This is a genomic window from Chryseobacterium gambrini (assembly GCF_027920505.1).
GTDB classification, from domain to species: Bacteria; Bacteroidota; Bacteroidia; order Flavobacteriales; family Weeksellaceae; genus Chryseobacterium; species Chryseobacterium gambrini.
On record NZ_CP115857.1, the window covers coordinates 3746586 to 3861928 of the forward strand.

A 115343-nucleotide genomic window follows, 5' to 3' on the forward strand; every position below is an offset into this window, starting at 1 on the left:
ATTATTAAAAAGAATTGAATATTTCCACGAAAACGGATGCAGATTATGCGACCACGGACTGAACAATATTTCTTTTGAAGAAGCTACAGAAGCGGAAGTAAGTGCCATTTTCAATGATAAACTTTCAGGAAAGGTAATCGCTGAAAAGCAGGTGAATCAGTTTAAAACAGCCATTTTACTGTTCTTAGGAGAAGCGTATCACAAATTTGGCTGGGTTCAGCAGTTCCATTTGGGAGCTTTGAGAAACAATAACGAAAGAATGCACAGAATTCTAGGTCCCGATACAGGATGGGATTCTATCGGTGACTTCGTTCAGGCTGAAACTTTGTCTAAATTATTAAACGCTTTAGACGGAAAAGACAAATTAACGAAGACTATTTTATACAATTTAAATCCTGCCGACAACGAAATTTTCGCAACGATGATTGGAAATTTCAACGATGGAAGCATCAAAGGAAAAGTACAGTTCGGGTCAGGATGGTGGTTTTTAGACCAGAAAGACGGAATGATCAAGCAGATGAATGCCCTTTCAAACATGGGATTGATAAGCTGTTTTGTAGGTATGTTAACCGATTCAAGAAGTTTCCTTTCTTTCCCGAGACACGAATATTTCAGAAGAGTGCTTTGTAATCTTTTCGGGGAAGAAATGAAAAACGGCGAACTGCCACAGGATATGGAACACGTTGGAAAAATTATTTCCGATATCTGTTACCATAATGCTAAAAATTATTTTGATTTTTAAATTTAAATAAGAGTAAATCTCTCGCAGATTTTGCAAATTTTGATGATTTAAAATGATCTGCGTCATCTAAATCTGCGGGAGATTCAAAATATTTTAAACCATTAAGGAAGAATTAAGAAGTTAAGTTTTGATTAATATAAAATCAAAGATTTTAATTCAGCAAGAATGCTTAAAGCGAAGCTCACTTAATTTTTCTAAACTCCTTAAATAAATCTTAATGGTTAAAATTAAAAACCTTGCAGATTGAGCAAATTTTGTAGATTTAAAATGATCTGCGTCATCAGCTAAATCTGCGGGAGATTTAAAATATTTTAAACCATTAAGGAGAATTAAGAAGTTAAGTTTTGATTAAGATAAAATCAAAAATTTTAATTCAGCAAGAATACTTAAAGCGAAGCTCACTTAATTTTTCTAAACTCCTTAATAGCATCTTAATGCTTTTAAAAAAAACAATTGAATATCTAAAACTCTTAGTGGTTTTATTTAAGTGAGATAAAAATATACATTGAGTTTAAAAAAGAAAACTTTTGTGCTTTTTGCATTAAAAAATCAAGAGATATTCAAAAAAATTAAGGTTTGTAAAAGTTATGGGTAAAATACTTACTTTCGGCGAAATCATCATGCGGCTTTCCCCTCCCGGAAACAGAACCATGAAGCAGAGCCATGAAATGGAATTTTTCTTCGGCGGAACAGAACTCAATGTCGCTTCTTCATTGGCAACCATGGGATGTGAAGTAAAGCATGTAAGTGCTGTTTCAGACGATTTCGTGGGAGAATCGGCGCTTTCTTTTGTCAAAAGCTTTGGAATTGATACCAATTTTATTTCTAAAAATGAACATCCTTTAGGTTTATATTTCTTAGAAGTAGGATCATCGGTTCGCGCAAGCAGAATTGCGTATAACAGATTAAACGGCTCATTTGCCAACATCGAAGCTGTCAACATCGACTGGAAAAAAGCTTTAGAAGACTGCGATTATTTTCACTGGACAGGAATCAGCCCCGGAATTTCAAAATCTGCGTATGAAAGTCTCAAAGAGGGTTTACATATCGCTCGTGAATTGGGAATTGAGATCACGACAGATCCGGCTTACCGTTCTAACCTTTGGAAATACGGGAAAAACGGAAATGAAGTATTGAAAGAACTGGTTTCTTTATCAACCATTTTCATTGGTGGCGTAAATGAAATCAACGAAATCTTAGGAACTCAGTTTTCATCAGATAAAAACGGATTCTTAGAAGCGTGTGAAGAATTAAAAAAACAATGTCCATCCATTCATAAAGTTTTTGACAAAATAAGAATCGGAGTTACGGCAAGTTCTCAGCAGACGCAGGGAAGAGCCTTACTCAACGGGAATTATTTTGAAACCAAATTTTTAGAAATAGATAATGTAGTCGATAGAATCGGAACAGGAGATGCTTTTGCCGCAGGTTTGATTTATGGATTATTAAATTTTGATGACGAAAAAGCATTGAATTTTGCCAACGCAGCCTGTGCCATCAAACACACGATTTTAGGTGATATCAATTATTGCAGTGCAGAAGATATCCTTGAAGTAATGGCCGGAAATTCCGGAGGGAGAATTAAGAGATAATAGTTTTTAGTTGCTGGTTGGTAGTTTAAGCAACTTATAATCAAAATTAAAACCTTTGTGGTCTTATTTAAGTAAAACGCCTTTGTGAACTTAAAAATATGCATGAAGTTTTAAAAGAAAATCTTTGCGCACTTTGCGTTTAAAACAAAATAGCAAGATAAGATTATTTTCAAATAAAATAATTAAAACAAAATGACAATAATTCAAATCGTTACCAACGCCATCGTTAATCAGGGGATTTTACCGCTGTATTATAATGATGATGAAACGATAACCATAAACATACTGAAATCGCTTTACAAAGCAGGAATTCGGGCAGTAGAATATACAAGCCGCGGAGAATCTGCATTAAGCAATTTTAAAAAAATGATAAAAATCCGCAACGCAGAAATGCCGGAAATGCTTTTAGGAATCGGAACGATTAAAAATCTACAGCAGGCTGAAGAATATTATGAAATCGGAGCAGATTTTTTCATTAGTCCGGGTTTTGTAGCTGAAGTTGCCACATTTTTAATTCCGAAAGACGTATTGTACAGTCCGGGTTGCATGACGCCGACTGAAATCATCACCGCTGAAGCAGCAGGAGTAACATTTATTAAATTATTCCCCGGAAATGCCTTGGGAGCAGGATTTATGAGTGCCATCAAAGATGTGTTTCCCAATCTGAAATTCATGCCGACAGGTGGAGTAGATACCACAAAAGAAAACATTGAAAGCTGGTTTAAAGCCGGAGTTTCTGTGGTAGGAATGGGAAGCAAACTCATCAGCAAAGATCTCATGGCTGCAAAAGATTACGTAACCATTGAAAATGAAACGAAAAAAGTATTGGAAATCATCCAGACTTTAAAGTAATAATGAAAAATAACGCAATACATAGCTTCGCTGAGTGAATAGTTTATGCTGAGCTTGTCGAAGTACCTTTGCGAACTTAAATATACATGAAGTTTAAAAAGAAAATCTTTGCGCTCTCTGCGTTCAAAAAACGCATCATTAAAAATTAAAACAAAAAATAACTAAATTCTAAACAAGTATGAGTTCGGTTAAATCACTTAAACCAAGCGCATTCAGATGGACGATATGCTCGCTACTGTTTATTGCGACGACCATCAATTATCTGGATCGGCAGGTTTTATCATTAACATGGAAAGATTTCATTGCTCCGGAATTTCACTGGAACAATAACGATTACGGAAATATCACTGCGCTGTTCTCCATTTTCTACGCCGTAGGAATGCTTTTCGCAGGGAAGTTTGTCGACTGGATGGATACTAAAAAAGGTTTCCTTTGGGCAATCGGAGTTTGGTCTGTCGGTGCTGTTTTACATGCTTTTTGCGGAATTGCCACTTCAGGAATTCTCACCGGAAACTGGTTTGCAGGTTTCCAGGGATCTAAAGAATTGATTTCTACAGTTTCCAATACTTCTGCGATCATCAGTACAAGTGTTACGTTGTTCATTTTTGCACGTTTCGTTTTGGCAATTGGTGAAGCAGGGAACTTTCCGGCAGCAATTAAAACAACCGCAGAATATTTTCCTAAAAAAGACAGAGCATTTTCTACCAGTATCTGGAATGCAGGAGCAACGGTAGGAGCTTTGGCTGCACCTGTTACAATTCCTTTTATTGCCAAATCGATGGGTTGGGAATGGGCATTTATCATCATTGGTGCTTTGGGATTTGTATGGATGGGACTTTGGATATTTGTATACAAAAAACCTCATCATCATAAAAGAGTTAATGAACACGAATTAACGTATATCAATCAGGATCAGGACGATCTTCCGAATGAAGATACTTCGGTTCCGGAAAAAGTATTTACGTTTAAAGAATGTTTCAGTTACAGACAGACTTGGGCTTTTGCCTTCGGAAAGTTCATGACAGACGGCGTTTGGTGGTTCTTTTTATTCTGGACTCCGGCGTATTTAAGTTCCGTTTACAAAATGGATTCTACTCAAAGTGCTTTGCCATTATTCGTATTGTATATGATTACCTTACTTTCGATAGTCGGAGGTTGGCTTCCCAAATATTTTGTTGAAAAATTAGGAATGAACGCTTACGTAGGAAGAATGAAAGCGATGTTAATCTTCGCATTTTTTCCTTTATTGGCTTTGTTAGCACAACCTTTAGGAACAATTACGTATTGGCTTCCTGTTTTAATTATTGGTATTGCAGGTGCAGCACATCAGGCTTGGTCTGCAAATATTTTCTCGACGGTCGGCGATATGTTTCCTAAAAAAGCAATTGCAACCATTACCGGAATTGGCGGAATGGCAGGTGGAATCGGTTCTTTTTTAATTAATAAATCTTCAGGATTATTATTCGATCACGCACACAAAGCTTGGACAACCGTAGACGGAGTTCCTTTACTGGAAAAATACCCTCAATACATCAACGAAAGATTACCGGATGGATTTTTTGAACAATTGGAAAAATCCGGAGCAATCGTTAAGGACGGAATTGATAAAGGCTACATGATTATTTTCTCAATCTGCGCCGTAGCGTACCTTATTGCCTGGACAGTAATGAAAACACTGGTTCCGAAATATAAAGTCATTAGTAAATAAAACTAAACCTTTAAGGTTTTTAAAACCTTATAGATTTGGCAAAAGCAATATTTAAACAGATTCTTAAGTCCAAATAAAAACTTTGAGATCTTAGCTGAGTGAAGCGCCTTTGCGAACTTAAAAATATACGTGAGATATTAAAAAAATCTTTGCGGACTTTGTGGTCAAAACTCCAAGTCATCGTAAAAAATTGAACCGTTAAGAAATAGATAAGAAGTTAAGAAGAATTAAGAATTTACAAGCAAATTAAATTCAATCTTACGAAATTTATTTCCCTTAACTTTTCTTAAACCCTTAATCAATCATAATGGTTAAAATATATAGAAAGTAAATAAAAACTTTGAGTTCTTTGCTAAGTAGAACGCCTTTGCGAACTTAAAAATATACGTGAGATATTAAAAAAATCTTTGCGGACTTTGTGTTCAAAACTCCAAGTCATCGTAAAAAATTAAACCATTAAGAATAGATAAGAAGTTAAGAAGAATTAAGAATTTACAGGCAAATTAAATTCAATCTTACGAAATTTATTTCCCTTAACTTTCCTTAAACCCTTAATCAATCTTAATGATTAAAATATATAGAAAGTAAATAAAAACTTTGAATCCTTTGCTAAGTAGAACGCCTTTGCGAACTTAAAAATATACATGAGATATTAAAAAAATCTTTGCGGACTTTGCGTTAAAAAAACATCCTGCAGCAAGATTTAGCAGAATTAAAAACGCAATTTAATTCAAATTAGAAAAATGGAAAATCAGATAAAACAAAAATTAAATCGTGAATTAAGCAATACTCAGGAAAAACTTCCCATTAAAATCGTTCAGTTTGGTGGCGGAAATTTCATGCGTGGATTCACAGATTATGTAATTGATAAATTAAATAAAGAAACCGACTGGAAAGGGTGTATTGTCAACTTACAGGCAACGCCAAACGGCTCTATTCAGAAAATGGAAGAGCAGGATAATTTATACACCCTTTTCACGAGAGGAATTAAAAAAGGAAAAATTATTGATGAAAAGCACATCATATCTGCCATTCAGAAATCAATTAATCCTTATACCAATTACGATGATTTTTTAACTTTGGCGAAAGAAGAAGAGCTGGAATTTGTATTTTCCAATACCACGGAAACAGGAATTGCTTTTGATGAAAAGGAAACATCTTACCAAGGTCCGCACAAGAATTTCCCTGCGAAAGTAGCGGTTTTACTTTATGAAAGATTTAAACATTTCAATGGAGCGGCTGATAAAGGATTGAGAATTATTCCCTGCGAATTAATTGAAGACAATGCATTTGTTTTAAGAGATATTATCATCAAATATGCTCAACTCTGGAATTTAGAAGATGCATTTGTGGAGTGGATTCATCAAAACAATTATTTCCATAATACTTTGGTCGACAGAATTGTCCCGGGCTATCCGAAAGACGATGCGGAATCTTACGAAGATCAGCTAGATTATGAAGATCAGATGATGGTTGTTTCAGAAACGTTCTTACTTTTTGTCATTCAGCAAGCCGGAAATTTAAATGACAGAATTCCGTTCAATAAAATCAACGAGCAGATTTTGGTGGTGGATGATATTCAGCCATACCGTTTAAGAAAAGTCAGAATTCTGAATGGCGGTCATACTTTAATGTTGGCTCCGGCAATTTTATCGGGAAAAGAAACAGTTAAAGAATCTGTTGATAACCAATTTATGGGAATGTTCCTGAAGGATGCCATTTTTAATGAAGTGAATCCGACCTTAGGTTTAGATGAAACTGAACTGAAAGAGTTCGCGGAAGAAGTTTTCGACCGTTTCAGAAATCCTTTCATTAAGCATCATTTGGCAAGTATTGCTTTATATTTTGTATCTAAATTTAAAGTAAGAGTATTGCCGAGTTTACTTACCTATGTTGAAAACAACGGAAAATTGCCGGTAAACCTTACCTTTTCGTTGGCAAGTCTCATCAGATTCTATCAGGGAAGTTTCGGCGAAAAAGCGCTTCCTTTAAATGATGAAGAAGGAATCGTTGCTAAATTCAAAGAAATCTGGGCAAACGAAGAATATGAAAAAGTTGCTGAATTAGCGCTTTCTGAAACTTCTTTCTGGGATAGAGACCTTACTCAGATTGAAGGTTTGAAAACAGCGGTGTCAAAAGCATTGTATGAAATCGATCATAATGACATGGAAACTGCGTATAACAATTTTGTAGAATTCAATTCTTAAAAAATCATGCAAAAGAAAGTCCTGAAAGTAAATCCCAAAGACAACGTTATTGTAGCGCTGCTGGATTTATCTGCCGGAGAATCGGTACATCTTGATGGTGCAGAATACACGGTGATAAAAGATATTAAGGCTAAACATAAATTTGCTGCCGTAGATTTTCAAGAAGGAGATCACATCATCATGTATGGTGTCATTGTCGGAAAAGCTAATCAATCCATCAGAAAAGGTGAGGTAATTACAACCGAAAATGTAAAACACCAAAGCGCAAAAGTAGAAGGCAAAACTGAAACTTTAGGCTGGACTCCACCGAATGTGGACCGATGGAAAGACCGTACTTTCATGGGGTACCACCGTGAAGACGGACTGGTGGGAACGGAAAACATCTGGCTGTTTTTTCCTTTGGTATTCTGCGAAAATAAAAATATCGAAACGCTGAAAGATATTTTTGAAAAAGAGCTGTTGCACGAAAAAGCGAGTAAGCATCAGCTTTTATTAAGATCATTATTAAATGGTGGCGAAACCTCCGATACAGCAGTGGAAGAGAAAGAAGACACCAGAGTATTTAAAAATATCGATGTAAGATTCATCACCCATCAAGGCGGTTGTGGCGGAATTCGTCAGGACGCGGAAGCATTGGGAAGGCTGTTTGCAGGATATGTCAACAACCCGAATGTTGCTTATGCTACGGTTCTCAGCTTAGGCTGTCAGAATCTTCAGGTGCAGATTTTTATGGATGCACTTCACGCTTTGGCTCCCGATAATAAGAAACCGATTGTTGTTTACGAACAGCAAAAATCGGGAACCATTGATGAAATGCTGACCGGCGTGATCAAAGATTCTTATGAAGGAATTAAACAGGCTAATAATATCGAAAGAAAACCTGCCTCCATCACAAAGCTGAATATCGGTTTAGAATGTGGCGGTTCAGATGGTTTCTCCGGAATTTCTGCAAATCCTGTTTTGGGTGAAGTTTCAGATATTGTGGCAGCAGTTGGCGGAACAACAATGCTTGCTGAATTCCCTGAATTGTGCGGAGTAGAGCAGGAGTTGGTCAACCGTTGCATCAATGATGAAGACGGTGTGAAATTCCTCCAGTTGATGAAAGATTTTGAAAAATCTGTTGTGGCGGCAGGTTCAGGTTTCGATATGAATCCGTCTCCCGGAAACATCAAAGATGGTTTGATTACTGATGCCATGAAATCCGCGGGAGCAGCTAAAAAGGGTGGTTCTGCTCCGATTGTTGAGGTTCTTGATTTTACAGAATACGCAACAAAACCGGGACTGAATTTGCTTTGTACCCCCGGAAATGACGCCGAATGTACGACTGCTTTAGTCGGTTCCGGAGCAACAGTTGTCCTTTTCACCACAGGTCTCGGAACACCGATGGGAAATCCGATAGCTCCGGTGATTAAAGTTTCTTCAAATACTGTTTTGGCTGAAAAAATGTCTGATATTATCGATTTCAATGCAGGAACGGTCATCAGCGGAGATAAAACAATTCCGGAAGCAGCAGACGAACTGCTCGAATACATCATTAAAGTGGCAAGCGGTGAAGTGAAAACCAAAGCCGACTTACTGAATCAGAATGATTTCATTCCATGGAGACGAGGGGTCTCTTTGTAATGATTTACTTATATTAAATATTAGGGTTGAAAATGCTTTCTGCTTTGTGTGGGGAGCATTTTCTTTTTGGGCGATAGCGCGGATTTGTAATCCGTGCATATTTCCTACTTAAAATAAGTGGCTCTAACATTTTGATAACATTTCATTGAGCGTAAAGTCACGGATTGCAAATCCGCGACATCGGACAAAAAAGAAAGGTATAAGTGATAATATGTAAAAAAATATTCCCATAGCTTCAACAAATAATGAGATGTTTAGGATATGTTTTTGATGTATAGTCTGCAAACCAATAATGCGGATCGTTGCAAAGGGAAAATTCTACTTCATCTTCATCTAAGTTTTTATGTTTTACTATAAATTTTTCACCTAATGTAACGCAGACCGAATGGGGATCTGGATAATCTTCCATAACATCTACAATTCTGTTTCCCGCTTTTATCTCTGCATCCAAAATAGTTTGCATTGAAGGTGGCAATTTTTCTAGCAACAACAACTGGAGAATAAATTCGGCATCTAATTTTCGTATGAGCCTTTTAATGTCAAAATCTTTTTCAGAGTATTTCATAAAAATTGTATTTATTCTTCATCATCATTCTTATACTTATTACATTTCATTTCTTCGATAGCGCGGATTTGCAATCCGTGCTTTTTTTTATCAAGTCACGGATTGCAAATCCGCGACATCTGGTTTTCAAAATCCGCGAAATTGAAAACTAAACTTTGTACTTAATCTTCAGAATTTGCAAACTTGTGTTTTCTGCACTATGAATTTTTGATAAACTCTAGAAATTTTTTTGCAAATTCTGTTATTGACATCATTCCAAATGGCTTGTAGTCAAATTTTCCAAAACCAGAATCTATTAATAAACCTAATGAATAAAGTTTTTGCTTTGAATACAAAAATTCCGCATCATTAATACCATAGAATTCTGCTGTTCTGTAAATATTTACACTTTTATTCTGTTCGCTAATTGCTCTAATTGCGTTTTTAGTAGCATTATATTTTATGACTGCATTATCCCAATCATTGGCAAATCCTTTTTCTCTTAATTCATATTCATTTTGAACATTTTTTTCTAACTCAGGTAGTAATTTTTCATATAAATTCTTTGTATCATATCTTTTATCAAATTTATTATCAAATAATTGATGATTTTTTAATATAGACATATCAATTTCACTCAAATTACTTATCAAATCAAGATATATTTCAGAATTTTCATAATCTAAATTTTCATTAAGGCTGTTTGTTAAAATATCTCTGAAATGCCTTAGCTTTTGTTCGGATTTTGTTTCTGCAACACGCTTTAATATTGCTTCGAATAAATCACTAAAGTCTTCGCTTTGTATTTTTTCAATATTTATTTCAGAGTTATTACCAAAATAATCAGACAATAATTCTGTAAATTTATTTAATCTATTTTGCTTGATTCTACCACGATATTCAAAAAGAGCTTCTGACAATAATTGTCCCACATAAGGAATGTTTGATAAGCCAATTTTTAATAATGATATTCCCACTTCGTTTTTATCTATATGATTATTCATAATATTGCAAATAATATTTGTTTTACATAATCTCTGGATTACAATTTACTGCATAATGTTTATTTTTCGATAGCGCGGATTTGCAATCCATGCTTTTTTTATAGCAAGTCACGGATTACAAATCCGCGACATCTGGTATATTTTAATAGCTTTGCATTGAGCGTAAAGTCACGGATTGCAAATCCGCGACATCGGAAAACATCGGAACATTTAATGTATTTAGAGTTGATTCTATCTCATATTGTAATTAAGATTATTTCCTGTAAAACGATACGGATTAATATTATTATAATAATTTATTAAAATCTGCTCAATACATTCAGCCTTAAACACTCTTCCTATTTCTATATCATTTCCTACTCTTCCCGCATAAACTCCTAAAAATCTACTAATAGAATCCGTACCAGTCATCATTTCTCCTCCTATGCTTGCAAACTTATTTCTAACGCAATAAACTGGTGAACCACTCATTCCTTCTCTAGTTGAGGCATCAATTAAAAACATTGGTTTGTTATCATGATTGAGTTCGAATTCACTAGCTATGTGACCTATTTTCCATATTGGGAATTTTCCTGCTGTACTAATACCTTTTGGAAATCCGACAATACTACAAGTGTCGGTAATATCCATATCTATATTATCAACTATATTGCCTTCCCACATGTTATAAATATCTATATCAATGTAATTTTCAAGTTTTATTGCAACAACATCTATTTCTTGTCCTTTTGGGTGCTCAATATAAAATATTCTACCATTCTCATCTCTTAATCGAATCGTCTTTATCATCCATTCATTAAGACTACCTCTTTTAAGAAAGTGTATATCCATTCTTTCAGGATCAACAACACCGTTTGTCGATAATTGTTCATTTGTTTCAGGATTTCTTCCTGTGACACAATGCCAATTTGTAATTAAAAAATTATCACCATTATTAGTTTTTACAGTAAATCCTGTTCCAATTGCTGCTCGGGTATCACTATTTTCAAAAAGATATAATTCAATAAATACTGAGCATTTTGTTAAGTGATTCATATTTTAGTTTTTTCAAATATACAAAATCCCCCCCCCGATGTCGCGGATTTGCAATCCGTGACTACAACGCACAACAAATCATCCCATAAAAACCACAAAAACATCCAAAGGATTATCGAAGTCTGCATAATTTCGTGCACTACTGAAGTAATAATGCTCAGGTTCTGTCACAATTTTCTGTTTCACAGGATTTTGGTGAATATAATTTATTTTTTCTTTAATCCATTTGTTAGAAAAAACTTCCTCGGCATGATATCCATCTTGCCAAACTTTGAATTTTTGTTCCCGAGATAAATGTTCGCAGGATTTTTTAAAATAATCCAGCATCCATTCTTTTCTGCTTTCAGTTTCAGACTGTATGGTTTCAATGATTTTTTTTGAAGTAAATTTTTTAAAATCACGCATGATTTCAGATAATGTATATTTCCCATCAGCTCTGCAAAATAAATGAAGATGGTTTGACATTAAGCAGTAGGCAAAAATAGAAAGTCCTTTTTGAGCCTGACAATATTTTAAAGATTCTATAATGACCATTTTTTGTGATAATCTGGTAAATACATCAACCCATCCGACGGTAGTAATTGTGATAAAGTAAGCCTGATCAATATCTAAAGCTTTGTATTTTGTAGACATTTGTGTTTTTGTTTAAATGTACAAAATATTTTTTTCGATAGCGCAGATTTGATAGTGTGGATTTGTAATTTGATAGCGGGGGTTTGATAGCATGGATTTGATAGCGCGGATTTGTAATCCGTGCTTAAAACATAGATAGTGTAGTTCACGGATTACAAATCCGCGACATCGTTCACGTTCCAAAACTCAAATTTGCCGTTCCTAGCCCCTCTCGATACGTAAAATATACATACTGACACGTCCCACGAAAGTACCGACACATTCTTCAAAGGTTTCGATACGTTACCCAACCTATCCCGACACGTTACTCAAACATCCATTGAGGTTATTGATATCTTCAGCGAGGTAATGTAAGTCTTAGAATAGATCATGCAAACTATCCGGACAGGTAAAAGATAGATTTGGATAGATAAAAGACCCCTCCGAATCTTTTGTGAAGGTATCTAAGAGGGTAGATGATGTCGTGCGACTATTCAATGACGTATCGAGGTGATTAAATGACCGCTCTGAATCTTTACTGAACGTATGCAGAACAGTAAGTAACGCCTTGACATCATTAAAAAGCGTGTCGGAACAGGTAAAAGATTAAGGCAAAGCATAAAAATACCCCTCCTTAGAATTGGGAGGGGTAATCTGTGTGTTACTGTTTACTTTTTCTCTTCAGGCGGAGCGCTGGAAGTTGAATTTTTCACGAAGAACTGTTTCAGATTTTTGTACTTGTCTTCAAATCCCGGTGCTGAGGTTCCCGCTTTGTAGGTGGTGTACGAATAATCCACCAAAGCCGACTGATAATTGTCGTAATCATGCAGCGTTTTGGAATTTTTAAGTCTCGTAATAATACTTTCAAGCCTGCTGATCATCATTTCCATATTGTTTCGGGAGGTATGATCTCTGTTGAATTCGTCCCAGTCGACTTCGGGAGAACTCAGGTTGGGCTGACTGCTGTTGTAGTCGTAAACTTTGTTCACAAAGAGCTTGTTTTGCTCGTTAATGCTTCCGTAACGTTTACGGTCTTCAGCGGAAAGATTAAAATTAATTTCAGCAAGCGCTGTTTCCAATGCCGTGATGGCATCCTGTGCCGCAGTGATCTTTGCACTGCTCAAATGAACGGAGTTCAGATTCGTTAATCCCATCATTTTTGATTTTAAAGGTTAATACTGTTTATATAAAATCGTGTGTTTTTTTAATGAAAACGAATGTAGTAAAAATTTTTATTCAGACACTAAATTTGTTTATAATAATTATTTGAAAAGTCTTCCTGCTTCTGGAGGGAGCATTTTCTTTTTTGATCAGGCTGAAAACTTTGTATATTTAAAATTCTTACTAATTAGAAATTTATGATATTCAAGGGCATAAATGGTCAAAATGTGGAATTTCGATTAATTTCGTTCGATCCCAAAGAGTTTGAACTTATGACTGGTATTAAACTTGAGGACGATTATGAGCCGTATGATGTAGGTTTTAATCTGATAATTGGGAATAGAGATATGCTAGCAAGTATACTTATTTCTGATGTTATAAAGATTGTTGACTGGTTCGAAGACCTTTTAAATAACAAAGATGTTGATTTAAAGCTTTCCGTTTATCACGGTCAATTAAGTTTTGATTTGTTAAAAAATGATTTTATTAAAAAGATTATTAGAATAACAAACGATGGTTCAGTACCCATTCCCGGTGTTGGAGCATATTCAGGGAATTTGAATGAAATTTTAAAAGCATACTTTGTTGATTGTGAAATGGATGGAAAAGAACTGGAAACAATTATAATGGATTTAAAAAAAGAATTGTATCATTCGTTAAATAGGAATTAGACTAGTTCAGAAATTTTACAGACCAATTATTTTAAGTATTAGCGTTGAAATGATTTCTGCTTCCGCGGAGAGCATTATCTTTTCGTTCATAATCTTTAAAATTTCGGTTTTATATAAAACACTTGTAAGTGATTTAAAAATTTTATACCTTAGTAATCAGCAAATTAAAAATATTCATTATGAAAAATCTAAAAAAATTAAAAAGAAGCCAGCTCGTACTTATCAGCGGCGGCGACGTTGCTTACGCAGTCTGCGACCTGGATGGAAACTGTCCACCCACTGTAGGATCTTATTACTGTAACGATGGTATATGCTACAGAGTAACCGGCGGAGGTGGAGGCGGCGGCGGATGGTGTAATGAACCTATTCGTCTTTGCCAGGAATGGGAAACAGGTTGCGGATGTGTTTACTAGCAAATCTTTGGTAAAAGTAAAGCGGTTTTTTCAACCGCTTTTTTTTGTTTTTAGAATATTAATCAAAAGATGAGGTGTACATTTATCCCTACAAGTTTAGAATACATATAACGTTTTGTAAACCATAATTTACTATTTATTAAACAACTTATCAAAAACCCATTTCTACATATATTTCTGAAAATTTTATTTACTTTTGCCCCCAATAAAATTAATTACCATGATAACACGAAAACTATTTGTATCATTATTAATAACTTTTGGTCTTAGTCTGAATGCACAGATGAAGTTGAATGAGAGTAAGTACAACAAATTTATTAAAGGAGAAAAATATTCTGAAGCATTAGCTTACCTAAAAGAAAAAGGCGGTGTAAACAATTCTAATTATTGGTTTACCAAAGATGCAAAACAATTAGCTACATTCTGCTTTGATCCTAATTTTGATGATAATAAGTACGATATTATTATTAATTATGTAAATAATTGTTTCAAAGGTATGGATAATCAGGAAAGGGGTTCTTATGATGTTGCCAATTGCTATCTGATAAAAACAAATTATTATTTGTGGAAAAATGATTATCAGAATGCAGCATTAGCTTACAAAGAATCTTTGGAAAGACTGGATAAGTTTAAGAAGGAAAATGACATTAATCCTGAGTACATTAAAATGGTAAAGAGTGTTATCGACAGGTATTATTTCAATCAGATAGAAACTCATAAAATGGAACAGATTATACGAAATTTTGATGTGAGTTCTTTAAATTTTTCTGAAGAGCAGGCATTTAAGGCAAGGCAGGAAATTAAAAAAATACTAACTGAGTATGACAAGCCCCGTAAAGTTCATTTTATTGATTATGAGAATAATTCTACCATTAATAAAGGCTTATCTGATTATTATTTTACGATGGGAGATTTTTTCAACAATTATTTTAAAGTTGATTTTTTCTATAACATGCCTAAGAAAGTTAAAAATCAATACTTTCCTACGATCAATGTAAATTATCTTTTGGATGACGAAAAATTTAAAACCAAAGAAGAAGAAACACAGCAGACAGAGCAGAGAAAGGCAGCGCTAATTAAAAAATATGGAAAAACTTTTGGAGAGGCTGTTTTCAACAGTAAAATTATTATTGGCATGACAAAAGCTATGCTGGAAGAAGGATTTAATAAGCCAAGAAGCATAGATGTTTCTGAGTATAGCGAGTATTGGACGTGGTCTGATGTGATGATAAGTATTGATAAAAAGACGCAAAAAGTAACTCATATAACGGATTTGAGATAAACTAAGAAGACTGTTCCAAAAGGACAGTCTTTTTTTATAATTTATTTTGAGGTAGTTAACAACTAAGATTTGATCAATTAAAATACTGAAGGTCTTTGAGATACTAAGCTGCTATTTACGATTTAAGGAGAAAATAATTTAACTATTAAAAAATATAAAATCAATTTTTAGAAAAAAATTACTCACTAATCTTTCTGACATATAACAAAGGTTTTCGTCTTTGGGATTTTCTTTTTCAAATTTAATATTGAGAGTATTTTCGAGTTGGCTGATTATAGTTTTAGAATCATTCATATTTTTCAATTAAATAAGGGCTGTTTTTACGCAATATAAAGCATTTCCATCATATTGAAAATCATTTTGTAAATGTTTTCTGATGAAAATGAACAGGAGAATATTTTAGAAAAAGATAAGAAATTACTTTCTCTTCGAAGACTTTCGGATATGAAGCTGAGGAGCCAGTACTACTTTTTTCTCGATGGAAACACCAAAGCTGTTTTCCTTTACACTTTCGATAAAAACCTGTCCTGCCATTTTCCCCATCGTTACCGGAGTCTGGTCTACAGAACTCATCGGAAGCTCCATAAACTGGGTGAAAGGTTCATTGGAAAAGCCAATTACGGCAACTTCCTGAGGAATTTTGATGCTTCTTTTCTTAAGTTCCTGACAGGCTCCCAAAGCAGCAAAATCACTGGACGAAAAAATAGCATCGGGAACAGATTTTCTTTCCCACAACTTTTTAATAGCATCGATTCCGGCATCAATAGAACTTCCTGTAGAAATAATATTTTCCTCTTTTACAGAAAAATGATGGTCGATGAGTGCCTGTTTATAGCCATTAAGACGGTTGCGGTAAATCTCAAGATTTAGATCTCCCGAAAAATGACAGATGTTTTTGTAACCTTCGCTGATGAGGTGTTCCGTAGCAATATAACCACCCCGGTAATCATCAATCGTAACCGTACTTATTCCCGGAATATCCTTTTTACGGTCGAAAAATATGATCGGCGTATTTGAAGTATCTAAAATATTCTGGATATGCTCCGTTTCAACAGTTGTTCTGGAAACTGACATGAAAATACCGTCAACCTGCGCATTAAGAAGCGTATTCAGATGTTTTTTTTCAATGGTCACATCTTCATGGCTCTGGCAGATAATCACATGATAACCAAAAGGCGAAAGTTCCTCTTCAATGCCGCGTATAACAGAAGAAAAAAAGTTGGTATTGATATACGGAACAATAATTCCCACATTCTTCGTTTCACCGCTTTTTAAGGCTTTGGCAAGATTGTTCTGCTTATAGTTCATTTCTTTGGCAGTTTTTCTTACCAGTTCCTTCGTTGCCTCACTTATTCTCGGATGATCGTTTAATGCTCTGGAAACCGTTGCCACACTTACATTTAGCTTTTTCGAAATATCGTATATCGTGGCACTTTTTTTATTCATAAAAACTTTTTTCAGGATGATGATGTACTTCAAAACGAAATACGTTATTGAGGTAAATTTAATCAAATTATGGAGATTAAAAAGCAATTGAAATGGATTTTATGAAAGACATAACAGGCTTGTGAAAACGTTTTCTCAGGATTGATTTTAAATAATTGATTCTGTTTGTATTAATTGCTCTTTGGTGAAGAGTAAATCAGCGTTTACGGCAGATTTTTTTCTGTATTTTATGCTTATAATTTTCGTGATGTATGTTCCGTTTCAGTGGTTTTGTGTTATTTTTGGGCATGAGCAACAGAAATCGTGGAAAAAATACAGGAGACGATGCTTTATTCGGTTCCGCAAAACAGCTTGAGAAGATGAAATCGGCAGTTCAGGATATGCAGTATTTATTAAGCCGGAATTATGCTGAAAAAGCTTCGTCGGAACTGGTGGGAAATCATTACCGCCTCAAAACAAGACAGATTCAGGCAGTTCGTGGAGCTTCCGCTTCAGAAACTCAGCTTCAGAACAGAAAATCTAAACAACTCGAAATTTCTGAATTGAAAACCAAAACAATATATCTTGATGGCTTCAATGTCCTGATTTTACTGGAAAGCCTTCTTTCCGGAGCTTATATTTTCGAAGGAACGGATGGCTGTTTCCGAGATCTTTCCGGTGTTTTCGGAACATACAAAAGAGTAAATCAGACGCAGAAGGCCATTGAACTCGTTGCTTCTTTTTTGCATAAATCTCATGCAGAAAAGCTGATCTGGATTTTCGATAAACCAGTGTCAAACAGCGGAAGAATTAAACAGATGATCATGGATTTTGCCATTGAAAATAACCTCAACTGGAACGTTGAACTGGAATTTAATCCCGATAAATTTTTAGCAGAAAATGCCGAAATCCTCGTCACTTCTGATGCATGGATTCTGGATCACTGCAAAAGCTGGTTCAATCTCATCGGATATTTAATTCAGGAAGAAAACCTTTCGGCTAATGTTATCAAAATGTGTTGATTTAAACACAAAGGCCATATATAAAACACAAATGGCACAAATAAAAACATTAAAAAACACAAATAATTTATTGTGCTATCTGTGAAAACATTAGTGTTATTCGAGTTTAAGTAAACACAAATTGCACAAATATTAACACTAAAAGCACAGATAATTTATTGTGATATTTGCGGAAACATTAGTGCTATTCGTGTTTAAAGAACATAAGTCGCATAAATAATTTATTGTGATATTTGTGAAAGACATTAGCGTTATTCGTGTTTTAAAAATAAAAACCATGCAATCATTTCAAAAATATACATCATTGTTTTCTGCAGAATGGAAAGAAAAATATCACGCCATTCTAGCCGAAGAACATCTTGAAAATTTACAGGAAAACATTCAGAAATTTAAAAATCAGGCTTTAGATTGGGATCTGCCCTATTTTAATGAAGAAATTAAAATCGACCGTGATGAAAGTTTTAAATTATTCATCTCTGTTTTAGAATCTGAAAATTCAGATCAAAACAAAGCAAAACAATTGGAAGAAATTCCTTTCGAACATTGGCTGAATATTTTAGGACAACGCCTCACTTCGGCAAGCCTTCGTGATGAAAATGCAATTCCGCCTTTAAAAAGTTTACTGATCGAAGCCTGCGAAAAGCCTTTCAACAGCGAAATTACCATTGCGCAGAGAGCGTGGGAAAAACACGTCGGTCGGCTGAATGACGATTTCTGGGGCGAAGTAAAAGGAAATAATCAGCAGAAACAGCAAAAAGTGATGGAGAAAATCAATTACATTCTCGACCACACCACATGGTGGAATGTTTTCTTTCATTACAAACACGAACTGGTTTTTGAGGTCAGGGAAAAAGAAGGTCACGGAATCCGATGGAGCCACGGCGGAAAACATTTGATCGGCTTTCTGGAGTTTTTTATTAATGACGAAAATTCTTTACAATAAGTTTTTGAATCATTTAATATGTCATTAAGTCTCTTACTATAAACCTTAAAATCAAAATGATTTAATCTTAACTGAACTTATCTATTTAAAATTGAATATCCGTTATTTATCATACTTAAATTTTAACCACGAAGAGCACCAAAGGTTTCACAAGGAACACAATAGTTGTGAGCTTTGTGGATAACCTTAGTGTACGTTGTGGTAAAAAAATAATGATTACAGCAAACAACAAAATCAGAATGATTTAATCTTAACTGAACTTATCTATTTAAAATTGAATATCCGTTATTTATCATACTTAAATTTTAACCACGAAGAGCACCAAAGGTTTCACAAGGAACACAATAGTTGTGAGCTTTGTGGATAACCTTAGTGTACGTTGTGGTAAAAAAATAATGATTACAGCAAACAACAAAATCAGAATGATTTAATCTTAACTGAACTTATCTATTTAAAATTGAATATCCGTTATTTATCATACTTGAATTTTAACCACGAAGAACACCAAAGGATTCACAAGGAACACAATAGTTGTGAGCTTTGTGGATAACCTTAGTGTACGTTGTGGTAAAAAAATAATGATTACAGCAAACAACAAAATCAGAATGATTTAATCTTAACTAAACTTATCTATTTAAAATTGAATATCCGTTATTTATCATACTTGAATTTTAACCACGAAGAACACCAAAGGTTTCACAGGGAACACAATAGTTGTGAGCTTTGTGTATAACCTTAGTGTACGTTGTGGTAAAAAAAATAATGATTACAGCAAACAACAAAATCAGAATGATTTAATCTTAACTGAACTTATCTATTTAAAATTGAATATCCGTTATTTATCATACTTGAATTTTAACCACGAAGAACACCAAAGGTTTCCACAAGGAACACAATAGTTGTGAGCTTTGTGTATAACCTTAGTGTACGTTGTGGTAAAAAAAATAATGATTACAGCAAACAACATTTAGTTATAGCATATTGCGGATAATCAGAATTTAAAAAAACTTAATGGTTTAAAAATTTTTATCTCTACGTAAAAACATTGCGCATTACGCAGATAATTTTGTAAGCGTAAAATAAAAAGCAATGGATTTTTCTAACCAAAACTTTACGCAAAACGAATGGGAATCATGTCTCAAGGTATTAAAAGCCCTGAAAGATGAGCCATTTCTTAATCCGGACAACCAAACTTTTTCCGGGTTGATCACAAAAATTCATAAGAACGCCAAAAAACAAAACCGTCTGGAAAGTTATTCTCAGATGAAAACGTACGATCTTGAAATTAATTCAGAATCGGTACTGATGAAAAAAGCTTTGGCGGGAGTTTCTGCTTTTTATGATGATGAAAAAAACGATACCCAACTTACCAGATTACAGATTCCCAAAAACTGCTACTGCTGTAACCAGAGTTATCAGTATGCCCATTCCTTTTACACCAGATTATGCCCGAAATGTGCGGATGAAAACTATGAAAAACGTTTTCTTTCAGCAGATTTAACGGGACGGAATGTCATCTTAACCGGAGGACGTGTAAAGGTAGGTTTCGCAACCGCTTTAAAGCTCCTGAGAAATGGTGCCAATTTGGTTTTGACGACCCGTTTTCCGGCTTTGGCACTGGAAACTTTGCAGCAGGAAGCAGATTATGAAGAATGGAAAGACAGACTTTGGGTGTATGGTCTCGATCTCAGAAATCTGAAGGCAATTCAGGAATTTATAGACTTTTATCAGTCGAAATTTGAAACGCTTGATATTCTCATCAATAATGCGGCACAGACGATTAAATATCCCGATCAGTATTACCTTCCGATCATCAGACGTGAAAACGAAATGCTCGTTGAGTTTAAAAACAATCATAAATTGATTCCGAACGCAACCCCCATTTCCGCAGAGGTCGGAAAACTGGAATATGCGCAGAATGAAGAAACAAATGTCGCTTTAACGCGTTTCGGACAACCGGTGGATAATCGTGATAAAACAAGCTGGAATTCCACTCTGGAAGAGATTTCGATGTACGAATTGGTTGAGGTGAATTTAATCAATCACATTGCGCCGTATTTTCTGATCAAAGAATTAAAACCTTTAATGAAGGCTTCTTCTTTCAAAGAAAAATTCATCGTTAATGTAACATCTTCAGAAGGTATTTTCAGCTATAACAACAAAACGATGTTTCATCCGCATACCAATATGACGAAAGCAGCTTTGAATATGATGACGCTTACTTCCGCAAAGGAGTTTGAAAAAGACCAGATTTATATGACGGCAGTAGATGTGGGATGGATTTCCACAGGTGCGAAGGAAAGTTTAAGAAAGAAACAGTTTGAGCAGGGATACATTCCGCCATTGGATTCTGTGGACGGAGCCGCGAGAATTCTGCATCCTATTGTGGAAGGAATCAACGGAAATTATTTCAGCGGAGTTTTATTGAAAAATTATAAAATTAATGACTGGTAAAATATAAAAAGTTAGCTCAGAGGAAGAGCATCCGGTTGACACCCGGAAAGTCACGGGTTCGAATCCTGTACTTTTTAGAAAGAAACTCATAGTTATAACAGGAAAAACATTGCATCTACTATGTAAAGTTACAGGTTCGAGTCCTGTTGAGTTTCCAAATAGAAAGCGTTAGTTCAGCAGGAAGAATACCGCCATGTCGCGGCGGAGGTCGTGGGTTCGAGTCCCACACGCTTTCCAAAACGGAGATAATAGTTTAATTGGAAAAATGTATTCCCTGCACGGAATAGATGCGGGTTCAAATCCTGCTTATCTCCCCAAACAGAAACGGTAGCTCAATGAAAGAGCATTAGTCTTCCTCACTAAGGGTTGCGGGTTCAAGTCCCGTCCGTTTCTAAGAGCGTATCGTCTAAATGGAAGGACACCGGCTTATCGTGCCGGAAATTCAGGTTCGAGTCCTGCTGCGCTCCCAAAATGGAGACAATAGTAATAAAAATGGAAAAATACATTCTTCTAAAATGAGTTGCGGGTTCGAGTCCTGCTTGTCTCCCAAAAAGGAAATGGTAGCTCAATGGAAGAGCGCTGACCTTCCAAGTCAGAGGTTGCAGGTTCAAATCCTGCCCATTTCACAATGAATACATAAGACAAAAGTTGTAGTTTAATCCGGAAAAATATATTCCGACCGAATAAGTTGTCGGTTCGATCCCGACCTTCTTTTGCCTTATCTTAAAAATAAAAGCCATGTTAAAAAAAGTATTAGTTTTTTTCGGAATTATTGATGAAGTGTATACCCCTGTTCCGATGCAGTGGAAAGAAAGACCGGTTGTTGAAAAGCTTCCTGAAACATCTAAACCTTTGGTACATAAAACAGAAAAAGTCATTTTAGAAACTTTGCCAAAACCTGTTCCCCAATCTGTAGAAAAAACATTGGAAAAGCCTGAAAAAAAAGAAAAAGAATTAACCAGAACTGAAAGAAAAAGATCGGTTAATAATCATCATCCAATTGAAAACTTATCAGAATTCACCAAAGATTTTAAAACTTACTGTCTTGAAAAAACAAGCAACCAGCATATGCTGAAAGCTAAAAATTACAGTATTTATGATAAAAACGGAGTTACGGAAACATTCATTGCTTCAGAGGATTCTTTTATCACGCATAACGAACACAAAACGCTCCGCATCCAAAGCGAATGTTTTGTGAAATATATCCAGCAGGAATATAACCCCATAACAAGACTAATAGAAAATGCATACGACTAAACCCATACAACGATATAAAATATTTTCCGTAAAAGACTTCACGGAAGCTGTTTTTGATGAGAATGCATCTATAGAAATTTATGCTAAAAACACAGCCTTTGATTGTACTGAAATTAAAGGAAATCTAGTATTGAGAGGGGAAGGCTGCAATTTTCCGAATCTTGAGACTGTAAAAGGGAATCTCTCCATAGATGCTCCCGACTGTTCTTTTCTGGAGCTGAAAATGGTAGAAGAAAATTTTACGATGCATTGCCCTGCAATGTTGAATCGGCTGGAAAAAGTAAGAGGTAATTTTAAATGTATTGTTGATTTCAGCTTTAAAAACTTAGCAACAATAGGAGGAAGCATTGAACTGAAAAATGCTGCCGTGTACGCAAAAAGTAAAAAGTTGGTACAGGGAAGAGGAAGAGTTGTTATCCCGATAAACCATCAGTACGAAGTTAAAAATCTTCCAAAAGACGGAATCTTTAATATTGATGTTTTCGGAGACCATATTATGATACCGCATCAGGAAATCCGCGGAAGAATCAACATTTTTGGTAAAGATATTTCCTTTCCGAATCTGGAATTCGTTCATGGAGGGCTTAAAATAGAAATCACAGATTCTTTAGCCGATGAATGTACCCATGATTTCCCTGTGCTGAAAAAAATGACAGGTAATCTTCGCTTTGTGCGGGCAAAACTTTCTTTTCCTGAACTTCAGGAAATGATGGGCACTATTCATCTTGAAAATGGTTCGTATGTTAACTTTTCTGCTTTGGAAATCTCTGGCGGAATTATGATCAATCATCGGTCCGGAGCTTCTTTTCCCGTATTGAAAGAAATAAACGGAGCATTGAAAAATCATGGTTCGGGAACCTGTTACTTAAATGCACTGGAAAAGATAAAAAGTACATTTTGTACCTATCAGATTTCGGCCCCGAATATTGTTGAAATTGGCGGAGATTTAGACATTCATGCATATACTCATAATAAATTTGATCATTTAAAGAAAGTCAGCGGAAGAATACTGGGTTCTTCAAAAGTTCAGCTTAAATCTCTGGAATATGTAGGAATTTTAGATAATGCAAGTTTAGCAGGCTCTGAGTTTCCTGCTTTGAAGGAGGTTACGCATTATTTTTACGGAACACATACCGGACTGGAGAATGTGGCAAAAAATATTTATTTTAGAGTTACGGACAGTCTTTGCATTACAAAAGATCAGTTTATTGTCGGAAGGTCAAATTTTACTTTTGTTTTGAATTTGCAACGTCATTATTTTAAAAAGCTGATTTCTATTTTAAAACTGAGACATAGCAGCTTTCAGAATTTTAAAACACGGGAATTTGAAAGAGAGTGGACGCATTACAATACTCCGGTTTTTAATGATGTTTTAAATAGAATCGAAAAATTATGGGATAAAGTAGAGCCGATCGGTTTTGATGAATTTTTCAATGACAAAGACCGAAACTTTAAGCTTTTCTGTTTCAGTTATTTCGGAGTCGGGAATTTAATGAAAAACCTGAAAGCTGAAAAAATAAATCAGGCAGAAATTGAGGTTAATTATTTTGGATATGATGATAATGGAAATGAATATATAACGAAAAAAATCAATCAGTATGAAGTTTATCAGGTTGAAAATGAAAAACTCGGAATATTCGTGTGGGGTTCCGTAAACCGCTATTCTTATGCTGTAAAATGCTGGTGTCCCTCTACGGAAAAAGAACATTGGCTGTGGATTGAGGAAGCGTATAAAGACAATGCGTTAACGGCAATTGCATCCACTTTCAGAATTCATGAAAACATCATCCCGCACATCAGATGTTTAAAAAGACAGGGAGATCTGCTGATTTGCGAATTGAATAAAAAAATTCCGCCTCGTGGTGCTGTAAGAGCTTTAACCGCTTCAGAATATTTCGGTCTTCTGGAAGCTGAAACCTAATCATAAGGAACAGTAGTTTAATCTGGAAAAGCACTCCGAGCACAGGAGGGTTGCAGGTTCGAATCCTGCCTGTTTCTGTTTTTTTAAAATTTAAAAAGCATTTTAGGATTAATCTTTTTCTCTCGCAGATTTTTTTCATTAAGCCGACATAGGAAGCTGAAGCGTTAAGAAAATTAATCATGCGAACATTAAGAAAATTCTACTGTTTGAGCGCGGGGAAAATATTAAATCAAAAAACAAATACCAAATTCGCCCAAGTCTTGAACTTTTGTTTTGCTTCAAGGCAAAAGAAAATTAAAATGAAAATCATGAAAGAATTACAAACCATATTAAATACAATCCTCAAAGAAAAACAAGGATACATTACTTTCCTTACCGGAGCCGGAATTTCTGCGGAAAGCGGACTTCCGACTTACCGCTCGATCGACGGAATCTGGATTAAAGGAACAAAATATCATCGTCCTGAAGAATTCGGGACGTATAAATATTTCAGCCAGAATCAGGAAGAAGTATGGCAGTATAATCTGTTCTGGAAGAAAATGATTGCTGAAGCAAAACCTAATCCGGGACATTTGGCGATCACAGAAATTGAAAAGCTTTTAGGTGAAAGATTTAAGCTAATTACTCAAAATGTTGACGGGCTTCACCAAAGATCGGGAACGCAGAATGTCTATGAAATTCATGGAAGCAAACAGAAAGTCCGATGTTCAAAAGAATGCAGCGAACCTTTCGATTTTCCTGAAAATATTAAGTTTAAAGAGTATACCGAAGATTTAACAGCGGATGATATCGACGATCTGAAATGTAAAAAGTGCGGAAACTGGCTTCGTCCTCATACTTTGTGGTTTGATGAAAGTTACAATGAAAAATACTATCATTTCGATACAGCGTACAACATTGCAGACCATACAGATATTTTATTTGTAGTCGGAACTTCGGGATCAACGGCTTTGCCTGTAAATATTGTGGAAACGGTAAAAATCCGTGCAAAATGGATCGTCCTGATCAATCCTGAAAGCGATACGTATTTTGATTATATTTTAAAAGGAAGCAAAACATTATTTTCGGTAGAGGAAAGCAGTTCAAAAGCACTTCCAGAATTAAAAATGATGATTGAAGATATTATAAACGCTTAAATTTTTATACGGAAGCAGTAGTTTAACGGAAAAGCGCATCATTCTAAGATGAGTTGCAGGTTCAATTCCTGCCTGTTTCCCTTTTTTTGATTCATTTTGTCTTGCTAGTTAACAGATTTAGATTTAAAATAAAAGATTTATACTTCAGAATTAACCACAAAAGTCGCAAAAGAATGTATAGCGAAATGATAGTATATTTAAAGTATTTCAAAAGTCTGCAAAGAGAAAAAATCTTTGATTTTTTAACTTATGTGCACTTTTTTCCAGTTAAGTATTAAACTTAAAAAACTAAAGTGTTTACATCTTTTTGCATTTTTTGTGGTAAAAAAGTTTAAACAAGTTTCATGTTAAATAAAAGTTTAGAGTAACTTCTATTGTTAAATAAAACGTTTACTGAAAATTATTCCTATATATTATGAGAAACATTTATAATAAAAGTCCTTACAGAGCAAGAGAATATGGTAAAATTCCTCAGTATTTACAAAAATACGGAAATAAGAAATGGAGACGAACTGAAAAATCGGAGATAGAAGATCAGCTTAGTGAAACTGTTAAATTTTTTAAGCAAAGAAAGAAAAGGCGAAAATTAATCTGGGTTAAAATCACAAGAGAAATTAACGGAACAACAGATTCTGATTACAGAAGTTTTTACACGGAAAAATCATTTAAAAGTTCAATAAGCAGAGCACATATAACAAGATACATTTTAATAAATAATAAAACAAAAAAGAAATGAACACATTAATCGATATTGGTATAAACTTAACCAATAAACAATTTTATGACGAACAGGAAGAAATAATCAACCGCGCTCTCGACAATGGAGTAGAGCAGATGATTCTTACAGGAACGAGCGTTCGCGGAAGCCAAGAATCTGCGGAAATTGCAGAAGATTATCCCGAGATTCTGTTTTCAACGGCAGGAATTCATCCTCATGATGCAAAATCTTTCAACAGCGAAAGTATTCCTGCATTAAAAACATTATTAAAACAAGACCACGTTGTTTCCGTAGGAGAATGCGGACTGGATTTCGACAGGGATTTTTCACCAAGACCTGTTCAGGAAAAATGTTACCGCGCCCAGCTTGAATTATCCATAGAAGTCAGGAAACCACTTTTTCTTCATGAAAGATCTGCCTTCAAAAGATTTAATGAAATAACGGATGAATATTTGTCTCAACTTCCAAAAGCTGTGGTACATTGTTTCACAGGAACTTTACAGGAAGCCAAAATGTATCTGGATAAAGGCTTTTATTTAGGATTTACGGGAGCCATCAGCGATCAGAACAGGTTTAAACATTTGGAAGAAGTGATAAAATACGTTCCGCTCGACCGGATGATGATTGAAACCGATGCGCCTTTTATGCTGCCGAAAAATATGCCGAGAATGCAGAACCGCAGAAACGAACCTTCCTTTTTACCGTATGTAGCACAGACGATTGCCCATCTGAAGAAAATCAGCATAGCTGAAGTTGCAGATGAAACCACGGAAGTTGCCCGTCATTTTTTCAGGATATAAAAAAAGAGTTCTACAGATGATGTAAAACTCTTTTTATTTTGGATGATCGATAATGATTACAAACTCTTAATCCCTGCTTCCAAAGCAAGCTCAATCATTGGTTTTAAAGCCTTTTCTCTCTGGTCTGCTGAAATATTTTCGTGGGTAGGAATAATATCCGAAACCGTAAGAATGGTTGCCGCATTTTTTCCTAAATGTTTAGCATTGGCAAACAATCCGAAAGCTTCCATTTCTACCGCCGGACAGTTATATTTTGTAGCAATGGCTGGAATTGCAGGATCTTTTCTGTAAAAAATATCACTGCTGTGGATGTTCGTCGCTTTTGCCGTTAGAGACATTTCTTTTGCCGTTTCGTTGATGGTATTGAAGATATTTCCCTGATGAGAAATGCTTTCCTCTTCAATTCCCCATGCGAATTTTGCGTAGGTGCTTTCACTCGCTGCATTTTCCACATTCAGAAGATCATACACTTTTAGATCTGTGGTATACGCACCGCAGGTTCCGATTCTGATGATCGTATCTACATCATACTCTGTAAAAAGTTCAAAAGAGTAAATTCCGATGCTTGGAAAGCCCATTCCGCTTGCTCCCACAGAGATTTCTTTACCTTTATATAACCCTGTGTAATATAAAATTCCTCTGGTCTGGCTTACCAGTTTAGCATCTTCCAAAAAGTTTTCCGCAATGTATTTGGCACGCAGCGGATCTCCGGGTTGTAAAACAACTTTAGCAATTTCTCCTTTTTTTGCACTGATGTGGATACTCATAATTTTTTATTTGAAAGGGCAAAGATATAAAATTGTGATTTCTTAATCCTTGAACAATGGTTTTTTAATTAAAGATTTATAATCAACTTACCTTCAAAATTTTCAATTCGAAAAGAATATTTTTTATTTTTGTTAAATGATGGAAAAAAAATCAGCTTTTTTAGACACTTTATTTCTGCTTCGAAAAGAAGAATGCATCACCATTTTTTCAGATATTCATGAAATTTCCAAAAAAGAAGAGCAGGATGCCGCAGATTATTTTCAGGCTGAGTTTGAGAAAGAAAGGCTTGAATTTTTATCCGACACACTTGTCTGCGATACAGAAACAGCAGTCTGGGCTGCCAAAATAGTCTATCACAGTGCGCAGCTTCATTTAATAAGAGAAAATACGGCTAAAGATTTAAACAAATTAATTCCGTCTTTCAAAGGGAAAAGAGATGTTTCAGGCATCCTGTCCGCAGATTTATCACTCCGGTTTTTACCACAGATTGTTTCTGCTTTACAGGTTTCAGATCCGGAAGATCCTTTGGTGAAAATGCTGGAAAATATTCTGAAACAATTTCACTATTCAGCAGTAGGATTTGATCTCGATCTCGAAGACATCAACTGGGAAGAAGAATTAAAAGACAAAACCTACCGAAAGCTCTATCTGGAAAGAATTGTAGAAAAGAAATCCTATCGGCTTGCTGAAATTCCTTACCTCAATCAGTTGTTAATTGCTGAATTTGGACTGCATAAAAATGTATTTTGGAAAGAATTAAAAACAACAGATCATTAAAATTTTATGGATTCTGCGTTTAAAAATAAACGATAAACCAGAAGTTCTTTAGAAAACTAAAAAACAATAACCTAAGAGAATGAGAGAAAAAACTGTATTTGATTTTATGGCAGATCCTACAAAAGAAAATTTTTTAAAACACAGAGAATTGATTATCACTAATCCTGATTACGATCCTGATTCTGATGATTTAAAAATCATGAAAAAGCTATATGAAAATAAGGAATATGATAAACTGAATTATTACGTTACCATTAATGTTTTATTAAGTCCAAGAGCACATTTTTTAAAATTTATTTCTTTAAATGAGATAGGAAATACAAAAGCCGCAGAAAGTATAGCATTTATCTGTCATAATATTCTGAATTGTATAGAAAAAACAGGAGACGGAACTATAGAAAATCCTTATATTATTATCAGGGCTTCCGATGAAGATGACCTTCTGGAACTTCGTTTAAGCAAAAAATATCTTCAGAAAAGATTAATTCAGCATGAAGATAAATATTTAGATGTATTAACTCTTGAAGACGGTTCTGAATTGTATTTTGATGTTACTGATGCTTATAAGAGGTCTAAATTTCTCTTGGATAAAGAAAAATCGGAAGAAAAAAAAGCAGAAAAGCCAAAAAAGAAAAGCTGGTGGAATTTTTTAAGTAAAAACTAAATATGGAAATAAATACAGCCTTCGCTCTCGGCATCATTTTTTCGACTTACGGTTTTCTGTTCTGCATTTTTGCTTATTATTTGAGCAGCAAATTTTTAAAGCTGAAAGTAGAGGAAGTGCACGTATTTTCAACATTCGGTAAACCTCTTTATTCCTACAGCCTAAAAAACGGAGTAAAAATAAACTTTGGTTATATTCCTTTTAATTATGGTCTTAAATTCCATCTAGAAGATTTTTCATTAGATTCTCCTGAAGGAAAAAGATATTTCAGAAATTTTGCTAAAAATATGTCTTTATTGCAGGTGGTCACAATGGTTTTAATTATTGTAGTCGGAAGCTTTGTAAGCCTCATGTATGGATATAACCCGATAACTATTTTCAGAGATTTGGTAGAAAATTTTTATGATCTTATAGCGGGAAAGCAGAGTTTCTCAGAATTTAAAGCAATGGTAAACAGCCAATATATAACGTATGGGAAGTATTTTTATCTGTTTTTTGCGACAATGACGTATTTTGTTTTTATATCCTTTCTTTTGGCATTAGCACCATTTTCGGTTTTTACAAATATACTTGTCATGTTTTTGATTTTAGGATCTTATGTTGTAATGGGGCTCAAATATTTTGAACTGCCGATTAGCTTTTATATAGATTTACTGATATCACTTACCATAAGCGGGTTTTTATATTTTTTATCATTAAGATTTTTCATTAAATAAATTAATTATAAATCTTTATTTACTTTGTTAAGTGAAATGCCTTTGCGAACTTAAAAACAGTAAATAATTAAAAGAAACTTTGCAGACTTTGCGTTAAAAACCTAAAATCACCGCAAAAAATTAAACAATTAAGAATAGGTAAGAAGTTAAGACGAATTAAGAATTTGCAAGCAAATTAAAGGCAAGCTTAAGAAATTTATTTCTCTTAACTAATCTTAAACCCTTAATCAATCTTAATGGTTAAAATATATAGAAAGTAAATAAAAACTTTGTTTCCTTTGCTAAGTGAATAGTTTATACTGAGCTTGTCGAAGTACCTTTGTGAACTTAAAAACAGTTAGTTGATAAAAAAACTTTGTGGACTTTGTGTTAAAAACAATGTTTTTTCAAAAAGACAAAAAAACAATAACCAATAAATGAAAACCTACGAAAAAGTATTTGAATTTTTAAGCGATCCTACCAAAGAAACTTTTCTGAAGTGTAGAGAACTCGTTATTAACGATCCGGAATATGATCCTTATTCTGAAGATACAGGAAATGTGCAGAAATTATTAAATGAAGGAAAATTTCAGGAAGTCGTAAAATATGTAAACGTGAATATTTTGCTCAGTCCGCGTGTTCATATCTTTAAATATTTTGCCTATAAAGAATTGGGCGACGAAAAAGCAATGAACATTGAAATGACCATTGCACAGATCATTTTTGAATGTATCGAAAAAACCGGCGACGGCACAGAAGATTCACCTTACATTGTTACAAGGATTTCTGATGAAAGAGATCTCATAAGGTATCACTTCAATAAAGAAGATACGATGCAGATGCTCGTTAAAGGAGAAGATAAAATAATGGATGTTCTCACGCTGAATGACGGTTCTGAAATTTACTTCGATATTTCTGTTCCTTACCGCAGAATTGCTTTTTCATTCAACAAAAGAAATGCAGAGGCAGAAAAAGAAGAAGAAAAAACTGAAAGGCCGAAAAAGAAAAGCTGGTCGAATTTTTTAAGTAAAAACTAATTATGGAAATAAATTCGGCAATTGTAATAGGAATAATTATTGCTTCCTATATGTTTTTATTCTGTGTTATTCCTTACTATATCAATAAATTTTTATTGAAGGAAGACATAAAAGCGATCTCTATGCTGATCCATTTTGGTAAACCTTTATACAGTTATCCTTTAAAAAACGGAATCAAAATTAATTTCGGATACCTTCCCGGAAGTTCAATAGAATTTAAAGATGCAGAGGGTCTGGATGATAAAGAACAGATAAAATATGCTCAGAGAAGATCAAACATCATCAATGTGATCTATCATGGCATACTTGTTTTTGTACTTTTTTCGGTGGCTTTAATTTTTGGGCATAATCCTGTTAAAATTTGCAGAGAGATTTTAGTAATTGCTTACGAGTTGCTTACGAAAAAGATAGATTATAATCAACTGATTCCCATCATTTCAAAAAATTTTCAGATGTATGGAAGAGTATTCTTTCTATGTTTTGTTGTTTTATTGCTGATGATTATTTCTCTCCTGCTAAATTTAACATCATCACTTTGGAAATATTTGGGATTTATAAGTCTGGGTATTCTGATTGTGCTTTATTTTGTATATGATCTGACTTTTTTTATGTTTCCGCTATCATTTTATATTGATATTTTACTTGCAATGACCATAAGCCAGTTTATCTACTTTTTCCTGTTAAGATTTTTTATTAAATAAAACTAAAACTTTTAATTTGAAGAAAAATAACAATAAATTTAGACCTTTGCTCGCTTTGTTAAGTGAATAGTTTATACTGAGCTTGTCGAAAAACCTTTGCGAAATTAAAAGCAGTGAGTAGTTAAAATAAACTTTGTGGACTTTGCGTTCAAAACCTAAAATCACGCAAAAAATTAAACAATTAAGAATAGGTAAGAAGTTAAGACGAATTAAGAATTTGCAAGCAAATTAAAGGCAAGCTTAAGAAATTTATTTCTCTTAACTAATCTTAAACCCTTAATAAATCTTAATGCTTAAAATATATAGAAAGTAAATAAAAACTTTGTGGACTTTGTGTTAAAAAAACAGTTCAAAAAAACAATAATTTTCGTCAAAAAAGAAAAATAACAATAAATTTAGACCTTTGTTTGCTTTGTTAAATGAAATGCCTTTGCGAACTTAAAAACAGTTAGTAGTTAAAATAAACTTTGTGGACTTTGCGTTAAAAAAACAATTGCGATTAAAAAAAGAAGCCAAAAATTATAACATAAAAACAAATGACTCAAAATATAGAAAAATTAAACACCGTTCTTAACCACGTAAAAGAAACCTTTGTCGGAAAAAACGACGTTGTCGATTTATTGGGAATCTGTCTTTTGGCAAGAGAAAACGCCTTTTTATACGGACCTCCCGGAACCGCAAAATCTGCCATTGTAAGAACATTGGCAAAAACCGTAAAAGACGGAAAAAACTTCGAATATTTATTAACCCGTTTTACCGAACCGAACGAAATTTTCGGTCCTTTTGATATCAGAAAATTAAAAGAAGGAGAATTATTAACCAATACCGAAGGAATGATGCCCGAAGCATCCATGGTTTTTCTGGATGAGATTTTCAATGCCAATTCAGCCATTCTGAATTCCCTTTTGATGGCTTTAAATGAAAAGATTTTTAAAAGAGGAAAAGAAACCAAACACCTTCCTGCGCTCATGTTCGTGGGAGCGAGTAACGTTCTTCCCGAAGACGAAGCATTGAATGCCCTGTTCGACCGTTTTCTGATCAGAATTAATGTAGATTATGTTCATCCTGATCTCCTTCATCAGGTGCTTTTAGCCGGAAGAAAACTGGAAGATAATCTGGAAACAGAAACTCCCGAAATTCTTTCCCACGAAATAAAAGAACTTCAGGATTTGTGTAAAACTGTTGATTTAAGACCTATTTACGAAGTCTATTTAAATACCATTATCAGTCTCCGAAATACAGGAATTGCCATTTCCGACCGTAGAGCCGTAAAATTGCAGAACCTTATCGCCGCAAGTGCTTTAATTTGTGGCAGAAACGAAGCGATTTTATCAGATTTATGGGTGCTGAAACATATTTGGGATACCGAAGAACAGATTGAAATTCTTGAAGGCATCATCAACAGAACCATTGAAAAAGATGACCATCCGAAGTCTCATCCACAGGCGTTGCAAAACAAAACGCCGAATCCGGAAGAAGTGATGAAAGACGTAAAAATCTTAGTCGAAAAATGGAATCAGGGATCTTTGAGTTTTGAAGAGCAGAATGTCATTAAAGATAAACTAAGATACCTTCAGACGCGATGCGAATGGATCAGAAACCCTGAGCAGAAACAGTACATTCAACAGGAAATTGAAAGTCTATGGCAAAAGATTCTTCAAACAGTTTAAAAGAATTCTGGGCAGAAATTCCGCGTGCAGATGAAGATGTTCTGGGCTCGATCCGTGACTGGAAAAATGTTCAGATCGCTTTGGAGGAAGATGTAGTCTGGCTGAAAGGTTTTACTGATGAACAGGCGGTTTCACCGGAAATTCAACAGTTGCCGAATTTCCTGCTTTATGAATTAAGAGACGGACTTTTATTCCGGAAAGCCGCTTTGGTTCCCAGCAAAAAAATGAGAACGGCTTTACTGTGGACTCCCATTGATAAAGCTTTGCGCTTAACTTTTCCTTCATTCAATAATAATTTTTTCGGAATTGACGGAAAAATTGAAATTAAACTGAAACCGAGCGAAGAAGAGCATTCCGCAACAGCTTTGTTATGCTCAATGAAAGAAATCAGGGAAGTCATAATTGCGCTGCCGAAATTTAAACTGGAAAAAATCGACTGGATGGTGATTAATGACAATGCCTTATTTATAGGAAGTCCTTTATTAAGTTTTCCGGGAAAAACATTTTGGTCAAAAGAAGGACATCTTTTACCGACAGGTTACGATTTTGAATTTAAAAACATGAGCTCTTTATTGCAGAGAAAATATAACGCAGGTCGCAATCAGTGGCTTTTATGGAACGCAAACGGAAATGTTCTATACCTAAATAAAGAAGATTTCCGGAAATTATCCGTAAGCTCTTTCCGACTGACTGAAAAATCACAGGAATGGATATAATTGCTTATTTCAAATCACATGATGACTACTTTTGGGAGTGGACAACTGATGAAGACATTCCTGATGATACGGGATATAACGAAAACAATCTTATTGTACTAAGTGATTTAAGCGCAATCGCATATCGTCCATATATTATAGAAATTTTAAAAGAGTTGCAAGCACAAGGATTTCCACCTTTTGGAGCTTTGCTATTGGTGTTATATGTAACTAATGATAGTTATATAAATATAGACAGATTAAGAGGGATTATTTATCATCCACTTGTTAGAGAAAAAGTTGATGCTGTTTTACAATTTTTAACTAACATAAATAATTTAAATTCAATTTATAAAAAGGGGCAAAATAAGATTATATTATTTCAAACGATATTTAATGACGCTCATAACTTAATTTCCGCTGCAAGTTCGCAGCAGATCTTAAAAGAATATTACAGACAGCCCAACAAGATTGCGGATTGTATTAGTAATGATAATGTATATGTTCCTACGCTTATTAAAGAGCTTCAGACCTTAGAACTTTTGAGCAATAAATTTCCAACTACAGAATCCATCATTGAAGCCATGAAAGGTTTCAATGATATTCCGGAACTGGAAGATGAAGTCGTGGAAGAAGAAACCACCGTTGAAACCGATAAAGATTTTATTCAGGAACTTATTGAAGAGCCGAAAACATTTCAGGTCGGAAGTTTAATTAAAAGGATCTGGAGCGGTCTGAAAATTCCAATGCGTCATCTTTCGCCCGGAGAACAGCCGATTGGAGGAATCTCGGATATGACGAATAAAGGCGAACTTCACAGGATGCTTTTGTCTGAATTTGCCAATGAAGATGACATTTTCATGAACCGTGTTGCAAACAATGAAGCGTTGTTTATCCAAAGAGAAATTCCGCCCGAAGAAAATATTTTTGAAAGAATTATTTTAATTGATACTTCCATGAAAAACTGGGGAACCCCAAAAGTTTTGGCATATGCATCGGCAATTGCAGTCATCAAACATCCGAAAGCACATTCAGAATGCAAAGTTTTTGCCTTGGGACAGAATATCATCCCGATGTCTCTGGATAAAGTGGATGAAGTGGTGGAAAATCTCAATCATGTAAGTCCGGTTCTGGAAGTTTCAGGCACACTTGAAAAGTTTTTTAATGAAGAACATAAAGAAAAAGATCTGGAAGTTTTTTTCATCACGAATCAGGAAAATTTAAACCATCAAAATCTTCATAAAATCATTCACGAAAACAGAGACCGTCTGAAATTTTTGGTGACAACTTCCGCAAACGGTGACCTGAACTTTTACAAACATCATAAAGGGACAAGAAAGCATATCCAGAAAATCATGCTTCCGCTGCAGGAACTGTGGGCAAACCCGCCGGAACGAAGACAGAGAAGAGAAAATAAATTTTCAGGGAACGGCAAAAAAGCAAATGTTCCGTTCAATTATCCGATTTTGTTTCCTGCGCCGATCAATAAAATTGCAACCTTTCTCTATGAAGGGGAATTTTTTATTTTAAGCAATAAAAAACAGTTGCTGAGAACCTATCTTTCGGACAATTATTACAACCGCAATTATTATGACACGTATAAAACGCATCATGGGTGCGAAGTTTTAATTGATGATATTTCTGTAAAGCTAAAAGGTCAGTTTGCGTTAGCAAAAAATAAGCAGGGGGACTTTATTTTATGCCAGTATCAACCTGATAAAAAGCTGATTTCCAAATTGAATTTAAATACTAAAGAATATTCTGAACTGAATTTGACAGGACATACAATTCAATACTGGTATAAGCTTGTTTATTTTAACAAAGATTTTTATTTGTTGGAGGAAAGAAATCCAAATGTTTACAAAATTAATCTGGAAGGAACTATATCTATTGAAAGTAAAAATGATGTTTATCAGGCTGAGAAAAATAGTATAAAAGTCTATGCAGAACTAAATAAACTAAATCACAGTGGATTAAAAATCCTGAATAATTTCCACAATATCGGAATTAATACAGAAAAAAAACTGGTCATTTCAAATAATGAACTGAATAAGTACAGTGAAGATTCCATCACGTTTTACAAAAATCATTATCCACTGGAAATCTGTGCGGAGCAGAATAAAAACAAATTTACCTTTTCAGACGGAAGCGAAATTATCACGGACAATCGCGGAATACTGACTTTTAAAAGCAGCAACAAAAATATCCCCGAATTTTATATTCCTTCCACAGAATATGGAAATCTGGCGTTGGCAACCAACACGGAATTCGGAGGCTCAGAATATTATCTGCCACAGAATACACTGTTGAAAGTAAGAACAATGGAAGAAATGTATGTTGAATATATGGAACGGTTTATAGATCAAATTTGGGAATATGGAACTTAGAATTAAACCTTTTCCGAAAAACAGCTACCCAAAAAAAGGACTTTTAATCAAAGGTTCTTCACCGCTCGTATGGCTTAATGAAATGGAAATATTAGGAATAGATTTACATGAAGTTCAGTCGTTCCCGATTCCTTCCACAGAACCGAATATTTTATACGGATGTTTTTTGGTGTTTAAAAATCTGGCTCCGAACGAAATTGGCAGAAATTCTTACTTTCAATGCGTCGACAATAGATTTTTCATTCCGGAAAATACGGTCTTTTATCCGAAGATAAATCCTGACGAGTGGCAGAATATCGATGCGGAATATCTCATCATGCATCCTGAATTTGGTCTGGTTAAATTAAATGAAGAAATCGACTGGATTTCCATCATTCAAAATCCGGAAATCTCGGAAGATAAAGTAAGAAAATCCTCGAAAGGAGTACAGATTCCTCAGAAAATCGAAAGCTTTATCGTTGAAATGGACGATGAAAAAGTTCTGGAATCTCTCGAAAAACCGCAAACCGAAGAAGAGTGGATGAAAAATCTTCCGTTTGACATGAAAAAGGTAATGGCGGGAAACAAAAAGGAAATCGAAAAATATTTAAAATATATCGAAAAATATCCGGACAGAGCAGTAGAACTTGGCGTTCCGTTGGATATTATGGGAACTTCTAGAGGAGATGGTTTTGGAATTTTCAAATTTAAAAATTCATGGCTCGAAAAACTCTTTGGTAAAAAAGAGGAAGACAATTTGGATGGAAAATCTTCCGGTAGAAATTACCGTTGGGTATTCTGGGCGGTTCTTTTAATGATCGGATTAGCCCGGGTTTTTATGAACCTTAATAAAGATGGAGATAAAGAATCTCAATCCATTTCTTCAGGTAAAGTCCAGACTCCGGATAAAAAAATGATGGCTCCCGTAGTGGCGTACAAATCAGGAGTTACCGATATTGATATGAAGATCGACTCCATGTACGGGAAAAAGCGGAGAGAACTGATGAAAGAACATATGAGTGCCTCTTTAAGCATGAGCAAACCGGGTGAAAAAAGTTATCAGGAATATCTTAAAAACGGAGGAAGACCGCTTAATAAAATTCAGAATGATATTTTTAAGCTGAATGACAAAACAGATGCGGCAACCGATTCATTAAAAAGAGTATATCGAAAGAAAATTGTAAAATATCTGGCTCAGAATGAAGGAAAGATCCGAGAGAAAATTAAAGATTCCATTCAGAAATCAGGTTCAGGGAAACCTGCCGATGAAGGAGTTGTAAAAACCATTATGAAAAAGAAAGCCATTTTGGTGGAAGATTCTTTGGGAAGGCTGTACGGAACGAAAGAACTTCCACAGACTCCGCCTGCTATTTCGACATTGAACGCTGAAAAAAGTAATCCGGAAGAAAAAAGCCCCTCTTTTACAGAAATTTTCTGGCTGATTGTTGCGATGACAGGAGCAGTAGGACTGTATTCTTTCTTCGTCAAAAGAAAATCACTGAATGTAGGCGGTGATAATGTTCCGGCGGGAACCAAGATTTTCTTAATGATTATTCTGATGGCGATGTTGGCGTATATTTTCTATCCGTTGATCGAAATGTTCGGGTACAACTGGTTTGTATGGATTCTTATTATCGGCATTGTATTGCTTCTTTACCGTCTTTTCAGCGAAGATGAAACCATTTTAAAATCTGATAAGGATGAATAGACAGAAATTTACAGACAAATTTATGGCGGCATTTTTCATTCTCGCCATCATCAAAATAATCGGAATTCTGGCGCAGCTTTTCCATCAGAGTTTTTGGAGTGTGGTGGGAACTTTAGTGATTTTTGCCATTGTTGCGTTCATCATTTTTGTGGTACTCATGCAGTTGGAAAAAAAGGAAAAAGAAAGCAACTCTTCGGGAAAAGGCAGAAATGGAGGAGGAAATTTTTATCTGGAAGCATCCCTTTTCGATAAGATCAGGAATAAATACGAAGAACTGGCTCAAAAATACATCAGCGAAAAAGATTATAAAAGAGCGGCAAAAGTATACATGAACTTGATGAAAGATTACTATCGCGGAGCAAAAACACTGGAAGACGGAGGCTTATACAACGAAGCGGCGGTTATTTATCTTAAAAAATTAAAGAATAAATCGGAAGCTGCAAACTGCTACGAAAAAGCAAAGCAGTACAAAAAAGCAATCGATTTGTACAAAGAACTCGAACAGAAAGAAAAAGTAGGCGATCTTTACAGGAAAATGAATGATGCCAAAAATGCCAATATCTATTATCAGATGGTGGTGGACGATTATGTAAACAACAGTCAGATGGTAAAAGGTTCTTTAATTTACCGTAAAAAAATGGAATTGCCCGATGAAGCACAGAAAATTCTGCTGAAAGGCTGGGAAGAAGACCGTGATGCGTTCAATTGTCTCAATAATTATTTTGCCAATATTTTTGATGTGAAAAAACTCGATCAGCAGATTCAGGAACTTTATCAGAAAACGCCTTCGGAGAAGAAGATTACCTATCTTGAAGCCATGAAACATGAATTTAAAAAAGATCCGAAACTTCAATCGACCACAAGAAATATTGCCTATGAAATCATCGCCGAAAAAGTAGCAACCCGCTCAGAAATCGTGAATGAACTGAAGTATTTCAATCCGGATGATGAAGTGATTTTGAAAGATATTTCCAGGTATAAGACGGGAAGGAACAGGATATTCAGGAATTGATGATTCGTCATTGCGAGGAGCAAGGCGACGAAGCAATCTCAAAGTAAAATGATATCATATAGATTGCTTCACTTTCAGTTCGCAATGACAGAATAAAAAACTTTTAAGAAAAAGATTTATCTTTGCAACCATAAAATAATGACAATACAAAGAGCACATATCAGTTTAAATCTATGCGATCGCCCTGTAATAAAGGGATCGTTTGGGTATGAATGGATGATATCTTATGAGGCGAAATGTGCTTGCTTTGAAAATTATTTACTGTAAAACCGTAAAATTTTTATCAAAATACTGCAAAAACGTCTCGATTACCGAGGCGTTTTTTGTGTTTTTAGAGCAGAAATTATTTAGAATGAAAAAAAATAACCATAAAAATGAAAATTATTTAATAACAAATGAACAATTAATAAGAAAATAGAGCGTGATCAGTAACCCGATGAGAGACAGTCATTTAGGTATTTAAGAAATCTGCAAAGTATTGCGGACGGAAATTCTCTATTCTGAAATTAGCATATAATTAATTGATTTCCAAATATTTAAATGAAAAATAAATTTGCGAGTTAAAAAAAATCATATTTACTTTGCAACCGAAAATTGAAAGCAACAGGTTTTCAAGCCTTTCAAAAAACATTTTTAAAACAACAAGAATAAAATGAAACAATTACATAACATATCTAATTTATATTTAGGACAACGCGGTACAGAACCGATGGGGCAAAGATATGCTTGTGTTATTCTTCTTGATAGTGAATTTGTGGGAAAAAGGTGCTTATATAAATGGGTCAGCTAATGAACTGACACGTCCAGAAATATAAAGCGCCTCCCGAAAAGAGGCGCTTTTTTTATGGTATATGGTTTCTCTAGCTTATTTGGTAAAGCGTCGGTTTGTGGCACCGAAGAACAGGGTTCGATCCCCGGAGATACCCCAAAAATGTGAATAGTCAATAGTGAATTTTATTTCAAGTGAATTCAAAATTGACAAGCAAAGCAAATTGACAATTGACCATTCACAAAATAAAAAAAACAATCTCATGGCTCAATTGGATAGAGCGTTGGTCTACGAAACCAAAGGTTGAAGGTTCGAGTCCTTCTGGGATTACAAAAAAGTGAATAGTCAATAGCGATTTTTATTTCATAAGTAAATTAAAAATTGACAAGCAAAGCAAATTGACGATTGACCATTCACAACATAAAAACAATCTCATGGCTCAATTGGATAGAGCGTTGGTCTACGAAACCAAAGGTTGAAGGTTCGAGTCCTTCTGGGATTACAAAAGATGAATGGTCAATAGTGAATTTTGTTTCAAGTGAATTCAAAATTGACAAGCAAAGCGAATTGACGATTGACCATTCACAACATAAAAACAATCTCATAGCTCAAATGGTTGGAGCATCGACCTGATACGTCGAAGGTTGAAGGTTCGAATCCTTCTGGGATTACAAAAAAGTGAATAGTCAATAGTGAATTTAAAATTGACAAGCAAAGCAGATTGACAATTGACCATTGGAGATTGATCATTCACAATACTAAGGTTCCGTAGCTCAACCGGATAGAGCATGGGTTTTCTAAACCCAGGGTTACAGGTTCGAATCCTGTCGGAATCACAAAAGGAGAGTAGGCAAATACTGGTTTGTTGCGGCTTACTGCTAATGAGTTCTACGACAGTAGTGAAGGTTCGATTCCTTTGCTCTCCGCAAAAGGTCTATTGAGGTAATGGTTAACCTTCCCGACTGTCTCTCGGGCACTGCGAGTTCGATTCTCGCATAGACCGCAAAGATTCACGGAAAATTTCGGCTCCGGCTGTCTCCCGGAAAAGAAAATGAAAGTGAATCTGCAAAACTGGAAAGATAACGGTGGTTGTTTACCCGCCTTGGACGCGGGAGGTCGCAGGTTCGAACCCTGCTTTCCAGACAGTTTGCTCCATTAGCATAGAGGTTAGTGCATTCGGCTTTCTACCGAACGACAAGGGTTCGATTCCCTTATGGAGTACAAAAAAGTGAATAGTCAATGGTGAATTTACTTCGTAAGTGAATTTTAAAATTGATGAACAAATGGGACTGACGATTGATTATTCACCAAATTAAAAACGATTTCGTAGCTCAATGGTTAGAGTATCGGTTTCATAAGCCGAAGGTTGAAGGTTCGAGTCCTTCCGAAATTACAGAAAAGTGAATAGTTAATGGTGAATTTACTTCGTAAGTGAATTTTAAAATTGACAAGCAAAGCGAATTGATAATTGACTATTCACAATTCAAACTAAGTTAATTGTTTCAAAGAGAAAAAGAAAAGGCTTGTCGAGAGAAGAAGATCTTTAGCCAAAAAAACACGATATAATATAGACAGGCTTTTTCTTAACTCAACTGAAAATAGATGAAAAAAGTAGTGACATAATATAAATTTTAGAGAAAATAAAGTTTGTCAAAGCGCAGAAGTTCTTATATCAAACAAAAAAATAAGACAGACTTTATTTTTTAATGAAAATTTAAATAAAAAGAATAATCAGAATATTGGGAAATTACTCATTACCTATTACTGATTACTCATAAAAACGATGGTTCGCCGAAGTGGAAGAGTCGGGGCGGTCTGCAAAACCGTTGCGTAAGCTGAGGGGTTTGAATCCCATAACCATCTCAAATAACTAAAATGAGATTAGTTCCGAAGAAAAAGAAAAAGTTTGTCGAGCGCAGGAGTTCTTACATCAAACTAAAAATTAAGACAGGCTTTGTTTTTCTTCAAAAATTAAAGATTAAAAAGTTAGTTGGAAAATATTACTCATTACCAATTACTTATTACTCATGAAAAAAGGGAAGTACGCCGAAGCTGGAGAGTCGGGGCAGACTGTAAATCTGTTGCTTCATTGCTGAGTAGGTTCGAATCCTACTACTTCCACCACACCGCTGATAATGTAATGGCAGCATGCAGGAAATGTACTCTTGTTGTTCAGGTTCGACTCCTGGTCAGATGGTCAAAGAAAAGTTAATGGTAAATAGTCAATTGTCAATTTAAAAAATGACTGCAAAGAAATTGACGATTAACAATTCATAACAAAAATGCTCTATTCGTCTAACGGTTCAGGACGCCTGCCTTTCGAGCAGAAAACAAGGGTTCGATTCCCTTATAGAGTACAGAAAAGTGAAAAGGTGAATGGTGAGTTTTGCTCCGCAAGTGAATTTTAAGAATTGACTACGAAGTAAATTGACAATTGACAATTCACAAAGAAATAGGTTAAATGGAAAGAGAAAGGTTTGTCAAGCGCAGAAGATCTTTAAAAAACATTACAGGCATAGTTTATAAATATAGACAGGCTTTTCTCGAACCTAAAAATATAAGTAATAAGTAATGAGCAATGAATAATTATTTAAGGTTAATACGAATTATAAATTTATAGAAGATAATTTTTATTACTGATTACCAATTACTTATTACTAATGAAATCCGCGGGAATGGTGGAATTGGCAGACACACTTGATTTAGGCTCAAGGTTTTGGGGGTTCGAATCCCTCTTCCCGTACAGAATATGAGTAATCGGTAATAAGCAATGGGTAATAAATTGCAGGCAAAAAATATTATTGATTACCAATTACTCATTACCTATAAAATTGGAAGAGTGGTGTAGCAGGTCTGCACGTTAGTTTGAAAAACTAAAGGTACAGGTTCGATTCCTGTCTGTTCCGCGAGATATAAGTAATAAGTAATGTGCAATAAGTAATGAATTATGCGCAAAAAAATTACTAATTACCTATTACTCATTACTTATAAAACTGATTCATAGTGTAATTGGTCAGCACACAAGACTTTGACTCTTGTTGTTCAGGTTCGAGTCCTGATGAATCAACAAAAATGAATAGTCAATTGTGAATTTTGCTAAAGAGTGAATTTAAAAAAGCTTTGTGTTCTTAGCTGAGTGAAACGCCTTTGCGAACTTTAATAGCAGTGAGTAGTAAAAAATCTTTGCGGACTTTGCATTAAAAAAGCACCCTGCCGGATTACAGATATTCAAATAATGATTAATAAAAATTTAAATAAAACAAATTTAAAACATGTAGAAAAAATGGAAACGCAACAACAAGTATGGCAGAACATGACAGGAAAAATTTTCCAAAACTCTATCACACAGCTGGTAGAAGAAGCCATCATCCGCGAACAGGCAAATGGATACCGACTGAAGGTTTGTGTAGGTTCAGATTCCCATGTATATGGGGATGCCATTAATTATGCTACGGCAGTAGTATTTATTCGTGAGGGAAAAGGAGCGTTTACCTTTATCAGAAAAGAAAGAGAAATACAGACTATCAGTATCAAAGAACGTATGCTGAACGAGGTGAACAAATCCGTAGAAATTGCTTACGCTATTTGCGCTGTTCTGGATGCTTATGGAGTGGAAATGGAGGTACACGCAGACATAAACACCGACCCGGATTTCAAATCCAACGTTGCCTTGAGAGACGCAATGGGATATATTCTGGGAATGGGATATGTGTTTAAAGCAAAACCTTACGCCTTCGCAAGTTCCAATTGTGCTGATATGATGGTGTGATAAAATAGCTGGAAGTGTGATGATGGAAGATGGAAGTTTTTTAACAGTATGAATTTAATTTCCTTCATCCAGCTTTTAGCCTCTATCCAAGAAATAAAAACCCTAAAAACAAATAACCATGTATTTTTTAGTTCAGGCTAATGTATATTTAGATCCCGACCATTACAGGATTTTTGATGCTTTGGAAGAATTAAATATTGATTACTGTGTAATTAATATTCCTCCAACCGCACAAAAAATTGACTTCGAAACAGACAGAAAAGATGTTTTCGTATACGGTTCGGTGACGATTGCAAGATTGGCAAAGCAAAATACAGATTGGTTTCCCGGTTCTTTTTACGGAGGCAATCATTTGTATGAAGTGTATTCCAAATATTATGGTGAAAACCTTCTTAATCACAAAGTTTCCGTTCATAAAATTTCGGAAGAATTGATTTGGAAAAAAGATGAACTCAAATTCATCAAACCTTACAATGAAGCGAAAATTTTTACAGGAAAAGTTTTCAACGAAACGGAATGGAAAGATTTTGCTTTTAAAGCATTGCAAAATCAAAACAACAGAATTACAGAAGATTCTCTGGTTCAGATTTCTGAAGCAAAACGAACAATAAAAGAAGCAAGACTTTGGATTGTTGGCGGACAGATTATCGATGCAGGATATTATAAATTCAATGATCATGCTCCTTTTGAGGAAAAAGTTTCAGAAGAAGGATTGAATTTCGCCAATGAAATGATTCAGCTTTTCAATCTGGAAGAAGCTTTTGTAATGGATATTTGCTTCACAGATGAAGGATGGAAGATTGTTGAAATCAACTGCATTAATAGTTCAGGATTTTATCCGAATACAAATGTGAAAAGTATTATCAAAGCTTTGAATATTTACTTTTCAAATTAAAAAAATAAGCAATGGAACTAACAAAAAGATTACTGTTTCTGGATGATATACGATATCCTGTTGAAGCGTATCATTATACCAAACAGGATATTTTCCTCAGAAAAGACTGGCATATCGTTCGGAATTACGAACAGTTTGTCAACAGGATTTTGGAAAAAGGACTTCCGGAAATGATCTCTTTTGACCACGATCTTGCCGATGAACATTATTTTAAACCCGATTCTCAGGAATTTGTGGAAAAAACAGGCTACGACTGTGCAAAATGGCTGGTAGAATATTGTATGGATAACTATTTGGATTTGCCAAAATTCTATTGCCACTCCATGAATCCTGTTGGAAAGCAAAATATTGAAAGCCTTTTAAAAAACTTTAAAAAATGGTAATGGATATTTTTAGATTGATAGAAGACATAAAAACACATTTGAAATTCAGTTTTGATGAGGTTGACAAGTGGTTTGATAAAGACAGTAAAACGTTGAATTGTAAGCCTGCAAATGGAAGTTGGACAGTTCAGCAGATTTTAGAACATATTTATCTCACGAACTTTTATCTGTTGATACTCATTGAAAAAGGATCGAAAAAAGCAATGCGGAATTATCTGCATCTTGATTTGAATCTTGAAATAAAAAATTACCGTTTCAATCAGGAAAAGTTTGAAGAAGTAGGCAAGTATGGATCTTTTGAATGGATAAGACCGGAACACATGGAACCGAAAGGAGAATTAAATTTAAATGAAATAAGAAGTTTAATTACTCAGCAATATCATCAATGTTTAAGTTATTTAGACTTGATGAAAAACGGTGAAGGTCTCCTCTGCAAAACAACAATGACGGTGAACGAACTCGGGAAAATCAATGTGTACGAATACATTTATTTCCTGTCGCTTCACGCCCAAAGACACGTTACCCAGATGAGGAATAACGAATTAGAAATAAGTTAAACTACAAATGAAAATCTATGATTTTCTCTTATATGTACTTAATATTTTCAAAGTGTTAAGCTTTAAAAACTTAAGTGTCCTAAAGTGTTAAATCTTTTGTCTCTTTTGTGGTTAAAATAAATTAAAAACTTAAAAAAATGATTTTCAAAACATATAACTCTACAGAAAATGCTTACCAAAACCGCGTGATCGATCAGATCAGAATTCAGGGTTTTTGGGATGAGATTTTCATCGTGCAGGAGAAGGTTCACGGAGCTAATTTCTCTTTCTTTACCGAGGGAAAGGAAATTAAAATCGGCAAAAGAACAGCTTTCATCGAAAAGGATGAAAAATTCTTCAACGCACATCAGATTTTAGAACGTTACAGAAAAAACGTCATCGAAGTATTCGAAAAAGTGAAAAATATTCATCCCGATGTTGAAACGGTTGTGATCTACGGTGAATTGTTCGGTGGAGGTTACAAACACAAAGAAGTGGAGCCTGTAAAAGATGCGGTAAAAGTGCAGAAAGGTATTGAATATGCACCTCACAACGAATTTTACGCATTCGACATTAAGCTGAACGGAACTACTTATCTGGATACTGATGTGGTGAATGAAATTTTCGAAGAAACCGGATTTTTCTATGCAAAAATTCTTTTTCAGGGAACTTTGGAAGATGCTTTGAAGTTTCCGAATGTTTTCGATTCTAAAATTCCGGGCTGGCTTGGACTTCCTGAAATCGAGAACAATAGGTGTGAAGGAACCATTGTGAAAACTTTAAAAACCAGATATTTTGGTAACGGCTCAAGAGTCATTTTGAAAAATAAAAATGAAAAATGGATTGAAAAATCTAAAGTGGTAAGAAAACAGGAAAAAACCGTTCAAAAGCAAATCAGCTTTAGCGAAAAAGCTCAGAATATCTGGGAAGAAATCCAAAAATATGCAACTGTAAACAGGCTAAACAACGTGGTCAGCAAAATTGGTGAATTCGAACCCAAAATGGTTGGGAAAGTGATCGGTCTTTTTGCTCAGGATATTTTAGAAGATTTTGAAAAAGATTTCCCGGAAGTTTTTACCACCATAGAAAAAGAAGAACAGAAAAGAATCAATAAAAAACTGAATTCTTTGGTCATTGATGTGATAAAAGAAGAGTTAATGACTCTAAAAGTGTAGTTTCGGTAATATATTTACCGGAACTTTTTACGTGTTAAATTTTGAACCATAAATTTATCTGTCTAATATGCAGGAAGTTTGTCATTCTGACACAGCCTGAAAGGAGCGAACGAAGTTCGGAGAATCTCAACATCAATTTTTTTTAAAGATTCTTCACTCCACTTCGTTCCATTCAGAATGACAGAAGAAGTAATTAATTATGGTTAAAAAAATTAAAAAAATGGTACAGGCAGAAATAAAAAGTCTTTTAAAAGAAGACATCAGTATATTAATAAAAGTTCCGAATTCAGCAAAGCATTATTTGTGTGATTGCGGTGAAGCAAGTTTGCTGACGGTGAAAGAAGTGCAATCCGTTTCGGCAATATTCATCAGTCATACTCATATCGACCATTTTTCCAATTTTGACGGCATTTTCAGACATCAGATTGGAAGCGGAGAAAAAATCGTGATTTGCGGACCGAAAAATATTCAACAGCAAATTGAAGCAAGATTAAAATCTTACACTTGGAATTTAATTGATGAAAATGCGATTGAATATGAGATTAGAGAAATCGTTTCTAAAGAAGAAATTAATGTCTACAAAATTCGTCCTCCACATTGGAATCTGGAATTGATAGAAACTCAGCATTTCCTTTTTGAAGACGAATATGTGAATGTTGATTTTGCAATTTTGGATCACAAAACAGATTCCATCGCCTATTTATTCAGAGAAACAGATTCGGTGACTTTTAATGAAAACGGTTTAGAATTCAAAAAAGGAAAATGGATCAGCGAATTGAAGAAAGCCTTTGAAAACAACGATTCCGAAAAAGAAATTGAAATCGAAGGAACGGTTTATAAAGCATCCGATTTATTTCACTTTCTGACTCGAAACAAAGGATATAAATTAGGCGTAATCATGGATCACGCGGTCTGCGAAGACAATTATGAAAAGATAAAAAAAGTTTTCAGAGAAGCGGATATGGTGTACATCGAAACATTCTACAAAGATGAAGATCAGGAATTTGCGAAGATCAACTATCACAGTTTTGCTTCTGCATCGGGAAAAATCATGAAAGAATGTGAAGTAAAAGAAGCCATTCCGATTCACTTTTCAAGACGATATGTCGAAAGCGATCAACTGGAAATTGAAACCGCTTTTTATAAAGCATTTCAGGGAAATTAATTAAAACTATTTATTCAATTAAAATTTAAAAAACTAAAAATAATCATGCAAAATAAATTACCTTTTCATTTCGATATGGAAACGGCTGATCCTGATGATTCGATGACGTTGGCTGTTTTGGCAACGCATCCCAAGGTTCATCTCGCAAGCGTATCCGTACATCCGGGAGGAAAAGATCAGATAGGATTTGTAAAACGTGTTCTGCAAATTCTGGATAGGGAGGATGTCCGCGTCGGCGCAGGAACTCCAAGATCTTCGGCGAGCCGTGTTTCGGGTTTTTACCGAGACTGGATCGGAAAATTTGAGGAATCAGAAGCGGATGATACCGCAGCAAACGTTATGAATGAAACACTTCATCAATTTCCAGATTGTACTTTACTGACGGGAGCAGCACTTACAAATCCGCATGCTTTGTGGGAAACCGGAGTTTTCTTTGATCGCTGGTTTTGTCAGGGCGGTTTTGCAGGCGATAATATTGTCCCAAAAGAACATCGGCTGGAAAAATTTGACGGAAAGCTTACCTGTGCGACATTCAATCTGAACGGAAATCCATTAGCTGCAGAAAAGCTGCTTTCAATACCAATGACTGAGAGACGGATGATCAGTAAAAATGTTTGTCATGCTGCTGTTTTTACAAAGAAAGATGCAGAAATCCTGATCCCTTTTCGAAATGAAAATAAAGGATTGAAGCTGTTTCTTAAAGCAGTGGAACTCAAAGAAAAGGCACTTCATGATACTGTGGCAGCTTTATTGGCGATAGATCCGACAAAAGCAGTCTGGGCAGAAGTAATTCCTTACAGACAGCGTGGTGAATGGGGTTCCCGTGAAGTAAAAGAAAGCTCCGGACACAACTCATCATTGATTACAACTCATATTCCGGATTTCAAAGATCTGTGGATGGTGATGAAACCTTAACGAATTAAATATTTATTGAACTAAAATTACAAAATTTATGCATTAAGTTGTCATTCTGACACAGCCTGAAGAGATGCGAACGAAGTTCAGAGAATCTCACATAAAGATTTTAGAGATTCTTCACTCCACTTCGTTCCGTTCAGAATGACAGAGGAAATAGTGAAATATTGTAGTTAAAAAACAAACAATTAAAAAAATGAAACCCAATATATTTTTTACAGCAGACCATCACTTTGGTCATGAAAATATTATAAAATTTTCCGAAAGACCTTTTGAGTCTTTGGATCATATGAACGAAGAACTCATCAAAAGATGGAACGAGAAAATAGGTAAAGATGATACCGTTTATCATTTAGGAGACATCAGTTTAGGCAAACCGGATTTTACAAAAGAAATTCTGGATCGGTTAAACGGAAACATTCATTTGATAAAAGGAAATCATGAAGGTGCAGCATTGACGTATCCAAAACGATTTGCTTCCATCAGAGATTATCACGAACTGAAAATTGATGAGCCTGAAAACAGCAACGGTAAACAGAAGATCATCCTCTTTCATTACGCTATGAGAACATGGAACGGTTCGCACCGCGGCGTTTGGCAGCTCTACGGACATTCACACGGAACATTGCCGGACGATGAAATGGCTCTGAGTTTCGATGTAGGAGTGGATTGCCATAATTTTTATCCGGTTTCTTACGAAGAAGTAAAGGAAATCATGAAAAGGAAAAAATGGACACCGCCGTTTGCACCGAGAAATTAAGTTAAAAAGATATGTAAAATACCTTAAATATGGTATAGGAAATAGGCAGCATTGAAAGTATTTTTGCTGCCTTAACTTTTTACATTTGTTTTGTATAAGTAGTATACAAATCATAAAAACAAACGATGAAAAAAAAATTATTATGTGTACTTATTTTCACAGTACAAACTTTTTTAGCACAAATTATTTCTAAAGATCCTTCATTTGCTTCGAACGGGATTTACAATATTCCGGTTGGAAGCTCTTATTTAGGGGAGTTAACAGAAACATCCAATGCGGTATTTTACCAATCCTTTAATTCCAATACAAATCAAATAACAATTTCTAAAAATACAAGTTACAATGGTTCTTTAGATTTGTCTTTTGGAACTAATGGCAAAGTTACATTTAACAATTATGCACAAGGCTCTCTTGTAGGATTTATAAGACATACCAATGATAAGTTGACTTTACTGCTCAATCGATATGATTCTACCAGCAATACTAATTATTTGGATGTTATTCGATTACTCTCAAACGGACAGCCGGACATCTCTTTTGCAAATGGTGGAATAAAAGTATTTACCAATTTCTTTCAAAACAATTTCGACTTAAAAAGGAATCTTATAGAACAAGGAAATAAAATTCTTGTTTCTGGAGTTGGTGTGGATCCTGTTACCGGATTTCTTGATTATAATACGCATACATTCAGATTAAACTCTGATGGTACATTAGACAACAGCTTTGCAAATAATGGGGAATTGTTATCTTATGGACTTCCTAATATACTTTTAGATAATCAGTCCAATATTATTGTTATGGGTAATTATACAATAAAAAAATATACTCCTGATGGGCAACCTTTGACGGGTTTTGGGAACAATGGAGAGGTTTTGTTTAATGATAATTTTAACATTGTAAAAATAGATTCCAGTAACAGAATCATATATGCAAAAATTGCATCAACAAATCCTGCTGAAATAGGAAGAATTAATTCTGACGGGACACAAGATACTACATTCAGTTATAATGGGACTCTTGGTCTTGAGTTCTGGGATATTTTTGAAAAAAATGGCTATTATTATATTGGAGGTTTTGCTGATTTTAATAATTCACCTGCTTATTATATCACTAAACTTAATCAGAATGGAACTGTTGATCCTGTATTTGGAGAATATATAGAAAGTGATCCTAATTTACTATATCATTATGTTAATGCAATAAAAGTTTTTGATAATAGTATAATTGTCAGAGGAGATGGTTCTACAACTGAAATTGTTAAATATCTTTTAAATGGTAATGCTACATTATTTACAGCAGAAACCGCAAAAAATAATAGTGAAATTACTTTTGAAAACCCTGTAAAACAAAATTTAGTGTATCGGTCAAAGCAGAAAATCTTCAAAATAGATATATATTCTGTTGATGGTAAACTGTTAAAAACAATAAAGGAAAATAATTCCGATGTTTCTGAGCTATTGAAAGGAGTTTATTTTGCGAAAACAACTTTTGAAAATGGAAAAGTTTCTACACAAAAATTTATTAAGAACTAGAAATTTAAGTTGAAATTTTGACTTTTGATATAAGGATCTGTCTAATTTTTTAGAACAGATCCTTTTTTATGCGACAGAAAAACTAATTAATTTTTTACTACGTAAATAGAATGCGTACTCGCTATTTTACCTTTGCACAACTTTAGCAGTTAAAACAATTCTTCTTCAGGGTATTTCTTCCCGCTTCTCCTCCCACATTAGAAACCAAATGCAGATGAATGAAAAATGAATAGAATAAAAATGTAAAAATGAAAACAACAAACGAAATTGTAATTATCGATTTGGAAGCCACGTGTTGGGAAAACGACAGAATTCCCGCAGGACAAAAAACCGATATTATAGAAATAGGAATTTGCGAATTAAACAGAATAACGCAGGAAATTTCAAAAAAACAAAGCATCCACGTAATTCCCGAAAGGTCTAAAATCAATAAATTTTGTACAGAACTTACAGGAATTACACCGCAACTCATCGAAGAAAAAGGAATTTATTTCGAAGAAGCCTGCGAAAAAATCAAAGATGAATATCACTCAGCTCAGCTTACTTGGGCAGGTTTTGGAAACTTTGACAAAGAGCAGATCATGGAACAGTGCGATTATCTCGGTATCGAAAATCCTTTTTCCGAAAACTACATCAATATTATGTATCAGTTCAAAAAATACAATGGACTGTTTAAAATGATGGGTTTAAAAAGAGCATTACATTTTATGAACATGGATTTTGAAGGCAACCATCACAGCGGAGCAGACGATGCTTACAACGCCGCCAGAATTTTAAGAGAAATTTTGAGGTGAATTTGGGCTGGAAGTCTGAAGCTGGAAGTAAATTACACGCCGTAAAAACTTCTATCTTCCCACATCCATCTTCCAACCTTTAACAATTAAATATTACAACAATGAAAACAACAGACAACATATTAATTATAGACCTCGAAGCCACATGTTGGGAAGACCGACCGCCGAGAGGACAGGAAAGCGAAATCATAGAAATCGGAGTGTGTATCATGGATGCAAAAACCGGAAAAATTTCCAAAAATGAGGGAATTTTAATAAAACCCCAATATTCGAAAGTAAGTAAGTTTTGTACGGAACTGACATCCATTACACAACAAATGCTTGATGACGAAGGCATTTTGCTGGAAGACGCATTAGATATTCTGAGAGCGGAATACGATTCCGAAGATCTGACCTGGGCAAGTTACGGAAATTATGATCTTAATATGCTTCAAAATCAGGCAAGAAGATTCAAAGTGGATTATCCTTTGAGCGATGACCACATCAATGTGAAAACTTTATTCGGAGAACTGCATCCCACGATTCGTAAAAGCGTCGGAATGGCAAGAGCTTTAGGCGAATTAAATCTTACACTTGAAGGAACGCATCACAGAGGAGTAGATGATGCCAAAAATATTGCGAAAATCTTACATTGGTGTTTGCAACAGTATTAATGTAACAATTTAGTAATCTAAAAATGTAACAATGACTTCCTTTTTGAAAGGGAGTTTTTTTTTATTTTCCAATTCTGTCATTGCGAGGAGCGCAGCGACGAAGCAATCTCAATAAAAAGACAGATTGGTTCACTTTCAGTTCGCAATGATAAAAAAATATTACAAATTTTCAACAACGCAAAATCATTGCGCAATTCTATTTTTACTTTGCATCATCAAAATGAAACAACACTAAAATTTTGAAAAACAGATTTTAGTCAAAATATCAGGCAGGTCTTGTTGGGTGTTTCGGTATATCACCATTGCAGAAGAATTTGTTGAGAAACATAATTTCGTTCTGTTCAGCTTGATCTGAAGGTTTCGGGATTTCCCAAAAAATCTCAAACGACTCTATGGGTTGAAGGTTCAAGTCCTTCTATCTCTTGAAAAGGGATATAGTTCAAATGGTAGAACAGTAGATTTATGCGTGGGTTCGACTCCCACCCTCACTTCAAATGAGGTAGCTCAGTCCGGTTAGAGCACTACACTTTTAATGTAGATTGGAATAGACTCAAAATCTATTTTTTTTTTGCGAGTTTGAGCGTTCTCTTTAAAAATGTTCATGGAAAAGTCTGGAATTTTTTCAGTTGTTCAATCAACATTTTGAAAAAGCCAGCAAGAAAAGATGTTTTCTGAAAATGAAATGGAGATGAAGAATGAATAATTTTTGAAATGAATTTTCTAAAAAGAACGGTTTTCCGCGTGAGCGATGGTAGCGGATACCCCGCAGTGAAGAGCGCAAGCGATGAACGAGGAGTAGAAGAGGACGTAGCGACCCGAGCTTTTGGTAAAGCCAAGACGAGGGACACGCCCAAAATCTGAATATTTAGAAAATGAGTTTGAAAAATAAAATTCCGAACTCAACGGATTTTTCTGAATTGCTTTCCTTCCGCCGTTTTCGGAATAAGAGATTCCGGATTTTCCTTTTAATTGAAATAGTAACCATTAAAATAGTAAGAAGATGATAAAAAATGTACAAATTAAAGCATACGAAACAGGTTTGGTTTTTAAAAACGGATATCTGATCGATATTTTGAAAGAAGGTAATTTCTGGATTTTTGGAAATAAGTCTGTAAAGATTTATGATATGAAATCTTTGTTTAATTCTGATACTGATCTTCATCTTTTGTTGAAAAATGAAAACCTGAAATCGTTATTGGAAATCGTTGAAGTAAAAGAAGGAGAGATTGTTCTGATGTACGAAAACGGAATTTTCAAAGACGTTTTGAATATTGGTCAATATGCATTCTGGAAAGCAATCTTGGACAGAGAGTTTCAAAAAATCGACTTGACTAAAGTTGAGATTCCACAAGAAATTTCCAAGACAGTTTTGGAAAATATGAAATTAAAAAGCCTGATTAGAAAATTTGTTGTGCCTTCTCACTATAAAGGTCTGCTATTAATTGACGGAAAATTGAGTAAGGTTTTGGAAAGTGGTCTTTACTCTTTCTGGAATAATGATTCTTCTGTTGAAGTTAAAATCGTAGATCCAAACTATGAAATAAAATCACAGTTCGGAGCCCATGAAAACGGAGCTGTTTTGATAAAATCTGAACCTCTTAAAGATTTTTTGAAAATTATAGAGGTAAAAGACGGAGAAATTATTTTGCTATATGAAAACGGAAGTTTAAAAGAAGTATTAAACGTAGGTCTGTATGTATTTTGGAAAGATATTGTGGACAGAGAATTTCAAAAAGTGAATTTGATGAAAGTTGAAATTACAGAAGATATTTCGAAGACTCTCTTGGAAAATGTAAGATTGAGAAATTATGTAAGAAAATTTATTGTATCCAATCAGCATAGAGGATTACTTTTAATTGACGGAAAATTAACCAAAGTTCTTGAAGCCGGAACATACTACTTCTGGAACAACGAAACTTCCATCGAAGTAAAATCGGCAGATATGAGAATGCAGCAAATGGAAATTGCAGGACAAGAGCTTCTGACAAGGGATAAAGCAATGCTTCGTATCAATTTCTATGTACGTTTTCAGGTGGAAAACATCGAAAAAGCGTTGATAGAAAATAAAGAATATGATAAGCAATTATATATTCTGATGCAGTTGGCTTTGCGTGAATTCGTTGGAGCTTTAACATTGGATGAATTATTGTTGAAAAAAGATTCTGTAGGAAAAGAAATCCTTGAAAATCTTGGAAACAAAGCCGAAGATTTAGGTTTGAAAGCTTCCGATGCGGGAATCAGAGATGTAATCTTAACAGGAGAAATGAAGGAAATCATGAATCAGGTTTTGATTGCCGAGAAAAAAGCTCAGGCAAACAGCATCATGAGACGTGAAGAAACCGCTTCCACAAGAAGCTTGCTGAATACCGCGAAATTAATGGAAGAAAACGAAGTCCTTTGGAAGCTGAAAGAGATGGAATATATGGAGAAAATCGCCGACAAAATTGGAGATATTACCGTTTCCGGAAACAGCAACATTGTTTCTCAGCTGAAAGAAATCTTTACAAAATAGAAACTAATAACTTTTATGATAGAGACGGGTTTTGTGAATACAAAGCCTGTCTTGTTTTTTATAGACAATTAATAATTTTTTTCTCTCGCTGATTTTGCAGATAACACTGATTTTAATGAAATTTAATCTATTTTCTTTAATCGGATTTGTGTACGTACATCTGAGAAATCTGTGGGAAAATAAAACAGTTTTATTTCCTTTCCATCCACTCCTCATAAGAAAGCACGCCCAACTCCGGTTTTCCGTCACCTTCTAAAATCGAGATAAATTCCAGTTGATTTCCATCCGGATCATTAAAATAAATGGCCAAAGCAGGCATCCATGCAAAAACCATTGGCTTTTCAATGCCGTCTTTCAGAAAATTATAAGGTTTCAGGTTTTTATTTTTCAGAAATTCGACAGAATAATTCAGAATATCTTCTTTTTCGGAGGTAAAAGCAAAATGCCTTGTTTGAAGATTTTCCTTCTGCTCCCATAATCCCAACATGGATTCCTTGTTTTTTCCGATCCACAAAAAAGCAATTCTTCGGTTTTCTTCTTTATGGGCAAATTCCAATCCTAAAATTTCAGTATAGAATTTTATTGCATTTTCCAGATCACTCACCTGAACATGAGTCTCGTACAGTCCTTTAATCATGAGTTTAAAATTTTAATGAAACAAATCTAGAAAACGTATTTCCATAAATTCCCAATTATTAATTCCTTTATATAAAATGCATGATAGATTTTTTCTAAACACAAATCCCATATTTTCATAAATTTCACAAGGAAGATTGTTGTTATTAGTGCAAGAATTCGTGCAATTAGTGTTTAAATAAAAATTTTTTTCAAAAAAAATATACTACGCAAAAACATTGCGCAATAGCATCCTTACTTTGCATCAGAAATCAGGGAGAAAGTGATAATCCTGAAATGTTTAACAAAAAAACAGTAACCATGAAATTTAATTTTTTAAGAAAAGAAAATAAAGTAGTAACCAACTACGAAGGTGCAAAAGCTTACACGATGACACCTGCAGAAGAATTGTACAGTGCTGTTGTTACAACAGGATTATCCAATACAACCTATGAAAAAGGAAATGAAAGACTCACAAGAATTCAGTCCCTGATTCAGAAAAATGATCCGGAATTCGTGGCAAAACTGGCGGTTTACGCAAGAAAAGATATGTATCTGCGTTCTATTCCGTTGGTTTTGACGACCGAATTGGCAAAGCAGACTTCAGGTACAGACCTGGTAAGCAGAACCATCGACGGCGTGATCCAGAGAGCGGATGAAATTACTGAACTTTTGGCATATTACCAATTGGCAAACGAAAGAACAGATCTTAAAAAACTCAACAAACTGTCAAAGCAAATTCAGAAAGGTCTGGTAAAATCATTCAATAAATTTGATGAATACCAGTTCGCGAAATACAACAGAAAAGCGGAAGTAACTCTGAAAGATGCCCTGTTCTTGGTTCACCCAAAAGCAAAAGATGAAAACCAACAGGCAATTTTCAACAAAATCGTCAACGATTCGTTGGAAACACCTTACACTTGGGAAGTAGAACTTTCCGTTTTGGGACAGACAAAATTTGCCGATGATGCAGAAAGAAAAGCAGCCTTCAAAAACAAATGGGAAGAACTGATTTTCAGTAACAAACTGGGCTATATGGCAACTTTGCGAAACCTCAGAAATATTCTGGAGGCCAACGTTTCTTCGGATGCGATGCAGAAAGTTTGCAGCTATCTTTCGGATGAAAAAGCCGTGAGAAATTCAAAACAATTGCCTTTCAGATTCTTGTCGGCGTACAGAGAACTGAAAAGTATGAAATCACCTTATCTGTCATCAATTCTCGAAGCATTGGAAGATGCGGTTTTGGTGAGTGCCAAAAATATCAAAGGTTTTGGTTTTGATACTTCGGTGGTGATCGCGGCAGACGTTTCAGGTTCAATGCAACAGCCCGTTTCTCCAAGATCTAAAGTTTTGCTGTACGATATTGGTCTGTTGATGTCGATGATGTTGCAGTCACAGTGCAAAAATGTGATTTCAGGTATGTTCGGTGACACATGGAAAAGAGTTCCGATGCCTAAAAATGGTATTCTGAGAAACGTGGATGCATTCTACAAAAGAGAAGGTGAAGTAGGTTACTCTACCAACGGTTATCTGGTCATCGAAGATTTGCTGAACAGACGCGAAAAAGTAGATAAAGTAATGATTTTCACCGATACTCAACTTTGGAACAGCAAAGGAACCCGAAATTCTTTTGAAGATTCATGGAATCAATACAAAAGTTTTCACCCAAATGCAAAATTGTATATTTTTGACTTGGCGGGTTACGGAAGACAGCCTTTGGATATCAGACAAAACGATGTATACCTTATCGCAGGTTGGTCCGACAAAATTTTCGACGTACTGAACGCTTTGGAAGACAAAAAATCTGCCATAGAAATGATTAAAAAAGTAGTGCTGTAAAAGGCACTGCTTTCATAATGATAAATTATAAGCGATAAATGATAATTGATTTTTTTGCTTGTAATTGCTTTAATTTAGGAGCTATTTGATTATATCGAAAAGCTGATATTTAATTTTTATTTGAAGCTTTTTCCCGCTATCCACTTTATCTTTTGGGTTACGGGCTCCGCTTCGCTCCGCCCGCAACCCAAAAGGATGCTGTTTCTATCGGGGCTAGGAAAATATAATGCTTTAATTAGCAGTCAGTTTTTTATTCAGGTATACAAATGTAGTTCATTAGTGAAGAGAAGAATCTCAATCAATATTTTTAGAGATTGCTTCGTCGCTACGCTCCTCGCAATGACAAAGAATAATAGTAAAAAACCGACCTAGGAAATGGAGGCGTAAAGAAAATAAGCTATACGAACGTTAAGAAAATTCTACTGTTTGAAGCGCGACACAAATTCAGAACCGAAGAACAAATAATAAATTCGCGCAAGTTTTAGAATTTTTAGAGCGTGTAGATTATTTTTAGCCGGAATTTCCAAGTCTTGAACTTTTGGTTCTTTTGCTTCAAGGCAAAACGAACAAATGAATAATTATAAATAATGGGAACTATTTTTTACAGAATTGAACAGGATCTTAAGGCGGGAAGAAAGAAAAAAGCCTGCGACAGACTTCGAAATCTGATCAATGAGTTTCCCGATGATCTTTCTTTGAGAAACAAACTGGCGCAGATTTACTATGATTCAGGGTTTAAAGATGAAGCCGGAAAGTTTTGGATCTTATCTGAACCTCAGAATTTCGAAATGAAAGAAGCAGTTGAAATGTACAGGAATTCATTAAGCAATTCCGGAAATGCTATTTTAAAAGATATCGTTTTTCGGGGAGATAAAACTCAGCTTTCGGAATACGCAAAAAATATTCTGAAGGAACTGGAAACCGATAGCTTTAAGAAAACAAAACGAATTCCAGATTTTAAAAGAAAGCAAAGAGAAAAAGGAAATTATGCGGAATCTAAAGATAGCTTTTTTAGTAATGTAGGATTTTATTTGCTCATTGGAGGAATTATTTTGCTTCCATTTTTAGGACTTGTTAAGCTGGGAGAGATTATCGGGTCAATATTTTCAAAATAAATTTTAACTGCGTAAAAAGAATGCGCACTGAGACAATAACTTTGCATCAACAAAAACAGATAACCATGAATTACTATAAAAAATGGCTTAAAGGAACACTGTATTGAGGTTAAATACTCAATACTTATGAAAAAATTTAAAACATTTAAAAAATCTTTCGGAATCAACGAATATGAATTAATTGATTTTCCGAAGAAAATTTCAAATGTGCAGATTTCCAGAATTTTATATGGAAATGAAATGGGGTGTTCTTATTGTTTTCCACATGGTTATGAAACCATTAATTCAAAAGAAATTAAGTTTCAGAGAAATTGGAAAAAATACAGAAAAACCCAATGGAAAACCCAAAAGTAAGTGTCGTAAAACAGAATTACTTCGTACTGAGCAGAGTTGTATTGCAGGTAAAAATCCTGCTTCCAGAATTCGGAATGGTGTAAAAAGAAACACACAACAATAAAAAATTCTGTTTGATTTTTCACCTTACTTAAAAAAAATTACCGGTGCCGTAAGAAAAGAAATCCTTCGATTTCCACTTGAACAAGAGTCTCTTCGTTACATTGCCCGGTTTTAAACAACCAATGTCGTCATCATAAGGGTTCCATCGTCTTACTTAAAATTTGAATTGATATCAAAAACTCTTATACCATGTTACTTGGTTTTTTTTAAAAATAATTTTAACTGCGTAAAAAGATTGCGTACCAATGCAATAATTTTGCAGTAACAAAAAACAATAACCATAAAAACTTAAAAAATAATCGATGCCGTAAGAAAGAGTTCCTTCGAATCCAAACTGAAAAAGTCTCTTTCAAAATTTTGCTCGATTTTAAAATTACTTACAAGTGCCGTAGATAAAAGTTACTTCGATTTGTACAGAGGTTCGAATCCTTTCGCCGAAAGGTGTGGTCGAGTGGTTAGACGGTTTTTAAGACAGCTTTTATCACTGTTTGCCTTGTAATTTTTAAGAAAACTATTTAAAAAACATAAAAAATCAAGTGTCGTTTCAGAATCATACTTCGATATTTAATCTTTGGGTCGCAGGTTCGATTCCTGCCTTCTCTGTTGTAAACGAGATGTAGCTCAGACGGTAGAGCAAAAGCAATGAAGATTCTCACATTATTACCTTGATTTAAAAAACAAAAGAGTGCCGTAGAAAAGGCTTACTTCGAACAGCAATTATTTAGACCAAAAAATCTAAAAAACAAGTGCAATTTCCTGAATAACAGTAGGGATCAGGTGCATGTCTGTCTTTTCGCCTTTTGCCTCTTTTTATTGAAAATTTAAAAATATCGGGTGTCGTAGTACAGAAATACTTCGTTCCAAACCGGAAATACAGGTTCGATGCCTGTCAGTAACTAAAAAACTGTCGTCTAATTTGAGTAAAGACGCCGGAGAAATATCTGTACGAAATTTACCTTGATATAATAAAGAGTGCCGTTAGAGAAAACTTACTTCGGTTAATCTTAATGATGTTGGTTCGACTCCAGAATAAATCTGAAAATGATTTATAATAAAGAGTTTTCTCGTCTTTTGCCTCTTTTTTTAATTTTAAGAACTTACAGATAAGTGTCGTAGAGAAGGGTTACTTCGTAAATATAACGGTCCTAAGGTAGCGTAATTCGGGCGACCGAACTGGTGAGGTTGGGTTGAAAACCAACTGGGCAAAAGTTTTCGAAAGAAAGCGTAAGTCTCTCGCAGATGTAGAATTGCTTACTCCCTGCCCAAATCGGGTAAGAGCGGCGCTCATAAGAGCAAAAATACCTTTTTCGCCTTTTACCTTATCTGTTTTTATAATATACAAGTGCCGTAGAATAGTGTTACTTCGCTCATTACGACGGGGTCGCGGGTTCGAGTCCCGCCTTTTCCACAGTTTAAAAAACACAAAATTAAAATAGGAAAAGTAGCTCAGTTGGTTAGAGCACGACATTGCACTTTCTGGTTGTTGCCTTGTTTTAAAATATAAAGTGTCGTAGAGAAAAGATACTTCGTCACCAATCGAAGGGGAGGAATAATGAAGTCGGCTGTTCCGGCAAGATTATCCGGTTCGACTCCGGCAGAACGATGCCCCGCTTTTCTTTTCCCGTTGGTAATCTTTATATTAAAAATCCGAAAAACAGTATGCTTTTCGGATTTTTTATTTTGAAATCAGTTTTTTGAAGTAATTTTTTCGTACTCCTCTTCAAACGTTTTCTTCCATTTCGCAATGGTTGTTCTGCTGATTTTATACTTTTTCGACATATAATTTGTAGAAAAATTATGTTTGTTCTGGTATTGCAAAAGCTTCAGCATGGTTTTCTTGTCGTAAGTCTTCAATTTCTGATTTTTTTCCAGACTTTCTTTTGATTGCTTGAAAACCAATTCGTTAAAATTCAAAACATCTTCAGTGGTTTTTAAATTTTTTATCAGACGCTGAACTTTGGGGTCGTTCAGTTTATCAGGATCTTTTTCTTTAAGCATATCCTGATAGATCTTCGTGTAATTTGGACGCATAGGATGTTTTTTTAAATTTTTTGCAGCCATCTGTGAAGCGTACTTTTAGGAATAGAATACTCCTGGATGATTTCATTGTGAGTCATCTCTCCGGATTGTATCTTTCCGATTATAAATTCTTTGATCTCCTGAGTATAAATGTTTTTTCGGAAATAAGGAATCTTATCCGATTTTGGATTCTTCACCTTATCAACAGCAGAAGGAGGAGCGTATAAAATAAGGTGTGAACTGTAAATTCTGAAAAAATCATATTCCAGAAGTTTAGAGCATCTTAATAAAAGATCTGTTTCTACTGATGCACTTTCGAAAATTTTATCAATAGCTTCCTCGTCTTTTTTAAGAAAACTGCACATTCTTTCTTTGCTAACTTCCAGTTCGTTAGCTCTTTCTTTAATAAATTGTCCTATATGTATGTCTTTGTATAGCATAGGTGTTTTTAAGCCTTAGTGATTAATAAGCAATTTGCAGTCCGAAATTATAAAATAATGAAAAAATATAAAAACTTTAGCACGATTTATTATGTTATGCCTGTTTTCATAATTGGCGGAATATTCATTTACACTAAAAGACTTTAGATCAAATTTACTGTAAATAGCAGATATAGAAATGTAAATAAAGAATTCATGCTTTTTTATGTTGCAGCACCATCATGTATTTCAGATCCCCATTACTTCAGTCAGTAAGCTTCAATATTCCGGACTTTTCTGTAAGCACCAATACCATTTCCATTACAATATCGTCATGTAAATACTCTTTTTTAATAATTTTAAGATAATTTTCTTTCTGTATTTAATTAATCATCAATAATTGAATTAAATATTTAGAAAAAATACTAACTTCTCTGAAATCAAATATAGAAAAATTTGGATTTAGTCCAAAAAAATGAGGGATAAAATTTTATGAAATACTGTTTTTAGTTAAAATTTAATTAAATATGTGGTAGGTGTAGTGAAATAATATATTCCGTAATATTTGAAGAGACCATAATTTAAACGGAAACATATTGTGAAATATTTAAAGAAGCTGCTGCAAAAATTGTCTGAGAAATTTCTAGTCAATATCTTTGTTGCCATTATGAAAGTAAAAAGAAAAACTTCATCGGAAGTTACACCGCCTTAAGGATTTTATAAAGCTGTTTTCAAAGAATAAAAAACAGAAATCTTTGTTTTTAAAATTATTATTAAATCCTTACACTTTTTTTTCCAATGGAAAATTCTCTTAAACTTTTCGACTTTTCACAAAAAATCAATTTCAAAAACGAACTTCTTGCCGGATTTACGGTGGCAATGACCATGATTCCCGAATCTCTTTCATTTGCCATTCTTGCCGGACTTTCTCCTTTAACGGGATTATATGCGGCTTTTATGATGGGATTGGTAACCGCCATTTTCGGAGGCCGTCCCGGAATGGTTTCCGGTGGAGCTGGAGCAACCATCGTTGTTTTAATTGCACTCATCAAAACTCACGGCGTAGAATATTTATTTGCAACTGTAGCTTTAGCCGGAGTTTTTCAGATGCTGGTCGGAATTTTCAGACTCGGAAAATTTGTGAGACTGATTCCGCAACCCGTAATGTACGGTTTCCTGAACGGTCTTGCTGTTATCATTTTCATGGCACAGGTAGAACAGTTTAAAATTACCGATGCAAATGGTGTTGTGACTTGGCTGCAGGGTTCTTCCTTATATATAATGTCAGGTTTAACGGCTTTAACGATTGCTATTGTTTACTTTTTCCCGAAAATCACCAAAGTAGTTCCTTCTTCTTTAATTGCTATTTTAATTGTTTTCGGAGTGGTTGTTGGTTTCGGAATTCATACAAAAACTGTTTCGGATATTGCCCACATCAGTGGTAATTTACCCAATTTTCATATTCCGAAAATACCTTTTTCATTAGAAACCTTACAGATTATTTTTCCTTATGCTTTAATTATGGCAGGAGTGGGGTTAATTGAATCTTTACTCACTTTATCCATGGTGGATGAAATTACCAATTCAAAAGGAAACACCAATAAAGAAGCCGTAGCGCAAGGTTTAGCCAACGTTACCAATGGTTTTTTCGGAGGAATGGGAGGCTGTGCAATGGTTGCCCAGACTCTGGTGAATCTGAATGCAGGATCCAGAGCCAGACTTTCCGGAATCATTGCTTCCCTCACGATCTTAATTATTATTTTAGTCGGAGCCCCGTTTATTGAAAAAATTCCGATGGCGGCTTTGGTTGGTGTCATGATGATGGTCGCGATCAGTACCTTTCAGTGGGTTTCCATAAGCATCATTAACAAGATGCCGAAATCCGATATTTTTGTCGGAATTACAGTAGCCTTAATTACCATTATTCTTCACAATTTGGCTTTGGCAGTTTTGGTAGGGGTGATCATTTCTGCCCTTGTTTTTGCATGGGACAATGCGAAAAGAATCCGTGCCAGAAAATTGACGGATGAAAATGGGGTTAAATATTATCAGATTTCAGGACCGCTATTCTTTGGTTCAGTGACCACTTTTATTGATAAGTTTGATCCTGTAAACGATCCGGATCAGGTAGTCATCGATTTTAAAGAAAGCCGGATTGTTGATATGAGTGCAATTGATGCTCTGGATAAACTCTCTAAAAAATACGCACAACTAAATAAAAAACTCCATTTAAGACACTTAAGCGAAGACTGCCGCCAAATGCTAAAAAACGCAGAAGCTGTAATTGAAGTGAATATTCAGGATGATCCGACGTATAAAGTGATGCCGGAGAAGTAGGAGGGTTTTTGAGTTGGAGGATTGGAGGGTTTGAGTGGTTGAGAAGGTTTTGAGGCTGGAAGACAGAAGATGGAAGATGGGAGGTGGAAGATGGAAGATGGAAGATGGAAGATGGAAGAGCGATGATGGAAGTTTAGAAATACTTCGCAAACATCTGAAAAAATCTGGGTAACCTGTAGAGAATAAAATTTTGGATAAACTGGAAGTGCGAGGATGGAAGTTTAGAAATACTCCGCAAACATCTGAAAAAATCTGTGTAATCTGTGGGAAATAAAATTTTGGATAAACTGGAAGCGCGATGATGGAAATTTAAAATTCATGCAAACATCTGTGGAGAATAAAAATCTGCATAATCTGCAAAATCAGCAGGAGAAAAAACAATTCATCATTGATAATTCACCTCAATAACCCAAACAAGGACTGCAAAAATAAATTTACAGCCCTTGTCTTTTAGGTAACTAATGTATTTGCGATGAAATCAGGTACCAAAGCATAGTGCGACAACTTCATGCTGATCGAAGCTCTTCCGCTCGTTAACGTTCTCAGATCAGAAATATATCCGAAAGTAGAAGCTAAAGGAACTTCTGCCGTGAAAATTTTTCTTCCCGATTTTTCATCAATTGAGATGATGATTCCTCTTCGTTTATTGATATCCGCAGTCACCGCTCCGGTATAATCTTCAATCGTCTGAATCTCAACTTTCATGATCGGTTCCATTAATTTAGGTTTACAGGATTTTCCGATTTCCCGGAAACCTTCTCTTGCAGCCATTTCAAAATCCTGAGCATGAGAATCATTACTGTGAGTAGATCCGTCGAGAAGCGTAACTTTCATGCTTTCCAGAGGATATCCTTGTAATGCTCCGTTTTCCATTGCTTCTCGGAAACCTTTTTCAACAGACGGAACAAATTCATTAGGAATCACTCCGCCTTTGATCTGATTGATGAATTCCAAACCGATTCCATCGTCATTTCTCGGTCCGATTTCAAACGTGATGTCTGCAAACTGTCCGCTTCCGCCATTCTGTTTCACAAGTTTTTCACGATGCGTTCTGGTTTCCGTTAAAATTTCTTTATACGAAACTTTAGGTTTTCCCTGATTGATTTCAATTCCGTGATTCAACCTGATCTTTTCTAAAGTAACTTCAAGATGTAACTCTCCCAAACCGCTTAATAAAGTTTCTCCTGTTTGTCGGTCTCTTTCAACAACCAACGATGGATCTTCTTCCTGAATTTTCGCTAAAACCAGTCCGAAAAACTTTTCATCGGCATTTGTTTTCGGTTCAATAGAAACCCTGATTACCGGAGCCGGAATCGTAATGGATTCAAGCAAAACAGCCCGTTCAACAGAAGATAAAGAATCTCCGGTTTTCGCATCTTTTATTCCGGTCAAAGCCACAATATCTCCTGCTTTTCCTTCTTCAACCGTTATCGTTTTGTCCGACTGCATCTGCAAAATCCTTGAAATTCTGAAACTTTCACCCGTTCTTACATTCTGAACCGTATCACCTGATTGTATACATCCCGAATAAATTCTCAACATCGAAAGTTTACCCATATGTTTATCAATCACCACTTTGAAAACCAATCCTGAAAAAATTTCCTTTTCATTTCTTTCCAGCTCAACCGTTTCTTCCGTTTTGGCATCTTTTCCTTTCACGGAAGGCAACTGATCCGGCGCAGGAAGATAACTTACAATCGCATCAAGCAAAGGTTGTACTCCCTTGTTTTTGAATGCAGAACCACATAAAACAGGAACTGAATTTCTTGACTGACAAACTCTTTTTATGGCTTCAGTGATCATTTCTTCAGAAATTTTTGTTTCAGAATCCAGAAAATATTCAAAAAACTGTTCGTCAGATTCCGCTAAAGTTTCCATTAGTTTCATTCTCCATTCATGAGCTTCAGCGTTGTAAAGTTCCGGAATTTCCTTTTCAATAATGGTTTCTCCGTTTTCATCCATCCAGCACAGTGCTTTTTGCTTAATTAAATCGATAACACCTTCGAAACTGTCTTCAGAACCCATCGGAATTTGTAAAGCTAAAGGAGCCGCATTCAGTTTTGTTTTAATTTCATTTAAAACAGCAAAAAAATCTGCCCCGATTCTGTCCATTTTATTGATGAAACAAATCTTCGAAATTCCATGTTTCTCAGCTTGGAACCAGACATTTTCCGTTTGTGGCTGAACTCCCGAAGAAGCACAGAAAACTGCTACAACGCTGTCCAAAACGCGTAAAGAGCGTTCAACTTCCACCGCAAAATCAATGTGTCCCGGAGTATCGATAATATTGATATTGAATACATTGTCATCTTTTTTCCACAGGGTAGAAATTGCAGCCGAAGAAATCGTAATTCCCCTGTTTTTCTCCTGGATGTCTTTATCCATTGTGGTATTTCCTTCGTCTACGTTCCCTATTTTGTGGATCATTCCCGTGTAATAAAGAAGTCTTTCCGTAAGTGTTGTTTTTCCCGCATCAACGTGTGCTATAATCCCTATATTTCGTGTGTTGTATTTCATTTTGTTAAATTTAAATTGTTGATTTTAAGGTTGTAAAATGTTTTAAAACGCAAAGTTCTTTGAAAACTGTTTTTTATTTAAGAGAGCAAAGAGTTGCGACAAAGTTGCTGATGAAGCCAGCTTCTTAAAATCAATTTATTGATTAAAATCTTTGCTCACTTTCTTATTCAGTAAGAAAATTTTTCTTTGCGTTAAAAATTAGACAACCTTTCCGAATGTAAAAGCTGAAAAGTAGGGTAGCAAAAAAGACCTATCTGAAACAGACAGGCCTTCTTTATATTTTAGTTTTATAAGGTCGATCGTTATTCAGATAAATATTTAGTGCTACCAAAGTACACAGCTCTGATAGGATTGCTTAAAGTAATTATATTTATCATTTTTGTTGACATTGTTGATTGTTAACCGGTTGCAAAACTAGAAAAAATATTTTAACAGCAAAAACTTTTTTTTATTTTTTTTTAACGACTGAAAAATTGAAAATTTAAAGACATTATTTGCTAAATTATTTTTAACGCGAGGATCGCCAGGTTTTGTTTAATCCTTTGAAAATATTTTTGTTCGTAAAGGCACTTCGTTCAGCAAATGACAGCATCATGACTTGGCTGAGTGAAACGCCCTTGCGAACGAAAAATACCCACAATAATTTTAAAAAAATCTTTGAGGACTTTGCGTTTAAAAAAGAATTTTCCAATAACAAATATTACGGAAAATCATAAAAATTTCTTAAAACAGCAAACTACATTTACACATTAATTTAAAAATTCTATCTTTGAAAGGAATTGTATTTTGAACACGAACAGATGAAAGAAAATAATAACCATTTAAAACATCTTTTTCAAGAAAAAAGCTAAATAAAACTTTTAACTGAACCATTTTGAAAACAGATATAGACATCCACAATCACTCACATTTTTCCTTTGATTTGTGGCTTACTTTAATAAAATCTCATCCTGAATTTAAAGCAAAAAGAGTTGAGCTGTTCTCCTCATTTTTTGACGTAAAAAAACCAATTGATGAAGTTGCGAAAGTCGTAAAATATTATGATGATATTTGTAATTCTATCAATGAGGTAATTGGAGGAAATGTTGACACTTTTGAAATTTATTTATTAATTTTAAATGCACTGGAAGTAGATGTAAAACAATTGAATAAAGATCAGTTAAATCAGTTTTATCAGAAAAGCGAAGATCTGTTTCTGGAATATAAACCTGTTGTGATTTTTGAAAATTTACATCAGTTTTTTGATGAAATTAAAAATCAGGGAAAAACAATCAATATTCTAAGCAACACAGGTTTTATTAAAGGAAAAACCATGAGAAAATTCCTGATCAGTGAAAATCTCGATCAGTATATTGATTTCCACATTTATTCTGATGAAATGAACTGCTCAAAACCCGATCCCAAAATCTTTCAGGAAGTGAAAAATTTACTGCCCAATCAGGATTTAGATGTAAAACAGGTTTTACATATCGGGGATAATCCTGTCGCGGATTATAAAGGCGCAAAGGATTTTGGTTTCAATGCACACTTACTTACACCCAAAATATAATTATGAACAAGAGGTACAGCTTACACCACATTCATTCGGCGGATGAATTTACATTTTCACCCGAAGAATACAGCTATTTCAAATATGGCGATAAGTCGTATGCTGAAAAATTTGCAAAAGAACTGTTCGAAGGATTTATTTCCGGACATGAAGATATTTTAAACACAGATAAAGAAATTGTGGTATTGCCAAGTCCTTACATGGCAATTCCTACAGCGTCTAATTTTTTATGTTTTTACTTTAAGAAGCATCTGGATTTTTATTTGTTTCAGAAAGGAAAAAAATCAAGCATTTTATCGAAAATTAACAGAAATCATACCTACACGACGGATTATGGAAATTTAAGTTTTGAAGACCGTAAAAATCTTATTGCTAACGACACCTATTATCTGGATAAAGATTTTCTTAGAGGAAAACTTTGTATTTTTATAGATGATATTAAAATAACAGGAAGCCATGAATTTACGGTGAACAAAATTCTTGATGAATATAATGTAGAAGCAGACTTTTTATTCATGTATTATGCTGAACTGATGAATTTTGATCTCGATCCTAAGATTGAAAATTACTTTAATTATTACGCGGTAAAAAATGTAGATGATATCGCAGAAGTAATGGGGAAGCCTAGTTTTCAGTTTAATACACGAATTGTAAAATATATTTTAGGCTTAGATTCAGGTAATTTTGAGTATCTTTCGTCTAAAGTAAAAAAGGAACTGATGGATAATCTGCTGGAACTGGCAATCAGCAACAATTATCATTTAATAAAAGAATACGAAAACAATATAAACACTTTAACACAAACCGAATTATATTATGGCTATTAACTTACAGAAAGGACAGAGAGAAAATATAAATGCACCGAAATTTACGGTTGGTCTTGGATGGGATATTAACAATACATCTACCGGAACCGCTTTCGATTTGGATGCTTCTTTATTTTTATTAGGTGAAAACAAAAAGTTAATTTCAGATAATCACTTCATCTTTTACAACAATCTGGAGTCTCCGGACAAAGCAGTAATTCACTCTGGTGATAACCTTACGGGAGACGGAGCAGGAGATGATGAGCAGATTAAAATCGATCTTACTAAAATAGATCCTGCCGTGAAAGAAATTACTGTTGTGGTAACCATTCACGATGCGGATTCAAGAAGACAGAACTTCGGACAGGTAAGAAATTCTTTCATCAGAATTTTCAATACAGATACCAACGAAGAAATTTTAAAATATGAATTAGACGAAGATTTCTCTATTGAAACGGCAGTGGAATTCGGAAGAATCTACAACAGAAATGGCGAATGGAAATTTGAAGCGGTAGGAAGCGGACAGAGAGAAGGTCTTGAAAAATTTGTATCAATCTATCAATAATCTATTATGGACAATCAGGAAAACCAACCTATAGATCCGCTTGGATCGATCGAACCTTTAAAGACATTCGAACCTACTCCGATGGCGCCGCCGCCGAGTATGGCAACGCCAAGTACGCCTCCTGCTCCTTTAGTAGACAGGGATGGAAATGTAAATCTTACGCAGTTACAGGCAGAAGAACGTAAAAAATACGAAGTTCTGGCAGATTCTATCGACGAAACTAACCCGGGATCTATCGTTAACTTTGGAGCCGATCTTCAGAGAACATTGTCGAATCAGAGTGACAGTTTCCTTGGAAATGTAAGGAGATCAAATTCCGGAGAAGTAGGTGAATTGATTAATAATTTATTAGTCGAGCTGAATTATGTAGATGTTGAAGAGTTAAATCAAAATAAATTCAAAAGTTTTTTAAGCAAATTGCCTTTCATGAAAAGTGTCATGACGCAGATTGAGAATTTATTTGCCAAATACGATAAAATCATCAACAATATCGATCAGATTGCTTATAAAGTAAATGCAGGAATCATTACTTCAACGAAAGATAATGCGGTTTTGCAGACGATTTTCGAAAGTAATGTCAACGCGATCAAACAAATTGAAGAACTGGTGATTATCGGAAACCTGAGAATGGAAAAAGCGGGAGCCGAATTAGCGCACATGGAAGCCAATACGCAGGAATTTCAGGATTATCAGATTGCCGATAAGAGAGATTTTATCGCAAGATTAGACAGAAGATTAGCCGATCTGAAAGTGGTTCGATTAATCATGATGCAGTCTCTTCCGCAGATCAGACTCGTTCAGAACAACAACGTTTCGATTGCAGAAAAAGCACAGACGATTTTAACGACGACTTTACCACTCTGGAAAAACCAGCTTTCACTGGCAGTAGCGATGTACAGACAGCAGCAAAGTATTGAAATTCAGCAGAAAGTTTCGGCTACGACGGAAGAAATTTTAAGAAAAAATGCAGAACGTTTGGGGCAGAACTCTGTGAATGTTGCAAGAGCTAACGAACAGACGATTGTTTCCGTTGATGTGTTAAGAGAAACAACGGCAAAACTAATCAATACATTAAACGAAGTGAAGCAGATCCAAAAACAGGGTGCGGAAGGAAGAAGAAAGCTGGATCAGGATTTAATGACTCTGGAACACGAATTAAAAGCAAACGTAAGAGGATAAGAATGAGAGATGAAAAGTGAATGATGATGCTGTAAACATATTGTCGCAAAGCAAAAGAAGATTAACCAAACTTAAACTTCTTGCAAATTTTTTTGAAAATGTTGATATAATTTCGATCTACATTAAGACGGATATTATCCATAATCTTTTTCAGGAAAATAAAGGACTCGATTACAGCAAACTGGAACTTTTTCATCTTCAGTACACCGACAGTCTTATTGAACTTTTAACCAAAATTAAAAGGCAGAAGGAAAATGAGATGTTGGCGGTGCTTAATGAAATTGATGTTAACAGCAAATACATTTCCGGTTTTGAGGAAAAGCGTGTAGACGGTTTCGAAACAGACCGGAAAATGTACAGCGGGATCTTTTCCAATCAGCTGAAAAGTTTGTATAATGATCTTACGGAAGATAAATTTCGGGCAAACTGGGATAATGTTCTGTATTTCTACAAAAAATATGCGGCAGAATTCTACCGTTCGAATGTTGATGAAGAATTGCTGAAATCCGGTTCTTTTCCTGCCTATCAGTATCAGGATTATCAGATTGAAAGGAAATTACTGGGAAGGCTTAATATTCAGAACTTTAAGGTTCGTTTTGTATGCGGATATGTCATCACGGGAAACGAGTATGAATTATTTAAAATCTTCCAGTCCGACGATCACTTCATTTTTGATATCGAAGGCAGAAAAATGTATTTAATTGATCCTAAAAAACTGGAAAAACTAGATACAATGCCCAATGAATCGAATCAGGGAACAATTGTTTATCAGTTAAAAAGAAAAAACGAACAATTGGAAGAGACAATGAACGAAAGAAAAAAAACATTACCGGAGCAGGTGATTTCAGTATTGAAAGATTATCTTAAAAATCTTGAAAATACCGACGTGATGAGCAAAATGTTCGACATCAATGAGGAAACCAATATTCTTCGCGCAATGCTGAATTTAAATTTAAATAATAATTAAAATGGTAAATGGGCTAAAAAGCAGCCTATTTACAATCACAAAATAAAACAAAAACTTAAAAAAATGGCTATTAACTTACAAAAGGGTCAGAGAATAAACCTAACGAAGGAAAACGGAACCACGCTTACACAGGCTTGTGTGGGAATCAACTGGGGAGCAATCGAGAAGAAAGGATTCTTCGGAGGCGTTACAAAAGAAGCAGTAGATTTAGACGGAAGCTGTATTTTATACGATTCCAATAAAAACGCGACAGAAGTAATCTATTTCGGGAATCTGAAGTCTAAAAACGGTTCGGTAAGACACAGCGGAGACGATTTAACAGGAGATGTAAATGGAGATGACGGTCTTGACAATGAGGTGATTACTGTGGATTTCAGCAATCTGGATTCCAATGTAGAACACGTTGCTTTGGTTCTGAACAGTTATAAAGGTCAGGATTTCGGTACTATTCCTTTCGCATCCATCAGAATTTATGAAGGAACGCCAACCAACGTAAGAGAAGTTTTTGCAAAATATGATATTGCCAATGATGCATCTTTCAAAGGTCATGTTGCCATGGTAATGGGCGTTTTCTACAAAAGAAACGGAGAATGGAAGTTCAACGCGATCGGAGATCCTACAGCAGACAGAAAATTACAGGAAACAATAGAAACTGTAAAGCAGAAATATTTGTAAAATATTAATATTCAATAGGAACGGGCTTTAGCCCGTTTGCATTAAAAATAAGTTTCCAATCCGGCTTTAGCCAAAACTTATTAACTGTTGAATGAAATTTTAAAATAAAAATAAAATTTAGCAATACTTGTATCCGTACAAATATTGCTTTTATCGTATAATAAGCACATTTAAAAGTGGACAAACATCAAGGTATTTTAGATCTTCATCCCGGTCTGGTTTGGGGATTTGCGATAACAGTAGTTATCATGTTGCTTCTGGATTTAGGAGTTTTCAACAAAAAAAGTCATGAAGTTTCTTCCAAAGAAGCTACAATCTGGTCAATCGTATGGATCTCACTGTCTATGGTATTCTCCGGTGTGGTTTATTGGGTTTTCAATACAGACGGAAGTCCCGAAAGTCATGCTTTGGCAGTGGAGAAATTCACGCAGTATCAGGCGGCTTACTGGATTGAGAAAGCACTTTCGGTGGATAACTTATTTGTATTCATTCTGGTTTTCGGGTTCTTTAAAGTTCCGAAATACCTCCACCACAAAGTTCTTTTCTGGGGAATTATCGGAGCATTGATTTTCAGGGCAATTTTCATTTTTGCGGGCGTTGGATTAATCAACCTTACTTACCTTCCTGAAATGAATATTTTCGGACATCCGGTAAAAATCAATATTGTAATGACTTTATTCGGGTTGTTCCTTGTGTATGCAGGAATAAAATCGTGGGGCGACGGAGACGATGATGACGAAGAAGATTACAGCAATACAGCAGGAGCACGACTGATTAAGAGATTCTGGAAAGTTTCAGACAATTACGTGGGCGACAAATTTTTCACGGTACAGAACGGAATAAAAATGGCAACCCCGCTTTTGGTTGTTGTAGCTGTAATTGAGTTTACGGATGTACTTTTTGCAGTAGATTCCATTCCGGCAATCTTCGCGATTTCCAATGATCCGTTTATCCTTTACACATCGAATATTTTCGCAATTTTAGGACTAAGATCGTTGTATTTCCTGTTGGCGAATTTCATTCATATGTTCAGCAAATTACCTTACGGTTTGGCAGTTATTTTATCGTTTATTGGAGTAAAAATGCTGATTGCACCATGGATTCATATTCCGTCTCCGGTTTCTTTGGGAATCGTTGGAGGAGTTTTGGTAATTTCAGTGATTTTATCCCTGATTTTCCCCGATAAAAAGGATGACGAAGACCAAGAGAAAATTGAAGAATAAGATCAGTTCTTATTAAAATAGAAAGGCTTTACACAATTTGTAGAGCCTTTTTTATTATTTTATTTTTAGGAGCTGTTTCGCGCTTTCCGCACTCGCTATTTTAAGCTTTTGGGCGGCGCGGCTTTGCCGCGCCGCCCAAAAGCTTAAAAATGAGCTCAAACAATTGCTTCAATCGCGGCTAGGAAAATAGTCTGTATTTCAATATTTGAATTACCCAGTACAGTTTGTCATCCTTTAGAAATCTCAGCAGAATTAAAAAAATAGCGTGGCAAACACGATTTTAGTCTTCATAATTATCATTCAATGAGTGAAATCAAAGATTCGACGAAGTCACCGTTGCGAATAAAAAATACCCACTAAAATGTAAAGCAAAATCTGGTGAAAATTGTGTTAGAATTAAAATAGATTTCTCCTAAAATCAAGAGCCGAATAATCTCCTAATTCAATAAATAGATTGCGTTAGAAATTAAATAAAATAGATTTCTCCTAAAATCAAAGAGCCAAATTATCTCCTAATTCAATAAATTGCTATCATTTGCTGAGTGAAGCGCCGTTTCAAACAAAAAATACTCCCTACAATGTAGAGCAAAACCTAGCGAACATTGCGTCAAAAACTAAATAGATTTCTCCTACGTCAAACAACTACTGGCAGTAAACTTTGAACATAAAACACTAAACTAAAAAAAAACCATTCACTTGCAAACCAAAATTTACCATTCACTTTTCATTATTTGTTATATTTCAACAGCTTATTGATTTTCCGCCTCGTCTGTACAGAAACCTTATACGCTTCATCGCGGAGCTTTTGAATTTTTCCGACGGGCTGAAAGAAAATCTTACTTTCAAAAGGATTAAAAGAAAGCAGCTCACTGTCGCAGGAATTTGGGTTCAGAAGATTGTTTTTTTCAATTTTCACTTCCCCGATTTTAATATAAGGCGAATTTTTCCATTCGACATTAAGTTTATTTACAGGCTGATCTTTCAGGTCATAGCAAAGCTGAATAAGAACATCTGCCGTGAAATTTTCTTCTTTCAGATAACGTTCCACAGCATTTTTTACCTTTAATTTCTTCCCGAAATGTTTGTTGACAGATTGCGGTTTGATTTTAATTTTCATCATATAATCTCCCAGTCTGTACACACCGACAGAATGAAAATCAAATGAAAGAAAAAAATCATTTCTCTTCCTCCAGAGTCTGAATATATTTTTAACAAATGAAGCCGTAACAGTTGAGGGAATGACTTTTAAAATCTGCATCAGTAAAGAAAAAGAACTCCATTTTTTTACAAAAAAACGATTAACGGAAGTGAATAATTTTAGAAATGTACTCACCGAGTTAATCGGAAACAACGGAAAATTTACCAAAGGAAAATTGGCAATCACGTTTCCTTTCTCATCATTAATTTTCACGGCAAAACCATATGCAGGAACATCTCTTTTTCCCTTCATTACTTTTAAATGGGCGTTGGAGAGACGGATGATCAGATCATATTTTTCTTTATCGAAATACGGTTTCAGTTCTTCGGGAATGCTTTTATCAATCAGAAAAGTTCCTTTCGTAACAGCGTATGTTTTAGCATGAGCATTTCTCGTTGCGTAATGAACATCACTCACGGAAGGCGACTGCTCAACAAAATCCGTAATGCTTTTTTTATTGATTTCCAGAAGCTGCTTCTCTTCATCAGTCAGTCTGTCGTATTCCTTTTTATAGGGTAATGGATTGGGCATTTAGTTTTTAAGTCCAATTATAACGCCAAGTTTCGGAAATCCTATTAACAGAATATTAATGATACTTGAATTTTTTAAGCTGAGTTAAAGATGCAAAAAAAATAAAATTTAATAAATTGAAAACTAATGATTTATATGTTTTGAAAATTTTCTATGATTAAAAAACTTCCATCTTCCGGCTATCATTTTCCGGCACAAAGAACTATCTTTGCAAAAATTATCAATTATGGGAGTAGCAGATATGTTATTTAAACGTAAAAAAGAATTGGCAGAAAAAAACCTGAAAGACGGTCAGGAATATATGGCAGAATATGGCAAGAGAGAAAGCGTTGTAGAATTGCCGAGCGGATTGCAGTATGAAATCATTACGGAAGGCGACGGCGAAAAACCGGGTCCTAGATCTACCGTAAAATGCCATTACCACGGAACTACCATCACCGGAAAAGTTTTCGACAGTTCTGTAAAAAGAGGAACTCCGGCTTCATTTCCATTGAATAAAGTAATTAAAGGATGGACGGAAGCACTTCAACTGATGCCTGTAGGAAGCAAGTGGAGATTAATTCTTCCTCCGCATCTGGCTTATGGAGATCAGCAGATCAGCAAAGAGATCGGTCCGAATTCTACGCTTATTTTTGAAGTAGAATTGCTGGATATCAAGAAATAGTTTTATTAAAAATAGCTTAAAAATTTACCTGTTATTCGGGTAAATTTTTTTATTTGCGTAATTTTACCTTTCAAATTAAACAAATATTGGGTTTGAATTTGAAATAATGCAGTTCTTATAAAATTTTCTGCAGGTTTGTAGCTTACAGATGTATAAGAATCCCGAATCACAGAAAACATCGATCAATGAAGAAGATAATTTACTTTGTAGCATTCAGTATGTTGCTTACTTCCTGTGTATCAAGGAAAAATCAGGCAATCAGACAAAATATTCTAACGCTTCGGGATAGCTATTGTAAAGCGCCTTTCAAATACAATTACGGTAATAAACTGCCTTCCTATAATTCAGATTCTATTATTAATGCCAATAAAGAATTAAGAGATAAATTTTCGGATCAGAGTATTTTGATTCTGAATGCTTTAGATAATCTGGATGAAGTTCATGAGATCATGGAGCTTAAAAAAGACACTTCTCTGGAGTCTCAGGTAAAAGTTTTACAGCTAAAATCCAAAATCAACAGCAAAATAACCATTGCTTTAACCGAGCTGGATGCGGTTGCGGCAGAATTCGACTGTGAGGGGGAAAGAGTAGCGCAGATCGGAAATTATGTGGATAATTTAAACGATTCCAGAAACAATAAACTTATTCTGCTTTCGATTGTAACCGGAGCCGCGGCTTCGGTAGCGGGAGGAATTGTAAAGGATAATTCATGGAGTAATGCCATAGATATCGGAGGAGGAGTTTTGGGAGCAGGATTCGGTTTGGCAACTTTAAATCCGAAAGGTAAAAAAGTAGAATTTATCCATCAGAGAAATCTGCTAAGAGATGTATGGAATGGCAAATTACAGTCACCTAACTTTCCGCCGTTTATCTGGTATATGTACACCGAGAAAAAATTTTCCAACAGAGAGCAGCAGTCAATTATTTCGAGCATGAAAGATCGATGGCTGCATTACCAATTTGATGATGATAAACAACGTGCGGATGAATCTGTAATTTTCAGTGACGGGGGATTCTACCGGTCGGATGATCTTCATAATCGGGCGGCAATGCTTAACCAGATGCAGTCGGCAACCAGAACCATCAATCAGAATATTAATTATCTGCTTCTGGATCTGGATCGTCTGATTCTTTAACAAATTTTAATTGTAATAATTTTTGTTACATTAAAAAATTGTATATCTTTGCTGAGTAATTATAATGAACAACACAAGATTTGCCACGGCAATACATATCATGACTTTATTGACGGAAAGTCCACAGGACTGGCTTACCTCAGAATGGATTGCAGGAAGCATCAATATCAATCCTGTGATTGTTCGTAAAGAGCTTGGTGTGTTAAGAGAAGCAGGTTTAATTACAAGCAGACAGGGAAAAGAAGGAGGGAGTCAGCTGGCAAAAAGTGCAGATTCCATACGAATTTCTGAAATCTATCTGGCTGTGAAGAACACCGAAGTTTTAGGAAAGAAAAACAATAATCCCAATCCGGTTTGCCCGGTCGGAAAAGAAATTAATAATCATCTTAAAAATTTGTTTTCAGAAACCGATCAGTTGGTTTTGGATTTTTTAGGAAATAAATCCTTAAAACAGTTCAGCGAACAGTTTAAATAAAATTTTTTGCTTAAAAATGTAACAAAAATTATTACAATTAAATATAAAAAATAAACAGTATGAAAAAAGTAGCAGTAATAGGGGCAACAGGTTTTGTAGGAACTCAGGTTGTAAATGAATTATCCAACAGAGGATATCAGGTAGAAGCCATTGTAAGAGATGCTTCAAAAGTGGAGCAGAACGAAAAAGTAACGGCTAAAAGTGTAGATGTAAATAATGTAGATGAATTATCAGAAGTTTTAAAAGGAAATGATGCCGTAATCAGTGCTTTTAACGCAGGCTGGACCAATCCTAATCTTTATGATGACTTTCTGAATGGTTCCGTTAATATTGAAAAAGCAGTTGAACAATCCGGCGTAAAAAGATTTATTACTGTTGGAGGAGCAGGAAGTCTTTACATTGATGGAAAACAACTGGTAGACGGATCAGATTTTCCTGCAGAAATAAAACCTGGGGCAACTGCGGCAAGAGATTATTTAAACAAAATTAAAGAAAATGAAACCTTAGACTGGACATTTTTCAGTCCGGCAATAGAAATGCATCAGGGAACCGCAGGCGTAAGAACCGGAAAATACAGAACCGCTCTGGAAAATCCTGTTTTCGATGAAAACGGAAGAAGTATTCTTTCCGTAGAAGATGTAGCGGTGGTTTTGGTGGATGAACTGGAACAGAATAACCACATCAGAGAGCGTTTTACAGCAGCCTACTAATTTTTTTAAGATATGTTTTAAAAGTTTCGGCGGCACCTTTTGTGCCGCCGAAACTCTATATTTTAACTCTCATTTTAAAGATTCATAAACAACTTCGGATTTACCGGAGTATTGTTCTTATGTACTTCATAATGAAGATGAGGTCCTGTAGAACGACCGGAATTCCCGGATTTGGCAATCACCTGTCCTACTTTCACTTTATCGTTTACTTTAGCGACCAACTGCGACAAATGTCCGTAAAGAGTTGCCAGTCCGTTTCCGTGAGAAACGATCACACAGTTTCCGTACCCTCCTTTCTGTCCGGAAAAAATAACCGTTCCGGCTGCAGTTGCCACGACATCCGATCCGTAAGCAACGGCTATATCCAGTCCTTTATGAAACTGCATCTGATCTGCTTCTGCAGGCGCATTGTTTTTCTCGGCAGGCTTTTCAGATCCGGCTGCAACAGATTTTGCTGACGAAGCAGGAACCGGAGCAGCAGAAGTCGTTTTTGGTGTTACCATTACCTTTACTTCTCTTTTATTTCCGTAGCTGTCTGTTACTTCTATAATTTTTTCCACGGGTTCAGCTTTTACTTCCGGAGCTGCGGCTGCAACGGCAGCGGGTTTTGCAGCACTGCTTTTTACGGAGGCTAAAACGGTTTTAAAAGGAATAGGATTTTTTCTCACTCCGAAATTAGACGAAATATAACCTTCAGTAGGCATTCCCAAAGGAACTTCCAGTAACTTTTTCTGAAGATTCATCAGATATTGGCTGTATCGGTTTGCCTGTTTTGCCAGATAAATAGAGTTGGAGATACTGTCTTTGCTCAGAATAGTAACTTTCTCGTTGGGAACATCCTTAGATTTAAGGAAAGAATTCAGCTCTGCTACGGTTTGATCCACCAATGTAAGATCAGTTTTCATTTTCAGATAATCTACACTGTCTTTTTCAGTGTTTATTTTTACAAGGTTTACTTCATAATTTTTGTTGTCTTTTTCCGAATACAACTTCGCAATGAAAATACCTTGCGCAAAAACTACTAATAAAAGTCCTCCTAAAAGCACATTTATGTTCTTTTTACTGCTTAGAAATTTCTTCATTTTTCTTCTCTTAGTATAATTACAAAACGGTTTTAAGCCTGCAAATTTAATTAAAAATAAACTTTCAGGCTTATTTTTAACAAAACTTTAGTTTTTTCTGTAATTAACGGTCGATTAGATATTTAATTGTGTTGAAGTGTTAATTTTGTCTAAATTTGGTTTTTATCATGCTCCGAAAATCCTTCTTTCCGTCTTTGTTTTAATATATTTGCAGTTCACATTTCTATTATGGCAAAAAAGAAAACAAATATAGAATCGAACCCGAAGAAAAGCAAAAATGATGTTGCGGTAGGAGTAGTCGGAAGTGGAAGTTTTGCGACTGCTATTGTGAAAATGCTTGTAGAAAACTGCAAAGTCGTGCACTGGTGCGTAAGAAATGAGTACGTAAAAGGAGCGATCGAACAGAGAGGTCATAACCCGACTTATCTTACAGCAGTTAATTTCAATCTTAAAAATTTAAAGCTTACCACAGACATCAACGAGCTTGTTTCTGCGTGTGATATTATTGTCTTGGCAACGCCGTCGATCTATCTTTCCGATACGCTGGATAAAATGACTTGTGATTATCAGAATAAAATTTTTGTTTCTGCCATTAAAGGAATTATTCCGAAGGTAAATGATGTCGTAGCACATTATTTAAGAGACGAATTTAAAATAGGCTTCAGGAATCAGGCAGTTATTGCAGGACCTTGTCACGCAGAAGAAGTGGCAATGGAAAGACTGTCCTATCTTACCGTTGCAACCGTAGAAGATGAAGTTTCACAGAAACTGGTGGATATTTTCAATTCAGATTTTATTAAAATGCATTCCAGCAAAGATATTTTAGGAAACGAATACAGTGCGATTCTTAAAAATATTTTCGCTATCGGAGCCGGAATTGCGAGTGGTTTAGGATATGGAGACAACTTTACCGCGGTTTTCGTTTCCAATGCGATCCGTGAAATGGAAACTTTCCTGGAAGCCATTTACGAAGCGCCGAGAGATGTTAACGAAAGTGCTTATCTGGGAGATTTACTGGTTACCGCGTATTCATTATTCTCCAGAAACAGAAATTTAGGAAATCTTATAGGAAAAGGATATACCGTAAAATCAGCAATCCAGTCGATGAACATGATTGCAGAAGGATATTATGCCGCGAATTCTATTTATAAAACGTCAAAGGAAAAAGGGCTGAAACTTCCGATTGTAGATACGATCTATGGAATTCTGTATGAAGGAAAAAATGCAGAAAAACAGTTTAAAAAACTCACCGCAAAACTCAATTAATTTTCAATTTTAAATAACACAAAAACATCAGAAATCTTCTTCTGGTGTTTTTTTATGTATAGAAATCTTTTTTTTATTTAGAGCTGTTTCCTGCTTTCGCTACTCGCTTTTTTAGGTTTTCGGCGGCGGCAAAGCCGCCGCCGAAAACCTAAAAAGAGCTCAGACATGCCGCTCAATCACGACTATAAAGTTGTCGGATCAAAAAAACGCGAGACAATAATCAACATTTCAGCATCACAGATTTTAAAACAGATCCATAATCCGACAGATTCTGTAAATTAATTTTTTTGATAAAACCCATATTAAAATCGTTTCACCAAACCCTATTTTAAGAAACTTTTCCCGAACTTTGACCTTATAAAATTTAAATTATGTCACAATCGCTTACAAGCAGAACGCCGAAACCAAAATACGACGTTGTTCTAATAGGTGGCGGAATTATGAGTGCCACTTTAGCTACCTTATTACACGAATTTGATCCTGAGCTCGAAATAGCTATTTTCGAAAGACTGGGACGGTTTGCCAAAGAAAGTACAGCAGTCTGGAATAATGCAGGAACAGGTCACTCAGCATTTTGTGAGCTCAATTATACCCCTGAGAAACCCGACGGAACAATCGATATTTCAAAAGCAGAAAGCATCGCCGAACAGTTTGAAATTTCAAAACAGTTCTGGTCTTATTTAATTACAAAAGGTTACATCAGCGAACCTAAGGATTTCATTAATTCCTGTCCGCACATGAGTCTCGTTTTTGGAGAAAAAGATGCGGAATATCTTAAAAAACGTCACGATAAAATGTCAGAATCCGTTCTCTTTAAAGGAATGGAATTTTCAACCGATCACGATAAATTGAGAGAATGGATTCCTTTGGTGATGAGCAAGAGAAACCAGTCGGAAGTAATGGCGGCAACGAAAATGGATATGGGAACAGATGTTAATTTCGGAACGTTAACCAGAAAAATGGGAAGACATTTGCTGGAAGATTCCAATGTTGAAGTTTTCCTGTACCATGAAGTAAAAGACATCGATCCGAAAGAAGACGGAACTTGGGAAATGAAAGTGAAAGACAGAATTCACAGCCACAAACAGGAAGTGGAAGCTGATTTTGTATTTATCGGAGCAGGAGGCTATGCTTTACCGCTGTTAGACAGTTCAGACATCAAAGAAAGCGAAGGATACGGCGGTTTTCCGGTTTCCGGACAATGGCTGGTAAGTCATAATCAGGAATTGGTGGAAAAGCATCAGGCAAAAGTGTATACACAGGCAACTGTGGATGCACCGCCCATGTCGGTTCCACATTTGGATCTAAGAATAATCGACGGACAGAAAGCTTTGCTTTTCGGACCTTTTGCCGGATTTTCAACTAAATTTTTAAAAGAAGGAAGCTATCTGGATTTACCTGAAAGTGTGAATACTAAAAATTTAAGATCGCTTTTCGGAGCTTGGTGGCATAATATTCCTTTAACCAAATATCTGGTTCAGCAGGTGGCAATGACGAAGTCCCAAAGAATTCAGCATTTGAGAGAATTTATTAAAGATGCCAAAGAAGAGGACTGGGAACTGAAAGTTGCCGGACAAAGAGTTCAGATCATTAAAAAGGATGAAAAACATGGTGGAAAACTGGAATTCGGAACCGAAGTAGTGGTAAATAAAAAAGGAACAATTGCTTCTCTGTTGGGAGCGTCTCCCGGAGCGTCAACAGCAGTGTATGCAATGCTGAACGTGCTTGAAAAATGCTTCCCCGAAAAACTTCATGGCGAATGGAAAGAAAAACTACTGGAAATGGTTCCTTCTTATGGGCAAAAACTGGCAGATCATCCTGAGCTTACAGAAAAAGTGAGAAATTATTCAAAAGAAAAATTACAACTCGAATATTAAAAAAAAGTGAGCGCTGAATAGTCAGTTTTTTAAATTAAAGTATTAAATTACAAACAATTGACTATTCACTTCTCACAAAGAAATTATGTCAGAAACACTTATAAAACCTGTGATCGTGAAAGAATTATTAGAATCCCTTCAAACCAAATTTGAGGAGGAACAGCAGGTTATTGTGCATTGCTGTTTTCCGGCATCACCCTTCTTTGGAAACCTCATCAGAATATGGCAGTCAACCTATCTTTTTGATAATCAGTCAGAACATCAGAGCAAACTTATTCATGCGGAAAACATTACCATTTATCCCAACTGGACTCCCGTTCCGTTTATGAAAGATTTTTGGTTCACCTTGGTGTTTTCAGGGTTACCGAAAGACTGTAAAAGCTTTGATTTAAAAGAAGTTATTCCGGAAGAAGGCGGATTTTTTGTAGAATCCATCAAAAGAAATTCATCAGACATTTACCGTGTGAAAATTTCAGAATCTTACTGAAAATTAATCCGCTGAATGGCTTATTTACCGTAAAATCTTTATCGTAAATCATAGTTTTAAGTTCATGAAAAAATACCTACTTATCTTTTTACTTTTTCCACTTCTGATATTTTCTCAAAAATTGTCAAAAGAAGAATCCGAAATTAAAAAATTTCAGAAAGAACTGAATGCAGAATATTTAAACCCGAAAGAAACACCTTTACGCGGCGATAATTTTAAAAATTTCAAACAGCATCCTTTCTTTCCGATCAATTTAAAATACAGAGTTACCGCAAAATTCGAGAAAACAGAAAATGCAGAACCTTTTGATCTTCCCACCTCTTCAGGCAAAACAAAACCTTACAGAGAATTTGGAAAAGCAACATTTCAGTTAGACGGAAAATCATATACATTAACGCTGTATCAAAGCTTAGATTTAATCAAACAGAAAAAATACAAAGACCATTTATTTCTGCCTTTCCGTGATGCCACCAATGAAAAAGAAACCTACGGCGGTGGAAAATATCTGGATTTAACCATCCCAAAAGGCAAAACCATTATTCTGGATTTTAATAAATCGTATCACCCTTACTGTGCTTACAACGCTTACGATTACAACTGTCCCGTTGTTCCCGAAGAAAATAAACTTCCGGTTGAAATTCGGGCAGGAGTAATGTATGAAGACATTTATCATCATTAAATTATGGTAAAATTAAAATTTTACGAACCGAAAGATTTTCCCGGAGTAAGCTATACTTTGGACGAACTGCAGTCACAATACACCGCAACTGCAGAACAGGCATTACAGAAAATTGAAGAGCGGAGCGACACCCTTGCTTTTCCCATCACCATTCTGGAAAATCATCATCCTGCCGGTTTTTTTGTGCTGGATTTCGGGAATGATAAATTAGACCTTACAGACAATCAGAATTCTACGTTATTGCGCTCCCTTTCTATAAATCCTGAATCGCAGGGAAAAGGAATCGGAAAAGCAGCAATGATCCTCCTTGACGAATTTGTTCGGGAACACTTCAAAGATTGCAGCGAAATCGTTCTTGCAGTCAACCAAAACAATAGTTCCGCTTACGAATTATACCTCAAAGTCGGCTACAAATTCGACGGAAAAACAAGAATGGGCAGAAGCGGAATACAATATCTGATGTACAAAAAATTGTAAAACAGAATTTTTGAAAAAATTATCGGTTCAATAGAAAAGAGTTTTTGCATAATCCTTAAAAATCAAACTTTAAGAAATTTTTAATTCAGAATTTTCATGTTTGGCGTGAAACTTTCACCTAAATTTGAGTAACATCAAATAATAAAACATGGAAATATCTCTTCACAATCAGGTCGCTGTCGTTACCGGAGCTTCCAGCGGAATCGGTTCAGGAATTGCAAAATCACTCGCTTCAGCGGGAGCAATAGTTATTGTCAATCACTCTTCGGAGCATTCGTCAGACGAAGCCAAAGCCGTTTTAAAGGAAATCACCGATGCAGGCGGAAACGGAATAACCTATCAGTGCGATGTTTCCAAAGAAGATCAGGTCGTTACAATGTTTCAGGATGTGGTTTCACAATTCGGAACAGTCGATATTCTCATCAACAACGCAGGTGTTCAGAAAGACGCAAAATTCACGGAAATGACACTCGATCAGTGGAATACCGTCATCGGAATCAATCTGACAGGGCAATTCTTATGTGCGAGAGAAGCCATCAAAGAATTTCTTCGCCGTGGTATCGATCCTTCACGTTCCGTTGCCTGCGGAAAAATCATTCACATCAGTTCCGTTCACGAAATCATTCCTTGGGCAGGTCACGCTAATTATGCTTCAAGCAAAGGCGCGATCAGAATGCTCATGCAGACTTTGGCGCAGGAATACGGAGCCGACAAAATCCGTGTCAATTCCATCTGTCCCGGAGCAATTCAGACACCTATTAACAAAGCCGCATGGAGCACCCCCGAAGCTTTAAACTCCTTATTAGACTTAATCCCTTACAACAGAATCGGTCAACCACAGGACATCGGAAATATGGCGGCATTTCTGGCAAGTGATCTTGCAGATTACATTACCGGAGCCAGTATTTTTGTAGATGGCGGAATGACAACGTTCGAAAGCTTTTCAACAGGAGGATAATTCTTTGGGCGCATATTTCCGGCTTTCACTACTCGCTTTTTTGTGCCTTGCTTTTTCCGGAGCTTACAAAAAGAGCTCAGACAGACCGTTCAATCCGGAGCGCATTGCAGCCGAAACATGAATGAACGGTATTAAAACAAATGAATTGTAAATGGTAAACTCGTTTCACTTGTCAATAAAAAATTTAAAGAAATAGTATTCCAAAAATAATTAAAACACCTTTGTTTATCTTAATTTAGAAGAAAAAAAAGATAGAAAAGCTTTGTCTGACTTTGCGATAAAATTTTTAATCATTTATCAGTAATCAACCATCACTTATCAAAACAGCATGAAAGAAAAAGAAAGACTGTCCGACGTTACTTGGAAAAAATGGGGACCTTACGTCAGCAACCGCGAATGGGGATTGGTGCGCGAAGATTACAGTGCAAATGGTGATGCATGGAACTACACCAATCACGACATTGCGGAAGCCAAAACCTACCGTTGGGGCGAAGAAGGAATCTGTGGAATCTGCGATGACCTTCAGAAACTTGTTTTTTCAGTCGGATTCTGGAACAAAAAAGATAAAATGGTGAAAGAACGCTTCTTTGGCCTATCAAACGGTCAGGGAAACCATGGTGAAGATGTAAAAGAATATTTTTACTATCTCGACTCTACGCCTACCCATTCTTATATGAAAATGCTGTATAAGTATCCTCAAAATGCATTTCCCTACGAAGATCTCATAAAAACCAACGCAGAAAGAGGAAAAGAAGATCCCGAATACGAATTAATTGATACCGGAATTTTCGACCAAAACGAATACTTTGATATTTTTATTGAATATGCCAAAGAAAGTCAGAACGATATTCTGGTAAAACTAACGGTCGTCAATAAATCAGAACAAGAAGCTCCGTTAATCATTCTGCCTACAGTCTGGTTCAGAAATACATGGAACTGGGGATATAATAATTACAAACCTCAGATGAATTCTGAAAATTCAGATTGTATCACGATTAATCATCACGATTTAGAAATCAAAAATGTATACGCAAAAAATGCTCAGAAAGTATTATTCTGCGATAACGAAACGAATAATGAAAGACTGTATCACTCTCAGAACCAGTCAAAATATACCAAAGACGGAATCAACGATTTTATTATCAACGGAAATTCCCAGTCCGTAAACCCAAAAGATTTCGGAACAAAAGCATCCTTTCTCATCGACGAGAATTTTAAGCCAAAAGAAACAAAAACGTTTGAATTAAGACTTTCGGATCAGGATTTAAAACAGCCTTTTCAGAATTTTGAGGAAATTTTTGTATCAAGACAAAAAGAAGCAGACGAATTTTATGCAGACATTCAGTGCGGAATAAAAACAGAAGACGAAAAACTGGTTCAGCGACAGGCTTTTGCAGGAATGCTCTGGAACAAAATGTTCTATCATTACAATGTGGAACGTTGGCTGAAAGGAGATCCTTCACAGGTTCCACCCCCAAAATCCCGTGAACACATCAGAAATTCTGAATGGAAGCACCTCAACAATGAACACATTATTTCCATGCCCGACAAATGGGAATATCCGTGGTACGCAACGTGGGATCTGGCTTTTCATACCATCAGTTTTTCATTAATTGATCCCGATTTTGCAAAACATCAGCTCAAACTGTTTCTTTTTGAGTGGTATATGCATCCAAACGGACAGCTTCCGGCTTATGAATGGGATTTTAGTGATGTGAATCCGCCTGTTCATGCATGGGCAGTTTTCAGGGTTTTTAAAATAGATGAATATCTGAAGGGTAATCCCGATCTGCAATTTCTGGAAAGTGCTTTTCAGAAACTTTTGATGAATTTTACATGGTGGGTGAATAAAAAAGACAACAACGGAAATAATATTTTCGAAGGAGGATTTTTAGGACTCGACAACATCGGTGTTTTCGACCGGAATATGCCGCTTCCAAACGGAGAACATCTGGAACAGTCCGACGGAACAAGTTGGATGGCAATGTTTGCTTTAAATATGATGAGAATTGCTCTTGAACTTGCTTTGTATAACAATGTGTATGAAGAACTGGCGATGAAGTTTTTTGAGCATTTTCTGGCAATTGCCAATTCTCTGGACAACATGGGAGAAGAATGTTTCAGTCTTTGGGATGAAGAAGACGAATTCTTTTATGATGCCATTGCTTCGAGCGACGGAGATCATATGTATCTGAAATTAAGGACAATTGTAGGACTTATTCCCATGTTTGCGGTTGAGGTTATTGATGATGAAATGATCGAAAAACTGCCGAATTTCAAGAAAAGAATGAAGTGGGTTCTGGAAAATAAACCGGAACTGGCATCTCTCGTTTCGCATTGGGAAGTAAAAGGAGATGAATCCAAACACTTACTATCTCTTTTAAGAGGTCACCGTTTAAAGAGATTATTAAGCAGAATGCTCGATCCGGATCAGTTTTTAAGCGAATTCGGCGTTCGTGCGCTTTCAAAAGAATATGAAGAAAATCCTTTTACCCTAAATCTCAATGGAACAGATTACAAAGTAAAATACACTCCCGCAGAAAGCGACAGCGGGCTTTTCGGCGGAAACAGCAACTGGCGCGGTCCGATCTGGTTTCCGATTAATTTTTTAATAATTGAAAGTCTGCAACGTTTCTTTTTCTATTACAGTCCCGATTTTTTGGTGGAATATCCTACCGGAACCGGAAACTATTCCAATCTTGACGAAATTGCAGAGGCTTTAAGCAGAAGACTGTCTTCATTATTTTTAAAGGATGAATATGGAAACCGTCCATTTAATTCCCAATATCCCAGATTTCAGAACGATCCGGATTTTAAAGATTATATTTTATTCTATGAATATTTTCACGGAGATACCGGTCGTGGAGTAGGAGCATCGCATCAGACAGGCTGGACAGGACTTATAGCGAAAATTCTGATGCCTAGATTTTCTAGAAAAAATATCGCAGAATCTGAGACTGAAACACCGAAAAATGTGGAATTTTAAATCAATAATATCTTACTTAACGCCAATTCTCAGGTATTAATTATTCAAATATCTGCTGAATAACTTCCAGAGAAGCCGGAATTTTAAAATCGGTGATATGGTAATGATAATACACAAGTATGCTGTCTAAAAAGTCTTTCCTAAAATTGGAATGTATTTTAATGCCGTAAGGATTTTCAGCAGAAAGAATTCTTTTCCAGATCGCTGAAACGTCTTCTGTAAACAGTTGGTGCATTATTTCATGGGTAAAAGTTCCGGTTTCAGGATCAAGAAATTTCCCTTCGTTCAATAATGGTGCAACGCCCTGAATTTTTAGAATTTTAATTAAAAAAATAAGATGCGACTGATAGTTGCGGCTTTCCAGCTCATCCGTAAATTCTTCAAGACAGAAAAAAATATGATGATTTTTGTTTTCATGTCTTAAATTCTGATTTAAAAAATCTGAAATAAAAAACACAACCGTATTACAGCGAATATCCGTATAAATATCGTTGCTTTTAATCATCTCAAATTTTGAAATCGTCTGGATTCCGTTTCCTTTTACAGGATTTACAGAGAAATTAAGTTTGCTTAAAGGCAGAAGAAGGGCTTTTTTCTTATTTTTTTTGGCATAAATTCCTTTCAGAAAATAAGACTGAAACCCGTCTTCTTCGGTGAAACAATGCAGTACTGCATCATTTTCGCCATATTTTATATAAGATAATAAAAATCCGCTTTGTGAATTCATTAATTTACGACAGCTATTTTCGCTGTAGCTTTATCGGAGCCGTCTTCATTCGTCATTAAAACAAAATAAACTCCGGAAGCAACTCTGCTTCCTCTCTGGTTATTGAGATCCCACTCATAATATCCTCCTCTTGCTACCGCAGAATGCACAACGTTTCCTGCAGCATCTGCAATTCGGATGTTGGTAACTTCTGCCAATCCTTTAATCGTAACCTTTCCTTTAAAATTAAAATACACTACAGGATTCGGGTAAACAAGTACATTGCCGAAGTTTGATGTTACATCGGCAACATCACCCTGATATGTTACAATTCCGTCGTAAGAAACAAAATATACTTTTCCTGTTTTTTTATCAACCTTTATATCGGTAATGGTATTCGTCGGAAGCGGAGAGTTTTCTTTGGTAAAATGTTTAATAGTCTGTTGTCCGTCTGCAGAAAGATAATAAACTCCACCACCATCAACAGAAACCCACTTGTGGTCTCCTGCATCCACCTCAATCTGTAAAATCTGCCCGTCTCTGAAAAGTTCTTCGCCCAATCCGTTCTGTTCTATAATAATTGGCTCAACGGTTGCGGAAGAGGGTGTTTTTATAGCAGAAACAGCATTTGGCAAAACTCTTAGTCCGGCATCCGTACCGATCCATGCATCTCCGGATTTATCGACAGCTACAGAAAGCGTTCCACCGGAAGTTGTTGCGAAGCCGTTAGGTTGTGTTAAAATATAGGCAGTATCGTCAGAAGTGCTTTGCGTTTTCTTTGTATCGTAAGCTATAAAATTATTAGTTCGCGGAGTAGGAATAAAAAGAAGCCCTTCACTGTAAAGAGCCTTTTGGGAAGCTCCAAATTGAGAAGTGGTATTTTTTATGACAAAATCATCTCCTGTCCTGTCGTATGCACCGATTGCTGTATAAGGCCCAAGTGCAGCACCGTCACCGGAGAAAGCTATAGAAGCAAAAAGGTTGTTCGAATCATCAAAAGTCAAACCTACAGCACGTCTTGTGAAGATATTAGTAGTTCCTAAATCATACCTTTTGACGAAAGTAAAATCCTTGTTTCCTGCATTGTATTTCATTTTATAAATTCCGCGTGATCCATCCGTCATATAGTTCGCAAAAAATACATCAGTTGGATTTACAGGATCTGCAACAACATCCAAAACATTGAATACGGTTGAATTTCCTTTAAAATAGGAAGGATAGATCCAGCTCATCCCGTCAAAATAATAAAATCCGGGATTTTTTATATTGAAAATAGGGGTATTGAATCTGCTTTCTCTCCCTCCGGTAGAAACCAAAATCTGATTTTCTCCGTAAAGACTGATTTTATAGGCATAATTCTGATAAGGACCATCCGGTTTGAAGGTATTTCCCCCCTCGTTTTTAATTCCTGAAAAAATTGTTCCGCCATAAACACTGCTTCCTACAGTGGTTGCAGTGTTACATTCCTCACCAAAAGTTACGTTTGCGTTAAAGTTTCCGTTGGTCCCGAATGTATACACTCTGCTGAGATCCGTAACTACAATACTGTTATTAGTTACTACGACATCATGAACATTGGTAAATGATTGTGAAAGCGGAGTGAAAGCTCCTCCATTATATACATAGGCTGTATTGGCTGAAGAAAAGCTCAGAACCCCTTCTGAATCGATATGCTTGAATGTACCTGCCAATTCTGTAGTCCAGGTCGAAAAAACAGGGAAAGTAGTATTCATCTCATGGCTTCTAAGACCGGTGTTGGTTACAGAAAATACTTTATTTCCGAAGATAGTGGCTTCATTACTTGCCTGATAAACTCCTCCTGATAAAAAGAATGCAGAATCTTTAAATTCTTTCTTCTTCAGATCGAATATTGAAACACCGTAACCTACAGAAATAACAGCAAGATCTCCGGTAATTGAGATATGGTTGATTTTTTTGCTTCCGTTATATCCGGTCGCAATAGGAATATCAACAACATAAGTAATTCCATCCGGAGTTATGACGTCCAGCGAGCCGTTTTGATAACCTACCAAACCGATTTTGTTCTGCGGATTGTAATCAAAAGCTGAAACTTTAACCTCATGCAAACCGTTTGCTTTAGACAGTTTGGTAATTTCACCGGTAGAAATGGTATAGTAGAAAACCCCGCTTTCTGCTGCTGCAACTATTTTTCCGTTATCTTCTTTCATGGCAAGAACATTATTGTAGGAGAATAAGTCTGCCCATTTTTTTGAAGAAATAGTCTGTGCATGTGCAACTTGCAGGGATGCTAAAATACCAAGAGAGATTAAAGAGAGTTTTTTCATGCTTATGCTATTATGCTGCTGTCTATTACCTGATTGTTCCAGGAAATATGTTTTACATTTTTATTAGTGTCAAAGAAGAAATCTATTCTGCCCAAAAGAAGACCTGCCCATCCGACCTGATTTACCAAAACACTTTTGCCTGCTCTGTTGTTAAAAGTCTGTGGTTCCGGTAAGAAAGTGTGGGTATGGCCGCCCAGAATAATATCAATATTTTCTGTTTTGGCAGCTAAAATTTTATCACTTATTTTACTAGGTTCGTCTTTATAATCGTAGCCGATGTGTGAAAGGCAGATAACAAGATCACATTTTTGTTCATTTTTCAGGAAGTTTGAATAATGTTGGGCAACATCTACAGGATCGGAGTAAACCGTTTCTCCATATTGTTTTTTGCCAACGAGCCCGTCCAGTTGAATGCCCACTCCGAAAATTCCTATCTTGATTCCGTTTTTATTGAATATTTTGTATGGAGAAGTTTTTCCGTCCAGAACGGTATTTTTAAAATCGTAATTTGAACAGATAAAAGGGAATTTTGCATTGGGTAACACCTTCAAAAATCCGTTCAGACCATTATCAAAATCATGATTTCCCATGGTGGAAGCATCATATTTCATCATGGACATTAATTTAAACTCCAATTCACCGCCGAAAAAGTTGAAATAAGGAGTTCCCTGAAAAATATCTCCGGAATCCAGAAGCAAAACATTGTTTTCCTGATTTCTGATCTGTTGTATTAAACTTGCCCTTCTTGCAAAACCTCCCTGATTGGGATTTTTGGTATAGCTTGCGTCAAAAGGCTCTATTCTGCTGTGCTGATCGTTGGTGTGAAGAATAGTAAGTTTCGTTGCGGACTTTAAATCAAGAATGTTTAATTCTTCCGCCATCATCATATTGGGAGCTAAAGCCATTGCTAAAGTTCCGCCACCTATTGCTTTTAAAAAACTTTTTCTATCCATTACTTTTTACCGATAAAATTTAGACGAACATCTGTATTGGGAACCACTTCAGGAGTTTTCTTAAAATAATCGATGAAAAGATCTCTTAATTTAATTCCTGTCGGGATCATTTCCCCTTTCGAGAAAAATTTCATATTGTCGCCTCCCAAAGCCAGATAATCTGAAGTGGCAATATAATAATCCTGTTCCGGATTTACTGTTTTTCCGTTGATTAAAGTTTTGGTTAGCTGTCCGTTATTGGTTTCTATATACAAATGAGACACAGGATTGTTTACCTGATGTTCTGCATAATAATCAAAAAGTCCCTGAAGATCGCTGCCTTTCATTTTCACGATAATCACTTCATTTTCAAAAGGCATTACTTCAAATACACTTTTCAGTAAAATATCTCCTTTCCCGATCGTGGTACGGATTCCTCCGATGTTGATGAGGGCTGCGTCTACATTTTTCTGTATATTTTTCTTTGCCCAAACATCTGCTCCGTCAAAAGTATAGTCTGCTAAAAGATTGCCTAGATTACTGTTATCGCCTTGTTTTGTAAGATCTACATTGGTGTGAGAGATCTTTTGGTTCATCTCTTTATCCAGTTTTTGCTTGTAAGGTTCGATAATTTTTACAAATTCCTCCTCATTTTTTAGCTCATTATTAATAGAAATATTTTTCTGGGTCTTTACCTCTGCAATCTGCATGGAAGAGGCCGATGAAGCCGTCTTACAAGCCGAAAGGGCAGCCAGAGCAATTCCTAATAACAAGAATTTATTTTTCATACGTCGACAATTATATTATTAAGGTATTGGTAATTATCATTCTATTGTATATTGATAAACAATTTAGCTATAACTCCATTATATCTTTTAGTATATGCAAATATAATTATATGTATAATAAAACATTATTAATTATTAGAAATTCTTCTCACAAATGATTAAATTTGGCAAAAATAATTCTAACAGATGAGCATTTTAAAAGGAGTAGGTGTTGCTTTGGTAACGCCCTTTAATGAAGATTTATCCGTAGATTTCGATAGTTTAACAAAATTGGTAGACTACAATATCGAAAACGGAACCAGTTATTTAGTTGTTTTGGGAACTACAGCGGAGGCTGCAACACTTTCTGCTGAGGAAAAGAAACAGGTAATTGAGCATATCATTAAGGTTAATAATAAACGTGTTCCTTTGGTTTTGGGAATCGGCGGAAATAATACTCTTGAAGTAAAGAAACAGATTGAAGAAGCAGATCTTTCTGAATTTACTGCAGTACTTTCTGTTTCTCCTTATTACAACAAACCTAATCAGGAAGGGCTTTATCAGCATTATAAAATGTTGGCTTCAACCGGGAAAAATATTATTATCTACAACGTTCCTTCAAGAACAGGACAAAATGTTGAGGCAGAAACAACACTGCGTTTGGCAAGAGAGTTCCCTAATTTATTCCTGATTAAAGAAGCGGCTCCGAATATTCTTCAGTACTTCGATATTTTAAGAAAGAAGCCGGAAGGTTTCAATCTGGTTTCTGGGGATGATGAATATACGCTTCCTGTAACTTTGGCAGGTGGAGCAGGGGTTATTTCTGTAATCGGACAGGCGTATCCTAAAGAATTTTCTACCATGGTTCAGTTGGCTTTTGATAAAAAAGTGGATGAAGCCTACGAAATTCATAACAAGCTGGTTGAGATCACAAGACTGATTTTTGCTGAGGGAAATCCTTGCGGAATTAAAGTGATTCTGGCAGAAATGGGAATTATCAAAAACTATCTGAGACTTCCGTTGATCGCGGCTTCAGAAGGGCTTCATGCTAAAATTAAAGCTGAAATGGCAAATATTTAAAAGAAAGTTATTAATCTGCTTTATAATGAATGGTGAATTCACAGTAACATTTTAAAGCACTCCAAAATATCAGGTGAAAGAATCAGTTCTTTCACCTTTTTCAATTTTTAAAATTTAATTAAATGAAATTAATAGAAGCTACAGAAAAAGATATTCCGATGATTCAGGATTTGGCAAGAAGATCCTGGGAAAGTGCATATTCGGGAATTATCTCCCATGAACAGATTGATTATATGTTAGGGAAAATGTATTCGGAAGAGGAAATTTCATCCCATTTAAAGAATCCGGATTATCATTATTTTTTAATTTTTGATGAAAATAATAATTCCTTTGAAGGATTTATGGGATATGAAAACGGTTACGAAGATGCCACAACGAAGCTTCACAGGATTTATCTGGTTCCGGAAAGTAAGGGGAAAGGTTTTGGAAAAGAAGCCCTAAGCTTTTTAAAGCAGAAAATTTCTGAGAGTAATGATAAAAGAATAATTCTGAATGTGAATAAGGAAAATAACGCTAAAAATTTCTACGAATCTCAGGGATTTAAAGTATATGAGGAGGTGGTTCTGGATATAGGAGACGGTTTTGTAATGGATGATTATCTGATGGAATTTGTCTTTTAAGACACCACAGATTGGAATTTTATAAATCTTAAACATAATTCTATAAAATGTGATTTATTTATTTTCTGTATCTTTGCTGTACCAAATCACCTATAACAGTACATTTATATGCTTGGTGCTAAGCTTTATTGGCTTTTTATCAGTATATTTTTTTTCATCCTTAGTGTTTAAATTCCTGTATTATTAATGCAGGAGTTTTTTATTTATGCAAAAAATAGCAGATTTTTATTATTTCACTTTTAATTGAAATAAAATTTTTATATTTACAATGAAACATTAAAGGATATATCAAAGATGAAAATGTATGTAAAATTTGACTTCAATACCCTCTGCAAAAAGATACTGGACGAGAAACTTCGGGAGCACGGTCTTAAATACAGGCTTTTGAACTTCGGTGAAGTAGAGTTCTATGAATCTCTTACCCAGGAGCAGCACAAAAATTTTAAAAGAAACCTTGAAGACTACGGAATAGAAATAATTGAAAATCAAAAAGCTGCATTGGTGCAGAAAATTAAAGATGCCATTGTAGAACTTATTTCTTCCGAAGAAGGAATTTCTGTAAAAGCCTCCATTTATATTGCTGAAAAACTCAATCACAGCTACGGATATCTTTCGAATCTGTTCTCGGAGATTACCCATACTTCCATTGAGAATTTTCTTATTATCCGCAAAATAGAGTTTGCAAAAGAATTGATTATCAGTAAGAAGCTGAGTTTTACGGAGATTGCTTACCGTTTAAATTATTCAAGTGTAGCACATCTTAGCACACAGTTTAAGAATACGACGGGAATGACGCCTTCTCAGTTCCAGAAAATTATTTCGCTGAGGAGAAAATTATCTCATACCAACGGACAATATTTGAAGGCTGTATGACCAAAGATTATCTGAATGTGTTTCTTATAGAAGACGACGAAGGAAAGCGAATTTTTTTTGAGAATATATTTACGGATTCAAAAATAGCCATTACAACAAATACTTTCCACAATGTAAAATGTGTCATGGATTTGTTGGATGAAGAAGACATTTTGGTTCCTGAAATGGTATGGATCAATAAGAGTATTCTTGAAAAAGAAAATTCTGAATTTTTGTCAGAAATAAAATCCGATGTGAAATTTAATACTATGGTGATCCTTATCTACTCAGAAAATTTTAAAAATGATGAGGAAGATGATTTTTTGGTGAAAGGAGCCAATATTCTAATGAAACTTCCTGATAATTATAAAGATATGAAGAAGATTGTGAGTGAAATTATCACCATAAACTGGCAATATCACACTTCGGGATTCAATAAAAATAATTTTATCATGAAAGTGTGAAAAATTTGATTAAATTATTTTGGAATTAAAATTAAAGTTTTATATTTGTAAAGTAATACTCACACAAAGGTGATAATTAGGTAAAGAAATACGGATATTATCATTTGAGAAATTACCGAAATTGGAACACAGATTTATTATATCAAAAAACGATAAATGAAGAATGAAAATTGTTTCAGTTTTTGAAAAAATTATATAAATCACAATGTTAGTTAAACAAAATGAATTATAATAATTTCCAATTATAAGCGCAGAAGATCTTTAAACAAAACGGTACAATCATGAAAACTCAGTGCTGCCAAAGGAATATATATCGTTTCATTTTTTAAATCCTTTGTCAGAAACCTAGTTAGTTTTTATAAATAAGCAATTGGAAACTTAATTCATTTTGTTTTTTTTACATTATTTTTTAAGCTTAAACATCATATACATTACCATATTCATCACACCACATCACAAAATATTAAGCGAAAAGCTTACGTGAATTTAAAGAAGTAAAGTAATTTTTCTTCAAATAACAGTTTTATAAGGGGGAACCGCGTGAAGACAAGATCTTTTCGCGGTTTTTTATTTTCAGGAGATTTTACTCCACTTGTTTTTTCCTTTGTAATTTCTCAGATAATCATTTTTAATAATCTGATTTTCCGATCTGGATAATAGCGGATCTGCTTCGAGTATTTTTTCCACCGTCTTTTTTGTTGCCTTAATAATGGCAGCATCATTCACAAGATCCAGTCTTTTAAAATCCACCACACCGCTTTGCTGGGTTCCCAAAATATCTCCGGGACCGCGAAGCTGCATATCAACCTCAGAAATTTTAAAGCCGTCATTGGTTTCCACCATCGTTTTAATACGCGTTCTACTGTCTTTAGACAATTTATCCGAAGTCATCAGAATACAATAGCTCTGTTCCGCACCACGACCGACACGTCCACGAAGCTGGTGAAGCTGGGAAAGCCCGAATCTTTCAGAACTTTCAATGACCATAACCGAGGCATTCGGAACATTTACCCCGACTTCAATAACGGTGGTTGCTACCATAATTTCTGCTTTTCCGGAGGCAAAATAGTTCATGGCGGCATCTTTTTCGTCCGGCTTCATCTTTCCGTGGAGCATGGCTACGTTATAATGTGTGAAATTGTCCATCACATTTTCCAGACCTTCCATCAGATTTTTGTAATCTAAAGTTTCAGATTCTTCAATTAAAGGATAAACGAAATAAACCTGCCGTCCTTTCTGGATTTCCTCGCGGCAGAAATTATAAACATAAGCACGGTCTTTTTCCCTTCTATGAGCGGTAATAATGGGCTTTCTTCCAACTGGAAGTTCATCGATAACCGAGACATCAAGATCCGAATAAAAACTCATCGCGAGAGTTCTTGGAATCGGCGTTGCCGTCATGACCAGAATATGAGGCGGAATTTTATTCTTTGCCCAAAGTTTTGCTCTTTGTGCCACACCAAACCGATGTTGCTCGTCGATGATGGCTAAACCAAGATTGTTAAATTTCACTTTATCTTCCAGAACAGCATGAGTTCCCACAAGAATAGAAAGTTCGCCACTTTCCAGTTCTTCATGAATTTTATTCCGTTCGGATTTTTTTGTAGAACCTGTTAAAAGTCTTATTTTAACTTCCGTCTTTTCTAAAAGTTCTTTAATTCCGTTATAATGTTGCTGGGCAAGAATTTCCGTAGGAGCCATGATACAGCTTTGAAAACCGTTGTCTTTAGCTATAAGCATCGTTAAAAGAGCAACCATGGTTTTTCCGGAACCTACATCTCCCTGCAAAAGCCGGTTCATCTGGATCGGACGTTTCATATCCATCCGGATTTCTTTGAGTACTCTTTTCTGAGCTCCCGTTAAATCAAACGGAAGATGATTTTCATAAAAATCATTAAAATAATCTCCGACAACAGGGAAAGGATTTCCTGCAGTATGGCTTTTGTGATGAAGCTTTTTCAGCCCGAATCCTAACTGAAAGAAAAATGATTCTTCAAATTTTAAACGGTAATCGGCTTTCTCAAAATGCTCCGTATCCTTCGGAAAATGAATATTGAGATAGGTGTGCTGCCTTGATAAAAACTTAAATGCCTTCATCAGATAATCCGGAAAATTCTCATGGATAAGATTCGGGATTTCTTTGCATACATTTCGTAACACAACCTGAAAAAACCGCTGATTCAGTCCTCTTTTGGTCAGTTTTTCAGAACTTGGATAAATGGGTCTTAAACGGTTTTCGGAATCTTTCTTTTCTTCAATTTCTATTTCGGGATGCGGCATAGAAAACTGGTTGTTGAAAACATTGATTTTCCCGAAAATAAAAACTTCTTTATTCACAGGAAGCTGTTCTTTCAGCCATTTTGAATACTGAAACCAAACCAGATCCATCGATCCTGTATCATCATTGAATTTTGCCGAAAGCCTTTTTGTTTTTCCGGTCTGTATTTCCTGAACGTTGGTAATTTTCCCTTTCAGTTGCACGTCTGTGGAAACGTCTCCAAGCTGCGAAATTTTATGAACTTTGCTTTTATCCAGATAACGGAGCGGGTAGAAGTTCAGCAGATCTTCCACGGTGGAAATTCCCAGAACGCTTTTAATGAGTTTGGCTTTTTCCGGACCGATTCCTTTTACGTATTCTATGGAGGTTTCTAAATTCATTTTTAGGAGCCACGAATTTCGGGAAAAATTAGAAATTAAAAAAGGCTCTCATTGCTGAAAGCCTGTATTTTTATTCTTTTATTTTAGATTTAAATTTTTTCTGATAATCTTCCCACTGCTCCCGCGAACGAATTTTCTTGAAAAGATCTTTAGAAATAAATTCCAGGTAAGGTTCTAATTCCTTTGCGGATAATTCTCCCTGCAAAATGGTGATCGGATTACCGCTTTCATCCAGAAAAACCGTACTCGGAACGGCTGCAACATTCATATACTGAGTAAATTCGTGTAAGGAATTTCTTCCTTTCTTATGTTCCGTATTCGGATTAGAAAACTTTCTTCCAAAAATTTCGATCTCCTTTTTATCTTCCGCATTGAATTTTACCGGATAATAACTTTCATTCAGCATATCAGCAATTACCTGATGTCCGTATGTTTTTTTATCCATGATCTTACAAGGAGCGCACCAGTCTGCGTAAAAATCGATGAGAATTTTTTTAGGATTTTCTTTCTGTGCTTTCAGTGCTTCTTCAATCGTCATCCATTTTACCTGCGCAAAACTGAAAGTGACTAAAAAGAGTGCTATTAAACTTATAATTTTCTTCATGATTTGGTATTTTTGAAGTAAATGTAAGCATTTACTTATTTTTATTTTACATCCTGCATTAATTTTTTCACAAGCGGGGAAATCAAAATTAATACCACTCCGGCAATTACCGCGTATAATCCCAATTGTTTATATCCATCGGTATAAGTGATCAAAGCATCATAGTTGGTAGAACCTTCTTTGGTGGTCGCCAAACCTGCCCCGATAATTCCTGCCACATACTGTCCGTAGGCAGAAGCTAAAAACCACATTCCCATCATCATTCCCTGAAGGTTTTTCGTGGAAAGTTTTGTCATGATGGATAATCCGATAGGAGAGAGACATAGTTCTCCCAGAGTGATAACGAGTAAAGCAATGGTGAAGAAATTAAGGGAAGTAATACCCTGAAGATTGGCAAAAAGTCTCGTTGCGAACAAAATGTAGTATCCTAAACCTAAGAAGATGAATCCCAGACCAAATTTAATGATGGTATTCGGTTCAATTTTTCTTTTATTCATCCAGATCCAAAGCAGTCCGATTAACGGAGCTAAAAAGATAATAAAGAATGCACCTCCGGAATTGTTAACGCCATTCGGATCCAATCCCAATAAATCTTTATTTAAATTTTTTGCTGCGAAAATGCTTAATGAACCTCCGCTTTGCTCATAAATTCCCCAGAATAAAATGGAAAACAGGATGAATACTAATGCTGCCCAAAGTTTATTACGTTCAGCAGGGGTTACTTTGGTCATTTCATAAAATAAATAGATTAAAGTAAGCGGTCCTATTGTCCACATAAAATAATCCGTATATTCTGTTTTGGCAACCATCACCATGATAATCGGAACAAAGAGTAATGATAAAGCATACACTCCGTATTCCTGCCATTTTGGAATAGGCGCAGATTTTGTCTCATTTTCAGGATGTCCCGGCTGAAGTCCGATCGTTCCTAAGCTTCTCTGGGTAAAAACAAAATTAATTAAACTGATGACCATTACCACTGCAGCTAATCCGAATGCAATATTCCATCTTAACATTTCCGGAATTACATCTGATAAAATCTCTCCTTTTCCGATGGCAATGCAAAAGTATCCACCCAGTAATGCTCCAAGGTTAATTCCTGCATAGAACAATGAAAATCCGGCATCTGCTCTTGAATCATTCGGTTTATAAAGCTGACCGACCATTGATGAGATATTGGGTTTAAAGAAACCTGTTCCCACTACAGTAAACGCGATTCCCAGAAAGAAAAACTTATGAGGATCTGTTGCAAGAATTAAACTTCCGACAATCATTAAAAGTCCACCCCAAAACAAAGATTTTCTGAAACCTAAAATTTTATCTGCAAATAAACCTCCGATAAAGGTAAAAGCATAGACGAAAGCCTGCGTTGCACCATATTGAAGATTGGCTTCACTTTCATGAAAATTAAGCTGCGAGATCATGAAAAAGACAAGCATTCCTCTCATTCCGTAGAAACAGAAGCGTTCCCACATTTCGGAAAAGAAAAGGCTCCAGATCTGTCTTGGATATTTTCCTTTAAAATTTTGTATTTCGTCTAAAGTTAAACTCATAGGTCAATATGATTAAGATTTAATTAAATTTTCTGTAAAATAACGGAAAAAGTAATTACCAAAGACGATTTGCATTCAAATATTGTTTCGAATTTATATTTGAAGGATATTAATCTATACAAATTTTCAATCTTGTTGCAGGCTTTCAGGTTGAACTTACTTTACCACCTCAATTTTTCCGTCCACAAACAGGGATTTTCTCTTTCCTCTTGTGCTCGATTCGTCTGCAAAACTCCAGAATGCTTTTACGGTTCCTGCTTTTGTGTCGACTATCTGACTTACCGTCCAGCCGTCTTTTTCTATCCAGTTTAAGAAATGTAGATTTTCACTCAGCTTTTGATAATCCATTTTTTCATCGCCTTCGTTCACCACTCCTTTTTTATCTGTTGTTTTCCAGTGAAGGGTAGAATCTTTGTGATAAATTACTTCTGCTTTCATTTCCGGAAAGGTAATCACTGCTTTTTTTCCGAGAAGATCAGAATTGGTTGATAGATTCTGCTGTGGAAGATTTTCATTTTTCTGATTGCAGGAAAGTAAAATGATTGCTGCAGTAAGGCTGAATATTGTTTTTTTCATCATATAAAATTAGGTCATTGAATGAATTACGGTATGGCTGTCTACAAACTGTTCAAAGCTGATGATTTTTCCGTCCTTCAGTTTCCAGATATGAGCAACTCTTGCTTCAAATGATTTTCCTGTAAGATTATAAGTGCCGGAATAGGTTCCATAAGCAACCACCTTATCTTCGCCCGCTACATAATCTTCCGGTGTAAATGTATAGTCTGTCCATTCGCTTCCTAATCGGGCGAAAACATTTTGTGTAATGCTTTCCAGCCCGATGTAAGTTCCTGCGTAAGGAAATCCTTTTGCTTCCGTCCATGAAATATTTTCGGCGGCATATTTTGCAAGGTTTCTGCCGTTTTCTTCTGAATTTTTCCCTTCGTAGGTGCTTTTTACGATCTCTAAATTATTCATGCTGTTGATTTTTTAATTCAGATTTAGAAAGTTTTTTATTGTAATGACAATGGTTTATTTTACCATTTCATTTCTCCTGTATTCACTTTTGCACCGATCTGAAGAGCTGTTTCGAAAGTTAAATCCGGATACTCCTTCTTTAAAGCGTCTGTTAAAGATTCTGAAGTTTTGTTTGTTTTCAGGGCTTCTTCATAAAATTGGATGTAGTTTCTGGTATGTTTTACGGCTGAAATATCAAACGGCGTTTCAGATTTTGCGTGAGCCGGAATAACGATTTCAGGATTCAGATTGTCTATTTTGTTTAATACTGAAGTCCATTCCTTACGGGCTTCCGCAGTTTGTGCATCTGCCATCCATAAGTGAAAACTCGTTCCGAAAACATTGATTCCGCCAACGGCAGCTTTTACAGAAGGTATCCAGACGAAAGTTCTGGACGGAAATTCTTCTAATCCAATAATTTCTAGTTTTTCGCCTTCCAGCTCGATGAAGTCTTCTTTTAAATTTTGAGGAAGAACAACATTCGAAGTCATGTTTTTTCCTAATCTTTCACCCCAGACTTCCAGTTTTTTCTGAGCCGTCTTTTTAATGTGCTCAATGGTTGCCGGTGAAGCATAAGCGGTAACTTCCGGAAAATATTTCTTAAAAATCTCCAAGCCGAAATAAAAATCAGGATCTCCGTGAGAAACATAAATTGCGGTTAGTTTTTTGCCGTCTTTTTTGATTTCCTGTGCTACTTTTTCTGCATCTGCCAACGTAAACTGTGCGTCGATCAATACAGCTTCTGTTTTACCGGTAACAATTACCGATGCAACACCAAAGCTGTTTTCGGATGCGTTATAAACTTTTAATGTAAAATTGTTTGTTTCAATAGTTTTGAAACTTTGTGCTTGTATGTCCATTTTTGAATAGTGATAAAATTGTTAAAAAAAATGTTGAAATAATTCCGATTACTCATGTTTTTTACTTTTGTTGAGTAAAAGTTTTATTTCTTTTCACTGTCTTATTAATGGTACAAAGATGCATTAAACCAAAGCTTTGAAACATTGAACAAGTTCAATAAATGAAGTCTGAATTATTTTTTGTTTACGATTTTTTTTCTAATCCTGCTCACAAATTCATGACTGATACCTAAATATGCAGCGATTTGTACATTGGTTAATCTTTGGTAAAGCTGTGGATATTTTTCAATAAAATCGGTATATCGTTTATCTGCGGTTTTGCTGAGGTTATCAATCATTCTGCGTTGTAAGGCAACGTGTGTTTTTTGCGTCATGACGCGGAAGAGTTTCTCTATTTTGGGTAAGTTTTGATAGGCGAATTCTTTATCGCTTTTAGAAATAATTAAAATTTCACTGTCTTCCAGTGCTTCTATGTTAAGCTGCGAAGGCTTTTCATGGGTAAAGCTGTCGATATCAGTAATCCACCAGTTTTCAGTAGCAAAATTAAGGATTTGTTCTATTCCTTCAGAATCAATATGATATGTTTTAAAAAGACCTTTTATAACGAAGCCTTCAAATTTGCAGATTTCACCTTCTTGTAATAAAAATTGCTTTTTTTTAATTGTTTTTTTCTGAAACAAGCCATAAAATTCTGCTAATTCTTCTTCAGAAAGAGTGATGTGCTGCGATATATTATTTTTAAAAATTTCTGACATTCTATTCTCATTAATGTTTTTGAACTGTGAATATAGGAATTTTTGGGTTTCGGTTCTAAAAATGGCAATTGGCTTTGATGATCATCTGCTATTCTTTTAAGAGATTTATAAAAATAAAAAACCTCCGGCTCAGCGGAGGTTTCATTGTATTTTATTTGATGCGGATTAGTTTACACCGTGCATCATTTTCTTTAAGATTGGTGAAATTAATGCTAAAATTACAGCAGCGATACCACAAAGAACAACGAATACCATGAAGAATTCAAATAGATTGTGGATTTCAAAACCTGCAAAAGTGGGATTAGCCAACGGTAACTGTGCTTTTTCGAAAGCAGCTACCTGATCAGCATTTAATGTTACTTTTTTATCTAAAACATCCTGAAGATTGATTCCCATTTCCTGTGCCTTAGAGAATTTATCTCCCGTTGCAGGAATCAATGCACCCAAAGAACCTGCTAAAGCATAACCTGCAGCATTGGAAATAAAGAATACTCCGTATAATAAGGATGCAAATCTTTTTGGAGCCAGCTTACCTACCAATGATAATCCGATAGGAGATAAACAAAGTTCACCACAAGTCTGGATGAAATACAGTAACATTAACCATTTGATAGCCAATAATCCTGAGTTTCCTAAATCTTTTACGTTATGTGCGATGATGAAGTAACTTAACGCGATTAAAGCCAATCCCATTGCCTGTTTCATCGGGGAAACCGGCTCTTTTCCTTTTGCTCTTAATTTGTCCCAGATCAAACTGAAAGGAACAGCCAAAGCAACAACGAAAATACCGTTGAAAATCTGTACCATCGAAGGAGGCATATTCCATCCTAAAATGTTTCTGTCTGTCTGATTATCAGCGATAAATGTTAATGAAGATCCGGCCTGTTCGAAAGCAGCCCAGAAGAAAATAATGAAGAATGACACGATATAGATTACCCAGATTCTCTGTCTTTCCACTTTATTTTCAGCAGAACTCATGATTAAGAATGCCAGAGAAATCCCTGCTGCATAAATGAAAGGATAAATAATTCCTTTAATCAGCTGTCCCATTTCTACGGCTTTAAATCCGAATTCTCCCACCAGAAGATATCTGAAAGCAAAGAAAAGAATCACGAATAATCCTCCTGTAATTCCTAATGCCGATCCTGAGAATTTAGCAGTCTGTGTTTCTCCTTCTTCAAAATCTGCACTTGTATTGTTTTTAGGTAATCCACCGATAGGTCTTCCTTCCGGAGTAACTACATATTTATTTTTAAGAATAAAGAATGTAATGGTACCGATTATCATTGCAATGGAAGCAGCAAGGAATCCCCATTTGAAGGCGAAAATATCTCTTACACCTGTTGTCGCATCTTTTACGTCTCCTACGTACGGACAGATAAATTGTCCTAAGAATGCACCAATGTTAATTCCCATGTAGAAAATCGTAAAAGCAGAGTCTAATTTAGATTTTTCCTGTTTCGGATAAAGGCTTCCTACCATCGAAGAAATATTCGGTTTGAAAAATCCGTTACCGAAAATGATGATGAATAGAGCAAGCCACATAAACATTTTTGCACTGTCCAGACTTCCTGAGAATGTTGAAGCACTGATGAAAAGCAAAAACTGACCAATTGCCATTAATGTTCCTCCGATAAGAATTGCGTTTCTGTTACCGATATATTTGTCGGCGATGAAACCTCCCAAAAGCGGAGTAAGATAACATAAAGCTAAAAATCCACCATAGATGATTGCTGCATCAGCTTCTTTTATCAATAAGGAATTTACCATGAAGAGCGTTAATAAAGCTCTCATTCCATAAAAGTTGAAACGCTCCCACATTTCTGTTCCGAAAAGAACCCATAACCCTTTCGGATGTCTGGAATTCTTGTTCTCTACAAATTCATCCGGTTTCGGACTCAATGCTTCAGTATTATCCATTTTTATTGTTAATTTTTGTTAAGACTGACAAATATAGTTTTTTTTGTGTTTTCAGCAAGGTTTTAATTTTATATTTAAATAAAAAAGCCGCAGAATAATTCCGCAGCTTGCTTTTCTGTATTGTGAACAGGGATTAATGCCCTTTTTCTTTCATGATTTTGTTTAGTCTTTTCAGCATGGATAAACCTAAAAGGGTTGCAAAGATCAGCAAAGCAAAGTTCACTAAAAAGTAGTTCATTTTATTGTCGTAATTATACCATGTACTGGCTAAAATTCCGGAAAGTTTGTTTCCTACGGAGTTGGCAAGGAAAAATCCGCCCATCATCAACGCTGTAATTCTTGCAGGAGAAAGTTTGGAAACGAAGGATAATCCCATGGGGGAAAGACATAATTCTCCCACGGTAATGACTCCGTAACTTGCAACTAGCCACCACGGCGAAACTTTTACAGCACCGTTATCTCCTGCCCAGACTGCTAAAACCATCACTAAACAGGATAATCCGGAAATGAAAAGTCCTAAAACAATTTTTGTAGGCGTTAACGGCTCTTTTCCTTTTCGTCTTAATAATGCCCAGAAACCAACTACAACCGGCGTTAAAGCAATTACCCAAAACGGATTGATGGACTGAAACAATTCTGTATTGTAAAGATAGGTTTTCGCCCGAGGATTTTTCTCCAGTTCTGCACGTTGTTCGGGAGAAATATTTTTAAAATAAACATCTTTTCCCTTAACTTTTATCGTGTTTCCGTCCTTATCTTTCTGAGACTGAAACTGGTTGTCGTAAACAGGAACTTCTTTGTCTTCATAACTTTTTCCGTCTACCATGTAAATGCTTTCCAAAGGTTTTTCCATGGAAGCAGGTACGCTTCTGTCGGTGTAATAATTTGCCCATCTCGTTAAAGCGGTTCCGTTTTGTTTGAAAACTGCCCAAAAGAACATACTGATGAGGAAAACCGATAATAAGGCTCCGATAGACGATTTTTCGTCCGGTTTTGCCTTGAAATAAAGGGAAGCATAGAAGTAAATAACAGGAATGCAGGCAAAAATAAAGGCATCTGTATTGTCGCTTCCGAAAATATTTCCGGGAATAACCCAGCCGATTGCTCCTGCAATGATTGCCGGTAAGAATACTTTCATTAATATTTCTGACAGTTTTGTATCTCCTTCCTGAACAGGCTTCATCTGAGCGGCATGAATGTAATGTTTTCTGCCGATGGTAAAGATAATTAATCCGACCAGCATTCCGACTCCGGCAGTGATGAAGGCTTCACCCCAGCCGAATTTGTTTCGCATAAAAGCCGCAATAATGTTGCAGATAAACGCACCGATGTTGATTCCCATGTAAAAAATATTGTATCCGGAATCTTTATTGGCTTTATAAGGTTCTTCGGAATATAAATTTCCAAGCAAAGTAGAAATAGTAGGTTTAAAGAAACCGTTTCCGATGATAATGAGTGCTAAAGAAGAATAAAATAAAGTAAGATCTTTAAAAATACCCATTCCGATATATCCTGCAGCCATCAGAACGCCTCCGATATAAATGGATTTGATGTATCCTAAAACTCTGTCCGCAAGAAATCCTCCGATAAAAGGAGTTAAGTAGGTTAAAGCAATATAGGTTCCGAAAATATCGTCTGCAGTTTTGTCCGGAAGTCCGAGACCACCTTTTGCGCCGGTTGGTTCAATAACATATAATACAAAAATTCCGAGGATAAGATAGTACCCGAAACGCTCCCACATTTCCGTAAAGAAGAGGAAAGGCAATCCTTTAGGATGTTTAGTCTTCATAGTTTACAAATTTCAAATTTCACAAATATAGAATTTTAAAAATAATAATCGAATTTTATTAACTTTGATGGAAATAAAGATGAAGAAAATGGAAATTACGTTAAAAGATTTAGAAGACAATATCAGAACACTTCCTGAAAATTTTTATGAAGAGGTGAATGATTTTATTGATTTTTTGAAGCAGAAACATTTCAAAAGCAAGTCTAATCATATTCCTGAATGGCAAAAAGAAGAAACAGGAAGAAGGGCAGAATATTTACGTGAAAACCCTCAAAGTTTTGTTTCCGAGTCTGAAATGGATGATTATTTAAATAATCTCGAAAGTGGCGACTAAATTAATTTACGGTCATTTTGTAAAGCAGGATTTAAAAGAAATCAACGATTGGTACAGGAAAATTGATAAAAAATTATGGAACAGATTTCTTATTGATTTTCGGAATAAAATCGATTTAATAAAGGAAAATCAATTGTCCTTTGAACTTAAATATGGCGACACTCGAATCGTTTTTCTCAAAAAATTTCCCTTTGGAATTCATTATTCTTACAGCGAAGAGAAAAATCTAATTGAAGTATATTCTGTCTTTCACACTTCCAGAAATCCTGAAGAATGGAATGACAAAAAATAAAAAAGCCGAATCTTAAAAAGAGATCCGGCTTTTTTTATGCTTAAATTTTCGAATTATAAATTCTCCAAAATAAAATCAGTCATTTTCTGATACAGTTGCGGTCTTGTCTGTCCGCCATAAATTCCGTGGTTTTTATCCGGATAAGCCATAAAATCAAACTGTTTTTTATTCTGGATCAACGCTTCCGAGAATTCCATTGAATTCTGGAAGTGTACGTTATCATCGGCAGTTCCGTGAATTAATAAGAATTTTCCTTTTAATAAATTCGCATATTCAGTCGGTGAATTCTTGTCATATCCGTCCGGATTTTCCTGTGGTGTTCTCATGAATCTTTCCGTGTAAACAGAATCATAATATCTCCAGTTCGTTACCGGAGCCACTGCGATTCCCATTTTGAAAACATCGGCTCCTTTTGTCATTGCCAGACTCGTCATATAACCTCCGAAACTCCATCCGAACATTCCGATTCTGGATTTGTCGATGTATGACTGATTTCCGAACCATTTTGCTGCCGCAATCTGATCTTCAATTTCATATTTCCCTAAATTCATGTACGTTACTTTCTTGAATTTAGCGCCTTTATAACCTGTTCCGCGTCCGTCGACACAAGCTACGATATATCCTTTCTGAGCAAGCATTTCAAACCATATTCCATTTCCATTGTCCCATGAATTGGCAACCTGCTGAGAACCGGGACCTGAATACTGGAACATAAACAATGGATATTTTTTGTTCTTATCAAAGTTTTTAGGCTTGATGATCCACGCATTCATCTGATCTCCCGCTTCATTCGGAATGGTAATAAATTCTTTTTCTACAAAATTATCAGCTTTTAATTTCTGTAGCTGAGCTTCATTATTCTGAAGTTCTTTTACCGTTTTACCATTTCCGTCCTTTAAAACATAAGTATAAGGTTTTGCAGCCGTAGAAGAGGTTTCAATGAAATAATTATAGTTTTTGCTGAAATTGGCAGAATTATTTCCTTCCGTATTTGAAATCAACTGGGATTTTCCGTTTTCGATATTTACCTTAGAAATCACTTTATTGATGCTTCCTTTTTCGGTAGTCTGAACGTAAATTTCTTTTGATTTTGGATTAAATCCGTAATAATCTGTTACTTCCCAGTTTCCTTTTGTAACCTGTTTTTTCAGTTTACCATCTTTATCATACCAGTACAAATGGCGGTTTCCGTCTCTTTCAGAACCCCAAAGAAAAGAATTGTCCTCTAAAAATTCCAGAGTCGGGCTGTCTGTATCGATCCATTTTTCATCGGTTTCGGTGAATAATTTCTGTACAGCTCCGGTTTTTGTATTGACTTTTAAAACATCAGAAGCATTCTGAATTCTGTCTGAAGTAATCAAAACAATTTCGTCCGGTTTTGCCGTCTGAATAACATTCGGAATATAATAATGTTTGAAACTGTCTAAATTGACGGTTGTCTTTTTACCGTCGCTCAACTGATAAATATGTGCTGAAGCAACAGAGTTTTTTTCTCCTGCTTTTGGATATTTGTAACGCATTTCACTTGGATAAAGCGTTTTACCATAAATCGGAATATAGATTTCCGGAACTTCCGTTTCATCTAATTTTACGAAAAGAATCGCATCCGAGTTCTTTGTCCATTCGTACAGTCTTGCGTGCCCAAATTCTTCTTCATAAACCCAGTCTGCAAGTCCGTTTAAAATTTTATTTTTAACACCATGCTGCGTAATCTGTGTGATTTTTCCGGAATTCAGATCCTGATAAAACAGATTATTATCCACAATGAAAGCTACTTTTGTAGCGTCTGGTGAAAATCTTGGCTCCTGAACAAATTTTCCTTCATTAAGACTTACTGTTTTTCCGGATTTCAGATCTTTTACTTCATATTTTCCTAAAAACGAGTGTCTGTAAATTGGCTCACTGTCTTTCAGTAATAAGATTTTAGATTCATCATCAGAAAATTCATAGCTCTGGAACTGTCCGTCGACAAGATTGCCCTCTTTTTGGGAAGTTTTGTAAGAATATTTTGCAATTCCTCCCTGTTCGATAACCAGATAATTTTCCCCGTTTTTCATGGATGTAATTCCGGCAATGCCTTTTCCACGGTAATATCCTGAATATATTTTATCTAAAGTAATTTCCTGAGCGGATAAACTTTGAAATGCCACAGCAACTGTAAGCGTTAGTAAGAATTTTTTCATTTCTAATTTTAAAAGATTTCAAATATAATAATTTTTAAAATGGTAAAAAAAGCTTTTTAAATCTCTGATTTTGGCAGTAAAATTGGATATATTAAGATACAATCAAATTAAAATATAATTATGGAAACGAATGATTTTAACCAAAAACTGAACCGATACGAGTTAGACGACAAAATTATATATACCGGATTTTCCAGCTATAAAGATGCAGAAGCATGTGCCCATAAAAAAGGAGGGGAACTAGTAGAAGTAGGTTTCAAAGATGGAAATGATAATCCTGAAATCTGTAACGAAGCCGGACTTCTTGAAAAAAAGTTACATTATTTCGTAGATGCGGGAGACGAATATAAATTTATCCATTCGTCAGATCCCGGATTCAGAAAATATGCCGATGAATTGCAGAAAATAAAAGCAAAACAGCAACAGTCTCCACCCGATGAAAGATATATTGCCAATTTTGAAATCGAAAACATTGAAGACCCGATTGTAGTGATAAAAAATGATCATTTTGAATCGGTAACTTCAAGAGAGCGCTCTAAATATCTGAAGCACGCACAAGTGTACGAAATCGGTGTCTCTTTACCCAAATCTTAAAATATCAATAGTATGAGCAAGACAAAATATTCTGAAAAAGCTCAGGAAAAAGTAGGAAAAGTAATGCACGAATTCAAGGAAGGAAAACTGAAATCTTCTTCCGGCGAAAAAGTGACCAGCAGAAAACAGGCGGTTGCCATTGGAATTTCTGAAGCGAAACAGGAAGGCTTAAAAGTGCCGAAAAACAAAAAAGATTAACCTAAAATAAACAAGGCTTGGAAAATTTTTCCAAGCCTTGTTTATTTCATATTTTGAACCCTTAAGATTGATTTAAGGAGTTAAGTCACATTAAGATGAATCATTTTTGATTTTAATATAAACTTAATAATGCTCAACAACTCAATTTTTCTTAATGGTTTAAAAGCTTATTAACAATTAACTTTAATCGTTATACATAATTCTGTAATATTCATCCGCCATTCTGTCGCTGTTAAACTGATCTTTCACGTCATTCATAGAATTGTACTGGATTTTTCTCCACTGATCCGGCTTGTCATAGTACGTAGGAAGAATTTCATTTTCCAGAATTTCATATAACTTGTTAAGATCATAATTATCCTGTTCGTAGATGCTCATGTTGGCATAATCTGCTTTCGGAACCACAAAAGAATTTTCTCCATGTTTCGCAAATTCGGGGATCCATCCGTCATCTGTGGAAAGATTTACAGAACCGTTCATGGAAGCCGTCATTCCGGAGGTTCCGGAAGCTTCTCTCGGAACTCTCGGATTATTCAGCCAAAGATCAGAACCCTGCTTTAAAGATTTGCTCAAAGACAACTCATATCCTGTAAGAACTGCCATATTTTTATGGTTTTTGCTTTCCTCCACCAAAGAATTGAATGTAGAAATCGCAGAATAATCCATCGGATAAGGTTTTCCTGCCCAAATGATCTGAACCGGATATTTCGGATGATTTAACAGCTTGTAGAATCTGTCTTTATCGTGTAAAAGCAAATCGGCACGTTTATATCCTGCAAATCTTCTCGCCCAGACAATCGTAAAAACATTTGGATTGAATAAATTTCCGGTCTGGTCGGCTACGATTTTAAATAGTCTTTTCTTTAAATGCTTTTTACGGTAATCGAAAACCGTTTCGTCGTTTTCGTCTTTTGCATTGTAAAGCGGTTTGTCTGCCCAATATTTGAATTCCTGCGCATTGGTAATTGAAGTAATCTCACAGATTCCCGGATATTTGCTCCACATCGCTCTGGAAACTACCCCATGAAGCTGAGAAACTCCGTTTGCTATTCTTGCCATTTTCAACGCGCAAAGTGAATGGTTGAACCTGTCGTCATCAGAACCTTCGATATTTTTTACCTCTTCCATACTGAATCCTGAAAAATAAGACATATCATAACAAAGTCTCATATTGTGCTTTTCATTTCCAGCTTCTTCAGGAGTGTGCGTGGTGAAAACCAGCTTTTCTTTAACTTTATTCAGGTTTCCGTTGTATTTTTTCAGCAGATGGAACGCCGCAGGAAGTCCGTGAGCTTCATTTAAATGATAAACATCTCTTTCAATGTTCATTTCATCCAGCAATTTAGCGCCTCCTTTTCCTAGAAGAATGTACTGTGCCAGTTTTGTAGATTCATTGGCATCGTAAAGTTTATGACAGATGGTTTTAGAAATGTGGTCATTTTCAGGAACATCCGTTGATAGGAAAAACATTGGAGCCGTGTGGAAAATCTCAGGATCAAGGTACCATACTTTTACCCAAACCGGGGCGCTGTGAATTTCTATCTGAAATTTTATGCCGGTATCTTCCAGAAAGCTGTACATTTTTTTCGTCCATGTCGGCTGTAACGTCTGGTCATGATTTCTTGCCTGATCGTAATACCCGAATTTCCAGAGAATTCCGATTCCGATAAGATCCTGTTTCAGATTGTAAGCACTTCTCATGTGGGAACCCGCCAGAAATCCTAATCCTCCCGAATATATTTTCAGCACCTGCTCAATCGCAAATTCCATAGAAAAATAAGCAACTTTCTTGGAATACTGCGGATTTACGCTAAAAGGTATTTTAAAATTTTTAAAATCCATGTGTAACAGTTTATTAAGTGAGGAGGCAAAGGTATTAATTATGAAAATAAACTCTACATTAATTATTTTATAAATTAACATTAAAAATACTTTTTGAATCTGTTTTTTATTTACCTTTAGTATGTAAATTTTTGATAATCAAAACTTCATGATCTGAAACCGGAAGTTTTATGTCTTCCATAACAATAAAATAATAAGCAGATGAAAAAGGCATTTTCTGATGAAGATTTAATTAAAAATCTGAGCTTATATTATCTGAACCGACACTTGAAAAAGAAGCCGATAGAAAAGTATCACCGTAAGATCGACGAATCTCCGCTTCACGACCGCGAAAAATATAAAAAGAAAGCGGAAATTTTACTGCTCAATTCTTTCATGCACCATTTTCCTGAAGTTAAATTTGAAGATTTAACCTGCGAAAGTCCCGACTTTATCGCAAAATTCAACGACAAGAAAATCGGAATCGAACTTACCGAAGTGATCAATCATCTTGAAATGAAGAAAGTTGAAAGCAATCTGAACAAGATTTTCCGTCAGGCAGAAATTTTATTGGAACAGGAAGACACTACGAAATTTCGTGGTGTTTATTTTTTAGAATTTCACTCAAACATCAAACTGGATTCTCTGGAAAATCAGCAGGAAATTATTTTAAATATCTGTAAAAGCATCAAAAAAGGAAAACCTGTAGGAAATGTGAAAGGAATCCGAAAGTCTTTCCACCGCAGAAATGTTTTTATTACCCATGAATACAATATGAATCTTTTTGATGAATTATGTTCTGAGAAAATTGTAGAGCTGATTGAAAAAAAGAACGAAAAATTTCCTTACTACGATACTTCGGTCGACGAATGTTGGCTCGTTATTGTTTCGGATATGAATTCCATCGCTTCGCGCTATACTTTTATTCAGGATAAAGAACATCTGCAAAAGGTAAAAAGCCCTTTTCACAAGATTTTTCATCTCGAAAATCTTTGCGGAAATATCACAAGTATCAAGTAATCGCTGAAAATATTTCATTTTTAATCAGCTTTTATTGAATTATTTTCGTTGAATCTGTTATTTTTAATTGGAATTGTTTATATTTGATAGACAACAAATTACCTCATAAATTAATAACCAAATTCAGCATGATATGAAAAAAACTCTACTTCTTTTCTTGCTTTTTATTTCATCTTTTATTTTCGCTCAGGCAGACTGTTCATCAGCACTTGCGGTATGCGGAAATTCCAGTATAACGTATTCTCCGACGGGAATCGGGGCAGTTAATGAAAATTTAGGAGGATGTTTATCTTCCGGTGAGCACAATTCAATCTGGTATAAATTTACCATTGCAACAGGCGGAACGCTTACTTTCGATCTCGTTCCTACAGATCCGGGAGCAGATTACGACTGGGCGATTTACGGACCGAATGTGAACTGTGCAAGTCTTGGTTCTCCGGTTCGCTGTAATGCAGCCACCGTTATCGGAGTCGGAGCTTCTACAGGCATGAATATGACAAGCACCATCATTAGTGCTGCAGGAGGATCGTTAACGCCTTACTGTAAATATATGGATGTTTTACCGGGGCAGACTTACTATTTGTATATAGATAACTGGGTAGATGTTTTTAATCCTACAATGGCTCCGTTTTCTCTAAATTGGGGAGGAACAGCAACACTGGCTTCGCCGTTTACAGATCCTAACATTCAGACTCATCCATTTACTCCGCCAGGAGTTCCGGCTGCCAATCCTGCCAATCCGCGAGAAATTATTGTCTGCGAAAATCCCATGGTTTTTAATTTCAGTACCTTGTCTTCCGGTATTCTTAATGGCAACAGCAATTTCCAGATCAGTTATCATACTTCACAGAATGAAGCACTTTCCGGAGCAAATCCTATTGTGTCGCCGATTACCGTTAATACTGCCACAACATATTATTACAGTATCCATTATCAGGATCCTGCAAACCCGAATAACCCTATTAATTCCTGCAGACAGGTGGGAGCTTTCAAATTTAAATACGGAAATATTTCAGGAACCAATGTTACGCTCTACAGCTGTAATAACAACAATGCCGGAACCGGAACTTACGATTTAACTTCCGCTGCTGTTTTTGGAGATCCTACCGCGGTGAAGGTTTATTATAATTCACTTTCAGATCTTAATGCGGGAATAAATTCCATTATGAACACCACTAATTTCGTTTCGGCAGAAGGAACGGTGTATGTTAAAATTACTTCTCAATATGGTTGTGTAGCTATTGCACAGATTATTCTGAAATTTTATCCGGTTGTTGTGGTTACCGAGGCCACTTTAAGAACCTGCTTTATTGAAGCTAATCCTTCAACGGGAGCATTTAATCTCAGTCTTGCAGCCGTCACCACGCAAAGCGGAACGACTAAAAAATATTATCCTTCTTTAGCAGATGCCCAAAACGGAACCAATGAAATTGTATTATTCTCAAATTACATCGCTCCAAATGGCGTTATTTACATCAAAGTATTTAATTCTAACAATTGTTTTGCAATTGCGAAAGTGAATTTAGTTGTCATTCAGCCGGTATATTCCAATGTCCTGAAAGACAAAATCATCTGTATGGAAGACCGAACCACACTGGATGCAGGTTCCGGATTTACGAGTTATGAGTGGAGTACAGGTGCAACAACACAGACCATCAATAATGTAGCAGTCGGAACGTATTGGGTGAAATTAAAAAGCGGCGACTGTATTACCAAGCAAAGTGTAAAAGTGTATGCTTCGGAACAGCCGGTAATTTCATCAGTTGATATTACCAATAATACCATAACGGTAAATGTTTCAGGTGGAACCGCTCCGTACAAATATTCTCTTGACGGAATCAAATGGCAGGATTCCAACGTATTTACAAACCTTCCGAGAGGAGACAGCAGAGTTTTTGTAAAAGATGCCTACAATTGCGAACCGATTGATATTACTGTGGTTGTCCCTAATTTGGTAAATGTAATTACACCAAATGGAGACGGAGTGAATGATGTGATCGATTATTCAGCTTTAGGATACAAACAGAATTTGGTATTGAGTGTTTTCGACAGATACGGAACGCTTGTTTTCAAGGCGGATAAATTCAGAAATTATACGTGGGACGGAACCATCGGAGGCAAAAAAGTTCCAACAGGAACTT

Annotated in this window: 99 protein-coding genes and 26 tRNA genes (2 of these 125 cut by a window edge); 97 read left to right on the top strand and 28 right to left on the bottom strand. The window is 35.5% G+C overall.

The genetic code is table 11. The annotated features are described in order from the left end of the window. From uxaC to PFY09_RS17190, 6 genes are all read left to right on the top strand, one after another. A protein-coding gene (gene uxaC, locus PFY09_RS17165) for a glucuronate isomerase (protein WP_271160505.1) crosses the window boundary here: on the top strand, window positions 1-742 show its 3' portion. Its footprint begins 656 nt before the window's first position; only the last 742 of its 1398 coding nucleotides appear in the window; its start codon lies off the left edge, out of view; it ends in the stop codon at window positions 740-742. A gap of 587 nt (window positions 743-1329) precedes the next feature. After that, window positions 1330-2334, top strand: a complete 1005-nt coding sequence (locus PFY09_RS17170; RefSeq protein ID WP_271160506.1) for a sugar kinase — start codon at window positions 1330-1332, stop codon at window positions 2332-2334. 192 nt (window positions 2335-2526) lie between these two features. Continuing rightward, the gene (locus PFY09_RS17175) at window positions 2527-3186 is read left to right on the top strand and encodes a beta/alpha barrel domain-containing protein (RefSeq protein ID WP_271160507.1); all 660 of its coding nucleotides are present in this window, start codon (window positions 2527-2529) and stop codon (window positions 3184-3186) included. Between the two features lie 178 nt (window positions 3187-3364). Then, entirely contained in the window at window positions 3365-4894 is a 1530-nt protein-coding gene (locus PFY09_RS17180) for an MFS transporter (protein WP_271160508.1), read from the top strand. Between the two features lie 743 nt (window positions 4895-5637). After that, on the top strand, window positions 5638-7101 hold the full coding sequence (locus PFY09_RS17185; protein ID WP_271160509.1) for a tagaturonate reductase: 1464 nt from the start codon (window positions 5638-5640) through the stop codon (window positions 7099-7101). 6 nt (window positions 7102-7107) lie between these two features. Next, window positions 7108-8724: a UxaA family hydrolase gene (locus PFY09_RS17190; RefSeq protein ID WP_271160510.1), complete on the top strand. Its 1617-nt coding sequence runs from the start codon at window positions 7108-7110 to the stop codon at window positions 8722-8724. Window positions 8725-8959: 235 nt separating this feature from the next. On the opposite strand, the gene PFY09_RS17195 is transcribed toward PFY09_RS17190, so the two are convergent. From PFY09_RS17195 to PFY09_RS17215, 5 genes are all read right to left on the bottom strand, one after another. Further along, window positions 8960-9289 (bottom strand): hypothetical protein, encoded by a 330-nt coding sequence (locus tag PFY09_RS17195; protein ID WP_076392866.1) that lies wholly within the window; start codon window positions 9287-9289, stop codon window positions 8960-8962. Window positions 9290-9486: 197 nt separating this feature from the next. Further along, the gene (locus tag PFY09_RS17200; protein WP_271160511.1) at window positions 9487-10272 is read right to left on the bottom strand and encodes a hypothetical protein; all 786 of its coding nucleotides are present in this window, start codon (window positions 10270-10272) and stop codon (window positions 9487-9489) included. 231 nt (window positions 10273-10503) lie between these two features. After that, window positions 10504-11307, bottom strand: a complete 804-nt coding sequence (locus tag PFY09_RS17205) for a S1 family peptidase (RefSeq protein WP_271160512.1) — start codon at window positions 11305-11307, stop codon at window positions 10504-10506. Window positions 11308-11385: 78 nt separating this feature from the next. Next, entirely contained in the window at window positions 11386-11940 is a 555-nt protein-coding gene (locus PFY09_RS17210) for an REP-associated tyrosine transposase (protein ID WP_271160513.1), read from the bottom strand. 647 nt (window positions 11941-12587) lie between these two features. Further along, window positions 12588-13073, bottom strand: coding sequence for a hypothetical protein (locus PFY09_RS17215; protein WP_271160514.1), 486 nt, complete (start codon window positions 13071-13073; stop codon window positions 12588-12590). Window positions 13074-13277: 204 nt separating this feature from the next. On the opposite strand from PFY09_RS17215, the gene PFY09_RS17220 reads away from it, so the two are divergent. The 3 genes from PFY09_RS17220 (at window position 13278) to PFY09_RS17230 (ending at window position 15446) form a co-directional block, all read left to right on the top strand. Continuing rightward, complete coding sequence (locus tag PFY09_RS17220; RefSeq protein ID WP_271160515.1) at window positions 13278-13751, top strand: WapI family immunity protein; 474 nt, start codon at window positions 13278-13280, stop codon at window positions 13749-13751. Between the two features lie 179 nt (window positions 13752-13930). Further along, window positions 13931-14164, top strand: coding sequence for a hypothetical protein (locus PFY09_RS17225; RefSeq protein WP_076392864.1), 234 nt, complete (start codon window positions 13931-13933; stop codon window positions 14162-14164). A 220-nt stretch (window positions 14165-14384) separates the two neighbouring features. Then, the gene (locus PFY09_RS17230; protein ID WP_271160516.1) at window positions 14385-15446 is read left to right on the top strand and encodes a hypothetical protein; all 1062 of its coding nucleotides are present in this window, start codon (window positions 14385-14387) and stop codon (window positions 15444-15446) included. Window positions 15447-15863: 417 nt separating this feature from the next. Here PFY09_RS17230 and PFY09_RS17235 read toward each other — a convergent pair whose 3' ends face one another. Then, on the bottom strand, window positions 15864-16892 hold the full coding sequence (locus PFY09_RS17235; protein ID WP_256038094.1) for a LacI family DNA-binding transcriptional regulator: 1029 nt from the start codon (window positions 16890-16892) through the stop codon (window positions 15864-15866). A gap of 287 nt (window positions 16893-17179) precedes the next feature. Between PFY09_RS17235 and PFY09_RS17240 the strand changes: the two genes are divergently transcribed. The 18 genes from PFY09_RS17240 (at window position 17180) to PFY09_RS17325 (ending at window position 27122) form a co-directional block, all read left to right on the top strand. Beyond that, window positions 17180-17893 (top strand): DUF434 domain-containing protein, encoded by a 714-nt coding sequence (locus PFY09_RS17240; protein WP_271160517.1) that lies wholly within the window; start codon window positions 17180-17182, stop codon window positions 17891-17893. A gap of 277 nt (window positions 17894-18170) precedes the next feature. Next, entirely contained in the window at window positions 18171-18836 is a 666-nt protein-coding gene (locus tag PFY09_RS17245; protein WP_271160518.1) for a hypothetical protein, read from the top strand. Between the two features lie 1089 nt (window positions 18837-19925). Further along, window positions 19926-21290 (top strand): SDR family NAD(P)-dependent oxidoreductase, encoded by a 1365-nt coding sequence (locus PFY09_RS17250; RefSeq protein ID WP_271160519.1) that lies wholly within the window; start codon window positions 19926-19928, stop codon window positions 21288-21290. Between the two features lie 5 nt (window positions 21291-21295). Next, window positions 21296-21367: transfer RNA gene (locus tag PFY09_RS17255), tRNA-Val, on the top strand. Window positions 21368-21452: 85 nt separating this feature from the next. Then, window positions 21453-21523 (top strand) — tRNA-Asp (locus PFY09_RS17260). A 9-nt stretch (window positions 21524-21532) separates the two neighbouring features. Beyond that, a tRNA-Ala gene (locus PFY09_RS17265) sits at window positions 21533-21607 on the top strand. Window positions 21608-21611: 4 nt separating this feature from the next. Beyond that, a tRNA-Gly gene (locus tag PFY09_RS17270) sits at window positions 21612-21683 on the top strand. Between the two features lie 2 nt (window positions 21684-21685). Next, window positions 21686-21757: transfer RNA gene (locus tag PFY09_RS17275), tRNA-Asp, on the top strand. Between the two features lie 7 nt (window positions 21758-21764). Next, window positions 21765-21837 (top strand) — tRNA-Arg (locus PFY09_RS17280). A 7-nt stretch (window positions 21838-21844) separates the two neighbouring features. After that, a tRNA-Gly gene (locus PFY09_RS17285) sits at window positions 21845-21916 on the top strand. Between the two features lie 18 nt (window positions 21917-21934). Next, window positions 21935-22005: transfer RNA gene (locus PFY09_RS17290), tRNA-OTHER, on the top strand. Between the two features lie 23 nt (window positions 22006-22028). Beyond that, a complete protein-coding gene (locus tag PFY09_RS17295) occupies window positions 22029-22547 on the top strand; it encodes a hypothetical protein (protein ID WP_271160520.1) in 519 nt (172 codons plus the stop codon). Beyond that, entirely contained in the window at window positions 22534-24468 is a 1935-nt protein-coding gene (locus tag PFY09_RS17300; protein ID WP_271160521.1) for a hypothetical protein, read from the top strand. The genes PFY09_RS17295 and PFY09_RS17300 overlap by 14 nt, the downstream gene beginning before the upstream one ends. A 6-nt stretch (window positions 24469-24474) precedes the next feature. Next, a tRNA-Cys gene (locus PFY09_RS17305) sits at window positions 24475-24545 on the top strand. A 231-nt stretch (window positions 24546-24776) separates the two neighbouring features. Beyond that, a complete protein-coding gene (locus PFY09_RS17310) occupies window positions 24777-25604 on the top strand; it encodes an SIR2 family NAD-dependent protein deacylase (RefSeq protein WP_271160522.1) in 828 nt (275 codons plus the stop codon). Between the two features lie 11 nt (window positions 25605-25615). Further along, window positions 25616-25684: transfer RNA gene (locus tag PFY09_RS17315), tRNA-Arg, on the top strand. Window positions 25685-26019: 335 nt separating this feature from the next. After that, entirely contained in the window at window positions 26020-26340 is a 321-nt protein-coding gene (locus PFY09_RS17320) for a hypothetical protein (RefSeq protein WP_271160523.1), read from the top strand. Then, on the top strand, window positions 26337-27122 hold the full coding sequence (locus PFY09_RS17325) for a TatD family hydrolase (RefSeq protein ID WP_271160524.1): 786 nt from the start codon (window positions 26337-26339) through the stop codon (window positions 27120-27122). Before PFY09_RS17320 ends, PFY09_RS17325 begins: the two co-directional genes overlap by 4 nt. A gap of 56 nt (window positions 27123-27178) precedes the next feature. On the opposite strand, the gene deoD is transcribed toward PFY09_RS17325, so the two are convergent. After that, window positions 27179-27889, bottom strand: a complete 711-nt coding sequence (gene deoD, locus PFY09_RS17330) for a purine-nucleoside phosphorylase (RefSeq protein ID WP_087708910.1) — start codon at window positions 27887-27889, stop codon at window positions 27179-27181. A gap of 139 nt (window positions 27890-28028) precedes the next feature. On the opposite strand from deoD, the gene PFY09_RS17335 reads away from it, so the two are divergent. The 38 genes from PFY09_RS17335 to PFY09_RS17520 all read left to right on the top strand — a co-directional run bounded on the left by PFY09_RS17335 (window position 28029) and on the right by PFY09_RS17520 (window position 55073). Next, window positions 28029-28667 carry a hypothetical protein gene (locus PFY09_RS17335; RefSeq protein WP_271160525.1) on the top strand — a complete coding sequence of 213 codons (639 nt, stop codon included), beginning with the start codon at window positions 28029-28031 and terminating at the stop codon, window positions 28665-28667. Window positions 28668-28746: 79 nt separating this feature from the next. Next, window positions 28747-29331, top strand: a complete 585-nt coding sequence (locus PFY09_RS17340; protein ID WP_271160526.1) for a DUF4919 domain-containing protein — start codon at window positions 28747-28749, stop codon at window positions 29329-29331. A gap of 2 nt (window positions 29332-29333) precedes the next feature. Further along, window positions 29334-30047, top strand: a complete 714-nt coding sequence (locus PFY09_RS17345) for a hypothetical protein (protein ID WP_271160527.1) — start codon at window positions 29334-29336, stop codon at window positions 30045-30047. Window positions 30048-30463: 416 nt separating this feature from the next. Continuing rightward, window positions 30464-31063, top strand: a complete 600-nt coding sequence (locus tag PFY09_RS17350; protein WP_271160528.1) for a DUF4919 domain-containing protein — start codon at window positions 30464-30466, stop codon at window positions 31061-31063. Window positions 31064-31065: 2 nt separating this feature from the next. Beyond that, window positions 31066-31764: a hypothetical protein gene (locus PFY09_RS17355; RefSeq protein ID WP_271160529.1), complete on the top strand. Its 699-nt coding sequence runs from the start codon at window positions 31066-31068 to the stop codon at window positions 31762-31764. A gap of 536 nt (window positions 31765-32300) precedes the next feature. Then, a complete protein-coding gene (locus PFY09_RS17360; RefSeq protein WP_271160530.1) occupies window positions 32301-33434 on the top strand; it encodes an AAA family ATPase in 1134 nt (377 codons plus the stop codon). Next, a complete protein-coding gene (locus PFY09_RS17365) occupies window positions 33407-34150 on the top strand; it encodes a hypothetical protein (protein WP_271160531.1) in 744 nt (247 codons plus the stop codon). The genes PFY09_RS17360 and PFY09_RS17365 overlap by 28 nt, the downstream gene beginning before the upstream one ends. After that, complete coding sequence (locus tag PFY09_RS17370; protein WP_271160532.1) at window positions 34141-36516, top strand: hypothetical protein; 2376 nt, start codon at window positions 34141-34143, stop codon at window positions 36514-36516. Before PFY09_RS17365 ends, PFY09_RS17370 begins: the two co-directional genes overlap by 10 nt. Further along, window positions 36506-38203: an APC family permease gene (locus tag PFY09_RS17375; protein ID WP_271160533.1), complete on the top strand. Its 1698-nt coding sequence runs from the start codon at window positions 36506-36508 to the stop codon at window positions 38201-38203. The genes PFY09_RS17370 and PFY09_RS17375 overlap by 11 nt, the downstream gene beginning before the upstream one ends. Then, entirely contained in the window at window positions 38196-39215 is a 1020-nt protein-coding gene (locus tag PFY09_RS17380; protein WP_271160534.1) for a tetratricopeptide repeat protein, read from the top strand. The genes PFY09_RS17375 and PFY09_RS17380 overlap by 8 nt, the downstream gene beginning before the upstream one ends. Window positions 39216-40069: 854 nt before the next feature. Continuing rightward, window positions 40070-40143 (top strand) — tRNA-His (locus PFY09_RS17385). Between the two features lie 97 nt (window positions 40144-40240). After that, window positions 40241-40314, top strand: a tRNA-Arg gene (locus tag PFY09_RS17390). Window positions 40315-40412: 98 nt separating this feature from the next. Further along, a tRNA-Arg gene (locus PFY09_RS17395) sits at window positions 40413-40486 on the top strand. Window positions 40487-40581: 95 nt separating this feature from the next. After that, window positions 40582-40655, top strand: a tRNA-Ile gene (locus PFY09_RS17400). 91 nt (window positions 40656-40746) lie between these two features. Next, a tRNA-Arg gene (locus PFY09_RS17405) sits at window positions 40747-40820 on the top strand. 5 nt (window positions 40821-40825) lie between these two features. Next, window positions 40826-40910 (top strand) — tRNA-Ser (locus PFY09_RS17410). Window positions 40911-40915: 5 nt separating this feature from the next. Next, window positions 40916-40987: transfer RNA gene (locus PFY09_RS17415), tRNA-Asp, on the top strand. Window positions 40988-41055: 68 nt separating this feature from the next. Further along, window positions 41056-41127, top strand: a tRNA-Pro gene (locus tag PFY09_RS17420). Window positions 41128-41133: 6 nt separating this feature from the next. Continuing rightward, window positions 41134-41205, top strand: a tRNA-Glu gene (locus tag PFY09_RS17425). 99 nt (window positions 41206-41304) lie between these two features. Then, window positions 41305-41377, top strand: a tRNA-Met gene (locus PFY09_RS17430). 389 nt (window positions 41378-41766) lie between these two features. Continuing rightward, window positions 41767-41847: transfer RNA gene (locus tag PFY09_RS17435), tRNA-Cys, on the top strand. A gap of 174 nt (window positions 41848-42021) precedes the next feature. Continuing rightward, window positions 42022-42108: transfer RNA gene (locus PFY09_RS17440), tRNA-Tyr, on the top strand. A 160-nt stretch (window positions 42109-42268) separates the two neighbouring features. Continuing rightward, window positions 42269-42341, top strand: a tRNA-Glu gene (locus tag PFY09_RS17445). 312 nt (window positions 42342-42653) lie between these two features. After that, window positions 42654-42727: transfer RNA gene (locus tag PFY09_RS17450), tRNA-Leu, on the top strand. Window positions 42728-42817: 90 nt separating this feature from the next. Further along, a tRNA-Phe gene (locus tag PFY09_RS17455) sits at window positions 42818-42890 on the top strand. Window positions 42891-42978: 88 nt separating this feature from the next. Then, window positions 42979-43051: transfer RNA gene (locus PFY09_RS17460), tRNA-Gln, on the top strand. Between the two features lie 216 nt (window positions 43052-43267). Beyond that, window positions 43268-43753 carry a ribonuclease H-like YkuK family protein gene (locus tag PFY09_RS17465; RefSeq protein WP_271160535.1) on the top strand — a complete coding sequence of 162 codons (486 nt, stop codon included), beginning with the start codon at window positions 43268-43270 and terminating at the stop codon, window positions 43751-43753. A gap of 118 nt (window positions 43754-43871) precedes the next feature. Beyond that, window positions 43872-44648, top strand: a complete 777-nt coding sequence (locus PFY09_RS17470; RefSeq protein WP_271160536.1) for an ATP-grasp domain-containing protein — start codon at window positions 43872-43874, stop codon at window positions 44646-44648. A gap of 11 nt (window positions 44649-44659) precedes the next feature. After that, window positions 44660-45031 (top strand): cyclic-phosphate processing receiver domain-containing protein, encoded by a 372-nt coding sequence (locus tag PFY09_RS17475; RefSeq protein WP_271160537.1) that lies wholly within the window; start codon window positions 44660-44662, stop codon window positions 45029-45031. Next, the gene (locus PFY09_RS17480) at window positions 45031-45588 is read left to right on the top strand and encodes a DinB family protein (RefSeq protein WP_271160538.1); all 558 of its coding nucleotides are present in this window, start codon (window positions 45031-45033) and stop codon (window positions 45586-45588) included. The genes PFY09_RS17475 and PFY09_RS17480 overlap by 1 nt, the downstream gene beginning before the upstream one ends. A gap of 137 nt (window positions 45589-45725) precedes the next feature. After that, window positions 45726-46742, top strand: coding sequence for an RNA ligase, Rnl2 family (locus PFY09_RS17485; protein ID WP_271160539.1), 1017 nt, complete (start codon window positions 45726-45728; stop codon window positions 46740-46742). Between the two features lie 220 nt (window positions 46743-46962). After that, the gene (locus tag PFY09_RS17490) at window positions 46963-47907 is read left to right on the top strand and encodes an MBL fold metallo-hydrolase (RefSeq protein WP_271160540.1); all 945 of its coding nucleotides are present in this window, start codon (window positions 46963-46965) and stop codon (window positions 47905-47907) included. 45 nt (window positions 47908-47952) lie between these two features. After that, on the top strand, window positions 47953-48822 hold the full coding sequence (locus PFY09_RS17495) for a nucleoside hydrolase (protein WP_271160541.1): 870 nt from the start codon (window positions 47953-47955) through the stop codon (window positions 48820-48822). A 196-nt stretch (window positions 48823-49018) separates the two neighbouring features. Further along, entirely contained in the window at window positions 49019-49582 is a 564-nt protein-coding gene (locus tag PFY09_RS17500; RefSeq protein WP_271160542.1) for a metallophosphoesterase family protein, read from the top strand. 125 nt (window positions 49583-49707) lie between these two features. Continuing rightward, window positions 49708-51114, top strand: coding sequence for a T9SS type A sorting domain-containing protein (locus PFY09_RS17505; protein ID WP_271160543.1), 1407 nt, complete (start codon window positions 49708-49710; stop codon window positions 51112-51114). Between the two features lie 248 nt (window positions 51115-51362). Further along, window positions 51363-51908, top strand: a complete 546-nt coding sequence (locus PFY09_RS17510; protein WP_271160544.1) for a 3'-5' exonuclease — start codon at window positions 51363-51365, stop codon at window positions 51906-51908. A gap of 101 nt (window positions 51909-52009) precedes the next feature. After that, complete coding sequence (locus tag PFY09_RS17515; RefSeq protein WP_271160545.1) at window positions 52010-52561, top strand: 3'-5' exonuclease; 552 nt, start codon at window positions 52010-52012, stop codon at window positions 52559-52561. A 1000-nt stretch (window positions 52562-53561) separates the two neighbouring features. Beyond that, on the top strand, window positions 53562-55073 hold the full coding sequence (locus PFY09_RS17520) for a slipin family protein (protein WP_271160546.1): 1512 nt from the start codon (window positions 53562-53564) through the stop codon (window positions 55071-55073). A 190-nt stretch (window positions 55074-55263) separates the two neighbouring features. Here the strand turns inward: PFY09_RS17520 and PFY09_RS17525 are convergent, their stop codons facing one another. Continuing rightward, complete coding sequence (locus tag PFY09_RS17525; protein ID WP_271160547.1) at window positions 55264-55710, bottom strand: VOC family protein; 447 nt, start codon at window positions 55708-55710, stop codon at window positions 55264-55266. Window positions 55711-56009: 299 nt separating this feature from the next. Between PFY09_RS17525 and PFY09_RS17530 the strand changes: the two genes are divergently transcribed. The 3 genes from PFY09_RS17530 (at window position 56010) to PFY09_RS17540 (ending at window position 58996) form a co-directional block, all read left to right on the top strand. Beyond that, window positions 56010-57527 carry a TROVE domain-containing protein gene (locus PFY09_RS17530; protein WP_271160548.1) on the top strand — a complete coding sequence of 506 codons (1518 nt, stop codon included), beginning with the start codon at window positions 56010-56012 and terminating at the stop codon, window positions 57525-57527. A gap of 587 nt (window positions 57528-58114) precedes the next feature. Next, on the top strand, window positions 58115-58642 hold the full coding sequence (locus tag PFY09_RS17535) for a DUF6584 family protein (RefSeq protein ID WP_271160549.1): 528 nt from the start codon (window positions 58115-58117) through the stop codon (window positions 58640-58642). Window positions 58643-58768: 126 nt separating this feature from the next. Beyond that, entirely contained in the window at window positions 58769-58996 is a 228-nt protein-coding gene (locus PFY09_RS17540; protein ID WP_271160550.1) for a phosphate ABC transporter substrate-binding protein, read from the top strand. A 1788-nt stretch (window positions 58997-60784) separates the two neighbouring features. Here PFY09_RS17540 and PFY09_RS17545 read toward each other — a convergent pair. Together PFY09_RS17545 and PFY09_RS17550 are read right to left on the bottom strand one after the other, a co-directional pair. Then, window positions 60785-61129, bottom strand: coding sequence for a hypothetical protein (locus PFY09_RS17545; protein ID WP_076393123.1), 345 nt, complete (start codon window positions 61127-61129; stop codon window positions 60785-60787). Between the two features lie 11 nt (window positions 61130-61140). Then, window positions 61141-61557, bottom strand: coding sequence for a transposase (locus PFY09_RS17550; RefSeq protein ID WP_076392800.1), 417 nt, complete (start codon window positions 61555-61557; stop codon window positions 61141-61143). Between the two features lie 777 nt (window positions 61558-62334). Between PFY09_RS17550 and PFY09_RS17555 the strand changes: the two genes are divergently transcribed. Continuing rightward, window positions 62335-63873 carry a SulP family inorganic anion transporter gene (locus PFY09_RS17555; RefSeq protein ID WP_271160551.1) on the top strand — a complete coding sequence of 513 codons (1539 nt, stop codon included), beginning with the start codon at window positions 62335-62337 and terminating at the stop codon, window positions 63871-63873. 450 nt (window positions 63874-64323) lie between these two features. Here PFY09_RS17555 and fusA read toward each other — a convergent pair whose 3' ends face one another. Continuing rightward, on the bottom strand, window positions 64324-66390 hold the full coding sequence (fusA, locus tag PFY09_RS17560) for an elongation factor G (RefSeq protein ID WP_271160552.1): 2067 nt from the start codon (window positions 66388-66390) through the stop codon (window positions 64324-64326). An 874-nt stretch (window positions 66391-67264) separates the two neighbouring features. Between fusA and PFY09_RS17565 the strand changes: the two genes are divergently transcribed. The 7 genes from PFY09_RS17565 (at window position 67265) to PFY09_RS17595 (ending at window position 73354) form a co-directional block, all read left to right on the top strand. Next, complete coding sequence (locus tag PFY09_RS17565; protein ID WP_271160553.1) at window positions 67265-67939, top strand: HAD family hydrolase; 675 nt, start codon at window positions 67265-67267, stop codon at window positions 67937-67939. Between the two features lie 2 nt (window positions 67940-67941). Next, entirely contained in the window at window positions 67942-68766 is an 825-nt protein-coding gene (locus PFY09_RS17570) for a phosphoribosyltransferase family protein (RefSeq protein WP_271160554.1), read from the top strand. Then, window positions 68756-69310: a TerD family protein gene (locus PFY09_RS17575; RefSeq protein WP_087708961.1), complete on the top strand. Its 555-nt coding sequence runs from the start codon at window positions 68756-68758 to the stop codon at window positions 69308-69310. The genes PFY09_RS17570 and PFY09_RS17575 overlap by 11 nt, the downstream gene beginning before the upstream one ends. A gap of 6 nt (window positions 69311-69316) precedes the next feature. Next, window positions 69317-70489, top strand: a complete 1173-nt coding sequence (locus PFY09_RS17580; RefSeq protein ID WP_256040464.1) for a toxic anion resistance protein — start codon at window positions 69317-69319, stop codon at window positions 70487-70489. A 16-nt stretch (window positions 70490-70505) separates the two neighbouring features. After that, the gene (locus PFY09_RS17585) at window positions 70506-71456 is read left to right on the top strand and encodes a hypothetical protein (protein WP_108411739.1); all 951 of its coding nucleotides are present in this window, start codon (window positions 70506-70508) and stop codon (window positions 71454-71456) included. A gap of 63 nt (window positions 71457-71519) precedes the next feature. Next, on the top strand, window positions 71520-72131 hold the full coding sequence (locus tag PFY09_RS17590; RefSeq protein WP_076392787.1) for a TerD family protein: 612 nt from the start codon (window positions 71520-71522) through the stop codon (window positions 72129-72131). 248 nt (window positions 72132-72379) lie between these two features. Beyond that, entirely contained in the window at window positions 72380-73354 is a 975-nt protein-coding gene (locus PFY09_RS17595; protein ID WP_408640192.1) for a TerC/Alx family metal homeostasis membrane protein, read from the top strand. Between the two features lie 727 nt (window positions 73355-74081). Here the strand turns inward: PFY09_RS17595 and PFY09_RS17600 are convergent. Further along, window positions 74082-75083 carry a catalase family protein gene (locus tag PFY09_RS17600; protein ID WP_271160556.1) on the bottom strand — a complete coding sequence of 334 codons (1002 nt, stop codon included), beginning with the start codon at window positions 75081-75083 and terminating at the stop codon, window positions 74082-74084. Between the two features lie 226 nt (window positions 75084-75309). On the opposite strand from PFY09_RS17600, the gene PFY09_RS17605 reads away from it, so the two are divergent. From PFY09_RS17605 to PFY09_RS17620, 4 genes are all read left to right on the top strand, one after another. Then, window positions 75310-75747, top strand: a complete 438-nt coding sequence (locus tag PFY09_RS17605; protein ID WP_087708965.1) for an FKBP-type peptidyl-prolyl cis-trans isomerase — start codon at window positions 75310-75312, stop codon at window positions 75745-75747. A 185-nt stretch (window positions 75748-75932) separates the two neighbouring features. Further along, on the top strand, window positions 75933-76883 hold the full coding sequence (locus tag PFY09_RS17610; RefSeq protein WP_271160557.1) for a hypothetical protein: 951 nt from the start codon (window positions 75933-75935) through the stop codon (window positions 76881-76883). Between the two features lie 64 nt (window positions 76884-76947). Then, a complete protein-coding gene (locus PFY09_RS17615) occupies window positions 76948-77358 on the top strand; it encodes an Rrf2 family transcriptional regulator (protein WP_108411735.1) in 411 nt (136 codons plus the stop codon). 59 nt (window positions 77359-77417) lie between these two features. Continuing rightward, window positions 77418-78068 (top strand): NAD(P)-dependent oxidoreductase, encoded by a 651-nt coding sequence (locus PFY09_RS17620; RefSeq protein ID WP_271160558.1) that lies wholly within the window; start codon window positions 77418-77420, stop codon window positions 78066-78068. Window positions 78069-78142: 74 nt separating this feature from the next. On the opposite strand, the gene PFY09_RS17625 is transcribed toward PFY09_RS17620, so the two are convergent. Beyond that, on the bottom strand, window positions 78143-79150 hold the full coding sequence (locus PFY09_RS17625; protein ID WP_271160559.1) for a M23 family metallopeptidase: 1008 nt from the start codon (window positions 79148-79150) through the stop codon (window positions 78143-78145). 228 nt (window positions 79151-79378) lie between these two features. On the opposite strand from PFY09_RS17625, the gene PFY09_RS17630 reads away from it, so the two are divergent. The 7 genes from PFY09_RS17630 to PFY09_RS17660 all read left to right on the top strand — a co-directional run bounded on the left by PFY09_RS17630 (window position 79379) and on the right by PFY09_RS17660 (window position 87880). After that, the gene (locus tag PFY09_RS17630; protein WP_185206691.1) at window positions 79379-80416 is read left to right on the top strand and encodes an NAD(P)H-dependent glycerol-3-phosphate dehydrogenase; all 1038 of its coding nucleotides are present in this window, start codon (window positions 79379-79381) and stop codon (window positions 80414-80416) included. Window positions 80417-80787: 371 nt separating this feature from the next. Beyond that, a complete protein-coding gene (gene mqo, locus PFY09_RS17635; RefSeq protein ID WP_271160560.1) occupies window positions 80788-82293 on the top strand; it encodes a malate dehydrogenase (quinone) in 1506 nt (501 codons plus the stop codon). Between the two features lie 85 nt (window positions 82294-82378). Further along, the gene (locus PFY09_RS17640; RefSeq protein WP_108411637.1) at window positions 82379-82780 is read left to right on the top strand and encodes a hypothetical protein; all 402 of its coding nucleotides are present in this window, start codon (window positions 82379-82381) and stop codon (window positions 82778-82780) included. A 121-nt stretch (window positions 82781-82901) separates the two neighbouring features. Next, window positions 82902-83459 (top strand): DUF1684 domain-containing protein, encoded by a 558-nt coding sequence (locus tag PFY09_RS17645; protein ID WP_271160561.1) that lies wholly within the window; start codon window positions 82902-82904, stop codon window positions 83457-83459. 3 nt (window positions 83460-83462) lie between these two features. After that, complete coding sequence (locus PFY09_RS17650; protein WP_087708978.1) at window positions 83463-83936, top strand: GNAT family N-acetyltransferase; 474 nt, start codon at window positions 83463-83465, stop codon at window positions 83934-83936. A gap of 148 nt (window positions 83937-84084) precedes the next feature. After that, window positions 84085-84894, top strand: coding sequence for a glucose 1-dehydrogenase (locus tag PFY09_RS17655; RefSeq protein ID WP_271160562.1), 810 nt, complete (start codon window positions 84085-84087; stop codon window positions 84892-84894). Between the two features lie 328 nt (window positions 84895-85222). Continuing rightward, window positions 85223-87880, top strand: coding sequence for an MGH1-like glycoside hydrolase domain-containing protein (locus tag PFY09_RS17660; protein WP_271160563.1), 2658 nt, complete (start codon window positions 85223-85225; stop codon window positions 87878-87880). Window positions 87881-87920: 40 nt separating this feature from the next. Here the strand turns inward: PFY09_RS17660 and recO are convergent, their stop codons facing one another. Genes recO through PFY09_RS17680 form a run of 4 tightly spaced genes read right to left on the bottom strand, consistent with a single transcriptional unit; the run spans window position 87921 to window position 92612 of the window. Beyond that, window positions 87921-88607, bottom strand: a complete 687-nt coding sequence (gene recO / locus PFY09_RS17665; protein WP_271160564.1) for a DNA repair protein RecO — start codon at window positions 88605-88607, stop codon at window positions 87921-87923. Then, a complete protein-coding gene (porZ, locus tag PFY09_RS17670; protein ID WP_271160565.1) occupies window positions 88607-90892 on the bottom strand; it encodes a type IX secretion system anionic LPS delivery protein PorZ in 2286 nt (761 codons plus the stop codon). Before porZ ends, recO begins: the two co-directional genes overlap by 1 nt. A gap of 2 nt (window positions 90893-90894) precedes the next feature. Beyond that, the gene (locus PFY09_RS17675; protein ID WP_271160566.1) at window positions 90895-91845 is read right to left on the bottom strand and encodes a bifunctional metallophosphatase/5'-nucleotidase; all 951 of its coding nucleotides are present in this window, start codon (window positions 91843-91845) and stop codon (window positions 90895-90897) included. Further along, the gene (locus PFY09_RS17680; RefSeq protein WP_271160567.1) at window positions 91845-92612 is read right to left on the bottom strand and encodes a 5'-nucleotidase C-terminal domain-containing protein; all 768 of its coding nucleotides are present in this window, start codon (window positions 92610-92612) and stop codon (window positions 91845-91847) included. Before PFY09_RS17680 ends, PFY09_RS17675 begins: the two co-directional genes overlap by 1 nt. Window positions 92613-92798: 186 nt before the next feature. On the opposite strand from PFY09_RS17680, the gene dapA reads away from it, so the two are divergent. The 4 genes from dapA to PFY09_RS17700 all read left to right on the top strand — a co-directional run bounded on the left by dapA (window position 92799) and on the right by PFY09_RS17700 (window position 95607). Next, window positions 92799-93671: a 4-hydroxy-tetrahydrodipicolinate synthase gene (gene dapA / locus PFY09_RS17685; RefSeq protein ID WP_271160568.1), complete on the top strand. Its 873-nt coding sequence runs from the start codon at window positions 92799-92801 to the stop codon at window positions 93669-93671. Window positions 93672-93793: 122 nt separating this feature from the next. After that, window positions 93794-94291, top strand: a complete 498-nt coding sequence (locus PFY09_RS17690) for a GNAT family N-acetyltransferase (protein ID WP_271160569.1) — start codon at window positions 93794-93796, stop codon at window positions 94289-94291. Window positions 94292-94585: 294 nt separating this feature from the next. Beyond that, complete coding sequence (locus PFY09_RS17695; RefSeq protein ID WP_108411275.1) at window positions 94586-95164, top strand: helix-turn-helix domain-containing protein; 579 nt, start codon at window positions 94586-94588, stop codon at window positions 95162-95164. After that, window positions 95161-95607 (top strand): response regulator, encoded by a 447-nt coding sequence (locus PFY09_RS17700; protein ID WP_271160570.1) that lies wholly within the window; start codon window positions 95161-95163, stop codon window positions 95605-95607. The genes PFY09_RS17695 and PFY09_RS17700 overlap by 4 nt, the downstream gene beginning before the upstream one ends. A 573-nt stretch (window positions 95608-96180) precedes the next feature. On the opposite strand, the gene recG is transcribed toward PFY09_RS17700, so the two are convergent. The 9 genes from recG to PFY09_RS17745 all read right to left on the bottom strand — a co-directional run bounded on the left by recG (window position 96181) and on the right by PFY09_RS17745 (window position 106760). After that, window positions 96181-98265, bottom strand: coding sequence for an ATP-dependent DNA helicase RecG (recG, locus tag PFY09_RS17705; RefSeq protein WP_271160571.1), 2085 nt, complete (start codon window positions 98263-98265; stop codon window positions 96181-96183). A gap of 70 nt (window positions 98266-98335) precedes the next feature. Beyond that, window positions 98336-98869 carry a thioredoxin family protein gene (locus PFY09_RS17710; RefSeq protein ID WP_271160572.1) on the bottom strand — a complete coding sequence of 178 codons (534 nt, stop codon included), beginning with the start codon at window positions 98867-98869 and terminating at the stop codon, window positions 98336-98338. Between the two features lie 41 nt (window positions 98870-98910). Next, window positions 98911-100422: a peptide MFS transporter gene (locus tag PFY09_RS17715; protein ID WP_271160573.1), complete on the bottom strand. Its 1512-nt coding sequence runs from the start codon at window positions 100420-100422 to the stop codon at window positions 98911-98913. Window positions 100423-100578: 156 nt separating this feature from the next. Further along, complete coding sequence (locus PFY09_RS17720; protein ID WP_271160574.1) at window positions 100579-100998, bottom strand: MoaF-related domain-containing protein; 420 nt, start codon at window positions 100996-100998, stop codon at window positions 100579-100581. A 9-nt stretch (window positions 100999-101007) separates the two neighbouring features. Further along, window positions 101008-101397, bottom strand: a complete 390-nt coding sequence (locus PFY09_RS17725) for a nuclear transport factor 2 family protein (RefSeq protein ID WP_108409439.1) — start codon at window positions 101395-101397, stop codon at window positions 101008-101010. A 59-nt stretch (window positions 101398-101456) separates the two neighbouring features. Beyond that, window positions 101457-102296 (bottom strand): MBL fold metallo-hydrolase, encoded by an 840-nt coding sequence (locus tag PFY09_RS17730; RefSeq protein ID WP_271160575.1) that lies wholly within the window; start codon window positions 102294-102296, stop codon window positions 101457-101459. A gap of 173 nt (window positions 102297-102469) precedes the next feature. Then, window positions 102470-103051, bottom strand: coding sequence for a Crp/Fnr family transcriptional regulator (locus PFY09_RS17735; RefSeq protein ID WP_108409437.1), 582 nt, complete (start codon window positions 103049-103051; stop codon window positions 102470-102472). Between the two features lie 165 nt (window positions 103052-103216). After that, window positions 103217-104971 (bottom strand): peptide MFS transporter, encoded by a 1755-nt coding sequence (locus tag PFY09_RS17740; protein WP_271160576.1) that lies wholly within the window; start codon window positions 104969-104971, stop codon window positions 103217-103219. A 133-nt stretch (window positions 104972-105104) separates the two neighbouring features. Continuing rightward, on the bottom strand, window positions 105105-106760 hold the full coding sequence (locus PFY09_RS17745) for a peptide MFS transporter (RefSeq protein WP_271160577.1): 1656 nt from the start codon (window positions 106758-106760) through the stop codon (window positions 105105-105107). An 88-nt stretch (window positions 106761-106848) separates the two neighbouring features. Between PFY09_RS17745 and PFY09_RS17750 the strand changes: the two genes are divergently transcribed. Both PFY09_RS17750 and PFY09_RS17755 read left to right on the top strand, forming a co-directional pair. Beyond that, window positions 106849-107094, top strand: coding sequence for a DUF2281 domain-containing protein (locus PFY09_RS17750; protein WP_228427538.1), 246 nt, complete (start codon window positions 106849-106851; stop codon window positions 107092-107094). Beyond that, a complete protein-coding gene (locus PFY09_RS17755) occupies window positions 107084-107386 on the top strand; it encodes a type II toxin-antitoxin system RelE/ParE family toxin (RefSeq protein WP_271160578.1) in 303 nt (100 codons plus the stop codon). Before PFY09_RS17750 ends, PFY09_RS17755 begins: the two co-directional genes overlap by 11 nt. 53 nt (window positions 107387-107439) lie before the next feature. Here PFY09_RS17755 and PFY09_RS17760 read toward each other — a convergent pair whose 3' ends face one another. Next, window positions 107440-109569, bottom strand: coding sequence for a S9 family peptidase (locus PFY09_RS17760; protein ID WP_268053123.1), 2130 nt, complete (start codon window positions 109567-109569; stop codon window positions 107440-107442). Between the two features lie 120 nt (window positions 109570-109689). Between PFY09_RS17760 and PFY09_RS17765 the strand changes: the two genes are divergently transcribed. Continuing rightward, the gene (locus PFY09_RS17765; RefSeq protein WP_076392708.1) at window positions 109690-110163 is read left to right on the top strand and encodes a hypothetical protein; all 474 of its coding nucleotides are present in this window, start codon (window positions 109690-109692) and stop codon (window positions 110161-110163) included. 12 nt (window positions 110164-110175) lie between these two features. After that, entirely contained in the window at window positions 110176-110361 is a 186-nt protein-coding gene (locus PFY09_RS17770) for a DUF6496 domain-containing protein (protein WP_256040347.1), read from the top strand. Between the two features lie 183 nt (window positions 110362-110544). On the opposite strand, the gene glgP is transcribed toward PFY09_RS17770, so the two are convergent. After that, window positions 110545-112203, bottom strand: coding sequence for an alpha-glucan family phosphorylase (gene glgP, locus PFY09_RS17775; protein WP_076392704.1), 1659 nt, complete (start codon window positions 112201-112203; stop codon window positions 110545-110547). 201 nt (window positions 112204-112404) lie between these two features. Here glgP and PFY09_RS17780 point away from each other — a divergent pair, with 201 nt between their 5' ends. Both PFY09_RS17780 and PFY09_RS17785 read left to right on the top strand, forming a co-directional pair. Further along, the gene (locus PFY09_RS17780; RefSeq protein ID WP_185206649.1) at window positions 112405-113202 is read left to right on the top strand and encodes a hypothetical protein; all 798 of its coding nucleotides are present in this window, start codon (window positions 112405-112407) and stop codon (window positions 113200-113202) included. Window positions 113203-113335: 133 nt separating this feature from the next. Then, on the top strand, window positions 113336-115343 hold the 5' portion of the coding sequence (locus tag PFY09_RS17785) for a T9SS type B sorting domain-containing protein (protein WP_271160579.1). It continues 89 nt past the right edge of the window; only the first 2008 of its 2097 coding nucleotides appear in the window; the start codon lies at window positions 113336-113338; the stop codon falls past the right edge of the window.

Excerpts from the sequence above, each read along its gene's own strand:
- PFY09_RS17180 (WP_271160508.1), top strand. The coding sequence starts at position 3,365 with ATGAGTTCGGTTAAATCACTTAAACCAAGCGCATTCAGATGGACGATA.
- PFY09_RS17730 (WP_271160575.1), bottom strand. The coding sequence starts at position 102,296 with ATGGACATACAAGCACAAAGTTTCAAAACTATTGAAACAAACAATTTT.
- recG (WP_271160571.1), bottom strand. The coding sequence starts at position 98,265 with ATGAATTTAGAAACCTCCATAGAATACGTAAAAGGAATCGGTCCGGAA.
- fusA (WP_271160552.1), bottom strand. The coding sequence starts at position 66,390 with ATGAAATACAACACACGAAATATAGGGATTATAGCACACGTTGATGCG.
- PFY09_RS17375 (WP_271160533.1), top strand. The coding sequence starts at position 36,506 with ATGGAACTTAGAATTAAACCTTTTCCGAAAAACAGCTACCCAAAAAAA.
- PFY09_RS17515 (WP_271160545.1), top strand. The coding sequence starts at position 52,010 with ATGAAAACAACAGACAACATATTAATTATAGACCTCGAAGCCACATGT.
- PFY09_RS17615 (WP_108411735.1), top strand. The coding sequence starts at position 76,948 with ATGAACAACACAAGATTTGCCACGGCAATACATATCATGACTTTATTG.
- PFY09_RS17295 (WP_271160520.1), top strand. The coding sequence starts at position 22,029 with ATGTTAAAAAAAGTATTAGTTTTTTTCGGAATTATTGATGAAGTGTAT.
- PFY09_RS17595 (WP_408640192.1), top strand. The coding sequence starts at position 72,380 with ATGTTGCTTCTGGATTTAGGAGTTTTCAACAAAAAAAGTCATGAAGTT.
- PFY09_RS17740 (WP_271160576.1), bottom strand. The coding sequence starts at position 104,971 with ATGGATAATACTGAAGCATTGAGTCCGAAACCGGATGAATTTGTAGAG.
- PFY09_RS17170 (WP_271160506.1), top strand. The coding sequence starts at position 1,330 with ATGGGTAAAATACTTACTTTCGGCGAAATCATCATGCGGCTTTCCCCT.
- PFY09_RS17325 (WP_271160524.1), top strand. The coding sequence starts at position 26,337 with ATGAACACATTAATCGATATTGGTATAAACTTAACCAATAAACAATTT.
- PFY09_RS17550 (WP_076392800.1), bottom strand. The coding sequence starts at position 61,557 with ATGCTATACAAAGACATACATATAGGACAATTTATTAAAGAAAGAGCT.
- PFY09_RS17640 (WP_108411637.1), top strand. The coding sequence starts at position 82,379 with ATGTCAGAAACACTTATAAAACCTGTGATCGTGAAAGAATTATTAGAA.
- PFY09_RS17230 (WP_271160516.1), top strand. The coding sequence starts at position 14,385 with ATGATAACACGAAAACTATTTGTATCATTATTAATAACTTTTGGTCTT.
- PFY09_RS17240 (WP_271160517.1), top strand. The coding sequence starts at position 17,180 with ATGAGCAACAGAAATCGTGGAAAAAATACAGGAGACGATGCTTTATTC.
- PFY09_RS17245 (WP_271160518.1), top strand. The coding sequence starts at position 18,171 with ATGCAATCATTTCAAAAATATACATCATTGTTTTCTGCAGAATGGAAA.
- PFY09_RS17210 (WP_271160513.1), bottom strand. The coding sequence starts at position 11,940 with ATGTCTACAAAATACAAAGCTTTAGATATTGATCAGGCTTACTTTATC.
- PFY09_RS17235 (WP_256038094.1), bottom strand. The coding sequence starts at position 16,892 with ATGAATAAAAAAAGTGCCACGATATACGATATTTCGAAAAAGCTAAAT.
- PFY09_RS17250 (WP_271160519.1), top strand. The coding sequence starts at position 19,926 with ATGGATTTTTCTAACCAAAACTTTACGCAAAACGAATGGGAATCATGT.
- PFY09_RS17710 (WP_271160572.1), bottom strand. The coding sequence starts at position 98,869 with ATGAAGAAAATTATAAGTTTAATAGCACTCTTTTTAGTCACTTTCAGT.
- PFY09_RS17650 (WP_087708978.1), top strand. The coding sequence starts at position 83,463 with ATGGTAAAATTAAAATTTTACGAACCGAAAGATTTTCCCGGAGTAAGC.
- PFY09_RS17725 (WP_108409439.1), bottom strand. The coding sequence starts at position 101,397 with ATGAATAATTTAGAGATCGTAAAAAGCACCTACGAAGGGAAAAATTCA.
- PFY09_RS17370 (WP_271160532.1), top strand. The coding sequence starts at position 34,141 with ATGGATATAATTGCTTATTTCAAATCACATGATGACTACTTTTGGGAG.
- PFY09_RS17675 (WP_271160566.1), bottom strand. The coding sequence starts at position 91,845 with ATGGATAGAAAAAGTTTTTTAAAAGCAATAGGTGGCGGAACTTTAGCA.
- PFY09_RS17700 (WP_271160570.1), top strand. The coding sequence starts at position 95,161 with ATGACCAAAGATTATCTGAATGTGTTTCTTATAGAAGACGACGAAGGA.
- PFY09_RS17690 (WP_271160569.1), top strand. The coding sequence starts at position 93,794 with ATGAAATTAATAGAAGCTACAGAAAAAGATATTCCGATGATTCAGGAT.
- PFY09_RS17465 (WP_271160535.1), top strand. The coding sequence starts at position 43,268 with ATGGAAACGCAACAACAAGTATGGCAGAACATGACAGGAAAAATTTTC.
- PFY09_RS17225 (WP_076392864.1), top strand. The coding sequence starts at position 13,931 with ATGAAAAATCTAAAAAAATTAAAAAGAAGCCAGCTCGTACTTATCAGC.
- PFY09_RS17630 (WP_185206691.1), top strand. The coding sequence starts at position 79,379 with ATGGCAAAAAAGAAAACAAATATAGAATCGAACCCGAAGAAAAGCAAA.
- PFY09_RS17355 (WP_271160529.1), top strand. The coding sequence starts at position 31,066 with ATGGAAATAAATTCGGCAATTGTAATAGGAATAATTATTGCTTCCTAT.
- PFY09_RS17520 (WP_271160546.1), top strand. The coding sequence starts at position 53,562 with ATGATAAAAAATGTACAAATTAAAGCATACGAAACAGGTTTGGTTTTT.
- PFY09_RS17620 (WP_271160558.1), top strand. The coding sequence starts at position 77,418 with ATGAAAAAAGTAGCAGTAATAGGGGCAACAGGTTTTGTAGGAACTCAG.
- PFY09_RS17480 (WP_271160538.1), top strand. The coding sequence starts at position 45,031 with ATGGATATTTTTAGATTGATAGAAGACATAAAAACACATTTGAAATTC.
- PFY09_RS17580 (WP_256040464.1), top strand. The coding sequence starts at position 69,317 with ATGGACAATCAGGAAAACCAACCTATAGATCCGCTTGGATCGATCGAA.
- PFY09_RS17310 (WP_271160522.1), top strand. The coding sequence starts at position 24,777 with ATGAAAGAATTACAAACCATATTAAATACAATCCTCAAAGAAAAACAA.
- PFY09_RS17655 (WP_271160562.1), top strand. The coding sequence starts at position 84,085 with ATGGAAATATCTCTTCACAATCAGGTCGCTGTCGTTACCGGAGCTTCC.
- PFY09_RS17185 (WP_271160509.1), top strand. The coding sequence starts at position 5,638 with ATGGAAAATCAGATAAAACAAAAATTAAATCGTGAATTAAGCAATACT.
- deoD (WP_087708910.1), bottom strand. The coding sequence starts at position 27,889 with ATGAGTATCCACATCAGTGCAAAAAAAGGAGAAATTGCTAAAGTTGTT.
- PFY09_RS17735 (WP_108409437.1), bottom strand. The coding sequence starts at position 103,051 with ATGTCAGAAATTTTTAAAAATAATATATCGCAGCACATCACTCTTTCT.
- PFY09_RS17570 (WP_271160554.1), top strand. The coding sequence starts at position 67,942 with ATGAACAAGAGGTACAGCTTACACCACATTCATTCGGCGGATGAATTT.
- PFY09_RS17555 (WP_271160551.1), top strand. The coding sequence starts at position 62,335 with ATGGAAAATTCTCTTAAACTTTTCGACTTTTCACAAAAAATCAATTTC.
- PFY09_RS17195 (WP_076392866.1), bottom strand. The coding sequence starts at position 9,289 with ATGAAATACTCTGAAAAAGATTTTGACATTAAAAGGCTCATACGAAAA.
- PFY09_RS17190 (WP_271160510.1), top strand. The coding sequence starts at position 7,108 with ATGCAAAAGAAAGTCCTGAAAGTAAATCCCAAAGACAACGTTATTGTA.
- PFY09_RS17780 (WP_185206649.1), top strand. The coding sequence starts at position 112,405 with ATGAAAAAGGCATTTTCTGATGAAGATTTAATTAAAAATCTGAGCTTA.
- PFY09_RS17320 (WP_271160523.1), top strand. The coding sequence starts at position 26,020 with ATGAGAAACATTTATAATAAAAGTCCTTACAGAGCAAGAGAATATGGT.
- PFY09_RS17475 (WP_271160537.1), top strand. The coding sequence starts at position 44,660 with ATGGAACTAACAAAAAGATTACTGTTTCTGGATGATATACGATATCCT.
- PFY09_RS17760 (WP_268053123.1), bottom strand. The coding sequence starts at position 109,569 with ATGAAAAAATTCTTACTAACGCTTACAGTTGCTGTGGCATTTCAAAGT.
- PFY09_RS17470 (WP_271160536.1), top strand. The coding sequence starts at position 43,872 with ATGTATTTTTTAGTTCAGGCTAATGTATATTTAGATCCCGACCATTAC.
- PFY09_RS17505 (WP_271160543.1), top strand. The coding sequence starts at position 49,708 with ATGAAAAAAAAATTATTATGTGTACTTATTTTCACAGTACAAACTTTT.
- PFY09_RS17770 (WP_256040347.1), top strand. The coding sequence starts at position 110,176 with ATGAGCAAGACAAAATATTCTGAAAAAGCTCAGGAAAAAGTAGGAAAA.
- PFY09_RS17745 (WP_271160577.1), bottom strand. The coding sequence starts at position 106,760 with ATGAAGACTAAACATCCTAAAGGATTGCCTTTCCTCTTCTTTACGGAA.
- PFY09_RS17350 (WP_271160528.1), top strand. The coding sequence starts at position 30,464 with ATGAAAACCTACGAAAAAGTATTTGAATTTTTAAGCGATCCTACCAAA.
- dapA (WP_271160568.1), top strand. The coding sequence starts at position 92,799 with ATGAGCATTTTAAAAGGAGTAGGTGTTGCTTTGGTAACGCCCTTTAAT.
- PFY09_RS17205 (WP_271160512.1), bottom strand. The coding sequence starts at position 11,307 with ATGAATCACTTAACAAAATGCTCAGTATTTATTGAATTATATCTTTTT.
- PFY09_RS17590 (WP_076392787.1), top strand. The coding sequence starts at position 71,520 with ATGGCTATTAACTTACAAAAGGGTCAGAGAATAAACCTAACGAAGGAA.
- PFY09_RS17500 (WP_271160542.1), top strand. The coding sequence starts at position 49,019 with ATGAAACCCAATATATTTTTTACAGCAGACCATCACTTTGGTCATGAA.
- PFY09_RS17365 (WP_271160531.1), top strand. The coding sequence starts at position 33,407 with ATGGCAAAAGATTCTTCAAACAGTTTAAAAGAATTCTGGGCAGAAATT.
- PFY09_RS17625 (WP_271160559.1), bottom strand. The coding sequence starts at position 79,150 with ATGAAGAAATTTCTAAGCAGTAAAAAGAACATAAATGTGCTTTTAGGA.
- PFY09_RS17600 (WP_271160556.1), bottom strand. The coding sequence starts at position 75,083 with ATGCCCAATCCATTACCCTATAAAAAGGAATACGACAGACTGACTGAT.
- glgP (WP_076392704.1), bottom strand. The coding sequence starts at position 112,203 with ATGGATTTTAAAAATTTTAAAATACCTTTTAGCGTAAATCCGCAGTAT.
- PFY09_RS17535 (WP_271160549.1), top strand. The coding sequence starts at position 58,115 with ATGGGAACTATTTTTTACAGAATTGAACAGGATCTTAAGGCGGGAAGA.
- PFY09_RS17720 (WP_271160574.1), bottom strand. The coding sequence starts at position 100,998 with ATGAAAAAAACAATATTCAGCCTTACTGCAGCAATCATTTTACTTTCC.
- PFY09_RS17340 (WP_271160526.1), top strand. The coding sequence starts at position 28,747 with ATGAGAGAAAAAACTGTATTTGATTTTATGGCAGATCCTACAAAAGAA.
- PFY09_RS17175 (WP_271160507.1), top strand. The coding sequence starts at position 2,527 with ATGACAATAATTCAAATCGTTACCAACGCCATCGTTAATCAGGGGATT.
- PFY09_RS17575 (WP_087708961.1), top strand. The coding sequence starts at position 68,756 with ATGGCTATTAACTTACAGAAAGGACAGAGAGAAAATATAAATGCACCG.
- PFY09_RS17490 (WP_271160540.1), top strand. The coding sequence starts at position 46,963 with ATGGTACAGGCAGAAATAAAAAGTCTTTTAAAAGAAGACATCAGTATA.
- PFY09_RS17695 (WP_108411275.1), top strand. The coding sequence starts at position 94,586 with ATGAAAATGTATGTAAAATTTGACTTCAATACCCTCTGCAAAAAGATA.
- PFY09_RS17765 (WP_076392708.1), top strand. The coding sequence starts at position 109,690 with ATGGAAACGAATGATTTTAACCAAAAACTGAACCGATACGAGTTAGAC.
- PFY09_RS17360 (WP_271160530.1), top strand. The coding sequence starts at position 32,301 with ATGACTCAAAATATAGAAAAATTAAACACCGTTCTTAACCACGTAAAA.
- PFY09_RS17715 (WP_271160573.1), bottom strand. The coding sequence starts at position 100,422 with ATGAGTTTAACTTTAGACGAAATACAAAATTTTAAAGGAAAATATCCA.
- PFY09_RS17200 (WP_271160511.1), bottom strand. The coding sequence starts at position 10,272 with ATGAATAATCATATAGATAAAAACGAAGTGGGAATATCATTATTAAAA.
- PFY09_RS17545 (WP_076393123.1), bottom strand. The coding sequence starts at position 61,129 with ATGCGTCCAAATTACACGAAGATCTATCAGGATATGCTTAAAGAAAAA.
- PFY09_RS17530 (WP_271160548.1), top strand. The coding sequence starts at position 56,010 with ATGAAATTTAATTTTTTAAGAAAAGAAAATAAAGTAGTAACCAACTAC.
- PFY09_RS17485 (WP_271160539.1), top strand. The coding sequence starts at position 45,726 with ATGATTTTCAAAACATATAACTCTACAGAAAATGCTTACCAAAACCGC.
- porZ (WP_271160565.1), bottom strand. The coding sequence starts at position 90,892 with ATGAAAAAACTCTCTTTAATCTCTCTTGGTATTTTAGCATCCCTGCAA.
- PFY09_RS17605 (WP_087708965.1), top strand. The coding sequence starts at position 75,310 with ATGGGAGTAGCAGATATGTTATTTAAACGTAAAAAAGAATTGGCAGAA.
- PFY09_RS17540 (WP_271160550.1), top strand. The coding sequence starts at position 58,769 with ATGAAAAAATTTAAAACATTTAAAAAATCTTTCGGAATCAACGAATAT.
- PFY09_RS17335 (WP_271160525.1), top strand. The coding sequence starts at position 28,029 with ATGGAAAAAAAATCAGCTTTTTTAGACACTTTATTTCTGCTTCGAAAA.
- PFY09_RS17345 (WP_271160527.1), top strand. The coding sequence starts at position 29,334 with ATGGAAATAAATACAGCCTTCGCTCTCGGCATCATTTTTTCGACTTAC.
- PFY09_RS17495 (WP_271160541.1), top strand. The coding sequence starts at position 47,953 with ATGCAAAATAAATTACCTTTTCATTTCGATATGGAAACGGCTGATCCT.
- PFY09_RS17660 (WP_271160563.1), top strand. The coding sequence starts at position 85,223 with ATGAAAGAAAAAGAAAGACTGTCCGACGTTACTTGGAAAAAATGGGGA.
- mqo (WP_271160560.1), top strand. The coding sequence starts at position 80,788 with ATGTCACAATCGCTTACAAGCAGAACGCCGAAACCAAAATACGACGTT.
- PFY09_RS17610 (WP_271160557.1), top strand. The coding sequence starts at position 75,933 with ATGAAGAAGATAATTTACTTTGTAGCATTCAGTATGTTGCTTACTTCC.
- PFY09_RS17380 (WP_271160534.1), top strand. The coding sequence starts at position 38,196 with ATGAATAGACAGAAATTTACAGACAAATTTATGGCGGCATTTTTCATT.
- PFY09_RS17300 (WP_271160521.1), top strand. The coding sequence starts at position 22,534 with ATGCATACGACTAAACCCATACAACGATATAAAATATTTTCCGTAAAA.
- PFY09_RS17215 (WP_271160514.1), bottom strand. The coding sequence starts at position 13,073 with ATGGGATTAACGAATCTGAACTCCGTTCATTTGAGCAGTGCAAAGATC.
- PFY09_RS17680 (WP_271160567.1), bottom strand. The coding sequence starts at position 92,612 with ATGAAAAATAAATTCTTGTTATTAGGAATTGCTCTGGCTGCCCTTTCG.
- PFY09_RS17510 (WP_271160544.1), top strand. The coding sequence starts at position 51,363 with ATGAAAACAACAAACGAAATTGTAATTATCGATTTGGAAGCCACGTGT.
- recO (WP_271160564.1), bottom strand. The coding sequence starts at position 88,607 with ATGAATTCACAAAGCGGATTTTTATTATCTTATATAAAATATGGCGAA.
- PFY09_RS17750 (WP_228427538.1), top strand. The coding sequence starts at position 106,849 with ATGGAAATTACGTTAAAAGATTTAGAAGACAATATCAGAACACTTCCT.
- PFY09_RS17220 (WP_271160515.1), top strand. The coding sequence starts at position 13,278 with ATGATATTCAAGGGCATAAATGGTCAAAATGTGGAATTTCGATTAATT.
- PFY09_RS17525 (WP_271160547.1), bottom strand. The coding sequence starts at position 55,710 with ATGATTAAAGGACTGTACGAGACTCATGTTCAGGTGAGTGATCTGGAA.